This is a genomic window from Phenylobacterium sp. (assembly GCF_016793225.1).
Taxonomy (GTDB): Bacteria; Pseudomonadota; Alphaproteobacteria; order Caulobacterales; family Caulobacteraceae; genus Phenylobacterium.
The window spans coordinates 1-109,866 of sequence record NZ_JAEUMN010000106.1 but is presented as its reverse complement, the minus strand read 5'-3'; the positions used below and the strand labels follow the sequence as shown (position 1 = coordinate 109,866).

The 109,866-nt window shown below is 69.5% G+C and carries 114 protein-coding genes (1 of these 114 only partly in view); 79 read left to right on the top strand and 35 right to left on the bottom strand.

Features of this window, described 5'->3' with window-relative positions:
* The 5 genes from JNK30_RS12915 to purM all read right to left on the bottom strand — a co-directional run.
* A protein-coding gene (locus tag JNK30_RS12915) for an SDR family NAD(P)-dependent oxidoreductase (protein WP_293482692.1) crosses the window boundary here: on the bottom strand, nt 1-141 show its 5' portion. The gene continues 663 nt to the left of window position 1, outside the view; 141 of the gene's 804 nt are visible here — the first part of the coding sequence; it begins with the start codon at nt 139-141; its stop codon lies off the left edge, out of view.
* A gap of 10 nt (nt 142-151) precedes the next feature.
* Nucleotides 152-577: a nuclear transport factor 2 family protein gene (locus tag JNK30_RS12910; RefSeq protein ID WP_293482691.1), complete on the bottom strand. Its 426-nt coding sequence runs from the start codon at nt 575-577 to the stop codon at nt 152-154.
* Between the two features lie 97 nt (nt 578-674).
* A complete protein-coding gene (locus tag JNK30_RS12905) occupies nt 675-1,469 on the bottom strand; it encodes a hypothetical protein (protein WP_293482689.1) in 795 nt (264 codons plus the stop codon).
* A 40-nt stretch (nt 1,470-1,509) separates the two neighbouring features.
* Nucleotides 1,510-2,295, bottom strand: a complete 786-nt coding sequence (locus JNK30_RS12900) for a DUF3313 domain-containing protein (RefSeq protein WP_293482687.1) — start codon at nt 2,293-2,295, stop codon at nt 1,510-1,512.
* 722 nt (nt 2,296-3,017) lie between these two features.
* Complete coding sequence (gene purM, locus JNK30_RS12895) at nt 3,018-4,046, bottom strand: phosphoribosylformylglycinamidine cyclo-ligase (protein ID WP_293482685.1); 1,029 nt, start codon at nt 4,044-4,046, stop codon at nt 3,018-3,020.
* Between the two features lie 84 nt (nt 4,047-4,130).
* Here purM and rnd point away from each other — a divergent pair, with 84 nt between their 5' ends.
* Complete coding sequence (gene rnd / locus JNK30_RS12890) at nt 4,131-5,309, top strand: ribonuclease D (RefSeq protein ID WP_293482683.1); 1,179 nt, start codon at nt 4,131-4,133, stop codon at nt 5,307-5,309.
* Between the two features lie 7 nt (nt 5,310-5,316).
* On the opposite strand, the gene JNK30_RS12885 is transcribed toward rnd, so the two are convergent.
* Both JNK30_RS12885 and JNK30_RS12880 read right to left on the bottom strand, forming a co-directional pair.
* Complete coding sequence (locus tag JNK30_RS12885; protein ID WP_293482681.1) at nt 5,317-5,811, bottom strand: RpiB/LacA/LacB family sugar-phosphate isomerase; 495 nt, start codon at nt 5,809-5,811, stop codon at nt 5,317-5,319.
* Between the two features lie 21 nt (nt 5,812-5,832).
* Nucleotides 5,833-7,413, bottom strand: a complete 1,581-nt coding sequence (locus JNK30_RS12880; RefSeq protein ID WP_293482679.1) for a porin — start codon at nt 7,411-7,413, stop codon at nt 5,833-5,835.
* Nucleotides 7,414-7,627: 214 nt separating this feature from the next.
* Here JNK30_RS12880 and pstS (JNK30_RS12875) point away from each other — a divergent pair, with 214 nt between their 5' ends.
* Nucleotides 7,628-8,665: a phosphate ABC transporter substrate-binding protein PstS gene (pstS, locus tag JNK30_RS12875; RefSeq protein WP_293482677.1), complete on the top strand. Its 1,038-nt coding sequence runs from the start codon at nt 7,628-7,630 to the stop codon at nt 8,663-8,665.
* Here pstS (JNK30_RS12875) and JNK30_RS12870 read toward each other — a convergent pair.
* Together JNK30_RS12870 and JNK30_RS12865 are read right to left on the bottom strand one after the other, a co-directional pair.
* Nucleotides 8,662-9,675, bottom strand: coding sequence for an inorganic phosphate transporter (locus JNK30_RS12870; RefSeq protein WP_293482675.1), 1,014 nt, complete (start codon nt 9,673-9,675; stop codon nt 8,662-8,664). The genes pstS (JNK30_RS12875) and JNK30_RS12870 overlap by 4 nt on opposite strands.
* Before the next feature lie 8 nt (nt 9,676-9,683).
* Nucleotides 9,684-10,325 (bottom strand): DUF47 domain-containing protein, encoded by a 642-nt coding sequence (locus JNK30_RS12865; protein WP_293482673.1) that lies wholly within the window; start codon nt 10,323-10,325, stop codon nt 9,684-9,686.
* Nucleotides 10,326-10,473: 148 nt separating this feature from the next.
* On the opposite strand from JNK30_RS12865, the gene pstS (JNK30_RS12860) reads away from it, so the two are divergent.
* Genes pstS (JNK30_RS12860) through phoU form a run of 5 tightly spaced genes read left to right on the top strand, consistent with a single transcriptional unit; the run spans nt 10,474 to nt 14,863 of the window.
* Entirely contained in the window at nt 10,474-11,541 is a 1,068-nt protein-coding gene (gene pstS, locus JNK30_RS12860; protein WP_293482671.1) for a phosphate ABC transporter substrate-binding protein PstS, read from the top strand.
* On the top strand, nt 11,538-12,506 hold the full coding sequence (pstC, locus tag JNK30_RS12855) for a phosphate ABC transporter permease subunit PstC (RefSeq protein WP_293482669.1): 969 nt from the start codon (nt 11,538-11,540) through the stop codon (nt 12,504-12,506). The genes pstS (JNK30_RS12860) and pstC overlap by 4 nt, the downstream gene beginning before the upstream one ends.
* The gene (gene pstA, locus JNK30_RS12850) at nt 12,503-13,378 is read left to right on the top strand and encodes a phosphate ABC transporter permease PstA (RefSeq protein WP_293482667.1); all 876 of its coding nucleotides are present in this window, start codon (nt 12,503-12,505) and stop codon (nt 13,376-13,378) included. The genes pstC and pstA overlap by 4 nt, the downstream gene beginning before the upstream one ends.
* A complete protein-coding gene (gene pstB / locus JNK30_RS12845) occupies nt 13,375-14,184 on the top strand; it encodes a phosphate ABC transporter ATP-binding protein PstB (protein ID WP_293482665.1) in 810 nt (269 codons plus the stop codon). The genes pstA and pstB overlap by 4 nt, the downstream gene beginning before the upstream one ends.
* Nucleotides 14,185-14,194: 10 nt before the next feature.
* A complete protein-coding gene (phoU, locus tag JNK30_RS12840; protein WP_293482634.1) occupies nt 14,195-14,863 on the top strand; it encodes a phosphate signaling complex protein PhoU in 669 nt (222 codons plus the stop codon).
* Nucleotides 14,864-15,013: 150 nt separating this feature from the next.
* On the opposite strand, the gene JNK30_RS12835 is transcribed toward phoU, so the two are convergent.
* From JNK30_RS12835 to JNK30_RS12825, 3 genes are read right to left on the bottom strand one after another with little or no spacing between them, the layout of a single operon-like run.
* Nucleotides 15,014-15,985 (bottom strand): transglutaminase family protein, encoded by a 972-nt coding sequence (locus JNK30_RS12835; RefSeq protein ID WP_293482729.1) that lies wholly within the window; start codon nt 15,983-15,985, stop codon nt 15,014-15,016.
* 32 nt (nt 15,986-16,017) lie between these two features.
* Nucleotides 16,018-16,965 carry an alpha-E domain-containing protein gene (locus JNK30_RS12830; protein ID WP_293482633.1) on the bottom strand — a complete coding sequence of 316 codons (948 nt, stop codon included), beginning with the start codon at nt 16,963-16,965 and terminating at the stop codon, nt 16,018-16,020.
* Between the two features lie 4 nt (nt 16,966-16,969).
* Nucleotides 16,970-18,376, bottom strand: a complete 1,407-nt coding sequence (locus tag JNK30_RS12825) for a circularly permuted type 2 ATP-grasp protein (protein WP_367118749.1) — start codon at nt 18,374-18,376, stop codon at nt 16,970-16,972.
* Between the two features lie 267 nt (nt 18,377-18,643).
* Here JNK30_RS12825 and JNK30_RS12820 point away from each other — a divergent pair, with 267 nt between their 5' ends.
* Together JNK30_RS12820 and JNK30_RS12815 are read left to right on the top strand one after the other, a co-directional pair.
* A complete protein-coding gene (locus tag JNK30_RS12820; RefSeq protein ID WP_367118748.1) occupies nt 18,644-20,422 on the top strand; it encodes an autotransporter assembly complex family protein in 1,779 nt (592 codons plus the stop codon).
* Nucleotides 20,419-24,594: a translocation/assembly module TamB domain-containing protein gene (locus JNK30_RS12815; protein WP_293482632.1), complete on the top strand. Its 4,176-nt coding sequence runs from the start codon at nt 20,419-20,421 to the stop codon at nt 24,592-24,594. The genes JNK30_RS12820 and JNK30_RS12815 overlap by 4 nt, the downstream gene beginning before the upstream one ends.
* 12 nt (nt 24,595-24,606) lie before the next feature.
* On the opposite strand, the gene phhA is transcribed toward JNK30_RS12815, so the two are convergent.
* Both phhA and hspQ read right to left on the bottom strand, forming a co-directional pair.
* Nucleotides 24,607-25,479 carry a phenylalanine 4-monooxygenase gene (gene phhA, locus JNK30_RS12810; RefSeq protein WP_293482631.1) on the bottom strand — a complete coding sequence of 291 codons (873 nt, stop codon included), beginning with the start codon at nt 25,477-25,479 and terminating at the stop codon, nt 24,607-24,609.
* A 119-nt stretch (nt 25,480-25,598) separates the two neighbouring features.
* Entirely contained in the window at nt 25,599-25,928 is a 330-nt protein-coding gene (hspQ, locus tag JNK30_RS12805) for a heat shock protein HspQ (protein ID WP_293482630.1), read from the bottom strand.
* Between the two features lie 161 nt (nt 25,929-26,089).
* Between hspQ and JNK30_RS12800 the strand changes: the two genes are divergently transcribed.
* Together JNK30_RS12800 and JNK30_RS12795 are read left to right on the top strand one after the other, a co-directional pair.
* Entirely contained in the window at nt 26,090-27,166 is a 1,077-nt protein-coding gene (locus JNK30_RS12800; protein ID WP_293482629.1) for a Ppx/GppA phosphatase family protein, read from the top strand.
* A complete protein-coding gene (locus JNK30_RS12795) occupies nt 27,163-27,867 on the top strand; it encodes an RlmE family RNA methyltransferase (RefSeq protein WP_293482628.1) in 705 nt (234 codons plus the stop codon). Before JNK30_RS12800 ends, JNK30_RS12795 begins: the two co-directional genes overlap by 4 nt.
* Before the next feature lie 23 nt (nt 27,868-27,890).
* Here the strand turns inward: JNK30_RS12795 and JNK30_RS12790 are convergent, their stop codons facing one another.
* The gene (locus JNK30_RS12790; protein ID WP_293482627.1) at nt 27,891-28,733 is read right to left on the bottom strand and encodes a class I SAM-dependent methyltransferase; all 843 of its coding nucleotides are present in this window, start codon (nt 28,731-28,733) and stop codon (nt 27,891-27,893) included.
* Between the two features lie 81 nt (nt 28,734-28,814).
* On the opposite strand from JNK30_RS12790, the gene JNK30_RS12785 reads away from it, so the two are divergent.
* Nucleotides 28,815-29,258, top strand: coding sequence for a helix-turn-helix domain-containing protein (locus JNK30_RS12785; RefSeq protein WP_293482626.1), 444 nt, complete (start codon nt 28,815-28,817; stop codon nt 29,256-29,258).
* Here the strand turns inward: JNK30_RS12785 and JNK30_RS12780 are convergent.
* Both JNK30_RS12780 and JNK30_RS12775 read right to left on the bottom strand, forming a co-directional pair.
* Nucleotides 29,255-30,124 (bottom strand): sulfurtransferase, encoded by an 870-nt coding sequence (locus JNK30_RS12780; protein ID WP_293482625.1) that lies wholly within the window; start codon nt 30,122-30,124, stop codon nt 29,255-29,257. The two genes, JNK30_RS12785 and JNK30_RS12780, sit on opposite strands and share 4 nt — an antisense overlap.
* A 61-nt stretch (nt 30,125-30,185) precedes the next feature.
* Complete coding sequence (locus tag JNK30_RS12775) at nt 30,186-31,091, bottom strand: LysR family transcriptional regulator (RefSeq protein ID WP_293482624.1); 906 nt, start codon at nt 31,089-31,091, stop codon at nt 30,186-30,188.
* Between the two features lie 54 nt (nt 31,092-31,145).
* Here JNK30_RS12775 and JNK30_RS12770 point away from each other — a divergent pair, with 54 nt between their 5' ends.
* From JNK30_RS12770 to JNK30_RS12745, 6 genes are all read left to right on the top strand, one after another.
* Nucleotides 31,146-31,943 (top strand): class I SAM-dependent methyltransferase, encoded by a 798-nt coding sequence (locus tag JNK30_RS12770; RefSeq protein WP_293482623.1) that lies wholly within the window; start codon nt 31,146-31,148, stop codon nt 31,941-31,943.
* Nucleotides 31,944-32,014: 71 nt separating this feature from the next.
* Complete coding sequence (guaB, locus tag JNK30_RS12765; RefSeq protein WP_293482622.1) at nt 32,015-33,475, top strand: IMP dehydrogenase; 1,461 nt, start codon at nt 32,015-32,017, stop codon at nt 33,473-33,475.
* A gap of 14 nt (nt 33,476-33,489) precedes the next feature.
* The gene (locus JNK30_RS12760) at nt 33,490-33,888 is read left to right on the top strand and encodes an MAPEG family protein (protein ID WP_293482621.1); all 399 of its coding nucleotides are present in this window, start codon (nt 33,490-33,492) and stop codon (nt 33,886-33,888) included.
* 4 nt (nt 33,889-33,892) lie between these two features.
* Nucleotides 33,893-35,170 (top strand): RsmB/NOP family class I SAM-dependent RNA methyltransferase, encoded by a 1,278-nt coding sequence (locus tag JNK30_RS12755; RefSeq protein ID WP_293482620.1) that lies wholly within the window; start codon nt 33,893-33,895, stop codon nt 35,168-35,170.
* A 49-nt stretch (nt 35,171-35,219) separates the two neighbouring features.
* Nucleotides 35,220-36,779, top strand: coding sequence for a glutamine-hydrolyzing GMP synthase (gene guaA / locus JNK30_RS12750; protein ID WP_293482619.1), 1,560 nt, complete (start codon nt 35,220-35,222; stop codon nt 36,777-36,779).
* Between the two features lie 297 nt (nt 36,780-37,076).
* Nucleotides 37,077-38,333, top strand: coding sequence for an integrase arm-type DNA-binding domain-containing protein (locus tag JNK30_RS12745; RefSeq protein WP_293482725.1), 1,257 nt, complete (start codon nt 37,077-37,079; stop codon nt 38,331-38,333).
* Here the strand turns inward: JNK30_RS12745 and JNK30_RS12740 are convergent.
* The 5 genes from JNK30_RS12740 to JNK30_RS12720 form a co-directional block, all read right to left on the bottom strand.
* Entirely contained in the window at nt 38,323-38,589 is a 267-nt protein-coding gene (locus JNK30_RS12740; protein WP_293482723.1) for an AlpA family transcriptional regulator, read from the bottom strand. The genes JNK30_RS12745 and JNK30_RS12740 overlap by 11 nt on opposite strands.
* Nucleotides 38,590-38,814: 225 nt before the next feature.
* Nucleotides 38,815-39,081 (bottom strand): metal-sensing transcriptional repressor, encoded by a 267-nt coding sequence (locus JNK30_RS12735; RefSeq protein WP_293482618.1) that lies wholly within the window; start codon nt 39,079-39,081, stop codon nt 38,815-38,817.
* Nucleotides 39,082-39,102: 21 nt separating this feature from the next.
* The gene (locus tag JNK30_RS12730) at nt 39,103-40,248 is read right to left on the bottom strand and encodes a nickel/cobalt efflux transporter (protein WP_293482617.1); all 1,146 of its coding nucleotides are present in this window, start codon (nt 40,246-40,248) and stop codon (nt 39,103-39,105) included.
* Between the two features lie 180 nt (nt 40,249-40,428).
* The gene (locus JNK30_RS12725) at nt 40,429-40,911 is read right to left on the bottom strand and encodes a transcriptional repressor (RefSeq protein ID WP_293482616.1); all 483 of its coding nucleotides are present in this window, start codon (nt 40,909-40,911) and stop codon (nt 40,429-40,431) included.
* 2 nt (nt 40,912-40,913) lie between these two features.
* A complete protein-coding gene (locus JNK30_RS12720) occupies nt 40,914-41,348 on the bottom strand; it encodes a helix-turn-helix domain-containing protein (protein ID WP_293482615.1) in 435 nt (144 codons plus the stop codon).
* A gap of 186 nt (nt 41,349-41,534) precedes the next feature.
* On the opposite strand from JNK30_RS12720, the gene JNK30_RS12715 reads away from it, so the two are divergent.
* The 9 genes from JNK30_RS12715 to JNK30_RS12675 all read left to right on the top strand — a co-directional run bounded on the left by JNK30_RS12715 (nt 41,535) and on the right by JNK30_RS12675 (nt 51,446).
* Nucleotides 41,535-41,918, top strand: coding sequence for a hypothetical protein (locus JNK30_RS12715; RefSeq protein ID WP_293482614.1), 384 nt, complete (start codon nt 41,535-41,537; stop codon nt 41,916-41,918).
* A gap of 48 nt (nt 41,919-41,966) precedes the next feature.
* A complete protein-coding gene (locus JNK30_RS12710; protein WP_293482613.1) occupies nt 41,967-43,229 on the top strand; it encodes a TolC family protein in 1,263 nt (420 codons plus the stop codon).
* The gene (locus JNK30_RS12705; RefSeq protein WP_293482612.1) at nt 43,226-44,383 is read left to right on the top strand and encodes an efflux RND transporter periplasmic adaptor subunit; all 1,158 of its coding nucleotides are present in this window, start codon (nt 43,226-43,228) and stop codon (nt 44,381-44,383) included. The genes JNK30_RS12710 and JNK30_RS12705 overlap by 4 nt, the downstream gene beginning before the upstream one ends.
* Nucleotides 44,384-44,420: 37 nt before the next feature.
* Nucleotides 44,421-47,654 carry a CusA/CzcA family heavy metal efflux RND transporter gene (locus tag JNK30_RS12700; RefSeq protein WP_293482611.1) on the top strand — a complete coding sequence of 1,078 codons (3,234 nt, stop codon included), beginning with the start codon at nt 44,421-44,423 and terminating at the stop codon, nt 47,652-47,654.
* Between the two features lie 67 nt (nt 47,655-47,721).
* Nucleotides 47,722-48,078 (top strand): DUF190 domain-containing protein, encoded by a 357-nt coding sequence (locus JNK30_RS12695; protein ID WP_293482610.1) that lies wholly within the window; start codon nt 47,722-47,724, stop codon nt 48,076-48,078.
* Entirely contained in the window at nt 48,075-50,105 is a 2,031-nt protein-coding gene (locus JNK30_RS12690) for a heavy metal translocating P-type ATPase (protein ID WP_293482609.1), read from the top strand. The genes JNK30_RS12695 and JNK30_RS12690 overlap by 4 nt, the downstream gene beginning before the upstream one ends.
* Nucleotides 50,102-50,554, top strand: a complete 453-nt coding sequence (locus JNK30_RS12685; RefSeq protein WP_293482608.1) for a hypothetical protein — start codon at nt 50,102-50,104, stop codon at nt 50,552-50,554. The genes JNK30_RS12690 and JNK30_RS12685 overlap by 4 nt, the downstream gene beginning before the upstream one ends.
* Nucleotides 50,551-51,015 (top strand): SRPBCC family protein, encoded by a 465-nt coding sequence (locus JNK30_RS12680; RefSeq protein ID WP_293482607.1) that lies wholly within the window; start codon nt 50,551-50,553, stop codon nt 51,013-51,015. Before JNK30_RS12685 ends, JNK30_RS12680 begins: the two co-directional genes overlap by 4 nt.
* A gap of 29 nt (nt 51,016-51,044) precedes the next feature.
* Nucleotides 51,045-51,446, top strand: coding sequence for a signal peptidase II (locus JNK30_RS12675; protein ID WP_293482606.1), 402 nt, complete (start codon nt 51,045-51,047; stop codon nt 51,444-51,446).
* A gap of 17 nt (nt 51,447-51,463) precedes the next feature.
* On the opposite strand, the gene JNK30_RS12670 is transcribed toward JNK30_RS12675, so the two are convergent.
* Together JNK30_RS12670 and JNK30_RS12665 are read right to left on the bottom strand one after the other, a co-directional pair.
* Nucleotides 51,464-52,165: a transporter gene (locus tag JNK30_RS12670; protein ID WP_293482605.1), complete on the bottom strand. Its 702-nt coding sequence runs from the start codon at nt 52,163-52,165 to the stop codon at nt 51,464-51,466.
* 359 nt (nt 52,166-52,524) lie between these two features.
* A complete protein-coding gene (locus JNK30_RS12665; protein WP_293482604.1) occupies nt 52,525-53,019 on the bottom strand; it encodes a hypothetical protein in 495 nt (164 codons plus the stop codon).
* Between the two features lie 186 nt (nt 53,020-53,205).
* Here JNK30_RS12665 and JNK30_RS12660 point away from each other — a divergent pair, with 186 nt between their 5' ends.
* Complete coding sequence (locus JNK30_RS12660) at nt 53,206-53,385, top strand: hypothetical protein (RefSeq protein WP_293482603.1); 180 nt, start codon at nt 53,206-53,208, stop codon at nt 53,383-53,385.
* Nucleotides 53,363-54,019, top strand: coding sequence for a hypothetical protein (locus JNK30_RS12655; RefSeq protein WP_293482602.1), 657 nt, complete (start codon nt 53,363-53,365; stop codon nt 54,017-54,019). Before JNK30_RS12660 ends, JNK30_RS12655 begins: the two co-directional genes overlap by 23 nt.
* A 3-nt stretch (nt 54,020-54,022) precedes the next feature.
* Here JNK30_RS12655 and JNK30_RS12650 read toward each other — a convergent pair whose 3' ends face one another.
* The gene (locus JNK30_RS12650) at nt 54,023-54,205 is read right to left on the bottom strand and encodes a hypothetical protein (protein WP_293482601.1); all 183 of its coding nucleotides are present in this window, start codon (nt 54,203-54,205) and stop codon (nt 54,023-54,025) included.
* Nucleotides 54,206-54,427: 222 nt separating this feature from the next.
* Here JNK30_RS12650 and JNK30_RS12645 point away from each other — a divergent pair, with 222 nt between their 5' ends.
* From JNK30_RS12645 to JNK30_RS12630, 4 genes are all read left to right on the top strand, one after another.
* Complete coding sequence (locus JNK30_RS12645; RefSeq protein ID WP_293482600.1) at nt 54,428-55,060, top strand: hypothetical protein; 633 nt, start codon at nt 54,428-54,430, stop codon at nt 55,058-55,060.
* 49 nt (nt 55,061-55,109) lie between these two features.
* Nucleotides 55,110-55,322: a hypothetical protein gene (locus tag JNK30_RS12640; protein ID WP_293482599.1), complete on the top strand. Its 213-nt coding sequence runs from the start codon at nt 55,110-55,112 to the stop codon at nt 55,320-55,322.
* The gene (locus JNK30_RS12635; protein ID WP_293482598.1) at nt 55,319-55,663 is read left to right on the top strand and encodes a hypothetical protein; all 345 of its coding nucleotides are present in this window, start codon (nt 55,319-55,321) and stop codon (nt 55,661-55,663) included. Before JNK30_RS12640 ends, JNK30_RS12635 begins: the two co-directional genes overlap by 4 nt.
* A 193-nt stretch (nt 55,664-55,856) precedes the next feature.
* On the top strand, nt 55,857-56,165 hold the full coding sequence (locus JNK30_RS12630) for a hypothetical protein (protein ID WP_293482597.1): 309 nt from the start codon (nt 55,857-55,859) through the stop codon (nt 56,163-56,165).
* Here the strand turns inward: JNK30_RS12630 and JNK30_RS12625 are convergent.
* Genes JNK30_RS12625 through JNK30_RS12615 form a run of 3 tightly spaced genes read right to left on the bottom strand, consistent with a single transcriptional unit; the run spans nt 56,162 to nt 57,941 of the window.
* Nucleotides 56,162-56,317 carry a hypothetical protein gene (locus JNK30_RS12625; protein ID WP_293482596.1) on the bottom strand — a complete coding sequence of 52 codons (156 nt, stop codon included), beginning with the start codon at nt 56,315-56,317 and terminating at the stop codon, nt 56,162-56,164. The two genes, JNK30_RS12630 and JNK30_RS12625, sit on opposite strands and share 4 nt — an antisense overlap.
* 34 nt (nt 56,318-56,351) lie before the next feature.
* The gene (locus JNK30_RS12620) at nt 56,352-57,083 is read right to left on the bottom strand and encodes an SOS response-associated peptidase (RefSeq protein WP_293482595.1); all 732 of its coding nucleotides are present in this window, start codon (nt 57,081-57,083) and stop codon (nt 56,352-56,354) included.
* A 9-nt stretch (nt 57,084-57,092) separates the two neighbouring features.
* Nucleotides 57,093-57,941 carry a hypothetical protein gene (locus tag JNK30_RS12615; RefSeq protein WP_293482594.1) on the bottom strand — a complete coding sequence of 283 codons (849 nt, stop codon included), beginning with the start codon at nt 57,939-57,941 and terminating at the stop codon, nt 57,093-57,095.
* Nucleotides 57,942-58,154: 213 nt separating this feature from the next.
* On the opposite strand from JNK30_RS12615, the gene JNK30_RS12610 reads away from it, so the two are divergent.
* Nucleotides 58,155-59,051, top strand: coding sequence for a DUF2939 domain-containing protein (locus tag JNK30_RS12610; protein WP_293482593.1), 897 nt, complete (start codon nt 58,155-58,157; stop codon nt 59,049-59,051).
* A complete protein-coding gene (locus JNK30_RS12605; RefSeq protein ID WP_293482592.1) occupies nt 59,041-59,868 on the top strand; it encodes a hypothetical protein in 828 nt (275 codons plus the stop codon). The genes JNK30_RS12610 and JNK30_RS12605 overlap by 11 nt, the downstream gene beginning before the upstream one ends.
* Before the next feature lie 164 nt (nt 59,869-60,032).
* Here JNK30_RS12605 and JNK30_RS12600 read toward each other — a convergent pair whose 3' ends face one another.
* Nucleotides 60,033-60,476 (bottom strand): helix-turn-helix domain-containing protein, encoded by a 444-nt coding sequence (locus JNK30_RS12600; protein ID WP_293482591.1) that lies wholly within the window; start codon nt 60,474-60,476, stop codon nt 60,033-60,035.
* Nucleotides 60,477-60,557: 81 nt separating this feature from the next.
* Here JNK30_RS12600 and JNK30_RS12595 point away from each other — a divergent pair, with 81 nt between their 5' ends.
* Both JNK30_RS12595 and JNK30_RS12590 read left to right on the top strand, forming a co-directional pair.
* Entirely contained in the window at nt 60,558-60,971 is a 414-nt protein-coding gene (locus JNK30_RS12595; RefSeq protein ID WP_293482590.1) for an MFS transporter permease, read from the top strand.
* A complete protein-coding gene (locus JNK30_RS12590) occupies nt 60,968-61,192 on the top strand; it encodes a GDCCVxC domain-containing (seleno)protein (protein WP_293482589.1) in 225 nt (74 codons plus the stop codon). Before JNK30_RS12595 ends, JNK30_RS12590 begins: the two co-directional genes overlap by 4 nt.
* A gap of 265 nt (nt 61,193-61,457) precedes the next feature.
* On the opposite strand, the gene JNK30_RS12585 is transcribed toward JNK30_RS12590, so the two are convergent.
* A complete protein-coding gene (locus JNK30_RS12585) occupies nt 61,458-62,618 on the bottom strand; it encodes an IS110 family transposase (protein WP_293482588.1) in 1,161 nt (386 codons plus the stop codon).
* A gap of 304 nt (nt 62,619-62,922) precedes the next feature.
* Between JNK30_RS12585 and JNK30_RS12580 the strand changes: the two genes are divergently transcribed.
* Complete coding sequence (locus JNK30_RS12580) at nt 62,923-64,908, top strand: ParB/Srx family N-terminal domain-containing protein (RefSeq protein ID WP_293482587.1); 1,986 nt, start codon at nt 62,923-62,925, stop codon at nt 64,906-64,908.
* A 62-nt stretch (nt 64,909-64,970) separates the two neighbouring features.
* Here JNK30_RS12580 and JNK30_RS12575 read toward each other — a convergent pair whose 3' ends face one another.
* Together JNK30_RS12575 and JNK30_RS12570 are read right to left on the bottom strand one after the other, a co-directional pair.
* On the bottom strand, nt 64,971-65,120 hold the full coding sequence (locus JNK30_RS12575; protein ID WP_293482586.1) for a hypothetical protein: 150 nt from the start codon (nt 65,118-65,120) through the stop codon (nt 64,971-64,973).
* Between the two features lie 74 nt (nt 65,121-65,194).
* Nucleotides 65,195-66,052, bottom strand: a complete 858-nt coding sequence (locus JNK30_RS12570; protein ID WP_293482585.1) for a DUF4238 domain-containing protein — start codon at nt 66,050-66,052, stop codon at nt 65,195-65,197.
* A 343-nt stretch (nt 66,053-66,395) separates the two neighbouring features.
* On the opposite strand from JNK30_RS12570, the gene JNK30_RS12565 reads away from it, so the two are divergent.
* The 29 genes from JNK30_RS12565 to JNK30_RS12430 all read left to right on the top strand — a co-directional run bounded on the left by JNK30_RS12565 (nt 66,396) and on the right by JNK30_RS12430 (nt 95,983).
* Complete coding sequence (locus JNK30_RS12565; protein WP_293482584.1) at nt 66,396-66,707, top strand: DUF736 domain-containing protein; 312 nt, start codon at nt 66,396-66,398, stop codon at nt 66,705-66,707.
* Between the two features lie 65 nt (nt 66,708-66,772).
* A complete protein-coding gene (locus JNK30_RS12560) occupies nt 66,773-67,684 on the top strand; it encodes a zincin-like metallopeptidase domain-containing protein (RefSeq protein WP_293482583.1) in 912 nt (303 codons plus the stop codon).
* 86 nt (nt 67,685-67,770) lie between these two features.
* A complete protein-coding gene (locus JNK30_RS12555) occupies nt 67,771-68,025 on the top strand; it encodes a helix-turn-helix domain-containing protein (protein ID WP_293482582.1) in 255 nt (84 codons plus the stop codon).
* A gap of 9 nt (nt 68,026-68,034) precedes the next feature.
* Nucleotides 68,035-68,292 carry a DUF2285 domain-containing protein gene (locus JNK30_RS12550; protein WP_293482581.1) on the top strand — a complete coding sequence of 86 codons (258 nt, stop codon included), beginning with the start codon at nt 68,035-68,037 and terminating at the stop codon, nt 68,290-68,292.
* Between the two features lie 58 nt (nt 68,293-68,350).
* Nucleotides 68,351-68,641, top strand: coding sequence for a DUF6499 domain-containing protein (locus tag JNK30_RS22990; RefSeq protein ID WP_367118747.1), 291 nt, complete (start codon nt 68,351-68,353; stop codon nt 68,639-68,641).
* Nucleotides 68,642-68,756: 115 nt separating this feature from the next.
* Nucleotides 68,757-69,161, top strand: a complete 405-nt coding sequence (locus JNK30_RS12545; RefSeq protein WP_293482580.1) for a DUF2285 domain-containing protein — start codon at nt 68,757-68,759, stop codon at nt 69,159-69,161.
* A 125-nt stretch (nt 69,162-69,286) separates the two neighbouring features.
* Nucleotides 69,287-69,556 (top strand): helix-turn-helix domain-containing protein, encoded by a 270-nt coding sequence (locus JNK30_RS12540; protein ID WP_293482579.1) that lies wholly within the window; start codon nt 69,287-69,289, stop codon nt 69,554-69,556.
* 12 nt (nt 69,557-69,568) lie between these two features.
* The gene (locus JNK30_RS12535; RefSeq protein ID WP_293482578.1) at nt 69,569-70,078 is read left to right on the top strand and encodes a DUF2840 domain-containing protein; all 510 of its coding nucleotides are present in this window, start codon (nt 69,569-69,571) and stop codon (nt 70,076-70,078) included.
* Nucleotides 70,075-70,584 carry a S26 family signal peptidase gene (locus JNK30_RS12530; protein ID WP_293482577.1) on the top strand — a complete coding sequence of 170 codons (510 nt, stop codon included), beginning with the start codon at nt 70,075-70,077 and terminating at the stop codon, nt 70,582-70,584. The genes JNK30_RS12535 and JNK30_RS12530 overlap by 4 nt, the downstream gene beginning before the upstream one ends.
* A 196-nt stretch (nt 70,585-70,780) precedes the next feature.
* Nucleotides 70,781-71,395, top strand: a complete 615-nt coding sequence (locus JNK30_RS12525; protein WP_293482576.1) for a lytic transglycosylase domain-containing protein — start codon at nt 70,781-70,783, stop codon at nt 71,393-71,395.
* A gap of 232 nt (nt 71,396-71,627) precedes the next feature.
* Entirely contained in the window at nt 71,628-73,337 is a 1,710-nt protein-coding gene (locus tag JNK30_RS12520; RefSeq protein ID WP_293482575.1) for a DUF3363 domain-containing protein, read from the top strand.
* A gap of 10 nt (nt 73,338-73,347) precedes the next feature.
* Nucleotides 73,348-75,327 carry a conjugal transfer protein TraG gene (locus JNK30_RS12515; protein ID WP_293482574.1) on the top strand — a complete coding sequence of 660 codons (1,980 nt, stop codon included), beginning with the start codon at nt 73,348-73,350 and terminating at the stop codon, nt 75,325-75,327.
* A gap of 3 nt (nt 75,328-75,330) precedes the next feature.
* On the top strand, nt 75,331-75,825 hold the full coding sequence (locus tag JNK30_RS12510; RefSeq protein ID WP_293482573.1) for a CopG family transcriptional regulator: 495 nt from the start codon (nt 75,331-75,333) through the stop codon (nt 75,823-75,825).
* A 261-nt stretch (nt 75,826-76,086) separates the two neighbouring features.
* Nucleotides 76,087-76,767: a helix-turn-helix domain-containing protein gene (locus tag JNK30_RS12505; RefSeq protein ID WP_293482572.1), complete on the top strand. Its 681-nt coding sequence runs from the start codon at nt 76,087-76,089 to the stop codon at nt 76,765-76,767.
* A gap of 191 nt (nt 76,768-76,958) precedes the next feature.
* Complete coding sequence (gene trbB, locus JNK30_RS12500; RefSeq protein ID WP_293482721.1) at nt 76,959-77,888, top strand: P-type conjugative transfer ATPase TrbB; 930 nt, start codon at nt 76,959-76,961, stop codon at nt 77,886-77,888.
* Nucleotides 77,885-78,205, top strand: a complete 321-nt coding sequence (locus tag JNK30_RS12495) for a TrbC/VirB2 family protein (protein ID WP_293482571.1) — start codon at nt 77,885-77,887, stop codon at nt 78,203-78,205. The genes trbB and JNK30_RS12495 overlap by 4 nt, the downstream gene beginning before the upstream one ends.
* A complete protein-coding gene (locus JNK30_RS12490; RefSeq protein ID WP_293482570.1) occupies nt 78,205-78,474 on the top strand; it encodes a VirB3 family type IV secretion system protein in 270 nt (89 codons plus the stop codon). Before JNK30_RS12495 ends, JNK30_RS12490 begins: the two co-directional genes overlap by 1 nt.
* A 2-nt stretch (nt 78,475-78,476) precedes the next feature.
* Complete coding sequence (trbE, locus tag JNK30_RS12485; RefSeq protein ID WP_293482569.1) at nt 78,477-80,927, top strand: conjugal transfer protein TrbE; 2,451 nt, start codon at nt 78,477-78,479, stop codon at nt 80,925-80,927.
* Nucleotides 80,924-81,652, top strand: a complete 729-nt coding sequence (trbJ, locus tag JNK30_RS12480) for a P-type conjugative transfer protein TrbJ (protein ID WP_367118746.1) — start codon at nt 80,924-80,926, stop codon at nt 81,650-81,652. Before trbE ends, trbJ begins: the two co-directional genes overlap by 4 nt.
* Nucleotides 81,649-81,876, top strand: coding sequence for a hypothetical protein (locus tag JNK30_RS12475; protein ID WP_293482568.1), 228 nt, complete (start codon nt 81,649-81,651; stop codon nt 81,874-81,876). The genes trbJ and JNK30_RS12475 overlap by 4 nt, the downstream gene beginning before the upstream one ends.
* The gene (gene trbL, locus JNK30_RS12470; protein WP_293482567.1) at nt 81,845-83,008 is read left to right on the top strand and encodes a P-type conjugative transfer protein TrbL; all 1,164 of its coding nucleotides are present in this window, start codon (nt 81,845-81,847) and stop codon (nt 83,006-83,008) included. The genes JNK30_RS12475 and trbL overlap by 32 nt, the downstream gene beginning before the upstream one ends.
* Nucleotides 83,005-83,691: a conjugal transfer protein TrbF gene (gene trbF, locus JNK30_RS12465; RefSeq protein ID WP_293482566.1), complete on the top strand. Its 687-nt coding sequence runs from the start codon at nt 83,005-83,007 to the stop codon at nt 83,689-83,691. The genes trbL and trbF overlap by 4 nt, the downstream gene beginning before the upstream one ends.
* 278 nt (nt 83,692-83,969) lie before the next feature.
* Complete coding sequence (trbG, locus tag JNK30_RS12460) at nt 83,970-84,668, top strand: P-type conjugative transfer protein TrbG (protein WP_293482565.1); 699 nt, start codon at nt 83,970-83,972, stop codon at nt 84,666-84,668.
* Nucleotides 84,665-85,795 (top strand): TrbI/VirB10 family protein, encoded by a 1,131-nt coding sequence (locus JNK30_RS12455; RefSeq protein WP_293482564.1) that lies wholly within the window; start codon nt 84,665-84,667, stop codon nt 85,793-85,795. Before trbG ends, JNK30_RS12455 begins: the two co-directional genes overlap by 4 nt.
* Nucleotides 85,796-85,807: 12 nt before the next feature.
* On the top strand, nt 85,808-86,038 hold the full coding sequence (locus JNK30_RS12450) for a DUF2274 domain-containing protein (protein ID WP_293482563.1): 231 nt from the start codon (nt 85,808-85,810) through the stop codon (nt 86,036-86,038).
* A 130-nt stretch (nt 86,039-86,168) separates the two neighbouring features.
* A complete protein-coding gene (locus JNK30_RS12445; RefSeq protein WP_293482562.1) occupies nt 86,169-88,109 on the top strand; it encodes an AAA family ATPase in 1,941 nt (646 codons plus the stop codon).
* Nucleotides 88,106-89,836 carry an ATP-dependent helicase gene (locus JNK30_RS12440; RefSeq protein ID WP_293482561.1) on the top strand — a complete coding sequence of 577 codons (1,731 nt, stop codon included), beginning with the start codon at nt 88,106-88,108 and terminating at the stop codon, nt 89,834-89,836. The genes JNK30_RS12445 and JNK30_RS12440 overlap by 4 nt, the downstream gene beginning before the upstream one ends.
* Before the next feature lie 199 nt (nt 89,837-90,035).
* Nucleotides 90,036-92,684: a PD-(D/E)XK nuclease family protein gene (locus JNK30_RS12435; RefSeq protein WP_293482560.1), complete on the top strand. Its 2,649-nt coding sequence runs from the start codon at nt 90,036-90,038 to the stop codon at nt 92,682-92,684.
* A complete protein-coding gene (locus JNK30_RS12430) occupies nt 92,681-95,983 on the top strand; it encodes an exodeoxyribonuclease V subunit beta (protein ID WP_293482559.1) in 3,303 nt (1,100 codons plus the stop codon). The genes JNK30_RS12435 and JNK30_RS12430 overlap by 4 nt, the downstream gene beginning before the upstream one ends.
* On the opposite strand, the gene JNK30_RS12425 is transcribed toward JNK30_RS12430, so the two are convergent.
* Nucleotides 95,980-100,311, bottom strand: a complete 4,332-nt coding sequence (locus JNK30_RS12425) for an AAA domain-containing protein (protein WP_293482558.1) — start codon at nt 100,309-100,311, stop codon at nt 95,980-95,982. The two genes, JNK30_RS12430 and JNK30_RS12425, sit on opposite strands and share 4 nt — an antisense overlap.
* Nucleotides 100,312-100,502: 191 nt before the next feature.
* On the opposite strand from JNK30_RS12425, the gene JNK30_RS12420 reads away from it, so the two are divergent.
* A complete protein-coding gene (locus JNK30_RS12420; RefSeq protein ID WP_293482557.1) occupies nt 100,503-101,117 on the top strand; it encodes a BRCT domain-containing protein in 615 nt (204 codons plus the stop codon).
* A 346-nt stretch (nt 101,118-101,463) separates the two neighbouring features.
* Here the strand turns inward: JNK30_RS12420 and JNK30_RS12415 are convergent, their stop codons facing one another.
* Nucleotides 101,464-101,715 carry a DUF2164 domain-containing protein gene (locus JNK30_RS12415; RefSeq protein WP_293482556.1) on the bottom strand — a complete coding sequence of 84 codons (252 nt, stop codon included), beginning with the start codon at nt 101,713-101,715 and terminating at the stop codon, nt 101,464-101,466.
* A gap of 12 nt (nt 101,716-101,727) precedes the next feature.
* Between JNK30_RS12415 and JNK30_RS12410 the strand changes: the two genes are divergently transcribed.
* The 11 genes from JNK30_RS12410 (at nt 101,728) to der (ending at nt 109,625) form a co-directional block, all read left to right on the top strand.
* Entirely contained in the window at nt 101,728-102,075 is a 348-nt protein-coding gene (locus JNK30_RS12410; RefSeq protein ID WP_293482555.1) for an ArsC family reductase, read from the top strand.
* An 84-nt stretch (nt 102,076-102,159) separates the two neighbouring features.
* Nucleotides 102,160-102,618: a hypothetical protein gene (locus JNK30_RS12405; protein WP_293482554.1), complete on the top strand. Its 459-nt coding sequence runs from the start codon at nt 102,160-102,162 to the stop codon at nt 102,616-102,618.
* Nucleotides 102,615-103,145: an RNA polymerase sigma factor gene (locus JNK30_RS12400; protein ID WP_293482553.1), complete on the top strand. Its 531-nt coding sequence runs from the start codon at nt 102,615-102,617 to the stop codon at nt 103,143-103,145. The genes JNK30_RS12405 and JNK30_RS12400 overlap by 4 nt, the downstream gene beginning before the upstream one ends.
* Nucleotides 103,142-103,435, top strand: coding sequence for a hypothetical protein (locus tag JNK30_RS12395; protein ID WP_293482552.1), 294 nt, complete (start codon nt 103,142-103,144; stop codon nt 103,433-103,435). Before JNK30_RS12400 ends, JNK30_RS12395 begins: the two co-directional genes overlap by 4 nt.
* Nucleotides 103,436-103,549: 114 nt before the next feature.
* Nucleotides 103,550-103,927, top strand: coding sequence for a DUF6249 domain-containing protein (locus tag JNK30_RS12390; RefSeq protein ID WP_293482551.1), 378 nt, complete (start codon nt 103,550-103,552; stop codon nt 103,925-103,927).
* Nucleotides 103,928-103,952: 25 nt separating this feature from the next.
* Nucleotides 103,953-104,546, top strand: a complete 594-nt coding sequence (locus JNK30_RS12385) for an RNA polymerase sigma factor (RefSeq protein WP_293482550.1) — start codon at nt 103,953-103,955, stop codon at nt 104,544-104,546.
* Nucleotides 104,539-104,913, top strand: a complete 375-nt coding sequence (locus tag JNK30_RS12380) for a hypothetical protein (RefSeq protein ID WP_293482549.1) — start codon at nt 104,539-104,541, stop codon at nt 104,911-104,913. Before JNK30_RS12385 ends, JNK30_RS12380 begins: the two co-directional genes overlap by 8 nt.
* Nucleotides 104,914-104,915: 2 nt before the next feature.
* A complete protein-coding gene (gene panB, locus JNK30_RS12375) occupies nt 104,916-105,743 on the top strand; it encodes a 3-methyl-2-oxobutanoate hydroxymethyltransferase (RefSeq protein ID WP_293482548.1) in 828 nt (275 codons plus the stop codon).
* A 118-nt stretch (nt 105,744-105,861) separates the two neighbouring features.
* Entirely contained in the window at nt 105,862-106,638 is a 777-nt protein-coding gene (locus tag JNK30_RS12370) for a tetratricopeptide repeat protein (RefSeq protein WP_293482547.1), read from the top strand.
* The gene (locus JNK30_RS12365) at nt 106,635-108,023 is read left to right on the top strand and encodes a PQQ-binding-like beta-propeller repeat protein (protein WP_293482546.1); all 1,389 of its coding nucleotides are present in this window, start codon (nt 106,635-106,637) and stop codon (nt 108,021-108,023) included. Before JNK30_RS12370 ends, JNK30_RS12365 begins: the two co-directional genes overlap by 4 nt.
* An 18-nt stretch (nt 108,024-108,041) precedes the next feature.
* Nucleotides 108,042-109,625: a ribosome biogenesis GTPase Der gene (gene der, locus JNK30_RS12360; RefSeq protein WP_293482545.1), complete on the top strand. Its 1,584-nt coding sequence runs from the start codon at nt 108,042-108,044 to the stop codon at nt 109,623-109,625.
* Here der and JNK30_RS12355 read toward each other — a convergent pair.
* Nucleotides 109,573-109,866: SDR family NAD(P)-dependent oxidoreductase (locus JNK30_RS12355; RefSeq protein WP_293482544.1), on the bottom strand; the 294-nt coding region annotated here is incomplete at its 5' end. The two genes, der and JNK30_RS12355, sit on opposite strands and share 53 nt — an antisense overlap.

The following is a 109,866-nucleotide window of genomic DNA, read 5'->3' as shown; positions in this document are numbered from 1 at the left end:
GCCCCGAACGTCGGCCACGGTCACGGCCGCGCCCTCCAGCGCCAGCCGCCGGGCCGCAGCCGCCCCGATGCCGCTGCCGGCGCCGGTGACGATGAACACCTCGCCCAGGTGCCGCTCGCGGAAGATGCGCGCCTCCGTCATGCCGGCACGCTCAGACGAAGTTGGCGGTGACGTCGCGGCGCTGGAAGCGCCACCCGTCGGCCGTCTTCACGAAGGTGTCGCGGTACTCGCCCACCAGGGTCGGCGCGCCGATCGGCGAGGTGCGCCGTCCCGGCTCGCCGTCGTGGCGGTGCAGGGTGAGGTAAACCACGCCCTGGGCATGGTGCTCGTCGATCACGTCGATCAGCAGGTTGTTGCAGATGTGGCGCGACATGCGGCCGGTATTGTTCTGCCGGTTGGTGAAGCCCCGGGTGACGCCGTCGCGGCCCGTCATCGTCTGCTCGGCCGAGGCCCAGACCCCGTCTTCGGCGAACAGGTCGCCCACCTTGGCGGCCTCGCCATGGTCGATCAGGTGGCAGTACAGCGTCACCAGCCGCTCGCATTCGCGTTCGATCAGCAACCGTTCGAGGCTGTCCATCGGCTCCCCTCCGCTCCACCCGATCCACTCTGCCAGTGCCGGCGCGCAGCCCGAAGCGCGCTCCGTCGCGCCGGGGGCATGGGCGTATGCGCGACGGCTATGCGGGCGGGGCGGCCTCAGCGGGCGCCGTGGGCCTCCAGCCCTGGGGCAGGCTGGAGGCTCCGCGTCCCCGCAGCGCCAGCAGGGCCATGACGGCCACGACGCCGGCGGCGCCGAAGGCGGCCATCGAGATCGCCGGCTTGCCGGCCTGCTCCGCGACGCCCACGGCGACCAAGCCCCAGGCGATCGGCAGGCCGTAGATCGCCACGCGGGTGCGCCACAGCACGGCGGCGGCGGTGACGACCACGGCCAGGATGCCGGCCAGCGCGGCGCCCGCCGCGATCGACGCGTCGATCAGGCCGCGCGCCGTCGCGACCGTCAGCAGGTTGAGCGCCGAGGCGGTGGTGAGCCAGCCCGCCAGCAGGGCCAGCGGCCACAGCGCCAGCCAGCGGTGCAGCCGAGAAGGCGGCGCGTCCCGGCTGCCGCGCGCCACCGCGGTGATCGCGGCCGCCGCGGAGCCGAGGATCACCGCCACGCTGGTCCATTTCCAGTCGGCGGACGAGACGATGATCCAGACCCCGCAGCCCGCGATCGCGATCGCCGCCGGCCCGGCGATGCGGTCCAGCCATCGGTCGTCGCGCTGGCGCGGCAGGGCCTGCCAGACCGCATAGGCCGCCAGCGCCGCATAGATCAGGCTCCAGATGCCGAAGGCGTAGGACGCCGCCCGCAGGGTCGCCTCGCCGTCGCCGGCGAACTCCGACGCCGAGAGGCCCAGGTCGAGGGTGGCCTGGAGGGCCGGCGCGGCGAGCGCCAGCGCCAGGGCGGCGGGAACGAGGATCCGGCGAAGCTTCATGGGCGGGGAACGCGTCCGGGGCAGGCTCGATCCATGACGCCTATCGGGGTTCGGGGTTGTCCGGCGCCACCGCCGCGGCGTCGGCCTTCGCGCCGCTCAGGGCCGGAACGTACAGCCCGGTGGCGAACTTCGCCAGCCAGCCTTCGGGGCGGATCCGGGGGCCGTAGGCCTTGCAGGGATCGTCGTCGCCGATCCGGCGGCTCTTGTGGCCCTTGGGCGTGGCCGTGGCCGCCGCGGCGTCCGCGAACGGCTCGATGAACTGCAGCGCGTCGCCCAGGCGGCTCAGCGAGGGGTTGTCGGTGCCGACGGGCTGGGCGTTGCGGGTCCAGACCAGCGCCGCGAGCTGCCGGCCCTGCGCGTCGACCACCTCGGCCTCGGCCGCCAGTCCGCCGAGCGCGCCCGGCACACGCAGGCCGAGCGGTCCCGGGATGAAGAAGCCCGAGGCGGCCGAGAGCGCCGAGCCCACGCGACCGGTGGGCGCCACGCGGGTGATCACGGCCCGCACCCGGGCGTCCGCCGGGGCCGGCGGCTCGACGATCTCGTACCGCTCCGAGAACTCGAAGCAGAGCTGGGCGTCGGCCTCGCGGATCAGCAGCTCGCGCTCGGCCTCGGAGAGCCAGGCGGTGCCCTTGGTCTCGGCGACGACGGTGGGCTCGATCCGCACGCGCGCCAGCGGCGCTTCGATCCGGCGCTCGGCGACCCCTGTGCGCAGGCCGCCCTCGCGGGTCTTCAAGCCGTCGTACGACGACAGCTGTCCGGCCGGCCGGGGCGTGCTGGCGCACGCCGCCAGGACGAGGAGCAGGGGGAGGGCAAGGACGACCTTCATGAGCGCTCGCGTCTGCCGGAGGCCCAAGGCCGCCGTGGGTTGCCGCTCCCCAACGCCCAGGCCCCCGATGTGGTCCCACGTCCCCGCATTTCAAGCGGGCCTCGGAGAGCAAAACGCGTTCTTGCCTCCCCCGTCGCGGCAGCGACGGCGGGAGGGGGACCGCCCGCCGAGGCCGGCGCGAGCGGGCCGGAGAGCGGGTGGTGGAGGGGGCGAGCCTCCGCCGCTGAGCCAACCACGGCTGGTCGTTCCGCAGTGCCGGCCGCTCGCCCCCTCCACCCGTCGCTCTTCGGCTGCGCCTCGGCGACCGGTCCCCCTCCCGCCGCTTCGCGGGGGAGGTAAGGCGCCCCACTCCCGTCATCCCGGGCGCAGCGCTCGAAAGAGCGCGGAGACCCGGGACCCAGCCGCACGGCTTTCAGCGCGGTTCGAGGACGACGGCCTCGCGACAACGGACCGTCTCGCCGGTCATGGCGCAGCTTTCCGGGCGCAGAGGCTGGGTCCCGGGTCGCAGCGCTCTGGCGAGCGCTGCGCCCGGGATGACGGAACTTGGGGCGCAAGGGTCGAGGTCTACAACGGGTCGGCAGCGGACCTCAGGCTCTGGCCTACGAGCCGACACGCCGAAGCCCCGGCCGGACCTCTCCGCAGCCATTCGTGTTCTTCGTGTTCATTCGTGGACCACGAACCCTCGAGAACCCGCGGTTCCGACGACCCGCGCCTGCGGCGCCTCAGGTGGCGGGAGCCAGTTCGCCGGCGACGAAGGCTTCTTCGCCGGCGGCGATCAGGCCCTCCAGCACGGCGGGCAGGTCTTCCGGCGCCACGATCAGCACCAGGCCCACGCCGCAGTTGAAGGTGCGGCGCATCTCGTGCTCGGCGACCCCGCCCGCTTGCTGTAGCCAGTTGAAGACCGGGGGCAGGGCCCAGGCGTTCCAGTCGAAGCGGGGGACGAGGCCCTCGGCGATGGCGCGCGGCGGATTCTCGATCAGCCCGCCGCCTGTGATGTGGGCGACGCCCTTCACCCGGCCGGCCTTGAGCTGCGGCAGCACCGAGCGGATGTAGATGCGCGTCGGCTCCAGCAGCGCCTCGGCCATCGTGCGGCCATGGGCGAACGGCGCGGGCGCGTCCCACGCCAGTCCCGAGCGCTCGACGATGCGCCGGATCAGCGAGTAGCCGTTGGAATGCGGACCCGACGAGCCCAGCGCCACCAGCACGTCGCCCGGACGCTGGTCGCCCAGCCTGGGCAGCACCTTGTCGCGGTCGACGGCGCCCACGCAGAAGCCGGCCATGTCGTAGTCGCCCTCGGCGTACATCCCCGGCATCTCGGCCGTCTCGCCGCCCACCAGGGCGCAGCCCGCCTGCCGGCAGCCCTCGGCGATGCCCGCCACCACGGACGCGGCCGCGTCCACGTCGAGCTTCCCGGTGGCGTAGTAGTCCAGGAACATCAGCGGCTCGGCGCCCTGGGCCAGCAGGTCGTTGACGCACATGCCGACGAGGTCCACGCCCACCGTGCCGTGCAGGCCCGTCTCGATGGCGACCTTCAGCTTGGTGCCCACGCCGTCCGTGGTCGTCACCAGCAGCGGGTCGGCGTAGCCGGCGGCCCTGAGGTCGAAGAGGGCGCCGAAGCCGCCCAGCGAGGGCTCGGATCCGGCCCGCCGCGTGGACTTGGCCAGCGGCTTGATCCGCTCGACCAGCTCGTTGCCGGCGTCGATCGACACCCCCGCCTGCGCGTACGTGAGACCGTTTGGCCGTTCGGACATTTACGAACCCGGTTTGAAAGTGCGAGAGAGGCGCCCGTTGCGGCCAGGTATGGAGTCGGCCGCGCGCGGGGCTATAGCTGATTTATGACGCCGATCACCACCACTGCGGAACTCCAGGCCTTTTGCGACAAGCTCAAGGGCCAGCCGTTCGTCGCCGTGGACACCGAGTTCATGCGGGAGACCACCTACTGGCCGAAGCTGTGCCTGATCCAGGCGGCGGCGCCCTCGGCCGAGGCGGTGATCGACCCGCTCGCCGAGGGGATCGACCTCGGCCCATTCCTCGACGTCCTGCGCGACCCGAAGATCCTGAAGGTGTTCCACGCCGCGCGGCAGGACGTGGAAATCTTCAACAACCTCCAGGCCATGCCGAAGCCGCTGTTCGACACCCAGGTGGCGGGCATGGCGGCCGGCTTCGGCGAGCAGATCGCCTATGACGCGCTGGTCCGCCAGATGCTGAAGATCGAGCTCGACAAGAGCTCGCGGTTCACCGACTGGGCCCGGCGGCCGCTCAGCGACAACCAGCTCACCTATGCGCTGGCCGACGTGACGCACCTGGCGCGGCTCTACCCGATGCTGCGCGAGCGGCTGGAGCGGGAAGGGCGCCTCGCCTGGGTCACGGACGAGATGGCCGACCTGACCGCGCCCGCCAACTACGACGTGGAGCCCGAGAACGCCTGGAAGCGCCTGCGCCCGCGCCGGCACACCGCCAAGTACCTCGCCATCTACCGCGCCGTCGCCGCCTGGCGCGAGCGCACGGCGCAGCTGCGCGACCAGCCGCGCGGCCGGATCCTCAAGGACGAGGCCATCGACGAGATCGCCACCCAGGCCCCGACCGACGCCGACGGCTTGGACCGCCTGCGCTCGGTGCCCAAGGGCTTCTCCGGCTCGCGCTTCGGCCCCGACCTGGTGGCGGCGATCCGCGAGGCCCTGCGCGACCCCGAGGGCTACGCCCCGGTCGTCGAGAAGCCCCGGCAACAGGCGTCGCCGGCGGCCGGCGCGGTCGTCGAGCTGCTGAAGGTGCTGCTGAAGGCCCGGGCCGAGGAGGCCGGCGTGGCCTCCAAGCTGATCGCCACCGTCTCCGACCTGGAGCAGATCGCCAACGACGACGGCGCCGACGTAGCGGCGCTGAAGGGGTGGCGCCTGGAGGCCTTCGGCGCCGACGCCCTGAAGCTGAAGCGCGGCGAGCTGGCGCTGGTGCTCGACGGGGCCCGGGTGCGGGTGGTCGAGGTCCGCCGGGCGCCGCGGGCCGCCGCGACCGGCTGAGGCCGCCTCAGGAAACCTCGTCGATCTGGGCGATTCGGCGGGCATGCCGGGCCTCGCCCGGGAACGGCGCGGCCAGCCACCGCGCCACCGCCGCCTTGGCCTGCTCGAGGGTCAGGAACCGCAGGCCCAGCGACAGCGCATTGGCGTCGTTGTGCTCCCGCGTCGAGCTCAGGATGTCGAGCTGCCGCCCCGAGGCGTCCACCTGCTCGGCGCCCGGATCGCCGTAGTAGAGCGCGCAGCGCACGCCCTTGAAGCGGTTGGCCACGATGGCCTCGCCCTGGCCCGAGCCGCCGGCCACGATGGCGCGGCTGTCGCGTCCCGCCGCCACGTCGTCCGCCAGTTTCCGGGCCGCCGCGGCGACGATCTCCGGGTAGTCGTCCTGCGGGTCGTTCACGAACGCGCCACAGTCCTCGACCTCATGCCCGAGCTCGTCGCGGACGAAGGCTACCAGACTGTTCTTGGTGTCGAAGCCGGCATGGTCCGAGGCGAAATAGACTCTCATGGCCCCGCCTTAGCACGTTCCCTAGAAGGTCACCTGCGCCCGCGCGGCGACGGCGTCGTACGCCTGACCGGCCTGCGCGCCCGCCGCGGTCAGCCGCTCGATGTCCACGCGCTGGTAGTCCAGCATCAGCCGGATCGCCGGATTGAGGTACCAGTTCGCCCCGAAGCTGAGGATCTTCTGCTCGCCGCCCCGGACGGCGCCCAGCGGCCCGACGGCGCCGGCCACGCCCTCGCGGAAGTTCAGGTCCAGCACCGAGTAGCGCGCCGCCAGCTCGAACGCGCCCCAGGTCCCGGCCGCCGGATTGAAGGTGTAGGTCTGCTTCGGGGCGTCGAACCGCGCCTCCGTGGCGTTGTAGGGCCGCGTCTCGCCCGTCAGCACCCACGAGCCCTGGACGTACCAGCCCTTGAACCTGGGATCCGGCAGCGCGCTGGCGCGGCGCTCGATCCGGTAGCGGAAGGCCTCGGCCTCGACGAGCAGGCCCTTGATCTGGAGCGCCGCCTCGCCGCCGAAGACCCGGGCGCCCTCGGCGTCGATCGCGCCGGTGTCCACCAGCCGCGTTCCGTCCAGGCGCAGCTCGGGCCGGTCGCGGATCTGGACCGGATACCGCGGGCCGGCGCCGTTGGGACCCGTCGCGTCGTTCGGCTGCAGCACGTACTGCACGTTCGCGCCGATGTGCGCCTGCCAGTCCACGCCGCTGTACGGCGCGAGGGCGGCCCGGGCCAGCCAGCCGGTCTGCTCGTCGAACTGCTGGGCGCCGCCCAGGGTGTTGCCCGTGAACGCCGTCGCCGCGAACCACCGCCACGCCACGCCGGTCTCGCTGCCGAAGGCGTCGTTGGCGCTGAGCTGGATCGCCACCCGCGAGTCGCCGGCGGCGACGTTGCGCGCGGCCTCGGCGGGCGCCGGCCGCTCCAGCAGCGGCATCTGGCTGGTGGAGGTGGCGGCCGCCAGGTTCACGTTGGGCTCGAAGGCCCCCACCTTCAGGCGGAAGGGCTTCAGCGCCGTGTAGGTCACCGACGCCTCGTAGAGCCGACCGGCCTCCTCGACGCCGGAGCCGCCGAACTCGTAGACGAACGCGTAGTCGAAGTCGCCGAACAGCCGACCGTCGAAGCCGATGCGCGCGCGGCGGAAGTTCACGCCCTCGTTGAGGTCCCGGCTGGTCACCGTCGCCGGCAGGTTGTCGTCCTGGAAGTACTTGCCGCCGTCCATCATCAGGATCGCGCGGATGTTGGCGGTGAACCGGCCGTCGGTGGTGGCGAGCGCGGGCTTGCCGTTGGACAGCGACGCCGTGACCGCATTGGCCGCGGGCGGCAGCTTCAGCGTCGCGATGTCGGTCGCGGCGGTCTCCTGCCCGGTCTTCATCTCGGCGAGCTGGGTCGCCATCGCATCGAGCTGCTGCTGGATCGCCGTGAGCCGCGGGTCGGTCGTTCCGCCCGCTCGCAGCTGGTCGAGCTGGGCCCGCATGTCGTCGAGCTGCCGCTGCATGGCCTGGAGCTTCGCCTCGGTCGCCGAAGCCGGCGCGGCGATGGCCGGGCCGGAGGCTGCGCAGAGAAGAAGTCCAGCGCACGCCGCAGCGGCGGCCCCGCGGGTCGAGAGCGGCGTCATGAGCGGGGTCCTTCTCGAGTCGCGCCGTACGCCGACGCGGAAAGCAGGCGGTCTGTAGTCCCCGTGTGCGACGGAACGGCAAAGGAATGACGACAGATTCGTGACGCTCCCAGTGTCACCGACCTGACGTCCAACTGTCGCGCTGTCTTCGCATTGAACTCCTACACCCCGCTGGACGGGCGCGAGGGCCGCCCGGAGCAGCAGGGGTGACACCATGTTCAACCGCCATCTCGGAGCGATCGTTGCGGCGGCCGCGCTTGTCCTGGCGGGGGCCGCCCAGGCCGCCGACATCTCTGGCGCGGGGGCGACCTTCCCGGCGCCCATCTACGCCAAATGGGCGGAGACCTACCGCGCCCAGACCGGCTCGCGACTCAACTACCAGGCCATCGGCTCGGGCGGCGGCATACGCCAGATCACGGCCGGAACGGTCGACTTCGGCGCCACCGACAAGCCGCTCAAGCCGGACGACCTGGCCAGCGCGGGCTTCTCGATGTTCCCCACGGTGATCGGCGGCGTGGTCCCGGTGGTCAACATCCCCGGCGTCCGCTCCGGACAGCTGAAGCTCACCGGCGCCCTGACCGCCGACATCTTCAGGGGCGTGGTGAAGCGCTGGAACGATCCGCTGATCGCCAGGTACAATCCCGGCCTCACGCTCCCGAACCTCCCCATCACCGTGGTCCACCGGTCCGACGGGTCGGGCACGACCTTCCTGTTCACCTCGTACCTGGCGATGAAGGCCCCGCGCTGGGCGAGCGAGGTCGGCGCCAACGACGCCGTGAAGTGGCCCACGGGCCTGGGCGGGAAGGGCAATGACGGCGTCGCCGCCTACGTGAAGCAGACGCCGGGCTCGATCGGCTACGTCGAATACGCCTTCGCCAAGCAGAACGGTCTCACCACGACGCTCCTGCAGAACAAGGCGGGCGAGTACGTGCCCCCGGCGGCCGCGAACTTCAGCGCCGCGGCGGCCAACGCCAACTGGAAGGCGGCTCCGGGCTTCTACCTCCTGCTGCTCGACCAGCCCGGCGCCGGCGCCTGGCCGATCACCGGCGCGACGTTCATCCTGGTGAAGACCCGGCAGGAGGACGCGGCCAAGGGGCGCGAGGTGCTGGCCTTCTTCGACTGGGCGTACCGCAACGGCGACGCCGCGGCCGTGCAGCTCGACTACCTGCCGATGCCCGCCGCGGTGAAGGACATGGTCCGCAGGTCGTGGTCCCGGATCGTCGGGCCGGACGGCCGCCCGGTCCTCCGCTAGAGCGCCCGGTCGGCGAGGCGCGCGAGCAGGTAGAAGCCCGCGGCGATCACGCCCGAGGCGGGCAGGGTGATGACCCAGGCCCAGACGATCCGGCTCGCGACGCCCCAGCGCACCGCCGACATCCGGCGCGACGCCCCGACGCCGACGATGGCGCCGGTGATCGTGTGGGTGGTCGAGATCGGCACGCCGATGTGCGTGGCCAGGAAGATGGTGATCGCGCCGCCGGTCTCGGCGCAGAACCCCTGCTGCGGCGACAGGCGGGTGATCTTTGAACCCATGGTGTGCACGATCCGCCAGCCACCGAAGAGCGTGCCGAGTCCCAGCGCCGCCTGGCAGCTGATCACCACCCAGAACGGCACGTGGAACTCCGCCCCGAGATGGCCGTGGCTGAACAGCAGGACCGCGATGATGCCCATCGTCTTCTGGGCGTCGTTGCCCCCGTGGCCCAGCGAGAACATCGCGGCCGAAACGAGCTGGAGCTTGCGGAAGGTCGCGTCCGCGAACGACGGCGTCGCCTTCACGAAGAGCCAGGTGACGATGAAGACGAGCACGAGGGCCAGCCCGAAGCCCAGTGAAGGCGAGACGACGATACCGGCCATCGTCTTCAGCACGCCGGACCACACCACGCCGTCCAGGCCCGCCTTGGTGACCCCCGCGCCGAGCAGTCCGCCGATCAGCGCATGGGACGATGACGACGGGATCCCCGCCAGCCAGGTGATCACGTTCCAGCTGATCGCGCCGCCGAGGGCCCCGAAGATCACGGCGTCCGAGACGATGTCGGCCGAGATGATGCCTTTGCCGACCGTGTTGGCCACGTGGAGGCCGAAGAACAGGAAGGCGATGAAGTTGAAGAACGCCGCCCAGGCCACCGCCACGCGCGGCGAGAGCACGCGGGTCGACACGACCGTCGCGATCGAGTTGGCGGCGTCGTGCAGGCCGTTCAGGAAATCGAACGCCAGGGCCACGCCGATCAGGAAGATGACGAGCAGGCTGGCTCCGCCGAGGTCCATGGCGAGGCTCAGAGATGTTCGATCAGCACGCCGCTGATCCGATTGGCCACGTCCTCGAACCGGTCCACCACCTTCTCGAGGTGGTCGTAAATTTCCGCGCCGACGATGTAGGCCATCGGGTCGGTCCGGCCGATCGTCTTGTAGAGCGCGGCGACACCTGCGTCGTAGAGGTGGTCGCTCTCCTCCTCGAGCCGCCGGACCTGCTCGGTGATCTCGTTCAGCCGCCCGGCGTTCGCACGCATGGTGCGCAGCAGCGGCACCGCCTCGGCGGTCAGGAGCGCCGTCCTCTCGATCAGCTCGCCGAGCTGCAGCATGTGCGGCTGGAACGTGGTCTGCTCGAACAGGCTGGTGGCCTTGGCCGTCTTGTGCATCTGGTCGATGGCGTCGTCCATCGAGGAGATCAGGTCGATGATGTCGGCCCGGTCGAACGGCGTGATGAAGGTCCGCCGGACCATCAGCATCACCTCGCGCGCGACGTCGTCGGCGGCGTCCTCGTGGGCGGCCACGGCCGCGCAATGGGTCGGGGTCTCCGGGCCGCCCTCGAGGAGCTTGCGAAGCGAGCTCGCGCCGGCCGTCAGCTTGGCGGCGTGGCTCTCGAACAGGTCGAAGAACCGGCCCTCCTTGGGCATGAGCGCCTGGAACCAGTTCACGGAGGACCTCTATCGCTGTGCGGGGACGAACGGCGGCTCCATAACCTGATCCGCCGGGGCCGTCATTGAACTGTCGCAAAAGCTTCGCCGAAGTGTCATGTGCGCCGCGTAGAGCGGTCCCCACAACACCCTCGGTGGGAGAATCCACGTGATCCGCAAGATCGTTCTGGGCCTGGCCGCCTGCCTGGCCCTGGCCGCGTGTGGGCAGTCCGACAAGGCCGGCGCGCCGGCCGCCGGCGCGCAGATCGCCGGCGCGGGCGCCACCTTCCCGGCGCCGCTCTATGCGAAGTGGGCCGAGCAGCAGCGCGCGGAGACCGGCCTGACGCTGAACTACCAGGCCATCGGTTCCGGCGGCGGCATCAAGCAGATCAAGGCCAAGACCGTGGCCTTCGGGGCGAGCGACAAGCCGCTGAAGCCCGAGGAACTGGCCGAGGCGGGCCTGGTGCAGTTCCCCACGGTGATCGGCGGCGTCGTGCCGATCGTGAATCTGCCGGGCGTGCAGAACGGGCAGCTGAAGCTCACCGGCCCGCTGCTGGCGGACATCTACCTCGGCAAGGTCGCCAGATGGACGGATCCGGCGATCGCCGCCGTGAACCCGGGCCTCAAGCTGCCGAACCTGCCGATCACCGTCGTGCACCGGTCCGACGGCTCGGGCACCAGCTTCCTCTTCACCAGCTACCTCACCGCGGCCGCGCCCCAGTGGGCGACGGTCGGGGCCAACGACGCCATCGCCTGGCCGACGGGGCAGGGCGGCAAGGGCAATGACGGGGTCGCCGGATACGTGAAGCAGACCCCGGGCGCGATCGGCTACGTCGAATACGCCTTCGCCAAGCAGAACGGCATGCCCACGGCCAGCCTGCAGAACGCCGCCGGCCAGTTCGTGGCGCCGACCGCCGAGAGCTTCGCGGCGGCCGCTGCCGGCGCGGACTGGAGCAAGGCCCCGGGCTTCTACCTCCTGCTGATCAACCAGCCGGGGCAGGGCACCTGGCCGATCACGGGCGCCACCTTCGTCCTGATGCACAAGGCGCAGGCCGACGCGGCGACGGGCAAGTCGGTCCTCAGCTTCGTCGACTGGGCCTACAGCAAGGGTGACGCATCGGCGAACGAACTGGCCTATGTGCCCCTTCCGGCCGAGCTGAAGCAGCGCGTGCGGCAGAGCTGGGCCGAGATCCTCGGCCCCGACGGCAAGCCGGTCTTCACGCCCGCCGCCCAATGACTCTCGCCGCGGAGACCTCCGCCGCGGCCACGCCGCGGCGGCGATCGGCCAAGGGCGCCGGCTTCGATCGCGCCTTCGAGATCCTCTGCTTCACCGCGGCGACCTTCCTGCTGACCGCGCTCGGCGGCCTCGTGGTGTCGCTGGCCATCGGCGGCTGGCCGGCGTTCGAGGCCTTCGGCCTGCGGTTCTTCACGACCGCCACCTGGGACCCGGTGCGCGACGTCTACGGCGCCGCCGGTGCGGTGACCGGCACCCTCGTGACGTCCGCCATCGCACTGCTGATCGCGCTGCCGCTCGCCCTGGGGATCGCCATCTTCCTGGTGGAGCTCTGCCCGCCGGTCCTGCGGCGGCCGATCGGCACGGCGGTCGAGCTGCTCGCCGGGATCCCCTCGATCGTCTACGGCATGTGGGGTCTCTTCGTGTTCGCCCCCTGGTTCGCCAAGCACGTCCAGATGCCGATCATGATGTCGGCCGAGCCGGGCAGCTTCTGGGAGAAGCTGACCACGGGCGTGCCCAACGGCGCGGGCATCCTGACCGCGTCGATCATCCTGGCGATCATGATCCTGCCGTTCATCGCCGCCACCTTGCGCGAACTCATGCTCACGATCCCGGCGCAGGTGCGCGAAAGCGCCTACGGCCTGGGCTCGACGACGTTCGAGGTGATCCGGAAGGTGAGCCTGCCCTACATCCGCACCGGCGCCATCGGCGCGGTGATGCTGGGCCTGGGCCGCGCGCTCGGCGAGACCATGGCCGTGACCTTCATCATCGGGAACGCGCACGGCTTCCCGACGTCGATCTTCGCATCGGGCTCGACGATCGCCTCGACCATCGCGAACGAGTTCGCCGAAGCGCCTCCAGGCCTGCATTCGGCCTCGCTGATCGCGCTGGGCTTCGTCCTCTTCGTCATCACCTTCGCGGTCCTGGCCCTGGCCCGGATCCTCATCGGCCGGCAGGCGAACCTGTGAGCACGACCGCTACGCCCCGTCTGTCGCGCCGCCTGGCCCAGGGCGCGTTCCTGGTCTTCTGTTGGGTCGCGACGGTCGTCGCGCTCGTCGCGCTGGCGGCGATCCTGTGGTCCCTGCTGAGCCAGGGCCTGAGCGGCTTCATCGATCCCGACAGCGGCGGCCTGGACCTCGACCTGTTCACCAAGTCCACACCGGCGCCGGGTTCGGAGGGCGGACTGCTGAACGCCATCCTGGGCTCGCTCATGATGTGCGCCGTCGCCATGGTCGGCGCCGTCGTCATCGGCTTCCTCGCGGGAACGTGGCTGTCCGAGTACGCCCGCGACAGCCTCTACGGGAAGGTGATCCGCTTCCTGAATGACGTGCTGCTGTCCGCGCCGTCGATCCTGGTCGGCCTCTTCATCTACGAGATCCTGGTCTTCCCGTTCAAAGGCTTCTCCGGCCTCGCCGGCGCGGCCGCCCTCGGGCTGATCGCGGCCCCGGTCATCACGCGCACGACCGAGGACGTGCTTCGCCTGCAGCCGAAGGCGCTGCGGGAAGCGAGCGTGGCGCTCGGCGCGCCCGTGTGGCGCACGATCTTCGCGGTGATCTGGAAGTCGGCGCGCGCCGGGATGCTGACGGGGGCGCTGCTGGCCTTCGCCCGGATCTCGGGCGAGACCGCGCCGCTGCTCTTCACCGCGCTCAACAACCAGTTCCTCAGCCTGGACCTCACCAAGCCCACGGCCAACCTCCCGGTCGTGATCTTCAACTTCGCGCTCTCGGCCTATGACGACTGGCGCCGCCTGGCCTGGGCCGGGGCGCTGCTCATCGCTGCGACGGTGCTGTCGGTGACCGTGATCGCGCGTATCCTCGCCCGGGAAAAGACCCGCTCATGAACACGCAGATCGAAGCCCCGCCCGAGACCGCGGTCCTGCAGCTTCCGCCCGAGACGGTGAAGCTGACGGTGCAGAACCTCGACTTCTACTACGGCTCGAAGCAGGCCCTGTTCGACGTCACGGTCTCGTTCGCCGAGAAGGCCGTCACCGCGCTCATCGGACCCTCGGGCTGCGGCAAGTCCACCCTGCTGCGCGTGCTGAACCGCATGTACAGCCTCTATCCAGGCCAGAAGGCTGCTGGCCAGGTGCTCCTGGACGGCGAGGATGTCCTGTCGTCGCGCGTCGACGTGGCGACCCTCCGCGCCCGGGTGGGCATGGTGTTCCAGAAGCCGACGCCGTTCCCGATGTCGATCTACGAGAACGTGGCCTACGGCGTGCGCCTCTACGAGAGGCTCTCCCGGGCGGACATGGACGCGCGCGTCGAGGACAGCCTTCGCCGTGCGGCCCTCTGGGAGGAGGTGAAGGACAAGCTGAAAGAGAGCGGCCTGTCGCTCTCTGGCGGCCAGCAGCAGCGGCTGTGCGTGGCCCGCGGCATCGCCGTCCGCCCCGAGGTGCTGCTTCTCGACGAGCCCGCCTCGGCGCTCGACCCGATCTCCACGGCCAAGCTCGAGGAGACCATCGCCGAGCTGAAGCGCGACTACACGATCGTGATCGTCACCCACAACATGGGCCAGGCCGCCCGCCTCTCGGACCACACCGGCTTCATGTACCTGGGCAAGCTGGTCGAGTTCGGCGAGACGGAGCAGGTCTTCACCAACCCGGTCACGGCCCGCTGCCGCGACTACATCACCGGCCGGTTCGGCTAGGAGGCCCCCGATGGAGCACACCCTCAGAGCCGTCGACTCCGACCTGGGCGCCATGACCCACGGCATCGCCGCCATGGGCGACCTCGCGGTCAGCCAGGTGCGGGCCGCGCTCGACGTCTTCGTGCGCCGGGATCTCGACCTCGCGGGGAAGGTCGTCCGGGGCGACGACGCGCTGGACATCCAGGACGCCGAGATCGAGAAGCGGGCGATCCGCTTCATCGCGTTGCGCCAGCCCATGGCCGACGACCTGCGCCGGCCGATCGCGGCGATGAAGATCGCCATGCAGCTCGAACGCGTCGGGGACCTCGGGAAGAACATCGCCAAGCGCGTGCTGCGGATGGAAGCCTCGCCGCCTCCGGGTCTCGTGGCCTCCATCGTCGGACTGGGCGAGCTCTCGGCGGAGCGCCTGGCCGCCGTGGTGGACGCTTTCCGGGCCGGCGACGCCCAGGGCGCCTACTCCGTCTGGCTCAAGGACACCGACATCGACGAGCGGCACGAGCGGGTGCTCGCGGACCTGATTCAGGGCATGAGCGCCGGAGGTCAGAGCGCGGGCGACTGGGCGCACCTCCTGTTCATCGCCAAGAACCTCGAGCGCATCGGCGACCACGCCACCAACATCGCCGAGCTGGTGCACTACCAGATCACGGGCCGCGAACTGGAAGACCGTCCCAAGCTCTGAGCGCCTCTCGCGCGGGCCGGCGGCGGTCGCTATCTTCGTACGGCTGCGGCGGGCTACGACGGCCCACCGGCGCGCCCATCCCGGGCCCCGTTCAGGACGGCGGGTCAGAGCGTCGTCGCAAGAGCGCTCTCCCGCCGCAGCGCCCCTCGGCTACTGCTGCTGCTGCTGCATCTGGTGCAGCCGTTGCTGGTGCTCGCGCGCGGCGCCGCTGATCGCCTGGCGGTGAGCGGCGCCGCCGCGCATCGGGCGGGTCACACGCAGGAATTCGGGTTCGGCGAGGGCCGCGCGCGCCTTGCTGACGCGGACGCCGACCGCCAGCGAACTCTCGGACTGGCCCTTGTAGACCCCGCGCGAGGGCGGCACGTCCGAATAGTCCCGGCCGATGGCGCAGGCGATGTGCCGTTCGGTGACCTCGGAGTTGTTGGTGGGATCGAAGCCGACCCAGCGCAGGCTGGGCAGGAACGCCTCGACCCAGGCATGCGTGGCATCGGGGTCCGAACGGTCGCCGTGCTTGCGGTCCGTGAAGAGGTAGCCGGACACGTAGCGCGCCGGGACGCCCCAGGAGCGCAGGATGGCGAGCATCACGTGCACGAAGTCCTGGCAGACCCCTTTGCGCGCCTTCAGCACGTCGTCGATGGGGCTGTCGGCCCGCGTGACGCCGGCCTCGTAGGCGAAGCTTTCGTAGATCGTGCTGTTGAGCGCCCGAAGCGCCGTCAGCGGATCCTTCCGGCGGAGCGCCGCGATGTCGTGGTCGTTCTCGTAGACCCGCAGGGCGTCGGTCTCCCGGGCGAAGCCGTGCGGGTTCAGGAAGTCGAAGTTCTCGCCGCGCAGGAACTCGGAGCGCAGACGATCCCACTCGCCCATGTCCAGGCTGTCGGGCAGGGGCGCCGGCGGCTGCGTCTCCACGGCGGAGCGAGCGGTGATCGTCAGCAGGTCGTGGGGTTGCGGGACGTCGAAATGGTAGACGGCGTTGCCGAAGCTGTCGGCGTAGCTGAACACCTGGGTCGGCGGATCGATCTCCAGATCGAACCGGACCAGACGCTGGCGCGCCGACTGCTGGGGCTGCATCCAGACTTCCATGACGCTCTCGCGGACGGGCGAGGCGTAGCGGTACTGGGTGATGTGGCGGGTCTCGAGGAGCAGGGGACTTCTCCTTACGCCGGAAGCCGGTCTTCGAGCGGGTAGGCGACGAAGGCGTCGTAGAGGCTGCGGTGGATGGCCGAGCACTCGTCCAGGACGGTCTTCAGGAAGGCGCTGGCGCCCTCGTTCTCCAGGTCGCTCATGTCCGCGTACTGCAGCCGTGCCCGCAGGCGGCCCGCCAGGCGGTCGGGGCCGACGCGGCCGGCGAGCCCCGCGTGGCGGATGATGGCCGACAGGTGCTGCTCGATCTGGTCCGTGCAGAAGCGGATCGACCGCGGGAAATCCTCGTCGAGCGTGAGGAACTGCAGGATGAAGCGGGGCTGGATCTCGGCCGTGTAGACCCGCAGGTAGGGCTCCAGGGCGCAGCCCATGCGCAGGACGTTGGTGAGCGCGAAATGGTCCGAGATCGGGCGGCGCCGGCGATCCTCGCCGAACACCACCTCGAGCAGGGCGCCGATCAGCTGGGCGCGCTCCAGGTAGACGCCCAGCAGCAGGAAGCTCCAGCCCTCGCCGTGGCTCATGGTGGCGTCGCCGGCGCCCTTGAACAGGTGCAGGTCCGCGATGGTGTCGTGCAGGAACTGCTGCGAGCCCTCGGCGAACGAGTGGGCGGCCTCGGCGTCGTTCATGCGCAGGTAGATGAGGTTGAGCCGCTCCCACGTCTCGGTGGTGATCTGGTCCCGCACCTGGCGGGCGTTCTCCCGGGCCCGCGCGACGGATGAGTAGATCGATCCGGTGTCCTCGCGATCCAGCGCCAGGGCCAGCGCCGCGTCATAGGGGTTCTTCGCCTTCGCCGCGTCGGGGTCGCCCACGGCGGCGAGGGCGATGCGCGCCACCTGGGTCGCCGCCTCGGAGCGGTCGAGCGTCGCGTTGAGCATCACGTCGGAGAGCCGGCACATGTGCTCGGCGCGCTCCACGTACCGGCCGATCCAGTAGAGGCTGTCCGCCACCCGCGCGAGCATCATGGGCTTAGCGCTCCCCGCGGGGCTCGGACAGGACCCAGGTGTCCTTCGAGCCGCCGCCCTGGCTGGAGTTGACCACAAGCGAGCCCTTCTTGAGCGCCACGCGGGTGAGAGCCCCCGGCGTCACCACGATCTTCTCGCCGGACAGGATGAACGGGCGCAGGTCCACGTGCCGCGGCTCCACGGCGTGGTCGACCAGGCAGGGGGCGGTGGAGAGCTGGATCGTGGGCTGGGCGATGTAGTTGTTCGGGTCCGCCCGCAGAGCCTCGGCGAAGGCGTCCTGCTGCGCCTTGGTGGAGTGCGGCCCGACCAGCATGCCGTATCCGCCCGACGCGCCCACCGCCTTGACGACGAACTTGTCGAGGTTCGCGAGCACGTGGCTGAGCTGCGACGGCTCGCGGCAGAGGAAGGTCTCGATGTTCGGCAGGATCGCGTCCTCGCCGAGGTAGTATTTGATGATCTCCGGGACGTAGGCGTACACCGCCTTGTCGTCGGCCACGCCGGTGCCGGGCGCGTTGCAGATCACCACGTTCCCCGCACGATAGGCGTTGAACAGCCCCGCCGCGCCGAGGCTGGAGTCGCGCCGGAAGGTGAGGGGGTCGATGAAGTCGTCGTCCACGCGGCGGTAGATCACGTCGATCCGGCGCAGCCCGGTGGTGGTCCGCATGTAGACCATGTTGTCATGGACCACGAGGTCGCGGCCCTCGACCAGCGGCGCCCCCATCAGCCGGGCGAGGTAGGCGTGCTCGTAGTAGGCCGAGTTGTAGACGCCGGGCGTCAGCACCACGACCTGGGGGTCCGGCCGCCAGTCGGACGCCATGCTCTTGAGGGTCGCCAGCAGCAGGTCGGGATAGCGGTCGATCGAGCGGACGCCGGCGCCGCGGAACGTGCCGGGAAACACCCGCTTCGACGCCTCGCGGTTCGCGAGCATGTACGAGACGCCGGACGGAACCCGCAGGTTGTCCTCCAGCACCGCGAACTCGCCCGACGGCTGGCGGATGAGGTCCGAACCGCAGACGTTCGCGTACGCCTTGTGGGGGACGTACAGGTTCTGCATCTCGCGCCGGTAGCTGGGCGCCTGCAGGACGAGTTCTCGCGGCACGACCCCGTCCATGAGGATCTGCTGCTCGGAATAGATGTCGGCCAGGAACATGTTCAGCGCCTGCAGGCGCTGGGTGAGGCCCTTCTCGATCTTCGCCCATTCGGCGGCCGGAATGATCCGGGGCAGGATGTCGGTGGGGATGATCCGTTCCGTGGAGCTCTCGGCGCCGTAGACGGTGAAGGTGATGCCCTGGAGCAGGAAGAACCGCTCCTGGGTCTTCTGGCGTTCGGCGAGTTCGTCGGGCGAGAGCGTCGACAGGCGCGCCGACAGCGCCGCGTAGTGCGGCCGCACCTCGCCGCGCGGGGTCAGCATCTCGTCATAGGGGCTCGCCGGTAGCTCTGTGGCCGCTTCCGCCTCGTCGCGCCTGACGCTCACGATCGATTCCACCCCGCCGCCGACCTTCCGTTCCTGATCTGTAGGACGCTTACGGCCCGCTCGGAAGCCGCGAGGGCAAAATCGTCAGGACGCGCCGCCCGGGCGTGCGACTGCCCAGGATTTGGGCGCCCGCTCCAGGAGGCGGGTGACAGGCCCGAACCGCGCCGCTACACCCGCGGACGGGGCGAGACACGAGGACTGGTTTTGGGTCGACTGCTCACCGCCGTCGCCGCCACGGCGGTGATCTGCGCACCCTCCGCGCCTGCCCATGCCGAGCCTCGCGCGCAGGTCGAAGGCGACCTTGAGCCCAACCTCCGCGCGGCCGTCCGGCAGGCGATCGGGGATGCCGACCGCCCCATCGAGAACCGTTTCGAGGCGCGCCGCCGCGCGCGGACGGCGGCCGAGGACGCCATCGCCGTGCTGCGGTCGGAAGGCTACTACGCCTACAGCGTCGAGCCCGACGTGACCGAAGCCGAGCCGCCGCACCCGGTGGTGAGGATCGACCCCGGCCCGCGCTTCGCCATCGGGTCCGCGGACATCGCCTGGCAGGGGACTCCGCCCGAGGCCGAGGTCCAGGCGGAGGCGCGCGCGGTGATCGGCTTCGAGCATCCCGGCATCCCGGCGCGAGCGATCGACGTGATCGCCGCCGAGGGCCGGATCCTGGCCGCGGTGCAGCAGCGCGGGTACGCCGACGCCCAGGCCGAGCCGCGCGAAGTGATCGTCGACCATGCCGACCACACCATGCGGCCCACGTACCGGATCGCCTCCGGCCCGCTCGTTCGCCTCGACGGGCTCGACATCGCCCAGGCGGGACGCACCAACCCCGACTGGCTGCGGCGGCTTGCGCCCTGGAACGCCGGCGAACCCTACGATCCCGACGACGTCGCCGAACTGGAGCGACGGTTGCTGGACGCCGGCGTCTACGACTCGGTGACCGTCGCGCTGGCGCCCCCGGACAAGACGTCGGCGGCAGGCCTGCGGCCGGTGGTCGTGAGCCTGGCCGAGCGGAAGCCGCGGACGATCGAGGCGGGCGCCAGCTACGCCACCTCGGACGGGATCGGCGTGAACGCGCGCTGGACGCATTACAACCGCCTCCGCCGGGCGGACACGCTGTCGCTGTTCGGCCAGGTCTCCGATCGGGATTCCAGGGTCGAGGCGGATCTCGCCCTCCCGCACTGGCGCAGGCCGCAGCAGACGCTGCGGATGGGCGCGTCGGTCTATCGCCTCGAGACCGACGCCTACAACGAGGACGGCCTGGGTCTCCGCGCCGATGTCACGCGGCGCTACGGCCGGACGTCGTATGTCACGGCAGGGGTCTCCCTCGACGCCACGAAGTCGGACGAGAAGACCGCCGGAACCCTCAGCAACGTGGGTCGCCGGCTGGTGACGGCGGCGCTGCTCGGCGACGTCCTGCTGGACCGTTCCAACGACCCCCTGGATCCGACCTCCGGCTGGCGGCTGTCGGCGCGCCTCGAGCCGACGCTCATCGTGGGCGACACCAACCTGCCTTACCTGCGCGCGGTGGCGCAGGGAGCCTACTACCTGCCGCTCGACAAGGAGGCGGACACCGTCGTGGCCGCGCGCCTGCGCCTTGGCCGCATCGTCAACGGAACGGTGGACCAGATCCCGGCCTCTCAGCGCTTCTATGCCGGCGGCGGCGGGTCCGTGCGCGGCTTCCCGTACCAGGCGGTCGGACCGCGGCTCGCCGACAACACGCCCCGCGGCGGCGTCTTCCTCTTCGAGTCCTCCCTGGAAGTGCGCCGCGACCTGACCGAGCGCTGGGGCGTGGCGCTCTTCGTCGACGCCGGCGCGGTCGGCTCGTCCAACGTCGTCGACCTCGGCGACGCCGCCGTCGGCGCCGGCATCGGCGTCCGCTACAACCTCGGCTTCGCGCCGATCCGGGTGGACCTGGCCACGCCGGTGGCCCGCCGTCGCGGCGAGGCGCCGTTCCAGATCTACCTCTCGATCGGACAGAGCTTTTGAGCGGCGCAGACGACACGCCTGCGACGGCCCCCGCGCCCCGGCGGCGCCTTCCGCTCCGCAGGACGGTGCTGCTGGCGGCGCTCGCGCTGCTGGCGGTCCTGGCGGCGGTCGTGGCGTCGACACGGTACGGGGTCCTGCTGCCCCAGGTCCGCCACCTCATCGAGGCGAGGACCGATGGCCTCAAGATCGGACGCCTGGGCCGGCTGAAGGTCGAAGGACTCTCCGGCGACATATGGCGTGATGTCCGCGCCCGGCGCGTCACGATCCGGGACGAGAAGGGGGTCTGGCTCGAGGCCAGGGACGTCCACGTCACGTGGCGCTATCTCGAACTCTTCCGGCGGCGCTTCGATGCGGACCTGATCGAGGCGGCCTCCGTCCGGGTGATCCGCAGGCCGACGCTCACGCCCAAGGGCAAGGACCGCGGTCTCCCCGTCTCCTTCGACATCGACAAGGCCACGACGCGGCTCATCCTGGAGCCGGGCTTCAGCTACGAGCGCGGCGTCTACGACGTTGTGCTCGGCCTCGACATCGAAAGGCTCGGCGGACGGCGGGCGACGCTTGCGGCCGAAAGCGTCCTGCACCCCGGGGACCATCTCGATCTGGACCTGGCCCTCGGCGGGACGGGGCCGCTCCGGGTCGTGGCGCAGGCGAGGGAGGCGAGGGGCGGCGCCATCGCAGGCGCGCTGGGGCTCCCTCCCGACGTCCCGTTCCGCCTCGACGTCCGCGCAGGGGGCACTTTGTCGAAGGGCGAGTTCACGGCGACGGCCACGTCTGGCGCGCGAGCCCCGCTCGTGGCGCGCGGCGCATGGACTCCGGCCGGAGGGCAGGCCGGCGGACGGCTGCAGCTCGGCGCTTCGGAGCTGACCCGCGGCCTGGCTCAGCGGCTGGGCGAGGAGGTTCGCTTCGGCCTGGCCGGAAGTCGCACGGCGCCCGGGGTCTTCGCCCTCGATCTCAAGCTGAGGTCCGAGGGCCTGCAGGTGCACGCCTGGGGGCCGGGCGACCTGGGCAAGCGGCGTCTCAGCCGCGTCCGGCTGGAGGCCGATGCGCCGTCGCTCTCGCGCCTCGTCCCAGGACCAGAGGCCGGACCCGCGCGTATCGCGGGCGTTCTCGACATGAGCGGCGCTGACTGGGCGTTCGAGGGCTCAGCGGCGGCCGACGACGTCGCCTTGGGGGGCTACGGCCTTGCGCGGGTGTCGGGGCCGGTGGCGTTGAGCCGCCGCCGGGGGGCCTACGACCTGGAGGCTGGGCTGACCGGCGCCGGCGGCCGCGGACAGGGCTTCGTCGCCACCTTCCTGGGCGCGACGCCGTCGGTCCGTCTGGAGGCGGCGCGGCTCGCCAACGGCCAGCAGATGTTGCGCCGGTTCGACCTATCGGGACGCGGCCTGAAGGTGCGCGCCAGCGGCGGACGCAGCCTCCTGGGCGCGCTCACCCTGGAGGGCGAGGCGGACGTGTCGAACCTGAGCGAGGCGCGGCTGGGCGCGTCCGGCGGGGCGAAGCTCTCGTGGCGGGCGGCCCAGGCGCGCGCCGAGGCGCCCTGGACCTTCAGGCTGGACGCGAGAGGCCAGGGGTTCGCCGTGGGCCTGGCCGAACTCGATCGCCTGGTCGGGCGAACGCCGCGGGTGCAGCTGGAAGCAGGCTGGCAGGCCGGCCGGCTAAACGTGGCCAGGGCGTCCTTGAGCGGCGCCGCGCTCGAGGCGAACGTCGCGGGCGTCATGGGCGGGGATCGCAGCCTGGCCTTCAAGGCGGACTGGACGGCGACGGGCCCCCTCCGGGCGGGGCCGGTCGAGATCACGGGACGGGTCCGCGGGACCGGCGACGTGACGGGAACGGTGGCGCAGCCGCGTCTCGAACTGGCCGCCAGCGTGCCGCAGCTGGACGTTCCGCGGCTGCCGATGACGGACGCCCGGTTGCTGCTGACGTTCGAGCGGCGGCCGGACGGATCGAGTGGCGCGGTGGCCCTCAATGCCTCCACGGCCTATGGACCGGCCAGCGCCCGCTCGGACTTCCGCTTCCCGCGCGGCGGCGTCGACCTGACGGGCCTGGAGGTGGACGCGGGCGGCGTCAAGGCGGCCGGCTCGCTCAGCCTTCGCCAGTCCAGCCCGTCGGCCGCGGACCTCACGCTGACGATCACCCGGGGGGCGCTGATCGAAGCCGGGCGGATCGCCGGAACGGCCCGCATCACCGGGGCGGCGGGCGCCGCGCGCGCCGACCTCGACCTGCAGGGCGAGAACCTCCGGTGGCGGGGCTCGGACATCACGGTGCGCAGCGCCCGCATCGCGGCCGATGGGCCCCTGGCCCGGCTGCCCTTTGGCCTCGACGCCCGAGGCGCTTCCGGACAGGGGGCGTGGAGCGTCGCCGGCCGTGGCGTGCTGGGAGAGGCGTCGCCCGGCTACACCCTGGCGTTCGACGGCCAGGGCGCGATCGGCGCTCGGACCCTTCGCACCGTCGAGACGGCTGCGTTCCGCTTCGGCGGGCCCGAACGGACCGCACGGGTGCGGCTGGCGGGTCCCGATGGAGGCCGCCTGGATCTCGACGGCGTGTGGCGGGGGGAGCGGGCCAACGTCACCGCCCGCGTCGCCGCGATGGGCCTGGACGTCTTCAACGCCGACTTCGACGGTCGCGTGGACGCGACCCTCGGCCTGCAGGGCCAGGGTGAACGGCTCGATGGCGCGCTCGAAGCGAGGCTCACGGACGCGCGCGGCAAGGGCACGCCGGCCGTCCAGGGCATGGACGGCACGCTCCAGGCCCGCCTGACGGGCGACACCATCACCATGGACGTGGCCACGGCGAACGAGCAGGGGCTGCGCGCCAGCGCCAACCTCGTCCTGCCGGCCGAGGCCGCTGCGGCGCCTTTCCGCGTGGCCATCGCGCGGCAGCGGCCCATGCGCGGCCGCTTCTCTGCCGAGGGCGAAGTGCGGCCCCTGTTCGACATCCTCGTGGGCGGGGACCGGGCCCTGGCCGGTTTCGTTCGGACGGAGGGCACGCTGGCCGGCACGCTGGCCAACCCCCGCGCGACCGGGCAGGTCAGCGTGGAGCGCGGGCGCTTCGACGACGGAGGCACCGGCCTTACGCTGCGTGACGTGGTGGTGCGCGCCGACTTCACCGAGGACTCGGTCAACGTCACGGAGGCGCGGGGCGTCGACGGGCGTGGCGGCCAGGTGAGCGGGCAGGGGCGGGTGAGCCTGGCGCGGGAGGGCGTCTCGAGCTTCCGGCTCGATCTGCGCGGCTTCCGCCTGATCGACAACGACATCGGGACCGCACGGGCCTCAGGGCAGGCCACGATCAACCGCGGCGCGGACGGCCAGGTGAAGCTGGCCGGCGACCTCGTGATCGACGAGGCCGAAATCGCCGCCGAACCGCCCACGCCCTCCGGCGTGGTGGCCATGGACGTGAAGGAGATCAACAGGCCGGCCGACCTCGCCGCATCGCTGCCGCCGCGTGTGCGCCGGGGCGACGGCTGGGCCTTGGACGTCAAGCTGCGGGCCCCGCGACGGGTATTCCTGCGCGGCCGTGGCCTCGACGTCGAGCTCTCCCTGGACGCCCACGTGGGCGGCACGACCGCCAGGGCCGACCTGACCGGCGTGGCGCGGGTGGTCCGCGGGGACTACGACTTCGCCGGCAAGCGCTTCGAGTTCGACGACCGCAGCCTCGTCTACCTGTCGTCGCGCCCGCAGGACATCCGCCTCCAGCTCGACGCGACGCGGGAGGACCCGTCGCTGACCGTCACGGTGCGTATCCGCGGGACGGCGGCCCGACCGGAGATCACCCTGGTGTCCTCGCCGAGCCTGCCGGACGACGAGGTGCTGGCGAAGGTGCTGTTCGAGCGCTCGGCCAGCCAGCTCTCGGGCGTCGAGGCGGCGCAACTGGCCTCGGCGCTGTCCGCGCTCTCGGGGGGCGGGGGCTTCGATGTAATCGGGAACCTGCGCACCTTCGCCGGGCTGGACCGGCTCGCGTTCGGCGGCGACGAGCAGACCGGCGTGACCGTTTCCGGCGGCAAGTACCTGACGGACGACGTCTATCTGGAGCTCACCGGGGGCGGGCGCAGCGGCCCTTCGGCCCAGGTGGAGTGGCGCATCAGCCGGAGCCTCTCGATCCTCTCGCGCCTGGCCCAGCAGACCACGCGCGCCGGGTCCGGCAACCGGATCGCGATCCGGTGGCGCAAGGACTACTGACGCCAGCGGAGGTCAGGCGGCGGTGCGGCCGCCCCGGGCTGCGTACGACTGGTAGCCACGCGTGAAGACACGGTCGCTGGGCGTCACCTCGTCGATCGCGAGGTCCTGCCGCCGCGCGATCGACGCGTAGAGCGCCGCGAAGTCCTGCAGCGTCGCATCCAGCAGCGCCTGCAGCGAGGGGATGACGAAGTAGACCTGCTGGAAGTCGTCGATGCGGTAGGGCGTCCGCATCACGCGCTCGAGGTCGAAAGCCAGGCGGTTGGGGGAAGGGTCGTCGAGAGCGAAGATCGACTCGGCGTGGCTGGAGACGATGCCGGCGCCATAGATCCGAAGGCCCGCAGGCGTCTGCAGCAGGCCGAACTCCACCGTGTACCAGTAGAGCCGGGCGAGATTGTGCAGCCGGCCCAGGTCCAGCGCCCTCAGCCCGCCTTCGCCATAGGCCTGCATGTAGTCGGCGAACGTCGGGTCGGTGAGCATCGGGACATGCCCGAAGACGTCGTGGAAGATGTCCGGTTCCTGCAGGTAATCAAGCTGTTCCGGGCGTCTGATGAACTGGCCGGCCGGGAAGCGCCGATGCGCGAGGTGGTCGAAGAACACCTCGTCCGGAACGAGGCCCGGCACGGCGACGACGCTCCAGCCGGTGAGGCGCTCCAGTTCGGCGTTGATGCGCGAGAAGTCCGGGATGCCCGCCCGATGCAGGTCGAGCGCCTCCAGGCCGTGAAGGAAAGCGTCGCAGGCCCGGCCGGGCAGGAGCGCCGTCTGCCGCTCGTAGAGCCTGATCCAGACCTGGTGCTCGTCGGCGGTGTAGCCCTCCCAGTCCTGGTCGATGGTCCAGTCCGGGCGGGCGCCGGGCGGAGGTTGCAGGACGGGATCCTTCGCGCTCATGCGCGCAGAATGATCCCTCCGCAGCGGAAGTTCCGTTCGGAATGTCCCTGTCTACAGCCCTTGGGCGAGACGTTCGTGCGCCGAAGCGGGCGCGGGGAGAAAATTCGCCTCGAAGACGCCTAGTGGCCGATGCCGGGCCGCAAGGTGTAGTGGCCTTCCTTGAAGGCGTCGAAGATCAGCGAGGCCTGCGGGTGGCCGACCGGCTGGCCGCTGTCGTCCGGCAGCAGGTTCTGCTCGGAGACGTAGGCGACGTAGGCGCTGTCATCGTTCTCGGCCAGCAGGTGGTAGAACGGCTGGTCCTTGTGGGGCCGGATGTGCTCCGGGATCGACAGCCAGTACTCCTCGGTGTTGGAGAAGACCGGGTCGACGTCGAAGATCACGCCGCGGAAGGGATACACGCGGTGGCGGACGACCTGGCCGATGGTGAACTTGGCGAGTCGCGTGCTCATGACCGCGAATCTACATCCCCTATGCTGACCGGAAGGTGAACGTAGTCACGGTAGCGCGTCATTCAACCGTCGTCTTTCGGCTCGCCGCCCCGCTTGCTAAGGTCGCCGCGAAATGAGGCGCGGACCACGGGGAACGCGCCTGCGCAGGACGGGTGAAGTCCATGAACGAGGCGCCGCGGGCGCCCGGGCCCGCGAGTCGAGGCCGGGAAGGGGCTGTGGCCGAGACGCCGTGCTATGCGGCGCTCGACCTCGGCACGAACAACTGCCGTCTTCTCATCGCGACCCCGACGCCGCGAGGCGGCTTCCGCGTGGTCGAGGCCTACTCCCGGATCGTGCGGCTCGGCGAAGGTCTGTCGCAGACGGGCCGCCTTTCGGACGCCGCCATGGAGCGGGCGCTCCAGGCGCTGAAGGTCTCGGGGGAAAAGGTCCGGCGGCGCAAGGTCGCGCGCTTCCGCGCCATCGCCACCCAGGCCTGCCGCATCGCGGTCAACGGCCAGGCGTTCGTGAACCGCGTGGCCAATGAGACGGGCGTGAAGCTGCAGATCATCAGCCCGCAGGAGGAGGCGCGCCTCTCGGTCACCGGGTGCCTGAACCTGCTCGATGCGCGCCACGAGGCGGCCCTGGTGGTCGACGTGGGCGGCGGCTCGACCGAGCTCTCGTGGGTGGACCTGAAGGGCGGACCGCCCGGGCAGGCGCCCCCGATCCGCGCGTGGCTGTCGGTGCCGATCGGCGTCGTCACGCTGGCGGAGCGGTTTCCTGAAGGAGAGGCCGCCACGGAGGCGTGGTTCCGCCAGATGGTCGAGCATGTGAAGGCCGAGATCGCCGCCTTCCGCCGCGCCGACCCGTTGAAGCCGGTGTTCGAGGCGGACCGGGCGCACCTCGTGGGCACGTCGGGCGCCATCACCAGTCTCGCGGGCATGCACCTGCGGCTGCCGCGCTACGATCGCAACCGCGTCGACGGGATCTGGATGAGCCGGGCGGACTGCGATGCGGCGGCTGCGGACCTGCTGGCCCTGAGCGCGGCAGAGCGCGCCGCGCAGCCGTGCATCGGACCCGAGCGGTCCGATCTGGTGCTGGCCGGCGCCGCCATCCTGCAAGCGGTGCAGGAACTCTGGCCCTGCAACCGCGTCCGTGTCGCGGACCGCGGCCTGCGCGAGGGCATCCTGCTGTCCCTGATGTCGGAGCGGGGCCGCCCGCGCCGGCGTCGCCGACGCCGCGGCGGGAGGCGCGCGCCATGACCGAACCTCCGCGCAAGAGGATGGTGAAGCCCCCGACCGGCGGGCTCGAGGGCGGCCGCGGGAAACCCGCGCGGCTCAAGACCGCGAAGGAACGCACGCCCAGCCAGCAGGCCTGGCTCGAGCGGCAGATCAACGATCCCTTCGCCGCCAAGGCCCGGGCGCTGGGCTATCGCAGCCGCGCCGCGTTCAAGATCACCGAGATCGACGATCGCTTCCACCTGTTCCGCAAGGGCGTCAGGGTCGTCGACCTCGGCCTCGCGCCGGGCGGCTGGACGCAGGTGGCGATCGAGCGGGGCGTCACCGACATCGTCGGCGTGGACCTGCTGCCGGTCGATCCGCTGCCGCCCGCCCACATCCTGCAGATGGATTTCACCGACCCCGAGTGCGGACCCCGCCTGATCGCGCTGCTGGGCGGCGCGCCCGACGTGGTCGTGTCCGACATGGCGCCCAACACCATCGGCCATCGAGAGACCGATCACCTGCGGATCGTCGGCCTGATCGAGGCGGCCATGGACTTCGCCGTCGAGGTGCTGAAGCCCGGCGGGGCGTTCGTCGCCAAGGCATTCCAGGGCGGCGGCACGGATCGGCTCATCGCGCAGCTGCGCCGACACTTCCGCGAGGTGCGCAACGTCAAGCCCAAGGCCAGCCGCCAGGACAGCTCCGAGGTCTTCCTCGTCGCCACGGGCTTCCGGGGCCGCTGACGCCGACCTCGGAAGCAGTTCGCTCAGGCTCGTGCCGTCACCAGCCAACAGGCCGCCGTGTAGCGGGCCGCGCCGTCGCGGACGAACGGCCGGAACGCGGCCATGAGCGCCTCGGTCACCTTGGCGCGGGTCGCAGCGTCCGCGTCCTTGAGCGCCGCGCCGGCCGGGCCCAGCCGGGTCGCGTACGCCATCAGGTCTGCCTCGGGGACTTCGCAGGGCATGTCCAGCGGCGCCACCTCGACGTCGCGCCAGCCCGCCGCGTCGAGAATGCGCCGCACCCGTGCGCCGTCCGCAAAACCGAACTGACCCGGCGCGTCCGGCGCCGGCGGCTTCATCGCGGGGAGGAACGGCGCAGCGGCCATCGCCGCCGAGACCATGAAGCCGTTTTCCATCGGGCTCCGCCAAGCCTCGAAGGTGAGGGTCCCGCCTGGCCTCAGGGCGCGGCGGATATTGGCGAAGGCGGCCACCGGATCGTCGAAGAACATCACGCCGAAGCGCGAGATCGCCGCGTCGAACGTTCCCGCCTCGAATGCGTGCGTCTGGGCGTCGGCCTGGATGAAACCGGCGCGGAGGCCCTCGGCATCGGCCCTGGCCCGCGCCACCGCCACCAGCGGCCCCGAAATGTCGACCCCCGTGATCAGGCCGTCCGGACCCAGCCGCCGCGCCATGGCGAGCGTCGTCGCGCCCGCGCCGCAGCCGATGTCGACGACGCGACGTCCCGCGCCGGGGAACGCGGCCTGCGTCAGCGTCGCTTCAAAGGGCGCCAGCATTCGGTCGAGCATGTCCTGCATCTCGGCCCAGGCGCGGCCGCTGGCGTCGTTCCAGGCGTCCGCCTGGCTGCGATTGGGGGTGTCGGTCTTGGTCATCTCGGGAGGTCCTTCGGCTTGCGTCCGGGGAGGGGACGGCGCATCCTGCAAGTTCAAGTGAACTTGAGGTCAAGCTCCCGGATGACGACGCGCGATCTCGACATCGCCCAGGTGGCGCGCCGGTCCGGCGTGCCGGCCTCGACGCTGCGCTTCTACGAGGAGAAGGGACTGATCGCGTCGATCGGCCGCCGGGGCCTGCGACGCCTGTTCGACCCTCAGGTGCTGGAGCGGCTCGCGCTCATCGCGCTGGGCCGGGCGGCTGGGTTCACATTGGACGAGATCGGCGAGATGTTCGCCGGCGACGGCCGTCCGCGGATCGACCGTGCGCGTCTCACGGCCAAGGCCGACGAGCTCGACCTGACGATCCGTCGCCTGGAATTGATGCGCGACGGCCTGCGTCACGCCGCGCACTGTCCCGCGCCCAGCCACGCCGAATGCCCTCATTTCCGCCGCATCGTCCGCCTGGCAGGCGAGGGCCGGCTCGATCCGGCGCCCCGCAGGCCGTTCGTGTCGGAAGCCGTCTAGCGTCCGGTCTCCATCGGCAGGGCGGGGTCGCGGGTCCACTCGGACATCGAGCCGTCGTAGACCGCGACCGACGGATGCCCCAGCCGCGTCAGGGCCAGGGCGTCCATGGTCGCCGAGATGCCGCCGCCGCAGTAGCAGATGGCCCGCTTGCGATCGAACGCGCCCACCGCCTCGAACAGTCTCCGCAGTTCGGCGTCGGGCCGGTAGCGTCCGGCCTCGTCGAGCAGCGCGGCATAGGGGACGTTGACGCTGCCCTTGATGTGGCCTTTCCGACCATAGTTCGTGGCGGATTCGCCGCTGTGGACGCTTGGGGCCAGCGCATTGATCGTGCAGACCCCGCCATCCTCGATGGCCGCGAGGACGTCGGCCTTGTCCGCCCAGGCATTGGGCCGATCCGTGAGGGTGAGCGACGCCTGCGGGTAGCGCCGCGTTCCGGTTTCCGTCGGCCGCCCCTCGGCGATCCAGGCGGCCAGCCCGCCGTCGAGCACGGCGGCGGTCTCGAAGCCGGCCGCCCTGAGCATCCACCACAGCCGCGTCGCCCACATGGGCGAGGTGCTGCTGTAGGCGACCACCCGGTCGCCGCTGCCGACGCCGGCCGCGCCCAGCGCATCGGCGAGCCGGTCGGCGGGGAGGTGCGTGAAGTTGAGCTTCGAGGCGGGGTCCGAAAGGTCGGCGACGAGATCCAGGAACGCGGCGCCCGGGATGTGCGCGGCCTCGTAGTCGGCCCGGCCGCTCTCGATCGTGTACGGGCCGGGCGTGGCCGGCCTCAGGTGCACGGTCGCGTCGAAGATGCGCAGCCCGGGGTCGTCCAGGTTCGCCGCCAACCAGGCCGTCGACACCAGGCCCCGACCGTCCCAATCGTCCATTCGGCATCCTCCCGCGTTGGCCCCAGGCTCCCAAGTCCGCGCCGCCGGCGCAATGGGCGGTTCACGTCGCTGGCGTCGCCAGGGGCGGCGGCGGCATCCGCCTTCCTTCGTCGGCCAGCCAGTCGCGGAAGCGGTGCAGCGCGCGGCCCTGCGCCCCGGGCGCGGCAATGAGCGCGAAAGTCGTGGTCGACCACCGGAAGCCCAGGGGAGCGACCAGCCGCCCCGCCGCCACGTCCTCGGCCACGAAAGGCCACGACACCACGGCCGCCCCCAGTCCCGCGAGCGCGGCGTCCTGGGCGAAGTGGACGTGGGCGAACGGCCGCTCGGGCGCGGGCCTCAACTCGACGCCGGCGTGTTCGGCCCAGACGTGCCAGGCCTCGGGATGCGTCTGGGCGACGAGGCGAGGGGCCTGCAGCGGGTCGTCGCGGTAACGCGCCGCCATGTGCGGGGTCATGACGACGCCCAGGGCGTTGCGCATGAAGGGCGTGACGTTCGGCTCGGAGGCCCGCGCGAGCGGCACGATGCGCACGACCGCCTGGGCGCCGCGGTGGGTCGTGGCGTGCGGCGACAGCTCGGAAAGCTGCAGGCGCAGCCCCGGCTGGGCCTCCTGGAAGCCCGGCAGCCGCGGGATGAGCCACTTCACCGAGAGGGAGGCGTTGACGGCGACGTGCAGGTCCTCGCCGCCCGTGCGGACCCCGCGGACGGCGCCGGCGATCTGGTCGAAGGCCGCGGTGAGCGCGGGCGCCAGCTCGCGGCCGGCCGCCGTCAGCTCCAGCCGGTTCTTCGGCCCGGTGAAGAGGCGAACGCCCAGGGCGGCCTCCAGCGCCTTCACCTGCCGGCTCACCGCCGAATGCGTCACCGACAGTTCGTCCGCCGCCAGCGTCACGCGCCCCGTCCGCGCCACCGCCTCGAAGGCCCGAAGCGCGTTCAGCGACGGAAGGGCGCCGAATGTGAGCTTTTGGAACATCGTCCGTCGAATAAGTCGATTTCCTTGCAGCGGCAATCCGGGCACAGGCTGGTCATGGAACCCCCCGCGCCCCCCACACCGCTCCCGCCCGTCGACTACGACAAGGTCCAGCATCAGGCCTACGCCCGCGGACGCGCGCTGCCCGTCGAGGCGATCCGGCGGTGGATGGACGTCTTCGCCGAACATCTTCCGAGCCGTCGTCCGCTCAGCGGCGTGGACCTGGGCGCCGGAACCGGCCGCTTCACGCCGGCGCTGGCGGAGAGTTTCGGCGGCCCGATCCTGGGCGTGGAGCCCGCCGCGGGCATGCGGCTGCGCGCGGCGGCGGAGTCGGCGCATCCCAACGTTCGCTACGTCGACGGCCGTGCGGAGGCGATCCCGCTGGCGGACGCAGCCGCCGACTTCGTCCTGATGTTCCTGTCCTGGCACCACGTGGCCGACAAGCCGGCCGGCGCGCGGGAGATCCGGCGCGTGCTCGTCCGGGATGGCCGGCTCGTTCTCCGCAGCACCTTCCGCGAGCGCATCCCGGACCACTGGTGGCGCGGCTACTTCCCCGGCAGCTGGGCCGTCGAACGCGCGATGTTCCCCACCGAGGCCGAGACGCGGAGCCTGTTCGAGGCGGCCGGCTTCGCGACCATCGCCAGCGTGCAGATGGAACTCCCGTTCGAGGGTGACATGGCCGCGGCGGTGGAACGCCTGAAGCTGCGGGCCGTCTCGGTGTTCGAGCACCTGTCGGACGCCGAGCTCGAGGAGGGGTTCGCGCGCCTCGACGCCGACCTCGCGGCGGGCGCGATCGCCGAGAAGCCGACACACGGGGACTTCATCGTCTTCGCCCCGAAGGGCGCAATCGCATGAACGCGTCGCTCTGGCCCCTTGCCCCGTCCGCGGCGGACCCCCTATACGCGTCCCGCAAAACGGAGACTCCAATGGAGATTCGCGAAGGGCTCACCTTCGACGATGTTTTGCTCGAACCCGGCCCGTCCGATGTCATGCCCACCCAGGTGGACGTCTCGACCCGGTTCACGCGCGAGATCAGTCTGAACATACCGCTCGTGTCGGCGGCCATGGACACGGTGACCGAGAGCCGGCTGGCCATCGCCATGGCCCAGTCCGGCGGCATCGGCGTCCTGCACCGCAACCTCACCGTCGATGAGCAGGCCGACCACGTCCGCGAGGTGAAGCGCTACGAAAGCGGCATGGTCATCAATCCGATGACCATCGGCCCGGAAACCACCCTGGGCGAGGTCCGCCAGATCAAGGCGCGGCGGAAGATCTCCGGGTTCCCGGTGGTCGACGACGCCGGGAAGCTCGTAGGCATCCTCACCAATCGCGACATGCGCTTCGAGGGCCGCGACGACATCCCCGCCAAGGCCCTGATGACCAAGGACGGTCTGGTCACCGTCAAGGAAGGGGTCGGGCAGGACGAGGCGCGGGACCTGCTGCGGCGGCACAAGATCGAGCGGCTGATCGTGGTGGACGACGACTACCACGCGGTCGGGCTCATCACCGTCAAGGACATGGAGAAGTCCCAGCAGCACCCCAACGCGGCGAAGGACGCCCAGGGCCGCCTGCTGGTGGCGGCGGCCTCCACCGTCGGCGATGCGGGCTACGAACGCTCGATGGCCCTGGTGGACGCCGGAGTGGACGTGGTCGTCATCGACACGGCCCACGGCCACAACGCCGACGTGGCCCGCGCCGTGCAGCGGGTGAAGCGCGAGACCAACCGCGTGCAGATCGTCGCCGGCAACATCGCCACCTACGACGGCGCGCGCGCCCTGATCGACGCCGGCGCCGACGCGGTGAAGGTGGGGATCGGCCCGGGCTCGATCTGCACGACGCGGATCGTCGCGGGCGTCGGGGTGCCCCAGCTGACGGCGATCATGGACGCCGTGCGGGCGGCGGAGGGTTCGGACGTTCCGGTCGTCGCCGACGGCGGCATCAAGTACTCGGGCGATCTCGCCAAGGCGCTCGCCATGGGCGCGTCGGTGGCGATGATGGGCTCGGTCTTCGCCGGCGTGGACGAGGCCCCGGGCGAGGTCTTCCTCTACCAGGGCCGCAGCTACAAGGCCTACCGCGGCATGGGCTCGCTGAGCGCCATGGGGCAGGGGTCGGCCGACCGCTACTTCCAGAAGGACGTCAAGGACACCCTCAAGCTGGTGCCCGAGGGGATCGAGGGCCAGGTCGCCTACAAGGGGCCGATCGCGCCGATCCTGCACCAGATGGTGGGCGGGCTGCGAGCGGCCATGGGCTATGTGGGCGCGCCCACGCTGGCCGAATTCCGGCAGCGGGCGCGGTTCATTCGGATCACCAACGCGGGCCTGCGCGAGAGCCACGTCCACGACGTGATGATGACCCGCGAGGCGCCGAACTATTCGAGTCCGAACTAGGGAGGGCGGGGCGAATGGATGTCGCGATCGAACTGAAGCTGCTCGGCGCGGCCGTGGTCGTGGGGCTGGTGCAGCTCCTCTGGGCCGCCGGCGCGGCGCGGGCGCAGCAGGACATGAAGTGGGCCGCAGGCCCGCGGGACACGCCCATGCCGATCAGCGGCGTCGCCGCGCGCCTGGAGCGGGCCTTCTGGAACTTCGCGGAGACCTTCCCCTTCTTCGTCGCCGCGGTCGTCGCCTGTGGCGTGGCCGGCAAGCTGGGTCAGCCGCTGACGGTCTGGGGCGCCTGGGCCTATGTGGTGGGCCGCGCCCTGTACGTGCCGCTGTACGCCACCGGCGTCCCGATGGTCCGCTCCATCGTCTGGTTCGTGGCCACGGCCGGCATGCTCAGCGTGCTGTTCGGCCTCTACCGGTGAGCTGATGCGCGACGGCGGGCGCCTGGCGGCGGCGATTGAGATCATCGAAGAGATCGAGGCCCGCCACCGCCCCGTCCGCCTGGCCCTGAAGTCCTGGGGTGAAGCCGCCCGGTATGCCGGCGCCAAGGACCGCGCCTGGGTTTCGGGCCTGGTCCTGGACGTCCTGCGGCGGCGGCGTTCCCTGGGCTGGCGCATGAACGACGACAGCCCCCGCGCCGCCGCGCTCGCGGCCCTGCGGGTCGTCTGGAACTGGCCGGTCGACCGGATCGCCGACGCGGCGGCCGACGAGGCCCACGGACCCGGCGCGCTCAGCGAGGCCGAACGGGCCGCGCTGGACCGGCCCCGCGACCTCGCCGAGGCGCCGCCGCCGGTCCGCGGCGACTATCCCGACTGGCTGGACGCCTCGCTGACACGGGCGTTCGGCGACCTGCGGGCCGAGGAAGCCGCCGCCCTGGCCGAGCGCGCGCCCGTCGACCTGCGCGTCAACACGCTGAAGACCGATCCGGCCCGGGCGCAGAAGGCGCTCGCGCCGTTCGATCCCCAGATCCCCGGCCTGTCACCCAACGCCCTGCGCGTGCCCGCGCCGGAGGCGGCCGACCGTTCCGGGGCCGTCGAGGCCATCCCTCAGTTCGGGAAGGGCTGGTTCGAAGTGCAGGACCTGGGCTCGCAGGTCGCGGCCCTTGCCGCCGGCGACGTGCGGGGGCGGCAGGTCCTGGATCTGTGCGCCGGCGGGGGCGGCAAGACCCTGGCGCTGGCGGCCGCCATGGCCAACACCGGGCAGATCTACGCCTACGACTCCGATGCCCGCCGGCTGACCGACACGGTCCGCCGCGGCGAGCGCGCAGGCGTCCGCAACCTGCAGGTCCGCACGCCGCTGGCGAAGGACGCGCTGAAGGACCTGGAAGGCCGGATGGACCTCGTCTTCATCGATGCGCCCTGCACCGGTTCCGGGTCGTGGCGGCGGCATCCCGATACGAAATGGCGCCTCACCCCCGAAGCCCTGGCGAAGCGGCAGCAGGACCAGGACGGCGTGCTCGACGACGGGGCGCGGTTCGTGAAGCCCGGGGGCCGCATCGTGTACGTCACCTGCTCGGTCCTGCCGGAGGAGGACGAAGACCGCGTCGAGGCGTTCCTGCAGCGCCGTCCGGACTTCGCCCGCCGGCCCGCCACCGAAGACCCGATGCTCAGGCCGTTCCTGACGCCGCTCGGCGACCTGCGCCTGACCCCGCGCGCCTCGGACACCGACGGCTTCTACGTCGCCGTCCTGGAGCAGACGACGTGACCGTTACGTGCGCTGCACGCGCCCCGACAACCTGGCCGGACAGGAAGCCATGACCGAAGCCCACCACGAACGCGTCCTGATCGTCGACTTCGGCAGCCAGGTGACCCAGCTGATCGCGCGGCGCGTGCGCGAGAGCGGCGTCTATTGCGAGATCCATCCCTACGACAAGGCCGAGGCGGCGCTCGCCGCCATGCGGCCGAAGGCGATCATCCTGTCCGGCGGTCCCGCCAGCGTGCACGAGGCCGAGAGCCCGGCGGCCGCCCGGGCTCTGTTCGAGGCGGACGTGCCGGTGCTGGGCATCTGCTACGGCGAGCAGACGATGTGCGCCGAGCTGGGCGGAAAGGTCGAGCCGGGCACGACGCGTGAGTTCGGCCGCGCCGAGATCGAGATCGTCCGCGACAGCCCGCTGCTGGAAGGCCTGGGCGGCGCCGGGCACCGGGAAACCGTGTGGATGAGCCACGGCGACAAGGTCACCGCCCTGCCGCAGGGCTTCGAGACCGTGGCCGTCTCGGAAGGCTCGCCGTTCGCCGTGATCGCCGACGAGGGCCGCCGCTTCTACGGCATCCAGTTCCACCCGGAGGTGGCGCACACGCCGCGCGGCGCGCTGATCCTGCGCAACTTCACCCACCGCATCGCCGGGCTCTCGGGCGACTGGACCATGGCCAGCTACCGCCAGGAGCAGGTGGAGAAGATTCGCGCCCAGGTGGGCAAGGCGAAGGTCATCTGCGGTCTCTCCGGCGGCGTGGACAGCTCGGTGGCCGCCGTGCTGATCCACGAGGCGATCGGCGACCAGCTCACCTGCGTGTTCGTGGACACCGGTCTGCTGCGCCAGAACGAGGCGACCCAGGTCGTCACCATGTTCCGGGATCACTACAACATCCCGCTCGTTCACGTTGATGCGTCGGACCTTTTCCTGGGCGAGCTCGCGGGCGTCACCGACCCGGAGACCAAGCGCAAGACCATCGGCCGGCTCTTCATCGACGTCTTCGACCGGGAGAGCGCCAAGATCGAAGGGGCCGAGTTCCTGGCCCAGGGCACGCTCTATCCCGACGTCATCGAGAGCGTGTCGGCGCGGGGCGGGCCCTCGGCGGTCATCAAGAGCCACCACAACGTGGGCGGCCTGCCGGACTACATGAAGCTGAAGCTGGTCGAGCCGCTCCGTGAGCTGTTCAAGGACGAGGTCCGGGCCCTCGGCGTCGAGCTGGGCCTTCCGCCGCCGTTCGTCGGTCGCCACCCGTTCCCCGGCCCCGGCCTCGCCATCCGCATCCCCGGCGAGATCACCCGCGAGAAGGTGGCCGTGCTGCAGCAGGCCGACGCGATCTACCTGGACGAGATCCGCAAGGCCGGGCTCTACGACTCGATCTGGCAGGCTTTCGCGGTCCTGCTGCCGGTGAAGACGGTGGGCGTGATGGGCGATGCGCGTACCTACGAGCACGTCCTGGCCCTGCGCGCCGTCACCTCCACCGACGGCATGACCGCCGACTTCTTCGAATTCCCCTGGGACGTCCTCGGCCGCTGCGCCACGCGGATCATCAACGAGGTGAGGGGCGTGAACCGCGTCGTCTACGACGTCACGTCCAAGCCGCCCGGCACCATCGAGTGGGAATGATCCGATAGCCTTCGGGGGCTATCGGGGAGATCCAATTTGCGATCCTAATTCACTGAAATAAAACGTGAATCGTCTCGATGTCTATCGACAACTATCGGTGGGCAGCGAAATCGCATGACGGCGCCGGTGACGGTAGCGGCTCCGCTTGCATCATACCGTCAGCGCACATACCGTCAGGGAAATCGGAGCGCGTGACGGTATTTTTTCAACGCCAAGAGTTGGAAAAATAAGCGAAAAGCGAACTCCGAGACCCCCCGAAAAGGGGTGACGGTATTTTCGCTTTCAGAGCTCCATCTCATGCTGACTGACACGGCCCTGCGTAACCTCAAGCCCCAGGCGAAAGCCTTCAAGCTCAGTGACCGTGACGGTATGTACGCGCACGTGGCGCCGTCAGGGGCGATCACCTTCCGATACGACTACCGCCTGCACGGCCGGCGAGAGACCCTGACCATCGGCAAGTACGGCCCGTCCGGTCTCTCGCTGGCGCGTGCGCGGGAAATGTGCCTCGACGCGCGGCGCGCCGTGGCCGACGGACATTCGCCCGCCCAGGAGAAGCAGCGAGAGAAGCGCCGGCTGCAAGAGGCCAAGAGCTTCGGGGAGTTTGGAGAGCGCTGGCTTCAGGGGGCGCCGATGGCCGACAGCACGCGGGCCATGCGGCGCACGATCTTCGAGCGCGACCTGTTGCCGACCTTTCGCAACCGCCTGCTCCATGAGATCTCGCCGGATGACCTGCGCGCAGCGTGCGCCAGGGTGAAGGAGCGGGGCGCGCCGGCGACCGCGATCCACGTCCGTGACATCGTCAAACTGGTCTACGCCTACGCGATCCTGCACGGCGAGAAGGTGAGAAACCCGGCCGAGGAGGTGATGCCGGCCTCGATCAGCACGTTTACGCCGCGCGATCGATCGCTGTCGCCGACCGAGCTGCGCTTGACGCTGCGACTGCTGGACCAGGTGCCGACGCTGCCGACGATCCGCCTGGGCCTGAAGCTCATCATCCTGACGATGGTTCGAAAGAGCGAACTGCAGGATGCGGTCTGGGACGAGGTGGATTTCGAGAACGCCGTATGGACGATCCCGAAGGAGCGGATGAAGCGCTCGAAGCCGCACAATGTGTACCTGTCGCAGCAGTCGCTCGACATCTTCGTCGCGCTCAAGACCTGCGCGGGGAATTCGCGCTACGTGCTGCCGTCGCGGTACGACGCCGACGCCCCAATGTCCCGCGCGACCTTCAACCGTGTCACCACCGCTGTGGCGGATCTGGCGAAGAAGCAGGGCCTGCCCGTCGCGCCGTTCACTGTGCATGACCTTCGCCGCACCGGATCGACCCTGTTGAACGAACTCGGCTTCAATCGGGACTGGATCGAGAAGGCGTTGGCGCACGAGGACAGCCACTCGTCGCGGGGCGTCTACAACAAGGCCGAGTACGAGCCCCAGCGGCGTCACATGCTGCAGCAGTGGGCCGACATGGTCGACGCGTGGGCCGAGGGACGGAAGTTCAAGCCGGACCTGCTGCCGCCCTCGATGGAGATCGGCCCGGTCGCGGCTACTGTCTAACCGGTCGCGTTCGTCGCTGGCGAACATCGGGGGAGGGGGCGCGTCCGATCTGCGCGGCGTTTGAGGCGCGGCGGCGATCGTCGAGCCACGCTTCGACCTCCGCCAAGTCCCACACCACGCATCGGGCCGTCAGGTTGAATCGTCGGGGAAACTCTCCGCGCTGCTCGAGATCGTAGATCGTTGTGTCGGCTAGGGGCACAAGCTGGCGCAATTCCGTTCGTCGGATTGTGCGCCGGACCCGCGGGCTGCTGTGCATTTGGACGGCGATGTCTGGAGGCATGGCCTCTCTCCTGATCCGCGGCGCCCCACCGAATCGCAAGCAAGGCGGCCGGGAAAGCCCGTCTATGCGCGGGTAGTGGCCTAGAGGGGCGGAGAGCACAAAACGGATGATGTTGTGCTCGTCGCGAGGGTGCTTCCGTCAACGCCATGCGCCGTCCGCCGGCATACACCCACAACGACGCCGGTCAGCCCACGGGCGAGCTCAGAGGTACTTGGCGAGATCGCTCAACCTCGCGAGCTTCTCGCGAGCCTCGCGGGAGAGCGGACCCACCGCCTCTTCAAGGTGGTGCTCGATGTGGTCCGTTACCAGCACCTTCTTTGCCTTCTCCAGGGCCGCGATCACCGCCTGCAACTGCTGCGCAGTCTCCAGGGCGTCGCGATCCTGCTCAATCATCGTCACGATCTTTGCGAGGTGGCCATGGGCGCGCTTCAGGCGGTTGACCAGGTCGAGGTTGTTCGTGTGACTCACGCGGGCTCCAGCAAGGGGGACTCAGCGGCCGGGTAAATGGGCCCAGCCACTGTAGCCCAGGTAGAGGCCGATCAGCAGGATCAGTGCGCCCGACGCGTAGGGCGCCTTGCGCACGATTTCGCCGAAGCCTGAGAAGCGCTTCGAGACTTGGCGCACACTCAGTGCGGCGATCACACCCGAACTGACCATGGTCAACGCCAGGCCGATGCTGAAGCACAGCACCAGCACGGCGCCCAGCGTGAACGCCTTCAACTGCAGGCAGAGCAGCAACACCGTGATCGCCCCGGGGCAGGGGATCAGGCCCCCTGTGAGCCCAAAGACGGCGATCTGGGCCGTCGTCACATCCCGTCCGGCGAAGCGTCGGCGGATGTCGTTGGCGTGGGCGAGTTCGTGGGCGTCCTGGTAGCCGCCGGCCGCCTCGAGGCCCCGAAGTTCAGCGTGGACAGGGTCGTCGCCATGGGCGAGCTCAATGAAAGCGACATCGTAGCTGTGTGAATGGTCCCCATCGCGGAGCGACAGGCGCGCCATGAACTCGTGCGGTTCAGGAATCTCTTCAACGGACTCAAGCGCGCCTGCCGCCGTCGAGCGGAAAGCAAAGGTCTGTCGAGCGCCGTCCGGGCGCTCGGTCTCGATGAAGGCCGCATCGGCGGTCCAATGGAGACCGCGTTGGGCCGTCAGTTGGAAGCGCGGCGGCACGCCATCTTCGACGATCGCGAGGAATAGCACACCGTGCCCGGTGTCGATCCGGTGGGCGTCGTCATGAGCGTGGTGGTGATCATGATGTTCCTGGTCGTGATGATGATCGTGGGCGTCCGCGAGCAATTGTTCGCGACGGGTTCGCCAAAGCATCCAGGCTGCCATGCAGATGACGATCACGCCTGACGCGAGTTGAAGGTACGGTTCGATCGTCTCAGGCGCCAGGCCGCGCCAGAGGTAGAGGCCGCCCAGGGCGATCACCCAAACAACGGCTGTGTGAGACAGCGTCGCGCAGAGCCCCAGCAGCACGGCCTGTCTCACTGTTCCCCGGATCGCGATGACGAAGGCGGCCATCATCGTCTTGGAGTGCCCCGGTTCAAGGCCGTGGAGTGCGCCGAGGAGGATGGCGCTGGGGATGAACAGCCAAGCGTGCGCGGTGCTCTGTTGGATTAAATCTACGAAGGTAGGCATGAGGTAACCTATCCCCCAGGGGAGGATAAGTCGAGCCGCGGGCGCTGCGGCACAACCATCGACCTAGCTCAACGGAGATCCGCCTGCTTGTTCGCGTGGAGGTGCGGTTCGCGCGCTTGCTTGTGCACTCGCCGCTTCGGGTCGGGTCCGGGCGTCCGCCATGCCTTGCTTCGGGCGCGCCTACCCTTCGGGCAAGCCTCCTCGTAGACCTGCGCCGCTGCACGCTGGACATATGCCTCGGATTTCAGAAATCAGTTGATGGACTTGAAAGCCGACACGCGCGGCAGCGTTGGCAAACGCGTCGCTGTCCAGGACCGTTTCTTCCGTCGCTCCGCAACTACTACAGATAAGGAACCCGCTCTCGTGCGCGATCGCGCCAAGCGTGCAGGCGACGAATGCATTCTGGCATGCGATCCGATGGACGAGGCCGTGGTCGAGCAGGAACTGTATTGCCCGATAGATCGTCGGAGGCTGCGGCGGGCGGCCTGGCGCATAGGCCGCGATCAGGTCGTAGGCCTTAACTGGCCGGCCGGCGGCGACCAGTAACTCGAACGTCCGGCGCTTTGCCTCGCCCCAGCTTGCACCCTTCGCCTCGACCCTGGCCGCGGCGTTCGCTACCGCGCTTTGGACGGCTGGATCGGTCGTGCGCGAGACGAGCGCCATTGTCATTTTGGCGGCGCGGCGCTGCGGTGGTCCGCCAGGCAGAGGCTGTGGTCGCCCAGCACCTCGATCACCCGGCAGTGGCCTGCAGGTCCCTGATGGTCGCCGTCGAGCATGCGACGCAACTCGGCCCGCAGGGCCTCGAGCCGCGTGATCTTCGCTTCCACGTCAGCCAGCTGCTCGCGGGCGAGTGCGTCGGCGGTTTCGCACGGTTGCTCAGGGGCGTCGCTGAGCGCCAGGAGCGACCGGATCGCCTCGACCGAGAACCCGAGCTCCCGAGCATGGCGGATGAACGCGAGCCGGCGGATCGCAGCCTCGCCGTAGGTCCGCCGATCGCTGGCGGTGCGAACCGGCTCCGGGAGCAGGCCGATCTGTTCGTAGAAGCGGATGGTCGGGACCTTCACCCCGGCGGCCTTCGAGAGTTTTCCGATGCTCAGCATGACTCGCAAAATAAGCGCTTGATCCTCTAGTGGCTAGAGCATCTAGGGTGCGGCCATGCTTCGGGGCCGGGCCTTTCCGTTCGACGATGTCGCTCCACCCGTCCGGGCGTGCGGCGGCGCGACCGTGGGGGCGCCTCCCGCCAACCGAAACTATGTAACGCATTCCCCGAAGCAGGCAGTCGAGCTATGAGCGGCCTCGTGACGGGATTGCGCAACCTCTCGAGGACGCTGGCGGCGGTGCTCACCGCCTGCCTCATCGCGCTCTTCGTCACGGCTCCGGCCATGGATGGCGTCATGTGCGGCGGGGAAGACGAGTCCGTCGCCACAGCGACGCTTGAGAAGGCGAGCACGGCCGACACCAGCGCCCACCACTCCGGCAAGTCGGGGGCTCCCGATCCGGGGCTGGGCGCCTGTCTGCATGGGCACTGCCACCACGTCCAGATCGCCGCCGCCATCCCCACCGAGACCCTCGTTGCGGCGACCGTGTCTCATCACGCCACACGTCCGGCTCGGGACCTGATGCTGGCGTCCGCCGACCTCGCCCACGCCAAACCGCCCCCTCGCGCCTGACGGATCGCGCGCAAACGCGCGCCTTTCCGTCAATCGCAGAGGATCTTCATGCCTTCCCCCATACGCGTGCGGCCGCTTGTGGCCGCCCTGGCGAGCGCGTCCGCGCTTTCGCTGACCGCGGCTGTCGCCTGGGCCGAGCCCGCGCCGCCATTTCCCGCCTTGCTGATGCAGGCGCAATCCCGGGCGCCTCGCTCGGCCGAGGCTCAGGCGCAGGTCGCCCGAGCTGAAGGCCTGGCGCGGCAAGCCGCCGTGCTGCCCAACCCGACCGTGTCGGTCGAGGTCGAGAACTTCTCCGGCTCCGGCCCCTTCCGGGGCACCAATGCCGCGGAATCGACCGCCTCGATCGGGCAACTGATCGAGCTTGGGGGCAAGCGCAGCGCGCGGATCGGCGCCGCCCGGGCCGAGGTCGGCGCCGCGCGTGCGGATGCGGTCCGCTCGCAGGCCGACTTCGTCTTCGACCTCGCCGCGGCCTACGCCCTGGCCGAGGCCTCCGAGCGGCGTCTGCAACTGGCGACCGAGAGCCTGGCCTTCGCCCAGGAAGACAGCCGGGTCGCCTCGGCGCTCGTCCGAGCGGGCAAGGAGGCTGACGTTCGCGCTGTTCAGGCGCGCGCCGCCCTGCAGGCCGCCCAGGCGGCCCTGGAGGAGGCGCGCTCGACGCGATCGAAGGCGCTCGGCGACCTCACGGCGCTGTCCGGCTCGCCTGTGGCGTTCACGTCGATCCGGGTCAGCCTTCTGTCCCACGCCGCTCGGCGTGAAGTGGCGGGCGACATCGACCCTCTGCGCAGCCCGGCCTACCAGGCCGCGGAGGCTGCACGGCAGGCCGCCGCCCGCCGCGTCCAGGTCGAACGCACCCGCGCCGTTCCAGACGTCACCGTCTCGGTGGGCGCGCGCCGGTTCGAAGCGGATAAGTCCTCGGCGATGGTGGCCGGGGTCTCGGTCCCGTTTCCGCTGTTCGACCAGAACCGCGGCAACATCTCGGCCGCGCGGGCGGAGTTGACTGCGGCAGAAGCCCGCCTCAACGCCGCCCGTCTCGACGCGGTGGCCGAGGCCAGCGCCGCGATCGCCCGGCTGAACGCCGCACAGGCCCGGGTTCAGGCCTCGGAGGAGGGCGAATCCGCCGCTGCGGAGGCCTCGCGGCTGGCCGGTGTCGGCTACGAGGGCGGCAAGCTCTCCCTGCTGGAACTGCTGACCGCGCGCCGGGCGCTCACCGAGGCGCGCACCCAATCCATCGAAGCCCAGATCGAGCGCGTCGCAGCCGAGGCGTCCATCGCCCGCCTGCGCGGCGCCATCCCGTTCGGAGACCAGGAATGAAAACCGACAAGACGCGCCTCTACGGCGCCGTGGCCGCCGCCGTGCTGGTGGCCGCTGCAGGCGGCTATGGCGTCGCCCGGCTGACCGCGGCGAAGCCGCCGGAAGCGGCCGCGGCGCCCGAAAAGGCCGAAGCCGCCCCGACGGGCCTCGACATGGCGGCGGACCGGATCACCGCCGCTGGTGTCGCGCTGCAGACGGTCGCGGCCGGCGGCCTCGCCTCAGAAGTGCTGGCCCAAGCGACGGTGACCGCTGAGCCCACGGGTCAAGCGGTGCTGACGGCGCGCGCGGCTGGCGCCGTGGCGCGGATCAACAAGCGCCTCGGCGACCCCGTCCGCGCGGGCGAGACCTTGGCGCTGGTCGTAAGCCGCGAGGCGGCCCAGATCGCGGCCACCCGCAGTTCGGCCGCAGCCAAGGCGGAATTGGCCCGCAAGGTCTACGCGCGCGAGAAGCGTCTGTTCGAGGAGCGCGTCAGTCCTCGCCAGGATCTCGAAGCGGCGCAGGCCGAGCTGGCCGCCGCGGAGGCGGAAGCCCGCGGCGCCGCGACGGCCGTCAGCGCCGCCGACGTCTCGCGCGATGGCCGCTACGTGATGGTCGTGAGCCCGATCAGCGGCCGCATTACAGCGTCGGCGGTGAGCCTGGGCGCCTATGTGCAGCCCGAGACCGAACTCTTCCGCATCGCCGATCCGTCGCGCATTCAGATCGAAGCGTCCGTGACGGCCGCGGACGCCCAGCGCGTGCAGCCTGGCGACGCCGCGGTGATCGAGGTGACCGGCGGCGGCACACGTGAGGCCGTCGTCCGATCCGTCACGCCGGGGCTCAGCGCCGAGACGCGCTCGGCCACCGTCGTCCTGGCGCTCAGCGGCGGCAATGCAGTCCTGCAGCCGGGCCAGACCGTGCGGGCCCGCATCACCGTGCGGCAGACGGCCACCACCGGCATCGTCGTCCCCGACGAGGCGGTGCAGACGATCAACGGCAGTGAATCCGTCTTCGTGCGGACCGCCAAGGGCTTCCGCGTCCAGCGCGTGAGCGTGGGGCAGCGGGCCGCCGGGCGCGCCGAGATCCTGTCCGGCCTGAAGCCAGGCGACGTCGTCGCCGCCAAGAACGCCTTCCTCCTGAAGGCCGAGCTCCAGAAGGGCTCGGAGGAGGAAGAGTGACCGCCACCCCGCACATCCCGTTTGGAGACCTGCCGCAATGATCGGCCGTATTCTCTCAATCGCGGTGAAGGGGCGTTGGTACGTCCTCTTCATCACGCTCATCGTGGCCGCGTTCGGCGCCTGGCAGCTGACCAAGCTGCCGATCGACGCCGTGCCGGACATCACCAACAAGCAGGTGCAGATCAACACCATCGATCCGGCGCTTTCGCCGATCGAAATGGAGAAGCGGGTTACCTTCCCGATCGAGACAGCGCTCGCCGGCATTCCCGGCCTGGAGACGACGCGCTCGATCTCACGCAACGGGTTCAGCCAGGTCACGGCCGTCTTCAAAGACAGCTCGGACCTGTACTTCGCCCGCCAGCAGGTGGCCGAGCGACTGACCCAGGCGCGGGACACGCTCCCGGAGGGCGTTCAGCCTCAGGTCGGGCCGGTGACCACCGGGCTGGGCGAGGTGTTCTTCTACACGGTGGAGTTCGCACCCAAGACCGGCAAGGTCCGCGACGGCGCCCCGGGCTGGCAATCGGACGGCGCCTACCTGACGCCCGAGGGCGAACGGCTGACCGACGCGGTCTCGCAGGCCGGCTACCTGCGCACGGTGCAGGACTGGATCATCCGTCCACAGCTGCGCACCGTGGCCGGCGTCGCCGGGGTCGACTCCATCGGAGGCTACGAAAAGCAGTACATCGTCGAACCAGAGCCCGCGAAGCTGTCGGCCTACGGGATCTCCTACGCCGACCTCGCCAAGGCGCTGGAAGCCGCCAACATTTCGGTCGGCGCCAACTTCATCCAGCGCGCCGGCGAGGCCTATCTGGTCCGCGCCGACGCCCGGGTGCGCACCCTCGACGAGATCTCCAACGCGGTGATCGCCACGCGGGGGGGCGTGCCCGTCGCGGTGAAGGATGTCGCCGCGGTGCGGATCGGCGGCGATCTGCGGACCGGGGCGGCGACGAAGAACGGTCAGGAGACCGTGGTCGGCACCGCCCTGATGCTCATCGGCGAGAACAGCCGCACCGTCGCCAAGGCGGTCGGGGTGAAGCTCGAGGAGGTCAAGAAGTCGCTGCCGCCGGGCGTGGTGGTCACGACCGCCCTCGACCGCTCGGTGCTGGTGAACGCCACCGTCGGCACCGTCGAGCGCAACCTCACCGAGGGTGCGATCCTCGTGGCGGCGACGCTCTTCTTCCTGCTCGGCAACTGGCGCGCCGCCCTGATCGCGGTGCTGATCATCCCGTTCTCATTCCTGATGATGGCGATCGGCATGAACGCCACCAAGGTGCCGGGCAACCTGATGAGCCTGGGCGCCCTGGACTTCGGCCTGATCGTCGACGGCACGGTGATCATCATCGAGAACTGCCTGCTCAGACTGGCCGAACGACAGCACCACGAAGGCCGGTTGCTTTCCCTGCGGGAGCGGCTGGAGACGGTGCTGCATGCCAGCCAGGAGATGATCCGGCCCACCGTCTACGGCCAGGCGGTCATCTTCCTGGTGTTCGCGCCGCTGCTCACGTTCACCGGCGTCGAGGGCAAGACGTTCTCGCCGATGGCGATCACGATCATGCTCGCGCTGGGCGCCGCCTTCATCCTGTCGCTGACCTTCGTGCCGGCCATGGTCGCGATCCTGATGCGCGGCAAGGTCGCGGAGAAGGAAGTCCGCGCCATCCAGTGGTCCAAGGTCCGCTACGAGCCGCTTCTGCGGCGCGCGCTCGCTCGCCCGTGGCAGTTCATCGGCGGCGGCCTGGCCGTGTTCGCGGTGTCGGCGGTGGTCTTCTCCTTCCTGGGTCAGGAGTTCATCCCCACCCTCGACGAGAAGAACATGGCAGTGGGCGCCCTGCGCATCCCGTCCACCTCCATCGAGCAATCCAAATCCATGCAACAGCAGGTCGAGAAGGCCGTGCTGTCGGTCCCCGAGGTGGCGATGATGGTGTCGAAGACCGGCACCGCCGAGGTCGCCACCGATCCGATGCCGCCCAACCAGTCGGACGGCTTCGTCATCCTGAAGCCTCAAAAGGAATGGTCGAAGGGCGTCGAGACGAAGGCGCAGGTCACCGAACGGATCCTCAAGAAGCTCGAGCCCCTGCTGGGCAACGGTTACGAGGTCACTCAGCCGATCCAGCTGCGCTTCAACGAACTGATCGCCGGCGTCCGCGGCGACGTGGCCATCAAGCTCTATGGCGACGACCTCGAGCAGATGAGCGCCGCCGCCGCCCATATCGGGGCCACCCTGGAGAAGATCCCGGGCGCTCAGGGCGTGCGCGTCGAGCAGACCGCCGGCGCGCCCACTCTCGACGTGCGGCTCGACCGCGCGGCGATCGCGCGCTTCGGCCTGACGGTCGAGGAGGTGGCCGATACCGTCGCCACCGCCCTCGGCGGCCGCGAGGCCGGCAGCGTGTTCGAAGGCGACAAGCGCTTCGACATCACGGTCCGCACGCCGCTGATGCAGCGCGACGACATCGACGCGATCGGCGCGATGCCCGTCATGCTGCCGGCGGCCGAAGGACAGGCCCGCCAGTCGGTCGCGCTGCGCCAGCTTGTCGAGTTCCGCTTCACCGAGGGCCTGAACCAGGTCAGCCGGGAGGACGGCAAGCGTCGCGTGGTGATCCAGGTCAATGTGCGCGGCCGCGACATCGGCTCGTTCGTCAACGAGGCGCGGACCAAGGTCGAGGCTGTGCCGCTCCCCACCGGCTCCTATCTCACCTGGGGCGGGCAGTTCGAGAACCTGAAGGCGGCGACGGCGCGCCTCGGCATCGTGGTGCCGATCTGCTTCGTACTGATCTTCCTGGTGCTGTTCCTGGCTCTGGGCGGCTTCGCGCCGGCGGCCTCGGTGTTCGCCGCGATCCCGCTGGGGCTCGCCGGCGGTGTGTTCGCCCTGGCGGCGACCGGGATCACCTTCTCGATCTCGGCGGCCGTGGGCTTCATCGTGCTGGCCGGCGTGGCGGTGCTGAACGGCCTGGTCGTGATGACCAGCATCCGCGAGCGCATCGTCTCGGGCCGCCCCGTCGAGGACGCCATCCTCGAAGGGGCCATGGAGCGGTTTCGGCCGGTCCTGATGACCGGTCTTGTGCCGGCCATCGGCTTCATCCCAATGGCGCTGGCGCACGGCACCGGGGCGGAGGTCCAGAAGCCTCTCGCCATGGTCGTGATCGGGGGGCTGATCACGGCGACGGCGGTGACGCTCTTCGTCCTTCCGGCCATCGCCAAGCTCATCCTGCAGTTCGGCCGAGCGCGCGAAACCGCGGCCGACCCTTCGGGCGCGACCGCCCCCAACGCGGCCTGAAGGCGTGTGGGGCGGCGGCGTCGGGACGCCGCCCCACACGAAGCTGCTCAATTCAAGGAACACTCAGATGAAAGCTCCCACCCAAGCGGTCCTGATGCGGATCTACACCGACGAGGACGCCCTCGTCGGCGACCGCGCCCTGGCGGAAGTCGTCGTGGCGCGGGCGCGTGAAGCCCACCTGGCCGGCGCCACCGTGCTGCGCGGCCAGATGGGCTTTGGCGCCACGTCGCGGCTGCATGCCTCGCGGCCCTTCGAATTGCGCCGGAACCTCCCGGTGGTCGTGGAACTCGTGGACGAGGACTCCGCGCTCCGCGCCTTCCTCGCGCGCCTCGACGACCTGCACGATATTGGCCTGGTCACGCTCGAGAAGGTCGAGGTCGTCCGATACGGGCCGCCGACGGTGGACGGGGAGGCGGGACGATGACGCCGCCGGACACCCCGGCGCCTCTTGCCGCCAATGATCATGACAAGACCGGCGCCCATACGGACCACGCCGACCATGGCCATGGCGACAAGGCCCACGATCACGACCACGGCGGGATCTTCGGATCGCGCACGGAACTGATCTTTGCCGGGCTCTGCGGTGTCCTGGCCTTGGCGGGGTGGTTGGTCGAGCGGGCAGGGCTCGACAAGGTGGCGATGGTTCCGCTGGTCGCGGCCTACGGCGTCGGGGGCTGGTTCACCGCTCGCGAGGCGTTGGGCAACCTCAAGGCCCGCCGCTTCGAGATCGACACCCTGATGCTCGTGGCCGCCGCCGGGGCTGCGGCGCTTGGAGAGTGGGTCGAAGGCGCGCTGCTGCTCTTCCTGTTCAGCCTGGGTCACGCCCTCGAGCACTACGCCATGGGCCGCGCCAAGCGCGCGATCGAGGCCCTGGCCGAACTGGCGCCCGATCGGGCGACTGTCCGGCGCGGCGACACGGTCGAAGAGGTCCCGGTCGAGGACCTGGCGGTGGGCGACGTCGTGCTGGTGCGCCCGAACGAGCGGCTGCCGGCCGACGGCATCGTCGTGGCGGGCGACAGCGCGGTGAACCAGGCGCCGGTGACCGGCGAAAGCGTCCCCGTCGACAAGCGGGCCAGCGACGATCCCAACCTCGACTTCGGTCGGGCCCCGGCGGAGCACAAGGTGTTCGCCGGCACCATCAACGGTGGAGGCGCACTCGACGTGCGGGTGGCTCGCTTGTCGACCGAAAGCGCCCTCGCTCGGGTGGTCAAGCTTGTCGCGGAGGCCGAGGCGCAGAAGTCGCCCACGCAGAGGTTCACCGACCGGTTCGAGCGCATCTTCGTGCCGGCCGTGCTGGCGGGGGTGGGCCTTCTGATGTTCGCTTGGGTGGTCTACCCGGAGCCCTTCAGCGCCAGCTTCTATCGCGCTATGGCGGTCCTCGTGGCGGCCAGCCCCTGCGCGCTGGCCATCTCCGTGCCGAGCGCCGTCTTGAGCGGCGTGGCGCGCGCGGGACGCGGCGGGGTCCTGATCAAGGGCGGCGCGCCGCTGGAGGCGCTGGGCGCCGTCAACGCCATCGCCTTCGACAAGACCGGCACCCTCACCGAGGGCAAGCCGCGCCTGACCGACGTCGAACCGGGATGGCAGGTCGCCCGCGAGGAATTGCTCGCGGTGGCGATCGCCGTTGAGTCCCAGAGCGACCACCCGCTCGCCGCGGCGGTCGTGCGCGACGGCCAAGCGCAGCTGGGAGATCGCCCCATGCCGGCGGTGCGGGCCGTCCGCAGCCTGACGGGCAAGGGGGTGCAAGCCGAGGTGGACGGAGCCGAGGTGCTGATCGGCAAGCCCGCCCTGTTTGAGGGCGCGATGCCAGAACTCCTCGCCGACGAGATCGCCCGCTTGGAACAGGCTGGGCGCACCGTCATGGTGGTGAAGTCCGGAGACAGGTTCCTGGGGGCGCTTGGCCTCATGGACACGCCGCGTGAAGCTGCGGCCCCGGTGATCCAGGCGCTGCGCGGGGTCGGACTGCGGACCGCCGTGATGCTCTCGGGCGACAACCAGCGCGTCGCCGACGCCATCGCCCGCGACCTCAAGCTCGATTGGGCCAAGGGCGCCCTGATGCCCGACGACAAGGTCGCCGCCATCCGTGATCTCGGTGAGCAGCACGGCGGCGTCGCCATGGTCGGCGATGGCGTGAACGACGCACCGGCCATGGCCAGTGCGACGGTCGGGATTGCGATGGGGGCGGCGGGCTCGGATGTCGCGCTCGAGACCGCGGACGTGGCGTTGATGGCAGACGACCTCCGCCGGCTGCCGTTCGCGGTCGGCCTGAGCCGGCGCACCAGCCGGATCATCAAGCAGAACCTCTGGATCAGCCTGGGCATGGTCGCAGTGCTGATCCCCGCGACCGTGCTCGGGCTGCGGATCGGCGCCGCAGTGCTGTTCCACGAGGGCTCGACGCTCTTCGTGGTCGCCAATGCGCTCCGTCTGCTAGCCTACAAGGAGCCAACCGCATGACGGCCGCCTTGCGAACGCTGATCGGGTCGGCTGCCGCGGCCGGGCTGCTGGCGGGCTGCGCCACGCCCTTCAACGGCGCCGTCCTCGCCGATGTCCGGGCTGAACCGTACTCGGGCGGCGGGTTCGTGGTTCGCGGGCCCACGGTGATCGTAGAGCCCGCGGGTCAGCGCTTCCACGGCTGGGTCTGCCGTCAGTCGCGCGCGGGCGCCGGCCTGCGGGCCGTCCGGCTTGAGCGGATCGGCGCCAACGGCGACCTGGTGGAGGCGGTCTACGGTCGCGTCGAACTCCGGAGCTCCAGCCCGAGCGACTGCGGCGTCTACGACATTCCGACCGACTGGACGCTGGGCCCCGCTGAGGGTGTCCGGTTGTGCCCCGGACGTCTCGATGGGGCGCCGTGCCCTGTGCGGACCGCGCCGGGCGACCCGCCGGCGGGAGCGCCGCCGACGTGAAGACTCTCGCCTCGGCAGCCGACATCCGCGCCGCGCCAGCGGTGGTTTGGGGCGTCCTCACGCGGTTCGCCGCCTACCCGGACTGGACGGCAGCCGTCCGCGTCAACGGTGGCCTGAGCGCGGGCGCCGACCTCAACTTCGCGGTCACCACCGCCACCCGCCGTGGGGCGTCGCGCATCATTCGGTTCATGGGGACGATCGAGGCGGTGGAGCCGACGCGCAGGCTGACCTGGCGCGTAGGTGTGCCCTTCATTCTCCACTGGCGGTTCAATTTGCGGCTCGAGCCTCGGGGCGCCACGACGCACTTCACGCACGAGATGGAAATTTCGGGGCTGGGCGCGGTCTGGGCCTATCCCCGTCTCGACCGCCTCGTGACTCCGACCCTACGGCGCTTCGTCGACGACCTGAAGCGGCAGTCGGAGCGGGCTCAGGCCCGAGCGCGGCCTGGACGTCGGCCGTGACGCGCCGTCCGCCGCCGCGGCCCTGGCCCTTGGGCTTGCTGCTCGGGGCGTTTGTGGCGGTGCTCGACGTCGTCCTGAACCGCAAAGCCGAGGCCGTGCTCTCGGCTGAGACCGAGCATCGCGGGGGCGCCCCTTTCCACGTCGCCCTGACCGACCTGGCGCATCTGGGATGGGCGCCGGCCGCGGCCCTTGCCGTCATCCTGGCCCTTGGACTGGCGGGCCTCGCCCTGGCGCGCACGCGCCTGACGGCAGCCGCTTTCGGGCTCGTCTACGGCGGGGCGTTTGGAAACCTCCTCGACGGCGCCGGGGGAGGGCGGGTCTGGGACCTGGTCAGCTTTCACCTGCCGGCCGGCGATATCCCGCTCAACGTGTCGGACCTCAGCCTGTTGATCGGCGGTGGGCTCCTGCTCTCGCGTCCGGTGCGTCGGTGAAGCTGGTGCGAGTTCGTCTAGGCCGGCGCCAGGCGTCCAGCCGGCTCCATCAGGTCCGCGAGCAGCAGGAGGAGCAGGAAGCCGGCGAAGAACAGAGCCGCCGTCCAGGGGCGGTCCGGAACCTCATGGGCCTCCACCAGCAACTCCTCGGTGACAAGGTAGAGGAGGGCGACCAGCCCGAAGGCGAGGAACGCCGTCAGCATCGGGGCGGGGAGCTGGCCGAGCGGCGCAGCCGCCAGCGCGCCGGCGGGCAGCAGAAGGGTCAGCAACGCCGTCGTCCCGACGGCGCGACGCCAACCGCCGCCGATCGCCAGACTGACGGTGAGGCCGAGGAACAGCACCTCCAGGGTGAGCGCGATCGTCAGCAACAATCCCTGCGTCTGGCCCGCGACGAAGGCCAGGCCCAGGACCAGACCGTCGATGAACAGGTCGACCCCTACAGCCACCATCAGGCCCACGCTGCCCTTGGCGCGGGTCTCCAGGTACTCGATCCCCATCATCGCCAGTACGCCGACCGCCCCTCCGATCAGGACGGGCAGCGCCGCGCCGGCGTGTTTCAGGTCCGGCAGGATTTCCCCAGCCGCAGCCGCGAACACCACGCCCGCGGCGAAATGCTGAATGCCGCTGACGGCCAGCGGCCCAGGCCGGCGCCAAGCGGTAACCCCGGCGCCGATCAGGGCCATCGCCGCGGGCGCGAGCGTGAAGGCGACGGGTGTCATCAGCGGGCCTCCGCAGTCGGGCGTCGGTCCCCCACAGGGCCGCGCCACTCTCTTCGATCCCTCGCGCCAACACGCAGCCGCGCAGGTGGCAGGAGAACGCGCAAGCTGACCGGTGTGGTCCCCCGACCCCGTAATGAACTGCCGCCTGGTGTCGGCCGCGGTCGTCGCCCGCCGCCAAAGGGTCAGGCCTTGCCCGGCCAATCGGACGGGGACTGCCGCCATTGACACGTCGACCGGCCGGTCAGCCTCCATCGAACTCGCCGCCGCCGTCACCGTGGGCGATCGCTCTGCTGGTGGTGTCGCTGGTGCTTTTGGCCGTCGCCGTCGGCCTTCTGAAGTTGTTGTAGACGCCGCGGCGATCAGCTGAGGAGCGCCGCTGCGATCGCGAGCGCCGAGAGCCCCAGCAGGACGCTTCCGACAACGAAGCCGCGAAAGTGCTGCAGGTGGTTGAAACGGAACGGCACATCCTCAGCGCCCGGCAGCATCGCCCAACGCGGTCGCACGACCCCGAGCCAGAGTTCGTCGAGGATGAGCCAGTCGGTGAGGTTGAAGGCGGTTCCGACGACAAAGGCATGCGCCCAAAGGTCGAGGAAGGCTGCCGGATTGGGACTCGTGTCTTTCCAAGCTGCGGTCGACGCCGCCGGAATGCCGATCAGGAACGACAGCAGGAGGAGGCCGATCAGCAGGCCGGTCCTTCGCTCCCGTGGGGTTTGCGGTGGCACTGCCGAGCGCAGTTCGACCGGATAGTGGCGCATCAGAAGGCGCGGGTTCGCGCGCAGGGTCCCCACCACCAGGGCTGACGCCAACGCTGAGAGGATCACGCCGTCGCGTACCGCGCTCACCCAGCCGATCATTGGATCCCCGTGCCCCTACCTGATCGAGAGAGTCTAATTCCTCTAGTCACTAGAGGATCAAGAGGCGTCGTTGGGGGGGCGGCACGATGCTCGCCAGGCTGCGAATTCGCCGCCGATGGCACGATCGCCCTCCCGGCGGCCTTGCCGGCAATTGAACCGCAACCCGGTGCGGCGCATATTGTCGTCATGGCCAGCAAGCCCGCGAAATCGCCGATCCGCCAGACGCCTGCCGAACGCTCGGGCTGGTACCGGGGTGTGAAGCTGCAGGCGCCGCCGACGCCGCCGAAGACCTCCCTGTCCAAGCTCCGGGACGCCGTGCGCTACGCCGTCGGCAAGAACGCCGATGCCCTCGCAGGCGGCAAGTAGCCCGCCGCGGCGGCGCTCCGTCTTCATCAACTGCCCGTTCGACGCCGAGTACAAGCCGCTCTTCCGCGCCATGTGCTTTGCGATCGCCGCTTGCGGCTTTGCGCCCCGCTGCGCCCTGGATGAGTCCGACAGCGCCGTCGTGCGCTTCGACAAGATCCTCGACCTGATCACCGCCTGCGAGTTCTCGGTCCACGACGTCTCACGCGTGGAGCTCGACACGCGCTCGGGGCTGCCGCGGTTCAACATGCCTCTGGAGCTGGGCGCGGACCTGGGTCTGCGCCTCAAGGGGCCGGCGGCGCAGCGCAAGCGCCGCATCCTGGTGCTCGACGCGGAGGCGCATCGCTACGACCAGACCCTTTCCGACATCTCAGGGATGGACATCGAGGCGCACGGCAACGATGCGGCGCGGCTGATCAAGGCGGTGCGGGACTGGCTCAATGCCGGCCGCGACGGCGGGGACCCTCTGCCCGGTTCGGCGGCGATCGTTTCCGACTACACCGCCTTCCAGGCGCTTGTGCCCGACATCATTGCCCGCCTGCGGCTCGATGACTTCGACGCCATCCCGCACACCGACTACATGCATCTGGTCGAACTCGTGCTGTCCGAGATCGAGAAGGCCCGCGACCTCGTCTGAGGCCTATTGCAGGACCTTGCGCTCTCCCCGCTGGGCGCGGGCGTTGAGCAAGCCGGCCGTATGCTCCGCGTCCGCCTTCGAGAGGCTCGTCTGGGGCGTCATGGCGATGACGGCCGGCTCTCCCGTCCAGACGTCATAGACGCTGAAGCCGTCGCGATCGGGGCGGACGAGGTAGCGGTCGCTCATAGGGCCATGATGGCGACGCCCGCCTGACTCGCCAAGCCAACAGTTCTGTGAACGTTCCGCAGTGGTGCGGGCGCCCCCAAACCTGCGGCCCGCAACCGTCTTGCGGGATATCGGCAGAAATCCTGCCGGTGATGCGCAACATTTCTGCGTATATTCTAAATATATTCAAAGTCGTATTGACGAAAGTTCGCGGCGGGTACTCCGTGCCATCCGGAGGCCGCGATGAACATCAGTCTCGACGAACTCGACGTGGACATCGTCCAGTCGACCCCCGACAACGAGGACGCCTACGATGGTCGTTGGGGCTGGTACTGGCACGAGATCCACGAGCGCCCACGCGGTCCGTTCGCCGATCCGGCGACGGCGCTGCACGACCTGGCGGACTGGGTGCAGCAGCACGTCGTCGACCCGCCGGCGCCCCTGCAGGGCGATGCGGCCCTGGCTCCGCTGTTCCTACGCAACGCCGCCGGCTTCCTGGACGGGGCGGACTGCGGCTCCGGCGAGGTTCAGCTGGCCGCCTGCTGCTATGCGCTTGAGCTGATCCTGAAGGCCTACCTCCTCAGCCGCGGGTTCGCCGACGCCTGGAACGCCGAGCACCTTCGCCACGATCTCGATCGGGCCTACCGGTTGGCGAGCCACCACGGCCTGCCGGACGACGACGCCCGCATCGACCAGTTCATCGCCGCTGTGAATGCCGACTTCCAGCGCCACGCCCTGATGGCCCTGCACGCTGCGCGGGCCGACCTGGTCGCCCGGTTCGAGGCCGTCTCGGCCCTGCGCGCCCTGCATCGGGAAACGGTGCGGCGCGTCGAGGGGATGTGGCGCGTGCGGCGGACAGCCGGGCCGACCGGCTGAGCGGAGTTCGGACTCGCCAAGTCACAAATGTTCTGTATTTGTTCGATGCATGCCCGAACGCCGCGTCGTCGAATTGGAACGCCTCAACGTCCATGGTCCCGGCAAGGACCGGTGGTTCCTTCGACCCGGCTCGCGAGGGCGGAGCTGGCTGTGGTTCGACCCCGAGCAGGTCCCGTTTGTCGACGCCCGCGCCGCCACCTTCGAACTCGAGCGGGTCCGCGGGGGCTGGAAGGTGCTGCGGCTCGTCGAGGCTGCGCGATGAGCACCAAGTCGCCCGACGTCCTCGCCGCGCCCCCGAACCCGCTGGTGGCGATCACACTGGCGGAAATGCATGTGCGGCGCTGGGAGCTCAAGGCGGTCTGCAACCGCTGCTCGACCAAGCTGAGGGTCAGCCTGCCGGCGATGATCCGCACCCATGGCCCGGACGCCATCTGGTGGGGACAGACCCCGCGCTGCCCGGGGCTCGAATGCCAGGGTGGCGTCCTCCGCTACGCGGCCCGGGCTCTGCGCGGCGGCTCCTGGGTGTCGCTCGATGCGCCGCCCAGCGAGCTGGCGCTCACCGCCTACCGGACGCGCTGCCGCGCGTACCGGGAGCCACGCTAGCCCATGACCATGTTCCAGAACCTGCATCGGTCGCTGGGGCGAGGGCAGACCCTCAAGCTACAGTGCGAAGCCTGCGACCATCGGGCGACCCTGTCCGCCCAAGAGGCTGCTGCGCTGTGCGGGGCCGACGCCACCCCGATGGACATCCGCCGTCGGGCCAGGTGCAAGGCCTGCGGTGTGGAGGGGCGGGTTCGTGTCTGGATCTGAGCCCTCGACGCTGAAGCTGCCGCCGGCGAGGGCGCTGCGGGCGTTCCGGCCCGGTCAGGTCGGCGATGACACGGTGGCGACCTACCTGGGCAAGGGCTGGTCGCTGGCGATCTGCTGCAAGGCTTGCGAGCGGCTGGTGGAGTGGACGCCGCCCGAACTGGCGCACCGGTTCGGAGATCGCACGACTTTGCGGATCGGCGCGCTGGTCGAGCGGCTGGCCTGCAGCGGCGAGGCGGGGTGCGGTGGCCGGGAGATCGCGGTGTTCCCGCACCTCTACGACGGCGTCTGGCCCTAACGGCAGTCCGTCTCGGCGATGGCGGGTGTCTCGCCGGTCGCCAGGGCCTCCCGGAAGCAGGCGGCCTCGGCGGCCTTGCGCGACCAGGCCACCGCGAGGCCGGCGCACATGAGCGCCAGGAGCACGCACGTGAGGGCCAGGCCGCGGATCACCAGGATCGGTGGGACGGTCCGGCGCGGGCCGCCGCTAGGCAGGGACCACCTCGTCTTCCTTGACGCCGTGGTTGACGATCTGCAGCGCGCCGTCGGGCAGCGGCTGCTGCAGGCGCCGCACCTCGCTCCAGGGCGCGCCACTCAGCCACAGGTCCCAGTCGGCGGGCTCGGTGAGGATCACCGGCATGGCCTTGTCGTGGTGGCGGGCGACCTCTGCGTTGGCCTCCGTGGTGAGGAAGCCGAACACCTCGCAGTCCTCCCAGCCGGTCTTGATCTTCCGCACGCAGCCATGCGCCGTCCAGACGCCGGCGAAGAAGGCCAGCGGCCGCTCGGGCGCAAAGGCGTACCAGACCTGCTTGAAGGTGCCCCCGACCTGGTCGGGTTCGCTGAAGGACGTGAAGGGGACGAGGCAACGGTGGCCCGGCTCCAGCCAGGTCTGCCAGTGTCGGCTCGCCGTATTGCGGATGTTGGTGACCCCCTTGTCGGGTTCCAGGCGCAGCAGTTCGTTGAAGTCAAACGCCGTGCCCTTCGCGCGGAGCTTGTCCGCCCGCTTCTTGGTGGCGTCCATTAGGACGTTCTTCGGCGTCGGCATCCCCCAGCGCATGTCGCGCATCTCGCGCGCGCCGGTCGGGTCCTGCACGATGACCGGGGCGGCGTAGTCCGGGTAGACGCCGGACATGGGGGGTTGGTTGTTGTTGCGGTCCAGGGCGCGGAGGAGGGCGGCCACCTCGGCGCGGCCGCGCATCATGGCGTAGAGGTTGCACATGCCGCGAGCCTAGCTATCCCCGCCTTGCTTCACCTGCCTCGCCTTGCGATCCGCCCGTTTGCCCGAACCTGTCACGACGAAGGTCATCCACTCCTTCTTTGTGCCGACCTTGTGGGCTTCAGCGTCGGTCTGATCCTGCCGAAGGAACGGGGCCGTTTGGTAGATGACGGCAGTAAATGATGCCCATGCGGGGTCGCCGGCATAGCCCATCATGTCAGTGTAGATCTCGCCCAGCACGCGCCTCGCCTCGTCGTCGCTGTCCACGAACTTGACCTCGACGGCGGTGCGGTCCGAAGGCACGCCAATGTCCGGCTTGTAGACCTTCGTGTGCTGAGGAACCGGCGGGTTGAGGATCGCGTCGGGAAACGACCAACTAATTGCCTCCTTCAGCAGGTGCGTAACCTGCGCCTCCTTCGTGGGGGGATTGTTCGAAGCGTGCACAATATGGGCCGTGTTGCGTAGCATCCGACGAAGCACCTCCACCCGCGTTCGCGTCGCCTGATTGTCCTCTAACGTCGCCCGTACGATGTAGTGATAGCTATTCAGAATATCCGCGGCGGGGCTGTATCTGAGTCCTTCGTCAATCGACTTGGTCTCATTCAGCGCGCCGACCCCCGCAAACTCCGCCTTGAAGTCACGGAGGAGCTCCACCATCCCCATCGTCTCCAGCAAGGCGCACGTCGTCCGATGGGCCTGTTGCAGTCGCTCGGCGAGCGCGTGACCCTCACTCTCGAGGTAGTCATCGTAGTGCTCGCGAAGCTCCTCGCGGTCAGCCTCCTCGATCGACCTAACCGCCCTTTGGGCCAGCACCACGCCTTCGCGAGCGGCTTCGTAAAGGCGAACGACCCGTTCCTGCATCGGTCCACTTTCTGGCAGATTTACCGCTGCGCACTCGTCCCACGGCGGGTTGAGGAGGGGAAGGTCTTCCCCTGCGGCCGAGCCCGAGGTCTCGCCCGACCCCTTCGAGCGGGGAGGGCCCCGCAACGCCCCCCAGAGCTGGCGGAGTCCGCGACCCCTGGATTGCGGTCGCCGTCGGATACCGCTTAGGTTGGGTGAAGCCCGGGGGGGACCATGTCAAAGAAGCTTTGGATCGGCGCCGCCATCGGGGCGGTCGTGCTGTTCGTGGGCGCCTATGCCGGTTCGCCGCTCCTGGCCGCAAGTGCGCTGCGGTCCGCGGCCATGGCTGGCGATGCGGACAAGCTGCAGCGCCTTGTCGACTTTCCCGCCGTTCGCGAGAGCCTCAAGGGCCAGCTGAACGCCATGATCGTACAGTCGATGCAGTCCGACCCGGATTTGCGCGACAATCCCTTCGCGGGCCTTGCGGCGGTGATGGCGCCGGCCATCGTCAACCAGGCGATCGAGGGTTACGTCACCCCCGATGGCATCGGCGCCATGATGCGCGCCCAGAAGCCCATGGTGGCCGTCGGGGGGCCGGATGCGTCGGTACAATCCGGGCTGTCGGCGCAGCCCAAGGCGAAGCCGGCCTCCCTGCCGGCTTTCCAGCACCACTATCGAGACCTCGACACCTACGAGATCGCCAGCGTCAGTCCGACCAATCCCGACGAGCACTTCAGCTTCATCCTCCATCGCCAGGGCCTGTTCGGATGGAAGCTGGCGCGCATCGAGTTGCCGAAGACTCTGATGTCCAAGACCGCGCCGAGCGCGGCGGCCTCGGACGCCGGCCTTGCTGCACCACAGCCGGCCCCACGACCCGACGCGCTTCTCGCGCGCTGGGGACAGGAAAACGAGTCCTGCCGCGGCGGCGCCGGCGATGAGGCTGCGACGGAGGCCGCGTGCCAAGCGCGCAATCGGACGGATGCCGAACTCGCCCGGGCGGGCTGGTGCTATGGGGAAAACGCCGCGTACGGGTATCAGTCCGAATGGCGGCCCTGCGGTTCGCCCAGGTTCGCGAGCGTCCAGCAGGCCGAGCAGGAAGCCGAGGCTGATCGGGCCGCCCATGAGCAATAGCGCGAGGGCCTTCCGTCCGCTCACGCGGCTCTGCGGCCTCGTGGTGGTTCTCGGGGTCATCTGCGGGCCCGCAGCGAGCCAGACCGGGCCCAAGCCGACGGCGCCGCGCACGGCTCCTCAACCGGCCGCCAAGCCGCCGGCGGGGCCAAAGCCCGCGAGCAAGCCGGCTGCGAAGCCGGTGCGGAAGGCGGCGCCCGCGCCGCCCAGGATCTCGGAGACGGGGGTCCTGGAGCAGCACGAACTGCTCGCCATCGCCGCGCTCGGCATGAAGCCGTCATCGGACCCCTTCCGGAGCTCGCCGACGGCGAAGTACCAGGGCCGCGACTTCGTGCTCTATCAGACGCTGCGCCAGGCGAACGACACCGAGTACGAAGAGACCAACGGCCGCTGGACCTACGACAAGGACGCCGCCGAGGTGAGCTTCGCCATCAAGCCCGGCGAGTTCGACGTCTTCTACAAGGAGACCACGGTCGGCCGTTTCACCGCGCAGAACGCGTTCGGCGCCCGGTGGCCGGCCGTACACCGCGAACTCCTGCAGGTCATCGTCGACACCGGCTACCACAGCGCCGACGGGTTCGTGGTGAAGGCTGCGCCTGAGGAGGCGCGGAGCCTCACCGCGTCCGTGGCCCTGAAGATCGAGGGCACATTGACGGGGAGCGCGGAGGGCGTCGTCAGCTGCGACCAGGACACCGACGCGGCGACGATCGACGACCCGGTGCAATGGGACAACGTGATCTGCCGTCTCTCAGCGCGGCTCACCACCATCACCTTGGTGGACAGGCGATCAGGCGCCGCCCTCAAGACCTGGACCTTCTAAGCGGAGCGCGGCCGGCGGGCGGGCTCGGTCCCGGCGCGCGGAGGCGCGCCTCCTGCGGGACCGCCCCTTTGGCGGGCGGCTAAGGCCGCCGCGGGCCGCTCGACGGCGCGTCCCGCCATGCAGCGCCCTGGCGGGGCGCCAGGTCGCGCAGGCTCCTTGCAGCCTCACATGGGGATTCTGGTGTCAAGGCGCTCGGTTGGCCGACTGCGGTCTGCGTAGAGCGCCTGGATCAGCGGACACCCTGGGTCCTGCCCGGCGTCGCAGGCCCGCACAGAGTCGGCCAGGACGCGCTCCATGCGTCTGAGGTCGGCGATCCGCGCCCGCACGTCCTGCAGGTGCGAGGCGGCCAGGGTCCGCACTTCGGCGCAGGCGGCTTGGCCGCCGGTCGCTAGGCCGAGCAGGGCGCGCACCTCGTCCAGCGTGAAGCCCAGCTCACGAGCGCGGCGGACGAAGCCGAGGCGGCCGATGTCGTCTGCGCCATAGCTGCGGTAGCGGCCCCGCCGTGGCGGGACAGGCATCAAGCCGATCCGTTCATAGTAGCGGATCGTCTCGATATTGCAGCCGGTGCGGCGCGAGAGCTCGCCGATGGGGATCGCTTGGTCGGCCATGGGACCACCTTCGATTTAAGGCTTGAGTCTGTAGTCGCTACAGATGGCATCCTTGGCGGCATCGCACCAGGAGACGGCGGCATGACGGCGAGCAGCGGGCTTCGGGCCCGACCAGACGGATCGGGCGGCAAGCCGGCCGAGACCGCCCTGAGCTGGGCGGCTGTGGCCGCGGCGGCCGGTGCAGTCTTCGCGTGGGCGGCCTGCTGCGTCCTGCCGATGTCGCTTGCGCTGGCGGGGCTGGGCCTCGGCGGCCTCAGCCTCATCGCCGAGCAGCGCACCTGGATCACCCTCGCCGCGCTGGCGGTCATCGGCGTGGGCTGGGTCCTTACTTGGCGCCGGGCGCGTGCGTGCAGGGTCGACAGCGCCTGCGCCGCGCCGTCGCGGCTCGGGATCGGCCTGCTCGGTGCGGCCTCGATCCTTGTGCTCCTCGCCCTCATCTGGCAGCCGCTCGTCGAGCCCTGGGCTCTCACCCTGATCCGGGGCGCGCGCGGATGAGCGATGTGCAGATGGAGCTGCGCTCCACGCTCACCTGCCCGCATTGCGGCCATCGGGCGACGGAGACCATGCCGACCGATGCCTGCCAGTACTTCTACGACTGCCAGGGCTGCGGCGCGATCCTCAAGCCTAAGCCGGGCGACTGCTGCGTCTACTGTTCCTACGCCGACGTTCCCTGTCCGCCGATCCAGGAGGGCGGCGGCAAGGGGTGCTGCGCCTGACACACGGCGCGTGCTGATCCAGCGCCGGGCGTTCGGGATCCAAGTCCGAGCCCCTGTCCACGACCTGGCCGTCACCCCGCCAGATCAACCTCACATTCGGTCGCCGCGTCGCCGCGGCCGCACCCATATCCCGCATTCGCAGGTGTCGGGCTCAGAGGACGAGACCATTCTTCTCTTGCGGTGGCATAGGCCATGGCTGCAATCGGTTCGTCCGCCTGGATCCGTCAGGGTCGATCAGCCCTGCGGATTTCGACGAGCGCTATCCTCAGGCGGCCTGCACGACAGCCCCCTCGATGACGACGCCGTGGGTCACATATTTCCAGAACGCCACCAGCAGCTTGCGCGCCAGCGCCACGATCGTGGATTTCCGCATGCGCCCACCGTTGCGCTGGACGCGCGCCTGGAACCAGAGGCTCAGCGCCGAGCCCGGCTGGTGCCGCGGCCACAGCCAGGCGACCTGGATCATCGTGGTCCTCAGGCGCGGGTTGCCGGCTTTCGACACGCCCTGCTCGTGGTCGATCGATCCACTCTTCCAGGGGGTCGGGGCCAGCCCGGCATAGGCGGCGAGCTGCTTTCGATTGTCGAAGCGCCGGTACAGCGCCTCCGACCAGAGGACGGCGGCGAACTCCGGGCCGATGCCCTTCAGCCTGGCGAGCATCGTCGCCGGCGTCGGCGCCTCTGAGCTCGCCGGTTCGATGAGCGCGTCGCGCTCCGCTTCCACCGCCTTCAGCTGCGCCAGCAAGATCTCGAGCCGGTCCAGCTCCCGGCCGATCTGGGCCTTGAGGCGGGTCGGTAGCGGTCGGCCGTCGCCGGTCCGCAGCTCCTCCAGCCGCGCCCGGCGGTTCCGGCGCAGGGGGTCGTAGTCGAAGATGCCCTGGGCGCAGAGCAGACCCTTGATCCGGTTGCTGTGCTCGATCCGCTCGATCACCAGCGTCTTCCGCTCCCGGCAGAGACGGCGGCGGTCTTCCTCTTCCGGCGTCGGCGCGCGGACCATCGAGCAGACCCGCGGCTCGCCGCGCTTGTAGGCCATCAGCGTCCGCACCAGCGTCTCGCCGTCGATCCGGTCGGTCTTGGCGCGCCGGCGGCGGCGGGAGGTCAGGATCGAGGCGGCGTCCACGACATGGCTCTCGATCCCTTCCTGCTCCAGCACCCGGTGAATCCAGAAGCCGTCGAGCCCCGCTTCTTGGATCGCGATAATCGGAAAGTCGCGACCTAGCCGTGCGCCGGCTTTGTGCTTGAGCTGGGCGAACCGTCCGAGCAGTCCTGCGATGTCACCGGCCGATACGGCGTGCTTGGACAGCTTCTCGCCGGCACCCGGCGACAGTGACGTGATCAGCCAAGTCGATCGGCTGAGTTCCAGCGATACGAAGATCGCGCCGAGATCGGTGCGGATGGCGCTGTGCTCGGACGGGCAAGGGTCGTGCATGGGTCGGCTCCAGAGGGTGCGGGTTCAGCCGCCTCACTCTGTTGAAGCCAGAGCGGAGCGCTATCCCGCCCCATGGGATCTTCTCTCTTAGTAGGAGTGCTTAGGGCTCCGCCCTCGGCGCGCTTCGGAGCGGCTTCCGCCCAGCTTCGGTCCCCTTCGCAGGGCGGCATAGGGGCAGGGCCTTGAAGGGGCCCTGCAGCCGGTTCCCCGCGAAGCCGCCCCTCCGCTTGCACACCCGGTCTCGCCGACGGGCAAGGCTGCAGGCGCGGCGTGCGCCTGCAACCTGCCTCCAAGGAGCTAGACCATGAACGCAGTGACCGTGATCGAGTCCGGTTCGGTGCTCGACATCCCCCTCAACAAGCTCAAGAAGTCGCCGAAGAATGCGCGGCGGACCCCGCACGGTGAGGCCGCCATCGAGGCGCTGGCCGCATCCATCGCCGCCAAGGGCCTCTTGCAGGCGCCTGTGGTGGAGCCAGAGGTGGACGGGGAGGGCGGGCCTACCGGCTGCTACCTCGTCACCATCGGCGAGGGGCGGCGTCTGGCGCTGCTGCTGCGCGCCAAGCGCAAGGAAATCCGCAAGACCGAGCCGGTGCGCTGCGTCGTGGACACCGCCAATGACCCGCACGAGATCAGCCTGGACGAGAACGTCACCCGCACAGACATGCACCCCGCCGACCAGTTCGAGGCCTTCCGCAAGCTGGCCGAGGATCAGGGCTTCGGGGCGGAGGAGATCGCCGCCCGGTTTGGGGTGTCGGCGCACGTGGTGCGCCAGCGGCTACGGCTGGGCGCTGTGGCGCCCAAGCTGATGGCGCTCTACCGCGAGGGGACGCTCACCCTCGACCAACTGATGGCCTTCGCGGTGACCGAGGATCATGCCCGCCAGGAGCAGGTCTATGAACAGCTGTCGTGGAACCGTTCGCCGCAGTTGATCCGCCGGGCCATGACCGAGGCCAAGGTTCCGGCGGCGGATCGTCGGGCCGTGTTCGTGGGCATCGAGGCCTACGCCGAGGCGGGCGGCACGATCCTGCGTGACCTCTTCACCGAGGACGGCGGCGGCTGGCTGGAGGATGTGGGGCTGCTGGACCGGCTGGCCCTGGAGAAGCTGGACCGCGAGGCGGCCGAGCTTCGCGAGGCCGAGGGCTGGAAGTGGGCCGAGCCCGCCCTGGAGTACCCGCACGGCCACGGCTTCCGGCGGGTCTACCCGAACTTCGTGGAGCGCTCCGAGGAGGACGCTGCGCGCAAGTCCGCGCTCAGCGACGAACTGGAGGACCTGAACGCGCAGTGGGAGGCCACCGAAGACCTGCCGCCCGACGTGGAGGCCCAGTTCGCCAAGCTGGAGGAAGAGCTTGCCGCGCTCGGGGACACCTACGCCTACGATCCCGACGACGTGTCACGCGGCGGTGTGCTGGTGGTTCTCGGCCACGATGGCGCGGCCCGCATCGAGCGCGGCCTGATCCGGCCCGAGGACGAAGCGCCGGAGCCGGAGGCGGACGACGAGGACGACGGCGAGGGCGCAAGTCCTGTGGCCTCGGAAGCTGGCGACGCACAGCCCTCCGGTCCCGGCGACGTGAGTGAACCGGTAGAGGACGAAGGCGCTCCGCTGTCGGAACGGCTGGTGTTGGACCTGACGGCCTACCGCACCATCGGCCTGCGAGACGCGGTGGGCGCCGACCCAAACCTCGCTCTGGTCGCCCTGGTCCATGCCTTGGCGGTGAAGACCTTCTATCCGCCCTATGCGCAGGCCTCCTGCGTGGACGTGAAGCTGGTGTCGGCCTTCCTCGACGGCCACGCGCCCGGTGTCAGCGAGAGCCCGGCGGGGCGGCGGATCGGCGAACGGCACGACGCCTGGGCGACGCGCCTGCCCCAAGAGGCGGAGGACGCCTGGGCCTATGTCTTCGGGCTGGGCAGCGGCGACCTGCTGGACCTGCTGGCCCACTGCGTGAGCCTCGGGATCAATGCGGTGCATAACCCCTTGGACCGCAAGCCTGCCGCCTGGGCGCATGCTGATGCCCTGGCGCAGGCGGCGGACCTGGACATGCGGACCACCTGGACGCCCACGGTCGCGAGCTACCTCGGTCGCGTGACCAAGGCGAAGATCGTGGATGCGGTGACCGAAGCGGTCGGCGGCGAGGCCGTCCAACGGCTGGACGGGCTCAAGAAGCCCGACATGGCCGAGGCGGCCGAGACGTCTCTCGCGCCCACCCGGTGGCTGCCCGCCTTGCTGCGGACGCCAAGGCCGGAGCCGAAAGCTGAGGCCGAGCCCGACGTGACGGCCATCGCCGCAGAATAACGCCAAGCGCCTTCAGAGACCTGACCCGCGCGGGTTCACCCGCGCGGGCCTTCGCTTGTCCGCTATTCGGACGTGTCCCCGGCTGGAAGCCCCGGAGAGCGCGTGTTCTCCGGGTCGGAAAGCTCCGACAGCCGCGCGCGAAGTTCGGCCTCGGTATGGACGTCGGCGAGATGGCGCAGCAGGTCGTCGGCAGATAGAGCGGGCAGGGGCATGGGTGTTTCCTTTCGGTTGGTGACCGACCGGAATGATGCCGTCACGACTCGAGCAACCGGCGCCCCAAGGCCTGTCAGCGCGGCTTGGCGAGCGAGCGGACCAGAGGCGCACTGGCGCTGGCGAAGACCGTGCTCTGATTGACGCAGGCCTCGTTGTAGTCGCGGATCACAGCCGGATCGCCGATCCCGACGAGCTTCTCCTCGCCGGGGCCGGGGCCAAGGCCCACGATGACGTCCGGCGCCACGGCCAGCCACATCTCGCAGCTTGGATCGAGCAGATGGGTGCGTCCAGGGTGGGTCAACTTCACCACCGGACGGCTCGAGACGACGAACGACTTGCCGCGGGCCGTCACCTTGGCGACCCCCAGTCCCCGCAACCGCAGCAGGGTCAGCGGTTCGTCGCCGCCTCTGAGAAGCGCGTCGACGCGCGCGTTCTGCGCCATGCGCCGACGGTTCTGCGGCGTGTTCACCTTGTCGATCTCCGCCGCCCGATGTGGATGCTTCTGCCGGAGCTCCGCGATGAGCTCGTCGAACGTCTCTTCGACCTCCGCGTCTGTCACCGTCGTCAGGTGCAGGTCCGGGACGCGCTTCCACTGCATGAAGAAGAACATCAGCCAGGTCTCGAACTCGACCGGCGTCAGGGCCGGCTTTCGCCCCTGGCGGGCGGCGGTCACGATCTTCTCGATAATCGGATCGGTCGCGGACTCCAGGTCGGAGAACCACGCCTCGGCGACCGTATCGGTGGCGCCATCCGCCTCGGTGCGACGGTAGAGGTGGCCGTGGACGAAGAGGTTCGCCGGCCGGGTCCGGAACACCGCGCCATCCGCGCGTCGTCGGTCGAAGGCATGGAGGCAGCCCTCGCCGTCGACGAAGCGCTTCTGCAGCATCTCGGGCACGGCATGGTGTCGTTTCGGGGCAGGGCGGTTGCGCATCCGGGTCCGTGACGAATCTGGCCCGATGATATCGCGCCCGGCAGGGTTCCGCCGCGCTCGGGGGGCTGTGGCGGCGCCATGCGGGTCTCTCGGGGGCTGCAGACCCCGCGCACACGGTCTCTCGTCTGGCCGATCTGGGCGAGCCCGGTCCGCCCCTCAACCCGCCGCCGCGGCTTTCTTCCCCTGAGGCTGCGCCTCATTCCTCGCGAGGCAAGAAACCCGCGGCGCCGGGTCCTCCGCTCGCGCTGCGGGCCTGCGGCTGAGGGGCGGCCCCGGCCCCGCCTTCTCCGATCGTCATCGAGACCGCGATGGGCGCGGGCTCGGAAGATCCGGAGACCCTCCAATGGCCACCATCGGCACCTTCCACAAGCAAGACGACGGCTCCTACGCGGGCGCCATCAAGACCCTCAGCCTCAACGTCACCAAGGCCCAGTTCCGGCCCTCCGAAACGGACAACGACAAGGCCCCCGACTTCCGCATCTTCGCCGGCCAGACCGAGTTCGGCGCCGCCTGGAAGAAGACCTCCCGCGAGAACCGCGACTACCTCTCCGTGAAGCTCGACGACCCCAGCTTCCCGGCCCCGATCTACGCCAGCCTCGTCGATGCGGACGATGGCTACAGCCTGATCTGGTCGCGCAGCCGCACCGCCGACTGACGCCGCGAGCCGCCCCGGTCCTCCGGGGCGGCGCTCCCCCAAACCCTGAAGCGATGGAGCCCGCCATGTCGCGCGCCCGCACCGAAACACGTCCCGATCTCTACACCCGCGTCACCAACCAGATCGTCGCCGACCTGAAGCGCGGCGTCCGCCCCTGGACCAAGCCGTGGTCCGCCGAGCACCTGGCCGGACGCATCAGCCGCCCACTGCGCGCGACGGGCCAGCCTTACAGCGGCATCAACGTGGTCCTGCTCTGGGCCGAAGCCGTGGCCAAGGGCTATGCCGCACCGATCTGGATGACCTTCCGCCAGGCGCTCGCGCTGGGGGCCGCCGTCCGCAAGGGCGAGCATGGCGCCACGGTTGTCTACGCCAACCGATTTACTCGCACCGAGACCGACCCTTCGGGTCACGATGTGGAGCGCGAGATCCCGTTCCTGAAGGCCTACACCGTGTTCAATGTCGAGCAGATCGACGGCCTGCCAGGACACTTCCACGCGACCGAAGGACCGCAGCTTTCAGTCGAGGCGCGGGTCGACCAGGCCGAGCGGTTCTTCGCCGCCACGCGCGCCGACATCCGCCATGGCGGAACGCACGCCTACTACGCGCTTGAGGCCGACTATGTGCAGCTGCCGCCGTTCCCTTGCTTCGCCGACGCCGAGAGCTACTACGCCACGCTCGCGCACGAATGCACGCACTGGACGCGCCATCCCGGCCGTCTCGACCGTGACTTCGGCCGCAAGCGCTGGGGCGACGGCGGCTACGCACAGGAGGAACTCGTCGCCGAACTCGGCGCGGCATTTCTGTGCGCGGACTTAGGGCTCGAACTGACTCCGCGCGAGGACCACACGGCCTACATCGAGAACTGGCTGCAGGTGTTGCAGAACGATCGACGCTTCATCTTCTCGGCCGCCGCGCACGCGCAGCGGGCCTGCGATTTCCTGCACCAGCTGCAGCCCGTCGAGGCGCGGGCGGCCTGACGGCCGCCCATCGCCCGTCGCGCCGGCGCCTGAATTCCAAGTATACTTGGTGGAGCGCCGGCGCCGCGGGCGGTCGCCTCGCAGACATGAGTCTGCGAGCGCTCCTCGCCCGGAACTTACGCCGGTTGCGTCAGGCCCAGAGCCTGTCTCAGGAGGAGCTTGCCGCGCGTGCCGACATCACCGCCAACTATCTCAGCTCCCTGGAGCGCGAGGAGTACGCTGCCTCGTGGACGTCATCGAACGCCTCGCCCAGGCGCTGGACGTCGCGCCCGGCGTCCTTTTCGCGAGCGATTGAGCAACGCAACCTGCGGCTTCTTGGGTCGCCTCAGAGGCGAGCTTAAGGTCGCGCGATGGGCGGTCCCGAGTTTCGCATCCGCGCGCCGCAGGAGAGCAGCCTGACGGATTACGACCGCGACCACGCGGTCACCTATCTGCGTCTGCTGGACGCCGATGAAGCCGGCGCCGACTGGCGAGAGGTGGCAAGCTTGGTGCTGGGCGTCGACCCGGGCCGGGACTTCGAGCGGGCGCAGGTGATGCATTCCAGCCATCTGGCGCGGGCCAAATGGATGCGCGACGGCGGCTACGCGGACTTACTTCGTAAGAACTGAAGCTTGGCCTGACGCAGGGTCAACTTTCGGCTTGCGTACCCGATGTTCTGATTCGTTAATGAGCCTCGCTGTGGGGGCGCGTGCTCGACGAGGGAGGCGCGCCGTGAGTACCGAAACGTGGCGTTCAGACGAACGCTACGAGGCCCTGAAGGGCTGTTCCGCGACCGATCTCGCGTGGGAGTTCCTGCGGCGCAATCCCGACTATCGCGCTGACTTCGCCAAAGCCCTGGAGTCAGCCTCCGGCGGCCCCGCGTGCGCCGGACCGGCGCCGTGGGCCCGCTGGGGGCTGAGCTTTCGCCGCCGACCCGACACTCGCCGCAGACCGCCAGCCGGTCTACTGGCGGCCTGATGTTGATCCGCGCACGGTCGTCCTGACGCCCGCAGGCGAGGGCGCCCCGACGAGCTTCCGCTACGAACCCGAGCGCTGGCGCGCCGGCTATCGGGAGCAGACGGGAGACGACGGCGTGCACGGGCTGTTGACCGCGCCTAAGTCGCAGCACCGGCTCTGGATGCCGACGCCCATCCCGCGCGGCGGTGCGGTGGCGTGCGTTGTTCCGCTCGGCGCTTCGACCGTCGGGGACACCAGCGCGGTGCTGCAGTTCTGGCGCTTCGTCAGCACCGGGCGCGCGACGCCGTTGCGGTTCGACGCGCGTCTGAAGCGCGCGCAGGCGAGCCTTTGGGCGCTGGACCAGCACGAGTCCGGCGCCAGCTATCGAACGCTCGCGGAACGGCTCTATGGCGCGGCCCGCGTCGCCAGCGAGTGCTGGCGGACCTCGTCCCTGCGGGACTCGGCGATCCGCCTGGTGCGCGCCGGCCAGGCCTTCGTCGATGGCGACTACCGGCGCTTGCTGCGGCGTCCGCCCGACTGATCGGGGTGGCGAATTCGCGCGCGCGCGTTTCCGCCATCCCCCTACGCCAGCGCCCTTCGCCACGGTGTCCAGGTGTCCGCGGTCCTGGCCGACCGCTTCCGCAAGACCCCCTGGAGCCCGACGCCATGGTCGAACCGACGCCCATCCCTCCGCGCTACCTGCGCACGCCGGAAGCGGCCCGCTTCCTCGGCATCTCCGGCCGCACGCTGGAGAAACACCGCACCTACGGCACGGGGCCGACCTACTCGAAGATCGGCGGCCGGGTGATCTATTCGGTCTCCGACCTGCAGGCGTGGGCCCATCGCGGCGTCCGCCGCGCGACCGACGACCCAGGCCACGATACCGTCCATCCGGCCCGCCCGATGGGCGAGGCTCGCACCTTCGCGGCGCGCTGACGGAGATATTCCATGTCCCCGCACGCGCCGCTGAGCGGCGGCGTCGGAGCGGACCGTGGCGATCTCACCTGGGTCGACCTCGTCTGGTACGAGGGCCGGATCGAACACTGGATCCGCTTCGGCGCGCCGGTCGCCGAACACATCCTGGACCGACGCCGACGCCGACTGGGCTTCGCGCCCGGCAGCGTCTTCGCCTTCGTCCGCTGGCAGGCCGGCGACCGCGGGACCGTCGCGTCACGGATCGTCATCGTGCAGACCGTCGACGCCGGTTCGGCGTACGCCACCACGCCCGGCGTGCACCCCGGCGGGCGCTTGCTGCTTCGCATCGCCGGCTGGCCGCGGGTCCAGCGCGTGCTCGCCGCGATCGACGCCATCGAGCGGCTCGAGCTCGAGGCGAGGGAGGTCGCGCCCGACCATTGGCGGCAGGTCCATAACCGGCTGAGCGCGCGCGCAGAGCCCGAGCCCTACACACCGCTGCGCCATCGCGCGTGGCGGCAGCGCTGCGAGCTGGGTGCGCCATGAGCCCGCCCTGGAGCCTCTGGATCGCTCCGGTCGCCGTCGCGGCCTTGTTCGTCCCGGCGCCGCCGCGCCTGCTGTGGAACACCACGGCCAGTGCGCCGATCGGCTTCTATGTCTTGCACGACCCTGGCGCCTTGGCGGTCGGCGACCTGGTCGCCCTGCGTCCGCCGCGGCGCCTCGCCGCCTGGCTCGATGCGTCGGGGTTCGTGCCGGACGGGGCGCTCCTCCTGAAGCGGGTGGCGGCGCTGTCGCCGAGCGTCATCTGCCGTCACGGCGGCCATGTCACGCGCGATGGCGCGCTCATCGCGATGGCGGAAACCCGCGACCGGTTCGGTCGCCCACTGCCCGTCTGGACAGGCTGCCATGCGCTCACGGCCGACGAGGTCTTCGTCCTCAACCCGGCCGCCGGCTCGCTGGACGGCCGCTACTTCGGCGCCCTGCCGCGACGCACCGTCGTGGCTCGAGCCGATCCGCTCTGGCTCTTCGGAGACTCCCGCGATGTTCCTTGATCCTCTTTGTGCAGCGCCTTTGTTCGATCGAACAAAGAATGACGGCCGCGCCTTCGTCCCGACCACCTCTCATCGCGCCGACGCGCGGAGCGGCGGTCCAAGGCGGCCGTCAGGCCGGCGCGCCAGCGCCTTGCCCTGGACGGCCGCGAGCACGACGGCACGCTGGCCGCGTGTTGGGGCAGGGGTTCTCCTGACGTTGTCCCTGGTCACGCCGGCCGCCGCGCAGGGCGCAGGCCGGGGCGGCGTCGACTGGCGTATCCTGGTTGCCGAGGCGTCGCGCCGGTTCGAGATCCCCGAGCGCTGGATTCACGCGGTGATGGGGGTGGAGAGCGCCTACCAGCCAAGCGCGCTCAGTCCTGCGGGCGCGATGGGGCTGATGCAGGTCATGCCCGGGACCTACGCAGACCTGCGGGTCCGCTACGGCCTGGGCGCAGACCCTTATCAACCGCGCGACAACGTCATGGCCGGCGCGGCGTACCTGCGGGAGATGTACGACCGTTTCGGCGCGCCGGGCTTCCTCGCGGCCTACAATGCGGGTCCGGCCTGGTATCTGCAGCACGTCACAGACGGCAGGCCGCTCCCCTTGGCGACCCGGGCCTACGTCGCCAAGCTGTCGCCGTCGGTGACGGGAGACGCGATCGGCAGCGTGTTGGCGCCGGCGCCTGAAGCGCCTCGGCCGACGATCTTCGTGAGCCTCGGGGCCTCAGTTCGCAATCCATCGACGGAGCCCTCGGGGATTGCAAACTCCCCATCCACAGCGGGCGACTCCGGGCTGTTCGTTAGGCTCGGCGAGGGGCGGCGGGCGCCATGATCCTGTGCGCCACCCATCGCGCCTTAGGATGCTCTGTCGCAGGTTCGGCGGTGATCCCCCGAAAGATGGACCGATGGCAGGATAAAAGCCGCGAGGTGCGGCCCGGTCTGGGGGTGGGGAAGGACAACGATTTCAGTGACTTCGCGCGAGCTGCGTCGGCAGGTCGCGAGGTGCGGCTTTGGGCAAGTCCCTGGGCTCACACCGCTTTTCGCACCTCGCGGCGCTCGCGGCCATGAGCGAGGACGACTTCCAGCTGCGGATCGGGCGGATCCGCTCGCGGCCCTCCGGCGGGACCAAGACCTTCGTCGGCCAGGCGCTCGCCGCGGCGCAGCGTGCCGGCGGCCTCCTGCGCCGTGGGAGCAGCCGGAACTCGACGTTCGGCCGGGGTCGGGCTGCAAGCCTGCGGGCCGCGCCGGCCGCGCCGTTCGGCAGCACCCGCGGTGCGGTCGTGAAGGCGAGGATCGTGCGCGCCGGCCCGGGACGCGCGCCCTTGTTCCGCCATCTGCAATACCTGCAGCGCGAGGGCGTCACCCAGGAGGGCGACCGCGGCCGGTTGTTCGACGCGGCGGGGGACGAGGCGGACGGCGCGTCGTTTGCCGAACGCTGCCAGGGCGACCGACACCACTTCCGCTTCATCGTCTCACCCGACGATGCCGAGCGCTTACACGACCTGAAGGCCTACACCCGCGATCTGATGCGCCAGGCCGAGACGGACCTCGGCACGCGGCTCGACTGGGTGGCGGTCGACCACTGGAACACCGCCCATCCGCACCTGCACATCCTCGTGCGCGGCCGCACCGACCAAGGCGCGGACCTCGTCATCTCGCGCGACTACATCGCGGCGGGACTTCGGGCGCGGGCCGGCCAGCTCGTGGAGCTCGAACTCGGACCGCGCACGGACCTCGAGATCCGGCGCCAGCTGCAGGCGCAGATCGACGCCGACCGCTGGACACCGCTCGACCGCAGCCTGGCCCGCAGCATCGGCGAGGAGGGGTTGGTCGACGTCCGGCGGGGCGAGGGGCGCGATCCGCTCCACAGCGGTCGGGTCGGGCGGCTGCAGAGGCTCGGACGCCTGGGCCTCGCGGACGAGCGGCGGCCCGGCCGTTGGCGGCTCGCGCCGGACGCCGAGCCGACGCTCCGCGCCCTCGGCCAACAGCAGGACGTCATCGCCCGGCTGCACAAGGCGCTCAGCCGCCGTGGCGAGCCGGATCTGTCGCGTGCGGTTCTGGATGGCGAGGCCGGCGTTGTTGGACGTCTCTCGGCCCGAGGTCTGGACGACGAACTGCGCGGCAGCGCCTACGCCGTGATCGAGGGGCTCGATGGTCGGCCGCACCACGTGCGTCTGGGCGACCTGGACCACGCCGGGGATGCGCCGATCGGCGCCATGGTGGAGGTGCGGAGCCAGACGTGGGGAGAGCGTCGATCGCGCACGATCCTGCATGTGCGATCGGACCTGGACCTCCAGGCCCAGGTGCGTGCCGACGGCGCGACCTGGCTGGACCGGCAACTGGTCGGGACGCGGCCGGACAGCCTGGGATCGGGCGGGTTCGCCGACGAGGTCCGTGACGCACTCTCCCAGCGCGCCGACCATCTGGCCGGACGAGGCCTGGCGCGGCGCGCCGGCGCCCGCTGGATCTTCGCCCGCGACCTGCTGGAGACCCTGCGCGCCGACGAACTGGCCGGGGTCGCCGAACGGCTGGCGCAGGAGACGGGACGCACGCGCCAGGCGGTGTCCGGCGACGGCGCCGTCAGCGGGACCTATGCGCGGCGCCTCGACTTGGCCTCAGGCCGCTTCGCGATGCTGGAGGACGGGCTCGGCTTCACCCTCGTGCCCTGGCGGCCTGACATGGACCGCCACCTGGGCCAACGGATCGAGGGCGTCATGCGGCCGGGGCAGGGGATCGCCTGGAATTTCGCGCCGAAACGCGGGCTCGGCCGATGAGGAGGACGCCATGACTGGCACCAAGGTGATGTGGGCGCAACTGGCGCTCGTCTTCGTCCTGATCCTGGCCGGCGTCTGGGCCGCCACGGAATGGACCGCCTGGCGTCTGGGGTTCCAGCCGCAGCTCGGGGCGCCGTGGGCCGTCGTCGCCGGGTGGCGGGTTTATCCGCTGCCCGCCTTCTTCTGGTGGTGGTTCGCCTACGACGCCTACGCGCCCGGCGTCTTCCTGGAAGGCGCGATCATCGCCTGCAGCGGCGCGGGCGTCGCCGCCGTCGCCTCGATGGCGCTGTCGGTGTGGCGGGCGCGGGAAAGCCATGACGTGACCACCTACGGCTCGGCGCGCTGGGCAAAGCCCCGTGAGGTGGCGGCCGCAGGCCTGCTGGGCGACGACGGCGTGGTGCTGGGCAAGTGGCGCGGCGCCTACCTGCGGCACGACGGGCCCGAACACGTCCTCTGCTTCGCGCCCACGCGCAGCGGCAAGGGCGTCGGCCTCGTCGTCCCGTCGCTGCTCACCTGGCCCGGCTCGGCCATCGTCCACGACATCAAGGGCGAGAACTGGCAGCTGACTTCGGCCTGCCGCGCCGGCATCGGCCGGGTCCTGCTCTTCGACCCGACCAATCCGAAGAGCTCGGCCTACAATCCGCTGCTTGAGGTCCGCCGCGGCGCCAATGAGGTGCGCGACGTCCAGAACGTGGCGGACATCCTCGTGGACCCGGAGGGCGCTCTGGAGCGGCGCTCCCATTGGGAGAAGACCAGCCACAGCCTGCTGGTCGGCGCGATCCTGCACGTCCTCTACGCGGAGGCCGACAAGACCCTCGCGGGCGTCGCCGCATTCCTGTCGGACCCGCGTCGGCCGATCGAGGCGACCTTGCGGGCGATGATGGCGACGCCTCACTTGGGCGACGGCCCCCATCCCGTGGTCGCCTCCGCCGCCCGCGAGCTGCTGAACAAGAGCGAGAACGAACGCTCAGGCGTACTCTCTACGGCCATGTCGTTCCTGGGCCTTTACCGCGATCCCGTGGTGGCCGAGGTGACCCGGCGCTGCGACTGGCGGATCGCCGACTTGGTCGACCGTGACCGGCCCTCGACCCTTTATCTGGTCGTGCCGCCCTCCGACATCAGCCGGACCAAGCCGCTGATCCGCCTCGTGCTCAACCAGATCGGGCGGCGACTGACGGAGGACCTGACCGCCCGCGGCCGGCGGCACCGCACGCTGCTGATGCTGGACGAGTTCCCGGCGCTGGGGCGGCTCGACTTCTTCGAGAGCGCGCTGGCCTTCATGGCCGGCTATGGCCTCAAGGCTTTCCTGATCGCCCAATCGCTGAACCAGATCGAAAAGGCCTATGGCGCCAACAACGCCATCCTCGACAACTGCCACGTGCGGGTCTGCTTCGCGACCAATGACGAGCGGACCGCCAGGCGCGTGTCGGACGCGCTGGGGACCGCCACCGAGCTGCGCGCGATGAAGAACTACGCGGGGCATCGGCTGTCGCCGTGGCTCGGCCACCTGATGGTGTCGCGCCAGGAGACCGCGCGGCCGCTGCTGACGCCGGGCGAGATGATGCAACTGCCGCCGAACGACGAACTGGTGATGGTCTCGGGCGCGCCGCCGGTCCGGGCGCAGAAGGTCCGCTACTTCGAGGACGCCGAGCTGCGTCGGCGCGTGGGAGTTGCCAGGCCAGGCGCGTCACCGCCTAAGGTCGCGGACGACTGGAGCGCATGCGCCCCGATCCCGGCGCCGCCGATGCGGACCCGGCGCCACGCGTCGGCCGGCGAGACGGAGGAGGGGGGCTTGCGGCTGGAGCCTGCGCCGCTGTTCGAGGACGCCGAGACGCCGCCTGCGCCCCCACGGGAGTTCAGCTTCCTGGAGCCGGACGACGAGGACGACGGGTTCGACGGGATCGCGGGCGAAGACCAGGCGCAGCAGGCCCGCTTCCGCCGCGTGGCGCGTCAGGCTTCCCTCGATCCCGACGACGGCCTGGAGCTCTGAGCGATGAAGAAGGTCCGGCTATCGGTCTACCTCGAGCCCGAGACCATGGCGGTGCTCGAGGCGTTCGCGCGACGACGGGAGAAGCCGATGTCCCTGGTCGCCGAGGCGGCGATCGCGTCCTTCATCACGCCGGACGAGGCGCAACGGCAGGAGGCGGCGATCGTGCGTCGCCTCGACCAGCACACACGCGCCGTGGAGCGGCTCGAGCGGAACCTCGGCATCTCCATCGAGACCATGGCGCTCTTCGTGCGCTTCTGGCTGACCACGACGCCGGCGGTGCCGGAGGCGCAGCAGGCCGCGGCCCAGGCCAAGGGACGGGAGCGGTTCGAGGGCTTCGTCTCCACACTCGGTCGGCGGCTGGCGAAGGGCGCAAGCTTTACGAGGGAGGTGTCTGAGGATCTAAGGGGTGACGTGGCAGGTCGTTCGAGTCCCCCCAATTTGGATCGCGGGGACCCCTCTCGTGAACCAAACAGTCCTCCCAAAGAGGAAATGGGCTGAGCACGAATGTCATTGGAAAGATGGAGAAAAGCCCTCCTATTGGTGGGGCTGCCTCGGTGAGGGCTATCTAGATACTCATACCTTAGGTCGTCAAAATTCGTTCAGTTGCCTCTCTGGTCGTGAAAGGACCCCATGGAACTGGACAAAATCCTCCCCAGCCTGCTCCCGATGCTGGCCGAGCCTCACACCGCCATCGTGGTGGTCTGTCTTGCGGCGCTAGCCGTCGTCGCGTTGGCCCTCACCAAGATCCCTCGTCCGTAAATGCCGACGTCGCCTTCTGAGGGTCGCTTCGCGCGCCTGCCCAACAAGTGGATCTATGACGACGGGCTTCGCGCCTTCAGCGCGACCGCGCGAAGCCGGGGGGTCGCCGGCGCCGCCCTCAAGGTCTTGATCGCCCTGCTGCTGAAGGCGGAGAACAAGAGCGTCGCGTCGGCAGGACCTGGGCAGGGTACGGCCTCGCCAACCTACAGCCAGCTTGAGGATCTGACCGGGCTTTCGAAAGCTTCGATTTCGGCGGCCGTAAAAAGGCTTGCGGAGCGCGGACTCGTTACGATCTCCCAGGAGGGACAGGGCGGGCGCAATCGCTACCATTTGCGAGATTACGGAGCCGACGACACGTTCGGGCGGATGTCCGTGTCGCGGTTGTTCGGCGGCCCGAACACAGAGCGCTGTCGGTTCCTGACAGAGCTCTCAGTGCGGAATGAGGCCGACGTCAACGCGCTGAAACTCTACCTGCTGTTCTGCGCGGTCTATGATCGCAAGCGGCAGGGGGCGCTCATCAGCTACAACACGATCTGGCAAATGACGGGCATCGTCGAAGGCAAGATCCGACGCGCGCTGTCGGTCCTATACGAACATGGGTTGGTGCGCGTCACGACGCCGGAGGCCGCGGCAATCGAGGGCCAGAACCCGCCCAACCTTTACAAGGTGCTCGGCATCTAGGCCGCAATAGGCGCGAACCGTCGATCGTCAGTGTTCCTGCGAAGGAACCCTACTACCACTTCGCCAGTGTTGTGAGCGCACCAGATGCGCGCTCATTGATGCGCCCGTTGTCGAGCCCCAGTGGCCAGAAACGGAGCGCCCTAGTGACCCTCTCCGCCGTTCACAGCGAGACGTTCGTCCGAAGCTCGCGGATGCTGCGGACGGCCTTAGGGCCGATGATCGGGCGTTGGCTCGACGATCCCGAAGTCGTCGAGGTCATGCTCAATCCCGACGGTCGGTTGTGGCTGGACCGGCTAAGCCACGGGCTGGAGGACACCGGCGAAGGCTTGTCGGCGGCGGACGGCGAGCGGATCGTGCGCCTGGTCGCGCATCACGTCGGCGCCGAAGTCCACCCGGCAAGCCCTCGGGTTTCCGCCGAGCTTCCGGAGAGCGGTGAGCGGTTCGAGGGCTTGCTGCCGCCCGTCGTCAGCGCACCGACTTTCGCCATCCGCAAGCCGGCCGTCGCGGTGTTCACGCTCGACGACTACGTCGCGGCGAAGATCATGACCCGCAGCGAGGCGGACGCGCTGCGGACCGCAGTGACGGACCGCAAGAACATCCTCGTCGCCGGCGGCACTTCGACCGGGAAGACGACACTCGCCAATGCCCTCCTGGCCGAGGTCGCCGTGAGCGGCGATCGGGTCGTGCTGATCGAAGACACCCGCGAGCTGCAGTGCGCGGCGCCGAACCTCGTGGCGCTGCGGACCAAAGACGGGGTCGCCTCGCTCGCCGAACTCGTGCGCTCGTCGCTGCGACTGCGCCCTGATCGGATCCCGATCGGCGAGGTGCGCGGGGCCGAGGCGCTCGACCTCCTGAAGGCGTGGGGCACCGGCCATCCCGGCGGCGTCGGCACCATCCACGCCGGCAGTGCGCTAGGCGCCCTCCGCCGTCTCGAGCAGTTGGTGCAGGAAGCGGTCATGGTCGTGCCGCGCGCCTTGATCGGCGAAACGGTCGACTTGGTAGCCGTTCTCACCGGCCGCGGCGCGGAGCGCCGTCTCAGCGAGCTCTGCGCCGTCGACGGTCTGAGCGCCGACGGCGCCTACGCCCTGCGTCCGCACCCCATCCTTGGAGACCCGGCATGATCCGCCGCCTGACCGCGCGCCTATCAGGCGCCAGCGCAGCCCTCACGTTCGCGCTCCTCGCGGGACCGGCCCACGCCGGTGGGTCCTCCATGCCCTGGGAAGCGCCGCTGGAGAAGATCCTGCAGTCGATCGAAGGGCCGGTGGCGAAGATCATCGCGGTGATCATCATCGTCACGACGGGCCTGACCCTGGCCTTCGGCGACACGTCCGGAGGGTTCCGGCGGCTGATCCAGATCGTCTTCGGTCTCTCGATCGCCTTCGCCGCCTCCAGCTTCTTCCTCTCGTTCTTCTCCTTTGGCGGCGGAGCGTTGATCTGATGCCGGCCGAGACTGACATTCCGGGGTTCGAAGCCCCCGTGCACCGCGCGCTCACCGAGCCGGTCCTGCTCGCGGGTGCGCCGCGGACGTTCGCGATCATCAACGGCACCCTGGCCGCCGCGCTGGGCCTCGGCCTGCGCCTGTGGTTTGCCGGCGTCCTCCTGTGGCTCGTAGGCCAGGCCTTCGGCATCTGGGCGGCCAAGAAGGATCCGCACTTCGTCGAGGTGGTTCGCCGCCACGTCCGCATTCCACCGGTGCTGGGGGTCTGACGATGTTTGACCTTCGCGAATACCGGTCCCGCACCGCGCGCCTGCCAGATTACCTGCCCTGGGCCGCCCTGATCGGGCCGGGGGTCGTGCTCAACAAGGACGGGGCCTTCCAGCGCACGGCGCGCTTCCGCGGGCCCGACCTGGACTCGGCGACCGCCGCTGAGCTCGTGGCGGCGTCGGCCCGACTGAACGCGGCCCTGCGACGGCTCGGCTCGGGGTGGGCGATCTTCGTCGAGGCGCAACGCAACGCGGCCGAGACCTATCCCTTGAGCGACTTCCCGGACCCGGTGTCGGCGCTCGTGGATGAGGAAAGGCGAGCAGCCTTCGAGGCACATGGCGCGCACTTCGAGAGCGCCTATTTCCTGACGTTCGTCTACCTGCCCCCTGCCGAGCGGACGGCCCGCGCGGAAGGCTGGCTGTACGAGGGCCGCACGCATCGCGGCGTCGATTGGCGGGAGGCCATCGACGGGTTCGTGGACCGCACGAACCGTGTCCTTGCTCTGCTGGAGGGCTTCGTGCCCGAGGCGGCTTGGCTCAACGACGCCGAGACCCTGACCTATCTTCATTCGACGGTCTCGACGCGTCGGCATCGGGTCGGGGTGCCGGACACGCCGATGCACCTGGACGTGCTGGTGGCGGATGAACCGCTGATCGGCGGCCTCGAACCGCGGCTCGGCGACGCCCACCTGCGCGTGCTGACGATCGCCGGCTTTCCGGCATCGACGTGGCCCGGCCTGCTGGACGAGCTCAACCGCCTCGCCTTTCCCTATCGGTGGACCACGCGTGCGATCTGCCTCGACAAGGTGGATGCGGCGCGGTTGCTCGGCCGAATCCGCCGTCAGTGGTTCGCCAAGCGCAAGTCGATCATGGCGATCCTCAAGGAGGTGCTGACCAACGAGGCCGCCGTTCTCGTCGACACCGACGCAGAGAACAAGGCCCTCGACGCCGACGCCGCCCTGCAGGACCTGGGCGCCGACGCCGTCGGCCATGCCTACGTCACCGCCACGGTCTGCGTCTGGGATGAGAACGCGACGGTTGCTGACGCCAAGCTGCGTCTGGTGGAGAAGACCATCCAGGGCCGGGACTTCACCTGCATGGTTGAGACGCTCAACGCCGCCGAGGCGTGGCTGGGCGGACTTCCAGGGCACGCCTACGCCAACGTCCGGCAGCCGCCCATCTCGACGCTGAACCTCGCGCACATGATTCCGCTCTCGGCGGTCTGGTCGGGGCCAGCGCGGAACCCGCACCTCGACGGGCCGCCGCTGTTCTTCGCCAAGACCGAGGGCTCCACGCCGTTCCGCTTCTCCACCCACCTTGGCGACGTGGGCCACAGCATGGTGGTCGGGCCCACCGGCGCCGGGAAGAGTGTGCTGCTGGCTCTGATGGCGCTGCAGTTCCGCCGCTATCGCAACGCCCAGGTGTTCGCGTTCGATTTCGGCGGTTCGATCCGTGCGGCTGCGCTCGCCATGGGCGGTGACTTCCACGACCTTGGCGGCGCACTCGCAGACGACGGATCGGCCGCCGTCGCCCTTCAGCCTTTGGCGCGCATCGATGAACCTGCCGAGCGGGCCTGGGCGGCCGAGTGGCTGGCCGGTTTGTTGGGCCGGGAAGGGGTCTCTGTTTCGCCCGAGGCGAAGGAGCACCTCTGGGCTGCGCTCGGCTCACTGGGCTCTGCGCCGCTCCCCGAGCGGACGATCACCGGCCTGTCAGTCCTGTTGCAGTCCAACGTTCTCAAGCGGGCGCTGCAGCCCTTCACCGTGGCTGGGCCCTGGGGTCGGCTGCTGGACGCCGAAAGCGAGCGTCTTGGCAAGGCGGAGGTGCAGGCGTTCGAGACGGAGGGGCTAGTCGGGTCGGCCGCCGCGCCGGCCGTCCTGGCCTATCTTTTCCATCGCATTCAGACACGCCTGGACGGCCGGCCGACGCTGGTGATCGTCGACGAGGGCTGGCTCGCGCTGGACGACGCGACCTTCGGCGCGCAGCTGCGCGAGTGGCTGAAGACGCTCCGCAAGAAGAACGCGTCCGTGGTGTTCGCCACCCAGTCCCTGGCGGACATCGAGCAGAGCGCCATCGCCGCCTCCGTCGTCGAGAGCTGCCCGACGCGCATCTTCCTCCCCAACGACCGGGCGCAGGAGCCGCAGATCTCGGCCGCCTATGCGCGGTTCGGGCTGAACGCCCGGCAGGTCGAGATCCTCAGCCGCGCTATCCCCAAGCGCGACTACTACTGCCAGTCGCGGCAGGGGAACCGGCTCTTTGAGCTCGGCCTCGGTGACGTGGCGCTCGCCTTCTGCGCCGCCTCCGCCAAGTCTGACCAGACGGCGATCGCCGGGCTTCTCGACGAACACGGCCCCGAGGGCTTCGCAGGGGCGTGGCTGCGTCACCGCGGCCTCGACTGGGCAGCGGACCTTGTGAGGCTGCAGGCGCCCATCCCCCGCACCCCGGAGACAGCCCGATGATCAGCATGAAGACCCACTTGGCGGCGACGGCCATTGCGCTGGCGCTCGCCTGCGCGACCCCGTCGGCCGCGCAGCGCATCGTCTACGATCCGACGAACTACGCCTCCAACGTGATGCAAGCCGCCCGCGCGCTGGAGCAGATCAACAATCAGATTCGCAGCCTGCAGAACCAGGCGACAAGCCTGCAGAACCAAGCCCGCAACCTCGCGCAGCTGCCGTACTCGTCGCTACAGACGCTGCAGGGCAACCTGGGCCGGGTAGGGAGTCTCATGCAGCAGGCCCAGCGGGTCGCCTACGACGTCCAGGCGATCGAACGGGAGTTCCGCCAGAACTACACGGTGGGCGCGGGCGCATCAGACGCGGCGTTGGTGGCGCAGGCGAACGCGCGTTGGCGCAACTCCGCCGCGGCGTTCGAGGACGCCCTTCGCGTACAGGCCGGTGTCTTCGCGGGCCTCAATGGAGGCCGAACCGAACTCGGCAAGCTCGTCGGCGAGAGCCAGGGCGCCGGTGGCATCCTGCAGGCCGCACAAGCCGGCAACCAGCTGCTCGCCCTCCAAAGCCAGCAGCTGACAGATCTCACGGCGATGATCGCGGCGCAGGGGCGGGCAGCCGCGCTGGAGCAGGCCGACCGAGCTGCAAGTCGGACCCAGGCACAAGAGCAGTTTCGCCGCTTCATGGATCGGCGCCAGGGTTACCAGGCGCAATCCGTGGAGATTTTCAGATGACTAAGCCTGCCGTTCTGTTCCTCGTGGTGGCAGCTCTGTCGGGCTGTGGTCAGAAACCAGCAGCTGAGAGCTCCCCTGCATCGCAAAGCGCTGCGGTTGTTGGTCAGGACAAGTGCGCACGAGGCGGCATGAATGCCGCCAACGACCCTGGCTGCAAGGCGGCCGCCGACGAGCGCTTCGACAAATTCATCAATGGGGGAGGCGATGAACACCGGCGTCGCTGACCGCTTCCTTGATGTCTTCAGCCGCTACATCGACTCCGGCTTCGGCCTACTCGGTGGCGAGGTCGCGTTCGTCGCGAGCACCCTCGTCGTCATCGATGTCACATTGGCCGCGCTGTTCTGGTCGTGGGCGGCCGGCGACGACATCATCGCCCGCCTCATCAAGAAGACGCTGTATGTTGGCTTCTTTGCGTTTTTGCTCTCGAACTTCAACGCGCTTGCGCGGGTCGTCTTCCTCTCCTTCTCAGGCCTGGGCCTCAAGGCCGCGGGCAGCGGCATGTCCGCGAACGATTTCCTCCACCCCGGGAAAATAGCTCAGGCGGGTATTGACGCCGGAAAGCCACTTCTCGAACAAGCTCAGCAGCTGTCTGGCTTCCCGGGCTTCTTCGACAACTTCCCTTACATCCTCGTCTTGGTCGTCGCGTGGCTGAGCGTGCTGGTCGCGTTCTTCGTCCTCGCCGTGCAGCTCTTCGTGACGCTTATCGAGTTTAAGCTCACCACGCTCGCCGGCTTCGTCCTCGTGCCATTCGGATTGTTCGGGAAGACCGCGTTCCTCGCCGAGCGCGTGCTCGGCAATGTGGTCGCGGCTGGGATCAAAGTCCTCGTGCTCGCAGTGATCGTCGGCATCGGTTCGACGCTCTTCAATGGGTTCGTGAGTGACTTTGGAGGGCAGCAGCCATCTCTCGAAGAAGTGCTGTCCTTGGCGCTCGCCTCGCTGTGCCTCCTCGGCCTGGGAGTCTTCGGTCCTGCCATCGCGAACGGCCTGGTCTCCGGTGCGCCGCAACTCGCGGCCGGAGCAGCGGTCGGCACAGGCCTGGCGGCGGGCGGTCTTGCGGCGGCGGGCGTGATGGGCGCGCGTGCCGCCGTCGGAGCCGCCGCTGGCGGGCTCCGAGGCGCAGCCGCCGCGATCCGGCCGTCGCGGCCCGGGCCCAGCGGCAGCAGCGGTGGCACGAGCGCGCCTTCCGGCGGCCCATCGGGCGGCGGCTCGCCGAATGGCGGCGCTCCGGCTTGGGCGCGCCAATACCAGCAGCGGCAGGACGCGGCTCACGGGGCCAGCACCGCCGCCCACGCGATCCGCTCGGGTGACCATCCGAGCGGCGGAACCTCCGTCACCCTTGCTGAGGACCGGTCATGAATGTCTTCACCCGCCCTGGCCTGCGCTACGGCGCGACGCCAACGCTCGAAACGCCCTACCAGCGCGCGACGCAGGCTTGGGACGATCGCATCGGCTCCGCCCGAGTTCAGGCGCGCAACTGGCGCTTCATGGCCTTCGGCGGTCTTGCGCTGTCCGCCGCTCTTTCAGCCGCGCTGGTGTGGCAGGGCGCGCGCGGATCGGTGACGCCGTGGGTCGTACAGGTCGATCGGCTTGGCCAAGCCCAGGCTGTCGCCCCGGCTGCCGCAGGTTACCGACCGACGGATCCACAGATTGCGTGGCACCTGGCGCGCTTCGTCGAGGAGGTGAGGGCGATCCCTGCCGATCCGATCATCGTCCGGCAGAACTGGCTGCGCGCTTACGACTACACGACCGATCGTGGCGCGCAGGCGCTGAATGAGTACGCCCGAGCCAACGACCCCTTCAGCAAGGTCGGCCAAGTCCAAGTCGCCGTTGATGTTTCCAGCGTCATCCGAGCCTCCCCTGATAGCTTCCGCGTGGCCTGGATCGAGCGACGCTACGTCGATGGCGCGCTCGCCACGACCGAACGGTGGACCGCGATCCTGACCGTCGTCCTGCAGCCGCCGCGGAGCGCAGATGCACTCCGCAAGAACCCGCTGGGCGTCTTCGTGCATGCCGTGAACTGGTCTCGGGAGCTCGGGTGATGCGTATTCTCGGCACATATGCCTGCGTGGTTGCTTCGACCGCCCTAGGAGGATGCGCGGTCCTCCGACCCCTGGTGAGCCAGGCCGCGCCCAAGCCGACGCATGCTTCGACGGCTCCGGTGTCCGCCGCTCAGGTCGCACGTCCGGCAACCGCGGTGGCGATGGCCCCAATCCCAAACCCGCCGGCGAGCGCCGGGCGGAGTGCGCCGAGAAGGAACCCGGCGGATCCTGCGGCGCGCGTCGCCCTAGCAAACGCCGCCGCTCGCGTTCAGCCCAACGTGAGCGACTACGCCAACGCCGCGCAGATCTATGAGTACGAAGATGGCGCGCTCTATCAGGTCTACGCCTCGCCGGGGCGGATCACAGACATCGTCCTCCAAGAGGGCGAGACGCTTTCGGGGAACGGGCCGGTCGCCGCAGGCGATACGACGCGATGGATCATCGGTGACACCGAGAGCGGATCTGGACCCGGCAGGCGCGTCCATATCCTGGTGAAGCCCACTGGATCGAAGCTTCAGACCAATCTCGTTATCAACTCGAACCGTCGGACCTACCATCTGGAGCTCCGAGCCACGCCAGCGACCTACATGGCGTCCGTCGCGTGGCGGTATCCCGCCGAAGAGGCGGCGGCCGCCGCTGCGGCGGCGGCGGCGGACCGGTACGCGCTGCCTACGGTCGCCGTTGACCAGTTGAACTTCGGCTATCGGATCAGCGGGGACCGCGCCGCTTGGCGCCCGGCGCGCGTCTATGATGACGGTCGCCAGACCTACATCGAGTTGCCAGCGACGGTCGTGCAAAGCGAGCTGCCGCCTCTCTTCGTGGCCGGTGCCGATGGCAAGGTCACGGACCTGGTGAACTACCGGGTCATCGGCAAGCGGATCGTCGTCGATCGCATCTTCACCCGGGCGGAGCTGCGGCTGGGTGATAGCCGAGGCGCCAAGCGCGTCCGCATCGAACGCAAGGGGGCAGGGGCATGACCGTCATAAGCCACCCCTCTGAGCAGGACGCGGCCCAGGAACTGCGTCTGCGATCGAGCCGGCCGCGCGTTGCCAGGCTTTCCCGCAAGGCAATCGTCACGCTGACGGGCGTCTCATCGGTCGCGATAGTAGGCGCCGTCGCCTACGGCATGACCTCGGGCGCCAGCGAGCACAAGCCTCGCGAAATCTACAATGTCGGCGGCCAGCCGCCGGAGCGTCTAAACCGGCTCCCCCACAACTATGGAGAGACGCAGACCCTCGGGCCGCCGCTCCCTGGCGACCTCGGCACGCCCATCCTCGAAGCGAATGCGCCGCCGCCGGGGATGGCTACCGCCCAGGACGATGCAGCCTTTCAGCAGGCCGAAGCCCACCGCGAGCGTGCGCAACAGGAGCGCGATGCTGCCCGCATGAGCCGCTTATTCGCTGCCGATGCGCAGGCGCGAGGCGTCGATGCCGCCGAGGGTGTTGCTGCTACGGGCGACGCTGTAGGCGCAAAGCGAACGGTCCTCGATGGCCCGGTGGATCGCCGCACGACCAGTACAGATCGCCTGCAGAGCCCTCCCTCTCCCTTCGTCCTGCAAGCCGGCGCCATGATCCCGGCCGCCTTGGTCACGGGCATCAAGTCGGACATTCCAGGCCAGGTCGTCGGCCAGGTGACCGAGAACGTCTACGACAGCGTGGCCGGGCGATATCTACTCATCCCCCAGGGCAGCAAGCTCATCGGCATCTACGATACGCAGGTCGCCCACGGTCAGAGCCGCGTGCTTCTCGCGTGGACGCGGCTCATCCTCCCGAACGGTCGGTCGATCGTGCTTGAGAAGCAACCTGCCGGGGACGCCGCCGGCTACGCCGGCCTGCGCGACCGGGTGGACCGCCACTGGGGCGAGTTGTTCGGGGCCGCCGCCTTATCGACGATCCTGGGGATTGGCGCGCAACTTGGCGAGGATCCTCGAGACAGCGACATTGTCCGCGCGCTACGCGACGGCAGCTCAGACACCTTCAACCAGGTCGGCCAACAGGCCGTCGGGCGCAGTCTGAACATCGCGCCCACGCTCACCATTCGGCCCGGTGCACCGGTGCGGGTCATGGTCACTCGCGATCTCATCCTAGAACCCTATCGGCCCTGAAGGAGGCGTAAGATGGCCAAGCTCAAGCTCTCGGAAATCCTCGACGACACGCCCGTACGGGTCACCGTTGAACTCCCCGCCGCGGTGCATCGCGACCTTGTCGCCTACGGTGAGGCGCTGAAGCGAGAAGGGGGCAAAGCCGTCGAGCCGGTGAAACTGATCCCGCCCATGCTCTCCCGGTTCATGGGCACCGATCGTGCGTTCACCCGTATGAAGCGTCCAGGCGAAGGGGCCCGGTCCTGACTCTTCGCTGAGGTTGGAATTCCCGCTTGCGGGACGACCGCAGGTTTGTCTTCGCAGCTGTCTCGGCGCTTCGCCGTTAAGTTGCAAACATCGGCCGCCCGGGAGAGATTCAGTCTTCTCGGGGGATTCCATGTTTCTCAAAGCGATAGGGTTACGGAATTTTCGCTCGTTTGACGTGGGCGAGGTCGAGCTCCAAAAGGACCTGACGGTCTTCGTCGGCGAGAATAATGGCGGCAAGAGCAACGCCATCGACGCAATCCGCCTGCTGACCCAGCCATTGGGCGGACGGCGCGAGATTTACTGCGAGCCGACCGATGTTCGCTTCCAGAGCCCGACCTCGGGCTTTGACCTAGAAGCGACATTCAGTGATCTGAGTGTCGGCCAGCAGGGGCGTCTAATCTCGGCTAGCACTGATGCTACCCTTACCGAGGCGCGGTTTGGTCTTCGCTACAATGGTGGCCTGGGCGACCGTCCGAGCCTTTGGGCCGGCAAGCTAGGCAACCTGCCGGAACCCGGCTGCCACGACATGGTCCGCCACGTCTATTTACAGCCGCTACGCGACGCCAAACGGGCTCTGGCATCCGGCAACCCTACGCGGATCATGGCCCTGCTGAACCACTTCCTCGGCGATGTCTCCGCCGACGACTTGGCAAAGGAGTTGGCGCGGCAGGCCGAACACGCCGTGCTGTCCAAAGTGGATGAGGCGGTTGGCAAGGGCCTGACCGCATTGACCGCCGGCGTCCGTCCTCAGGCCGCAGCACTCGGCTTTGCGTCGCAAGAGGCGCTGGTCGATATCGCGCGCGATCTAAGATTCAAGCTCGCCGATCACGGCGTCCACCCCGAAGACCTGCGCTACTCCGGCCACGGCTACGCCAACCTGCTGTTCATGGCCACGATCGCCGTCGAGCTGGAGAAGGTGCGAAATTCCGATCTCACAGTGTTCTTAGTCGAAGAGCCCGAAGCGCACCTTCACCCCCAGTTGCAGGCAGCCGTGTTGTCGTTCCTGAAAGACCAGGCGGCTCAATCCAGCGTGGACAAGCCCGAGGACGGACCGGCTGGGCAGATCCAGGTCGTTGTGGCCAGCCACTCGCCAAACCTGTCCGCCTGGGTAAGCAGCAAACAGCTGGTGGTCTTCAAATCGGTGATCCCACAGCCGGCCGCAGGTGGCGTTTTGCAGAAGGCGGCGGCGACGCCCGCGGAGGCCGACGCCGCTGTGATCGAGACGGGCATCGCCGAGGGGATCGGTGAGCCACCCGATTCGGTCGAGGGGTTGGTGGCAACCGCGACCGCCGCAGTGCTTCGCCGTTCAACGCGTTGCATCCCCCTTGCGCAGATCCAGCTCGACGACCTGCAGCGCCGAAAAATCGATCGCTATCTCGACGTGACTAAGGCGGCATTGCTGTTCGGAGGGCGCGTGCTCCTCGTGGAAGGTATCGCCGAGGCCTTGCTGCTTCCCGTAATCGCCGAGCACTTCACCCTGAAAGGAGAGCCGGAGAAGTTGCGCCTTTTCAGGTCGGCCGTGTTCGTGCCCATCGATGGCGTCGACTTTGTCCCCTACGCCAATCTCCTAACCAGCCTCGTCAATGAGGCTCGTATCGCTGAGCGGGTCGTGGTCATGACCGACGGGGATCACGGCGTTGGCCAGGACGACGATGACGACACCGAGCTAGCCGATGACGACGAGGACGCCAAAGAAGAGGAAGGCCTCCTTCCGGGTGAGCGGCGGAAGAAGGCGTTGGATGCCCTCGCTAAAGCCAACGGTGCCGAGGCGATCCTGTCGGCGATCACATCCCGCTACTCCCTCGAAAGCGAACTCTTGGAAGCCGGCAACGCGGTGATCCTCCGCGCGGCCTATGTCAGCCTACACAAGCGGTCCGGTAAGAAGTGGGACAAGGCGGCGGCCCTTGAGGGCGACGAACGCGCCAAAGCCATCCAGGGCATCTTCAAGAACGCCAGGAAGGGCGATTTCGCCCAGGTGCTGGCCGATTTGATCGAGAAGGCCGACACGAACAAACACACCTTCGTTGTCCCGAAATACATCGACGACACCATCCGCGAGGTGGTTGCGTGACCGCCGAAGCCTACACGCCGACCAAGGAGCAGGAAGCGATCATCGTCCACGAGGGCCATGCCTTCGTCCGCGCCTGCCCCGGTGCCGGCAAGACCCGAACCATGGTCGAGCGGGCCAGGCAGATGCTCTCGGAATCGTGGGATCGCCGCGGCGTCGCTTTCTTATCGTTCACCAACGCGGCGGTGGAGGAGTTGGAGGGCCGGCTGCGCAGCTTCGGAGTGCTGCCATCACCCCTCTTTCCCAGCTTCATCGGCACCTTCGACAAATTTCTCTGGCAGTTCTTAATCACACCCTTTGGCGTCGATGGCTGCAGCCAGCCGCCGAGGCTGGTGCCGGACAAGTCGGACTGGGAAGTCAGACCCTACGAAGTGGCGCAGGCGCTCAAGCTCAAGCATTTCAACCGGGCGACAGGTGCCTTCCTTCCGGACAAGGCCGTTGACACCGGTTTCGCGCCGAAGAATGGCCCGGGCGCTTGGGAGACGACGGCGCGCGGGATGATCGCGCGGGCTCGCTCCAAGGGCTACCTCGACTTTGAGGATGTTCGCGACTGCGTCGCCACGAGGCTTGCCGACAAGCTGTTCGCAGCCCGCCTAGGCGCTGCGCTCAGCGCCCGATTTCGCGAGATCGTTGTCGATGAGGCCCAGGACTGCAATCCGGCCGACTTGGAGATCATCGAGTGGCTTCGCGGGTCCGGCATCACCGTCAAGGTCGTCTGCGATCCGAACCAAGCGATCTACGCCTTCCGTGGTGGTGTGACAGATGAGTTGCTGAACTTTGCGAAGTCGTTCGGCGAGGCCGACCAGCTGCCAATGAGCGGAAATTTCCGTTCGTCCCCGGCGATTTGCGCGGCGATCTCCCAGCTCCGTCCGCCATCAACGCGTGGCGCGCCTGACCAGGCCGTGGGCAGGCACAAGGATGAGGCGGCACCGGTTTACATTCTGTCCTACGGAGGGACCGGCGTGCCGGCCGCTATAGGAGCGCGATTTCAGACGCTCGCGGCGGGTCTCGGTATAGCGCCGGCGCAGGCACCAGTCCTCGCGGCGACCTGGGCTAGCGCTGGTAGTGCCGTTGGTCGCGCCCTTCCTGACGCTGGTAACGACAAGACGCTGTTATTGGCGGAAGCAGTGATGGCCTTCCATTTTTCGTTTGCCGCCGGCAACCGTCGCGAGGCGTTGACCCGGCTTCATCGCGTTGTGCTTCAGGTGCGTGGCATCATCTCCAATGCCGGCGACTACACAGCCCACGTCACCGCCAACGGCCGAGATGATGGGCGGTGGCGGCCAGAGATCATTGCGGTAGGGCAGGCGCTCAAGGTGGTTGCTGGAGAGAGCGTCGACGATTGGTTGAAGCGGGCTCGTCTCCTGCTCGGGACGAGCCTCGTCGGAACCTCGACCATCGGGCAGCGCCTCAGGGCCAACAAGGACCTCGAGTCCGTTCTGGCGGAGGTATCCCCTACCGCTTTACCCGCGAAAGCCATCCATGCGGTCAAAGGACTAGAGTTTCCAGCGGTGTGCGTGGTCCTAACGGTGAAGAAGGCCGGCGACATTCTGGGTGTACTGACTGGATCCGTGACCGATCCAGACACGATCGAAGAGGCCCGCAAGATCTATGTTGGAGCGTCGCGCGCCGAGCGCTTGCTAGCTATCGCGACACCAAAGAGGCGCGCGGCTGGATTGAAGGCCATCCTGGACGCCGGCGGCTGCAATGCGGAGATCCTGGCGCTTTGAGCCCGATCACCACTGCGGCCTTTCCGGCGCTTTGAGTAGCGGGGACGCCGAGGATCTTGAGCCGGCCTTTGCCCAGCTGATCTGTAGCCTGGGCTACGAATGTTGAAAACAACGACGGGACACTTCGTACGTAGGGCAGTCACTGTGGGACGCCGAACAGTCTCGCGCGGCACAGCTACGCGAGGCATGAAGGAAGACGATGTTGTTCCAACCTCGAACCGCTGTGGTGGACGGGCCGCTGGCCTTCCGCATGCGTCGCACGGCCGCCGCACAAGCTGGTGAGCACGGTTTGGAGGTGGTGACGTTGCCGCTGCTGGCGGCTCGACTGGCAGGCGGCTTCCGCCAGCCTGCGACCTTCGAGCAACTGCAGTTCGGGGTCCGCGCGGCGCTCGCCGCCGGCGGTTTCCAGGAGATTGAGCCCGTCCGCGCTCTACCGGGAACGGCGAGGGCGATGCTCCGCACCCTGTCAGCGGCTTGGCGGGCCGACGTCAACCTTTCTGAGGAGGCGTCCCAGCACCCGCGCCTGGCGGACTTGGCCTTGGTCCAGGAACGTATCCGCGAGGCGCTGCCCGAGGCGGCACTAATCGCCCCGGACCTGCGCGACGCGGCCCTCACCAATGTCGACAGGGCCGCCGGCCGGCTGGGACCGGTGGTGTTGCAGGGCATGCTGGACGTCGACTGCGTGTGGCGTTCACTCTTGGTCGCGTTGGCGAGCCGGACGGACCTCGTCTGGCAGGCACCTGCGGGACGGCTCGACATCGGCTGGTTCCCGGGGCGGGTGGAAGCGATGGCCTCAAGGGCGGCACCGACCGTCCGCGCCGAGGTGTGCGCCGATCCGCGCGCCGAGGTGGTCGAGACACTGCGCTGGGCGAGGGATCTCATGAGCCGCGGCACAGCGGCCAGCGACATCGGCGTCGCCGCGCCCAGCCCGGAGGCCTGGGACGAACACGTCCTGGTGCTGGCGCGGGACGCCGCCCTTCCGGTTCACTTCTCTCATGGCCTTCCGGCCCTAGAGACGGCTGAAGGTCAGGCGTGCGCGGCGCTTGCCGAGGTGCTGTTGCGCGGCCTCAGCCAGGAAAGAGTCCGCCGCCTGCTACGCCGAGCGCCCTCCGCGGCACCCGACCTGCCAGAGGACTGGGCCGATGGTCTGAGCCGCGCGGCAGGCCTCTTCACCGCGCAGCACTGGAGGCGCGCGCTCGTCGATGCTCGGCCGAAACGCAGGTCCGGCGAGTTGGCGGAAACCATTCTGATCGCGTTGGTGGAGCTGCTCAGTCACGGCCCGGCCGTCGCAGCGGAAGCCGGCGACAGCCTCCTGACGGGCGAGGCCCGACGTCTCTGGCGGACCGCCCTTGGCGTGGCGCCTGCTGAAGCTCTCCCCCTGGCCTTGCAGACCCTGCGGGTTCCCGACACGCAGCAGGCGGCGGCCGCGGTCAGTTGGGGACCAGCTTCGCATCTCGCGGGCGCGCCCCGTCGCCATATCCGCCTGCTCGGACTCTCGAGCCGTGGCTGGCCGCGCGGACGCCGTGAAGACCCGCTTCTGCCAGGCCACATCCTGGACCCCAGACGCCTTGAGCCGATGAGCCGCAGCGAGCGGGACCTCGACCACTTCACCGTCCTGACGACGGCGGCGTCCGACAGTATTGTGCTGTCGCGGGCCCGGCGGTCAGCTGAAGGGGCGCCGCTGCCACCCAGCCGCCTTTGGCCGCAAGGCGCTGCGGAGCTCGCCCGCACCCGGATCCCGGCCCACGCGATGAGTGAGAGTGACCGCCTTCTCGCCCGACCGCCCGAGGCGGCTTCTCAACCGCACCTCGCTTCGACCCGGTTGTGTTGGATGAACTGGCGCAGCGCCGAGCGCACCGCCCACGATGGGCTTTTCGCCGCTGAACACCCGGTCCTGGCGCGCACCTTATCGCGACCTCAGTCGGCAACGTCGTTGCGGCGGCTTCTGCGCGACCCCTTGGGGTTCGTGTGGCGCCATGTGCTCGGATGGCGAACCGTCGAGGTGGGCGGCCTGCAGCTGACCACCGACCCCAGGACGTTCGGCGAGCTGACCCATGAGATCCTGCGTCAGGCCGTCAACGGTTTGGAGCCCGACCCCGGCTTCGCGAAAGCCAGCGCCGGCCAGATCGATGCCGCCGTGGCCGCTGCCGCCGACGCAGTCCTAAACGACTGGCCGCTGGAGCGGGTAACCCCGCCGCCTCAGCTCTGGCGCCGCACGGTCGAGGCGGCCGCCAAACTCGCAGGCCAAGCACTTCGCCTGGACGAGACACTTGGAGGGACGCGGAGTTGGACTGAGGTGGTGTTCGGCGAGATCGAGCCGCCAGACACGGCGTCGATCCCGGACGAGTGCCCGTGGGACCCAACGCAGCGCGTGGTCTTCGGCGGGCTTGCGGTGAGCGGACGCATTGACCGCCTGGACCTGCGGGCTGCGGGCGATGCGGCTCGGGTCACCGACTACAAGACCGGAGCCATGCCTCGCCAACCCGACGCCCTTGTCCTGGACCAGGGTCGCGAACTGCAGCGGGTGCTCTACGCCGCCGCCGCCCGCCAGCTGCTGCCCGACCTGCGCCAGTCGGTCTCGCGATTGGCCTACTTGCGCGACGGCCCTCGGATCGCGGCTCTGTCAGGCGATGGCCTGGATGCGGCCTTCGCCGACGCGGAGGGCTTTGTGGAAATAGCCGTCGGCCTCCTGAAGGCCGGCCACGCGCCGGCCGGGCCCGACGCCCTCGACATCTATAACGACTTGCGCCTGGCGATGCCGGCGGAGCTCGATGCCTATATGCGCCGCAAGGAGCGCGCCTTCGGCGAGGTCGCCGCAGCGCTCAGCCCGCTCTGGAGCCGTCGATGACCCTTGTCGACGCCGATGCGCGACGGCGCGCGCTCACCGAGCTCGATGCGACCTTGCTCGTGGAGGCGGCGGCCGGCACCGGAAAGACTTCGCTGATGGCCGGCCGCGCCGCGATGTTGCTAGCCAGCGGCGTCCTTCCCGAGCGCCTGGCCGCGATCACCTTCACCGAGTTGGCGGCCGGGCAGCTCGCCCAGCGTATCCGCGAGATGGTCGGCGAACTCGTCGCCGGCGAGACGCCGACCGTGCTGGCGCCGGCGCTACGCGATGGTCTCAGCCCTGAGCAGAAGGCGAACCTGGCTCGCGCGGCCGCCTCGCTCGACGACCTGACCACAACGACAATCCATGGCTTCTGCCAGGGCCTGATCCAGGCCTATGCCGTGGAGGCCGACCTCGACCCGGGCGCTCAGGTGATGGACGCGATCCAGGCTGACGCCATGTTCGACGGCGTGTTCACGCGCTGGTTGACGGCTCGGCTGTCGGCCGAAGCCACCGATGATGATCCGGTGGGCGTGCTGGCCCAGGACGATCCGCTGGGCGTCGTCGACACCCTGCGCGAACTGGCGGCGCTGCGCCGCCGCCACGCCACGGCCCGGCCGCCGGCGGTGGACCTTGCGCGGCGCCCCGACCTCGACTTTGTCCAGGCGGTCGACGACTTTGCCCGCTGGTTCACCGGCGCGCCGCCAGAGCCCAGGACGGCCGCACTTCTGGATGAGATCGAGACCCTTTGCGGCTTCTACACAGACAGTCTCCGAGGCTCCCCGTCATTCGCCGACCTCTGGCGGTTGAGCCGTCCACCACACCAGCCTGGCCTGATGAAGGCCAAGTCGCTCGAATGGAAAGCCTTCGCGCTGCAGGGCGCCTGGCGCCGCGTCGCCGGAGCGGACGGGCCGGCGTGGTACTCGGAGGCGCTTAGCCACTTGGATGTGTGTCGCGAGGCGTTCGCCCGCCTTTTGGGTCAACTGGGCGGCGCCATGGTCTGCACACTCTCGGAGGCGCTCGATGAGGCGCTGGAGGCTTACGCCCGAGAGAAGCGGGCCGCCGCGGCTCTCGACTTCGACGATCTTCAGGCACGCGCACGGGATCTCCTGCGCGGCCACGACGACATCCGCTGCGCGGTAGGCCGGCGCTATGCCCACATCTTCGTCGATGAGTTCCAGGACACGGATCCGGAGCAGGCGGAAATCATCTTCGCCATCGCCAGCACCGAGCTCGCGAGGCCCTGGACCTCTTCGCCCATCCGCCCGGGCGCCCTGTTCCTGGTGGGCGACCCCAAGCAGGCCATCTACAGGTTCCGGGGCGCCCATGTGGGCGCCTACAACGCCGTACGAGACGCCTTCGCCGCGTCGGTGGCGGGCAGCGTCATCCAGATCACTGCAAACTTCCGCTCGGTCCCGGACATCCTGAGCCACGTAAATCGCTGCTTCGCTGCCCCGTTGGAGGCTGCGGGCCAGCCGGGATATGTGCCGCTCGCCACCACCCAGGCTGAAACTCCGGATGCTCCACCGTGCGCCGTGCGCCTGAGCCTTGAGCTGCCACCGGACGCCAAGGCTGGCGAGCAGCGGGACACTGAGGCGCTGGCCGTGGCCGAGACGTGTCGCCGGCTCGTGGGGGCGCTGGAGGTTCGCCGCACTGACGGCAGCCGCACACCGCTGAGGCCGGGCGACATCGCGCTCCTGGCGCCCACTGGCACCGAGCTCTGGCGCTACGAGCGCGCGCTCGAGGCCGTCCGCCTTTCGGTGGCGTCGCAGGCCGGAAAGACCCTCATGCTGCGCCAGGAGACCCAGGACCTCCTGGCGCTCGCGCGGACGTTGGCGGATGCCACCGATACCCTGGCCTTCGGCGCACTGATGCGAGGCCCTCTCGTCGGGCTGACGGAGGCGGATCTGCTGGAGATCACGCACGCGCTGCCGCCCCGGGAGGATGGTGAGGCAGCTGCATTCACCGTGGCCACCGACCCTCGTCACGTCAGTCACGCGGTCGCACATGAGGTGCTGGGCACGCTTCGTGATCTGCGCCGACGGGCGCGGTCCGCGACGCCGGCAGCCCTTTTGGGCGAGGCCGTGGAGCGGCTAAGGGTGCGCGTTGCACTGACGCTCCGTGCTGGCGACCGCAGCGCTCGTGCCCTCGCCAACCTCGACGCCCTGCTTCAGCGCGCCCGCGGCTACGGTGTGCGCGGCCTTCAGGCGTTTGTGGCGGATCTCCAGGACGACTGGGCTGGCCGGCGTGGGGTGGCTGAGGGGCGCGTTGACGAAAGCGATGACGCTATCGCGATCGTCACCATCCATAGCGCCAAGGGCCTCGAGTGGCCGGTGGTCATACCGATCAATACGTCCACCCAGTTCCGCGGCCCCGACCGATTCGTTCACCGCCAGGTTGACGACACACTTCACTGGATCGTGGGCGGGGTGGCGCCACCCGCGTTGGCCGATGCTCAGGCGGAAGAGGAGCAGAACGCCGCCCGCGAGCGCGAACGCCTCTGGTATGTGGCCTGCACACGCGCCCGCGACCTCCTCATTCTGCCCCACATGCCGAACGCCGGCGGCCGCTCCTGGTCGCGGGTCGTGGACCTCGGCCAGGATCGGCTACCTGAGCTCGACCTCGCGACCCTGCCGATTCCTCGCGCGTCGCCTGCAGGCTCCGCCGCCAACGACCAGACCGCTGATGTCTTTGCCGCAGAGGCGGCCGCGATCGCCGTCGCCAATCCACCGGTGACCTGGCGAGCGCCGAGCTCGCATGATCCGGACCGTGCTCCGATCGTCGAGCCCGCCGCGGCGATCGGAGAGGACGTCGTCGAGCAGCCGCTGCCGGTAGGCGCAGGCCGCATCCGTGGCTTAATCCTGCACAAGCTCATGGAAGAGCTGCTCAATGCCGAGCTGGACGGTGACCGGTCGTGGATCGCCAGGCGCGCGGCCGAACTCGGCGGGCAGCTTGCGGGTCTTGAGGGCATCGCCGCCGAGGCTTTGCCTGACCCGGCCGAGTGCGCTGAAGCCGTGCTCAACACCCTGGCTCTTCCCGAGATCGCAGGATTGCGACCACACCTCGTCGCGGAGGCGACCATATGGTCTCAGGACGAGCAGGGCATCCTTGTCTCCGGACGCATAGACGCCCTGGCCCTTGAGGCTGGCGACGTTACGGCCGTTCTGGACTGGAAGAGCGACCTCGCGCCAACGCCCCAGGACCGCGCCGCCTACGTCGCGCAGCTCACTGCGTACCTTGAAGCCACGAGCGCGCCGCGAGGCGCCCTCGTCTACATGAGCCGCGGAGAGATCACGTGGGTCGAGCGGCCTGCGAGCCGCTAGTACCGCCAGCGCCGGGGCTTGGGCCGGCCACTTCGAACGGCGTAGTTCCGGGGGCGTGGCGCCCGGGGCGGCGGGGGCTCGTTCTTGCACTCCACACAGACCCGGCCATAGCCAGTCGCCAGTTCGGCGTCCCAGAACTCGTCCATCGGCTTGATCTCGTCGCAGCGGCTGCAAGCGCGGAGATCCTTTGAGACGAGGCCCGCGGCCTGGGCCTGGAGCTCATCGACGGCGGCGGCCATCGGCGGTTCACCCAGCCCCTCGACCAGGTGGGCCAGCCGGTCTGAAAGCGTCTGCACCGGATCACGCCCGAGGTTGAACCGGTTCACGCGGAGGAACCGATAGCCGTAGCTCTCCAGTGTTAGCTGGCGTTCGACGTCGGCCTCCGAGAGGTAGCGGTCGTGGTTCCCGGCATGGATCTCGACGCCGCGTTCGAAGTGGTGCTCGAAACCGTCGTACTCCAGGACGATGTAGGCGACGCCCTCGGCGCCCCAGTAGGTCAGGAGGAAATCCACTTTGTAGGCCGGATGGACGTAGGTCGGATCCAGCTGGCGCAGATAGTCGCCAATCGGGAACTGGGGGAAAATCTCGATCTGGTCCTCGTGGTTCTGGAAGAACGGGGTCTTCGTGATCCAATCCAGGACCTTCGCCTCCATGGGACTGTTCGGGTCTGTCTCGCCGAAGATGCGGCCGGGCTCTTCCAGCAGGTTCTGGTAGTGGCGAAGGGCCCCTCCGATGGCGCCGCCATAGTCGCCGACCGGCTTGGAGAGCACGAACCAGATCGTCTCCTGCGCCCGACTGAAGCCCACGTTGAGGCGCTGTACCTTCAGCTTCTCCTCGACGCTTTCCTCGGCGGACTCCAGGCGGACCGGGAAGACGTAGTTCAGGGCGTCGTCCGTGTGCGTGGCCACCAGCGAATAGAAGATCACCTGGCGCTCTTCACCCTGACAGCTATCGAAGGTCATGACCTTCAGCTTCAAGCGGTCCTGGAACTCCGCCCCCCGAGTGTGGCCGAAGAGCAACCGAGTGAGGAGCGCCTGCTGCTCGCGGAAAGGCGTGATGACGCCGACGGTCGCAGGGTTCTCGAACTCCAGGAACTCCAGCAGCTGGTCGAGGATGTAGCGCGCTTCCGCATGGTTTGTGGTGCGCGTGCTTTCGCCCGGCGCCGGCGTGACGTGGTCGAAGCGGATGACCTCCTCGAGGCGCTCACTGCGGATCTTAATCGCCTGCAGCTGGCCACTGTAGAACGTCTTGGACGAGTAACTGATCAGCTCCTGGTAGGAGCGGAAGTGCTTTCGCAGCATCACGCTGTAGTTGGCGCAGTACTGGAAGAATTCCAGGATTGAGCACTTCACGTCGAACCGCGAGAGGCGGTCGAGCTTGTCCGCGTCGTCCGACACCTTCTTCCGGAAGAAAGTGGTCAGGTCGGCACGGTACTTGTCGTTCAGGGCAATGCTGGCGTTGGTCGACTTGGTGTTGCTGAACTGCTTGCTGTCGCCCATCACCACCACCTGGCGGGCTCGCAGCAGCGCTGGGAAAGCCTGCGCCACGGACACCTGCGACGCCTCGTCGATAATCATCACGTCGAAGAGGCCAGGCGCGAGGGGCATGTACTCCCCGAACTCGCGGATGCTGGCGACGATGACGGGGAAGGCTTCCTTCACCCCGCCAAACTTCTCCTCGGGGAACTTCTGGCGCTTCGAAACGACCGTCGCCAGCGCACGGGCGTCGGCCCGGGACTCGGTCATGAACTGAACCAGGCGCGTGTCGGCCTCGGCGTTCAACACCGTCGTGTTGAGCCGTTCGAGGCGGGTCTTTTCGGTGACGTAGTCGATCTCCGGCGCGCTTTCGAAGGACGCGGTCATCCGCCGCCACCAGCGCACATAGGCTAGGGCTTCGTTCCAGAGCCGCGCAGCCTGGCCGTTTTCGCTCGGCGTCGCGAGGCTTGCCGGCAGCGGACCGGCCAGGGCCTGCGCGGCCCGCAGGAAGTCGTTCAGCGCGACGGCGACATGGCCGGGTCGTGCTGGCTCGCTGGCGCAGGCGTAGAGGTCGGGCAGGGCGGCCGCGTCGAGGCCCACCGCGTCGGCGGCCTTCAGCATCCGGTGGCCGGCAGCCAGGATGGCGTCGAGGACGGCGCGGTCCTTTCTCAGCAGGACCGGTCGTCGGGGCTGAAGCTCGGCGAAAAGTTCTCGTTCCAGCGCTTGAACCTGGCCACCGCGTAGCAGCAGGCCCAGAAGTGGCATTTTCAGTTGCTCGACCTGGAACAGGATCGTCCCCAGGCGCTCCAGCTGCTCCTCGGAAAGACTTCCGAAAACCGACAGATCGGCCGACTGGCCTTGAACCTCGTGGAACGTCGCAGCCGCCGCGTCCACCAGCACCTGGCGTGCGAACTGGCCCGCCCTGGCCCGGCTCAGATCGCGCGCCAGATAGGTTTCGAGGCCGGGATCGGAAAGGAGACCCTCCAGTGCTTCGGCGGTCTCAGCAACAGCCACCGCCTGGAGCCAGGGCGCGAGCTCAGGGTCGAGCGCTGCAAGCCGCGCTTCGATCGCCTGGCCGGCGGCGACCTCGGCGATCGGCGTCGCCCCGACGCCATCGACGACCTGCCGGATCCGGGACTGGAGTTCAGCCTTGGCGTCAGCCAACTCGGCCTCGACCTTGGGTCGCCCGGCGCGCGTCGCCTTGGCATAGGCCGAGACCTGCGTGAGCGTCTGGTTCGAGGTCAGCTTGCGGAAGTTCGCCTGTTGCTGACCGAGCCTCAGGATCGGATTCGGAAAGCCTTCCTCATGCCGGACCTGATCCATCGCCGAGGAGAGCTTGCTGTGCACCACGTCCAGCGCTTCCGGCTTGTCGGAGAGCACCAGGCACGACTTCTTCCTGAGCGCGCAGTCGGCGGCGATGGCTGTGATCGTGTGCGACTTGCCGGTGCCCGGAGGCCCTTCAACGATGATGAAGCGACCCTTCGGATTGCGCAGGGCCGTCAGGATCTTCACCTGCTCTTCGTTCAGCGGGATAGGAGAATCGATCACGACACGGTCGACGACGGAGCGATCGTCCCAGTCCTGCTCGACCTCGGTGTGGATGCTGGACGGGTTATCCATGAGGACACCGCGAACGATGCCCTCGAAGAGGTTCACGACGCCGGGCTCGTCTTTGCGCGCCTGCTCGATCATCTCCTCGTAGTCGTTGAGGAGAGCCTCATCGCCCTTGTCGAAAACCGCGAAATGCAAGGCGTTCGTTACCGACACGAACGAGCTTTGCGCGTGTTGCGGCCGGCGCAACTCGAGTTCGATTTCCCCACCCAGGTCCAACGCCGAAACGATCCGGCGGAAGACCGGCTCGGCGGCGTCGAGGAAGGAGCCTTCCTGGTCGATGTATTCGATGCGCTCGCGCACCGGGCTCATCCACTCACGTAGCTGTCGCTGCCCGAGCTCCTGGAGGACGTAGTCGATGGCTCGCTTGTGGACGTAAAGGTGGTTCACCAGCCGCAGGTCGAGCCCCGAACCGTCGGCCACCCGCGTGATCTCTATGGGAATGTAGAACAGGGGGTAGGTCGACGGACCGTACTTGAGCGCGCCCACGTAGAGGTAGAGCTGCATGCGTTCGGCGGTGGCCGCGTAGGCTTCCAGGTCGCGAAGCTCGAGGAACGCGTCCGATGACGCGAAGGTCTCGAAATACTCGGTGAGCAGCTCCCGCATCCGAGGGGCGGACACCAGTTCTTCGGCCGCGGCGGCCAATTCGGCGTTGTCGCCGTTGACCAGGTATCGGCTCAAAATCTCCGGCAGGATTTCGCCCAGCTCGAACGCCAGTCGCTCCACGAGGTCGGCCTCGGTCGAGTAGATCGAGTCCACAACCGAATAGGCCTGTTCGGAGAGGGGACCGTCCAGCAGTGCCAGAAGCGGCCGCACCACCTGGGTGGCCAGGGCCTCGGCCAGCACGAGTTGAATGTCCTCGACCCACTGCTCGGGTTGAGCCACGGCCACGCCACGCGTCGAACGCGCCTTGCCCAGAACCTCGGCGCGCACAGCCTCGAGAGCATCGTCGGCCAGGGCGGCGATCTGTTCGCGAATGATGGCCCGTAGCGTCGGGCTCATCGGCCGCGTGAAGGCCTTGGGGCGGAACGGAATTACAGTGGCCGGAGCCTCCAGCGCCTTGCATAGCGCCTGCTGCAGCTTTGGGTACGCGCCAATGCGCATGCCCGCGCGAAATCCGGCGTCGGTCTGAACGACGATCCGGCGACGTGGCGCCTGCTGGCGTTTGAAGTCACTTTCCAGAAAGTCGAGGAAGTACTGCGAGACCTTGATCGCCAGTTCGCGAAGCGTAGTTCCGTCCATTCATGCCCCCACCACCAGCTTGATGGCGTCTCTCCTTCCGTGCAACTCCAGCCAGTAAGTCGGGCAGCCGACAACGGCGATGGGGTTCGACGCCGCAGCCCCCGTCCGGGATCGGCGCAGGCGGCACAAACCCAACTGGAGGGCTAGCAGCTGAGCTAGTGAGTGAGCATTCTCCAGGGGGCAACCTGGGGGTGATCGAAATGGAAGATCGGCTGTTAAACCAACTCGGCGGGGATCGGATCGCCGCCCGGCAGATCGACGAACTGATCGGCCTCGCGCGCGGGCTTGCTGCGGACGGCGATCTCAATCAGGCAGAGGTCGAATTTCTGCAGAAGTGGCTCGCGGCCAACGAGGCCATCAGTCATCAGCCGCTCATCCGCACGCTCTACCAGCGCATCAACGATGTCCTCGCTGACGGCGTCGTCGACGACGAAGAGAAGGCCGTGCTCCTGGAGACGTTGAACAGCTTCTCAAGGCGCGACTTTGAATTGGGCGAGGTCCTCAAACCGTCGACCCTGCCGCTCTGTGACCCCGCACCAGCGCTCGGGTTAGATGGCTGGGCGTACTGCTTCACCGGCACGTTCTTGTACGGGCAGCGGAGGGATTGCGAGCGCGCAGTGTTGGAGCGCGGTGGCACCTGCGGCGGTCTCACCCAAAAGACGTCCGTCCTGGTGATCGGAGCTTATGCCACGGACTCGTGGAAGCACTCGTCTTTCGGCACCAAGATCGTCAAGGCCAGCGCCTGGCGCGAAGAGGGCCTGCCGATCTCCATTGTGAGTGAACAGCACTGGACTCCTCATCTGTAGGGCTCCGGTGAGAGGCGACCGGTGGTCGGCGGCGCCGGCCGTGAACGTCCGCTGTCCGCCCCAGCCCAACGTCGGCTCTGGCGCCGCCCGGCCCTTCAACCCGTGGCGTGCAGCGGAGAGGGGACTCTGCTATGCTCTGCGTTCGGTCGGCGACCGCGGCCTTACCGATTGATAATCCGCCGATCGATCATCAACCCGCCAGCAAACGATTCTGACGGTAAATCAGACGGTGTTCACGTCTTCGCGAGTCGAAAACCGTAGGGAAATCAATCCGCAGACGGTCTCGTTGATAATCGAGTGGGAGTAGGCGGACGGGCGCCGCGTTCCCCGCCGCGCCCCTGACGCGTCAGCGCTTCGGCGGCGTCTGCTCCAGCTGCCAGAGGGCTTCGCCGAGCTCGTCGATCTTCTGGCCCAGCAGCGACTGGGCGTCCGCCAGGGCCTGATTGTAGAACTGCGGGCCGAGGGTTTCCGTGATGAAGTCCAGGAGGAAGACCGCGTCGAATCCGGTCACTTCGACGTCCAGTTCGTCCTTGAGATAGCGGCTGAGCGCCTTGGCGGCGGCGTCGCGGACGTCCTTCGGGAGCTCGATCTTCGGCATGGGAGGGCCACGATGGCGACAGTGCTCTACGGCATCAAGAACTGCGACACGATGAAGAAGGCCTGGACCTGGCTCGACCAGCACGGCGTGGCCTACGACTTCCACGACTACCGCAAGGATGGGCTGGAGGAAGCCACCCTGCGGGGCTGGGTCCGGCAGGTGGGCTGGGAAACCCTGCTCAATCGCGCGGGAACGACCTTCAGGAAGCTGCCGGACGCCGACCGGCAGGGCGTGGACGAGGGCAGGGCCGTGGCCCTGATGCTGGCCCAGCCGGCCATGATCAAGCGGCCGGTGCTGGATGTGGATGGCGCGGTCACCGTCGGCTTTCGGCCGGAGGTCTACGCGCAGCGGTTCCGCTGAGCCTGCATCCGATCCGAGCGTCGGCGGCGACTAGGGGCACGAGGATGGCGGAGAGGGCTCCGGCGTCCCGACCTGGAGACCGGCATGGAGAACTTCTTCTACAGCTTCTGGTGGCTGATCTTCCCGATCGGCTTCTTCATCTTCGGGGCCTGGGACAGGTGGCTGGCCTACAAGCGCAGCCAGGCGCGACTGGACCTCATCCGTAGCTACGCAAGCCAGGGCCGGGACCCGCCGCCGGAACTCCTGCGGGCCCTGCACGATGAGGAGGCGCTCGACGACGAGGATTCCGCCTATGGTCCGTACGACCGCTACGGCCGTCCTCGTCACCGTGCGCTGCGCCGCTACTGGCGGCACCGCCCTTACTGGCAGTGGCGGACAGCCATCATCACAGGCGCGGTGGCCGCCGGCTTCTGGATCGCGTCCGAGTACGCCGAACTTCCGGGCCTGGACTGGCCCTTCCAGCTCGTGGCGATCATCATGACGTGTGTCGCCATCGGGCACGCCGCGGCGGCGATACTGTCGATGGTGTTCCGCGGGCGATGAGCCCGGGCGACATCGATCGCGCGCTCGTCGAGGCGGCGCAGGCCGGCTCCACCGCCGCCTTCTCGCGGCTGGTGGATCGCCATCAGAAGGCGGTCCGCGCGTTCCTTCGCCGGACGTGCGGCGACTGGGCGACGGCTGACGACCTGGCGCAGGAGACGTTCCTGGCGGCGTGGTCGCGGATGGACCGTCTCGAGTCCGGCGCCTCGGTCCGCGCATGGTTCTGCGGCATCGGCTACAACAAGCACCTGACCGCGCTGCGCAGCCGTGGCCGGGAACGGGCCCGCGAAAACGCCTACGAGGCCGACCGGCCCGCCGCCGTCGCGTCGATGAGCGAGGAGCGGATGGCGGCGGAGCGGGCGCTTGCGACCTTGCCGGCGGACCAGCGGGCCTGCGTCGCGCTGTGCCTGGCGGCCGACTTCAGCCACGCGGAAGCGGCCGAGGCGTTGAACCTGCCGCTCGGGACGGTGAAGTCGCATGTCGCCCGAGGCCGCGCGCGGCTCCTCGAAGTGCTAGGAGAGTCAGAATGACCGACGATCGCCTGAAGGCCCTCTTCGCCGCCGACGAGCCGCCGGCCTTCGACCCGGCCTTCTCTGCCGCCGTGATCGGGAAGCTCGCGCGCCGCCGCCTCCTCGTCGACCTGGCGGGACTGTCCGGTGCAGCTGTGCTGGGGGGGCTCATCCTCTGGGCGGTCTGGCCGAGCCTGGAGCCCCTTGTGTCCCACCTGGGGGAGGGCATGGCCCCTGTGGCGGCCTGCGCGACGCTCGCGGCGGCGGTGCTCCTCAGCCTCGAAGGACGCGTAACACCCCGCCTGCGTTGAAACATGACCAACGTTTCATGTGGCCTTCTGCATCCAGGCGGCCGGGTCTAGGTCTCTCACCATCAGAAGGGGACGCTTCCCCCGCATCGAGATTTGGAGAGGACAAGACCTGAGATGGAAATCCTGATCCCCCTGACGTTCTTCGCCATGATCGCCGCGCTCGTCATCGCGCCGCGATACTTCAAGAGTGTCGAGCGCCAGAAGATGGCCGACACGCTTCGGGTCGCCATCGAGAAGGGCCAACCGCTGCCCACCGAAGTGATCGACGCGATGTCCAACAATGTCAGCGCGCCGCAGCTGCCGTCGGCGGCCCGGGACCTGCGCACCGGCATCATCTGGATGGGGGTCGGCGTGGGCTTCGCCGCCCTGGGCGCGGCCGTCAGCTTCGAAGAGCCCGACGCGCTCTATCCGCTGCTGGGCATCTCCGCGTTTCCCACCTTCATCGGCCTCGCCTTCATCGTGCTCGGCCTGCTGAACCGGCCGAAGTCCTGACGCGACGCATCGGGAGATCACGCCCATGCCGGGCACGAGCACCAGTTTCGCCAGCCTGCATGACGTGGAGCTCTGCTCCTACGCCGCGGCCGGCGAGCGGCGCGCCTTCGGAGAGCTGGTGCGTCGCCACGGCTCCGCCGTGCGGCAACTGCTCCGCCGGATGGGGGCGCAGGCCGCCGAGGCGGACGACGTGGCGCAGGACGCGTTTCTGGCCGCCTTCGAGCGGATCGCGGAGTTCCGAGGAGAGGGCACATTCGCGGGCTGGGTGAAGCGGATCGCGGCCCGCCAGTACCTGCGCCGCCTCCAGCGCGAGAAGCGGCTCGCCGCCATCGCGGCGGAGGAAGGCGGCGAGGACGGGGAGACCCCCGGCCGGCTCGGCGGGACCGACGCCGACCATCGCATGGACCTGGAGGAGGCCCTGAAAAGCCTCGCGCCTGCGGAGCGCCTTTGCGTCTCGATGTGTTACGGGGCCGGCCTGAGCCACGGGGAAGCCGCGGAGGCCTTGAACCTGCCCTTGGGAACGGTCAAATCGCATGTCAAACGTGGTCTGGATAAGCTCCGGGCGCGGCTTACGCCGGTCCCGGGCGTTGAGTTGGAGGGGAGGCGGAGCAATGGCTGAGCTCGACTTCGAACGCCGCCTCGAACGCCTGTTCTCGCAGAGTCCCGAGATGCCGGATGCGGCCGCGTTCGCCGAGCGGATCGAGCGGAAGCTGGACCGTGGATGGAACCTGCGCCGCTGGATGATCGGGGCCGCGGGCCTCTCCGGCGGCGTGGTGGGCGCCAGCCAGCTCGTGATGTCCAACCTCTTCCAGCGCGTCGAGAGCGCCGAGGAATCGGCCCGGGTCCTCTCGCAGGGCCTTGCGCGCGTCACGCCGACCACCGACATGGTGTCCGCGCTCTCGGGCGGCTATGGCGTGTGGATCGCGGTCGGTCTTGCGGTCCTGACCATGGGCGTCTTCGCCGCGAGGTTGGTCGAGGAGTTCTAGTTTTGTCGTCCCACCGTGAGTCGTCCGTCCGGCGCCTGTCCGCGCCGGATATCGCCGCCCGCAAGGGCGGTCTCCCGATCGTATGTCTGACGGCCTACACGGCCCCGATGGCCGAGATCCTCGATCCCCATTGCGATCTCCTGCTGGTGGGCGACAGCGTCGGCATGGTGGTCCACGGGCTGCCGAACACCGTGGGCGTGACGCTGGAGATGATGAGCCTGCACGGAAAGGCCGTGATGCGCGGCTCCCGTCGCGCCATGGTCGTCGTCGACATGCCGTTCGGCAGCTACGAGGGCAGCGCCGAGGAGGCCTTCGCCAACGCCTCGCGCCTGATGAAGGAGACGGGCGCGTCGGCGGTGAAGGTCGAGGCGGGCGAGACGATCGTCCAGAACATCGAATACCTGGTGAAGCGCGGCGTGCCGGTCATGGGCCATGTGGGCCTGCGCCCCCAGGCCGTGCTGGTGGACGGCGGCTTCAAGGCCAAGGGCAAGCTGGACCACGAGCGCCGGCGGATCCTGGACGAGGCGCGCGCCACCGCCGAGGCGGGGGCGTTCGCGGTTGTGGTCGAGGGCGTCGCCGAGGGCCTCGCCCGGGAGATCACCGAGGCGATCGGCGTCCCCACCATCGGCATCGGCGCCTCGGCCGGCTGCGATGGCCAGATCCTGGTCACCGACGACATGCTGGGCCTCTTCGACTGGACGCCGAAGTTCGTGCGCCGCTACGGCGACCTGCGCGGGCAGATCGACAAGGCCGTCGCGGCCTACGCGGAGGACGTGCGCCAGCGCCGCTTCCCCGGGCCCGCCGAGATCTACTTCGCCAAGGCGGGATAGCCGCAGGCGGGGCCCCGTGGCCGCAGACTCCTCCCGGGCGGGCCTTGAGGCGCAGGGCGCAGCGCTATAGGTTCCGCGCTCGTTTCAGCGACAGGCGTACGCCGCGGAGCCCCCTTAGGTGACGGATCTATTCGAAGAGGTCGAAGAGCAGCTTCGCTCCGACCGCTACAAGCAGCTCGCGCGCAAGCTGCTGCCATGGATGCTCGGGATCGCCGCCGCCGCCCTGATCGCCGTGCTCGGCTACTGGGGCTGGGACACCTGGCGCACGCGCCAGACCGACCAGGCGTCGGAACAGTACGCCAAGGCCATGGACGCCTATGTCGGCGGCGACCGCGAGGGCGCCAAGCGGATCTGGACCGAGGTCTCGAAGTCCAACGCCGCCGCCTACAAGGCCATGGCGCTGATGCACCTGGCGGCGGAAGCGCAGCGCGCCAACGATGACGCCGGAGCCGTGCGCCTCCTCGACCAGGCCGCGGAAGCCGCGCCCGACGCCGTTCTGGCCGACGCGGCCCGCCTCAAATCCGCCTTCGCTCTGCTCGACACCGCCCCGCTGAAGGACCTGGAGGGGCGCTTGAAGCCGCTGATGGAAGACGGACGTCCGTACCGGACCCAGGCGCGCGAGGCCCTGGCCTTCGCCAAGCTCAAGGCCGGCGACACCGCCGGCGCGCGCGGGGACTTCCTCCTGATCTCCCAGTCCCTGGACGCCGGTCAGGGCGCTCAGGCCCGCGCCTCGGCCGCCATCGGCCTGATCGACGCGGGTTCGGCCAAGGCGGTGCCGTCGGTGGTCCGCGCCGCCCAGGCCCTGCCGCCGCCCATGATGGTGCAGCCCGGCGCGGTCGTGCCGCCGCCCGGCGGCGTCCCCGTTCCGCAAGACCAAGGTCCCGCCCCGCAATGAAGCGCCGCAGTCCCTTCCTGGCCGCCGTCCTGGTCGCGGCGCTCGGCGCGTCCGCCTGCTCGACGGTCAGCCGGCTGAACCCGTTCGACAACGACGACGACAAGCCGACCGAGACGGCGAGCGAAGGGCAGCGCATCTCGATCATCCCCGCCGACCAGCGGCTGGAGCCGGCCGAGGCCCTCAAGGGCGTCGACTTCCTGCTGCCCACGCCGGTGCAGATGGAGGCCTGGCCGGTGCCCGGCGGCAACCTCGAGCAGGCGGTGGGCGCGGTGGACGCGGCCGCGAACCTTTCGGTCGCCTGGCGTCGGAGCTTCGGGCAGGGGACCAAGCGCGGCCGGTACGTCACGGCGCCTCCGGTCGCCGCCGACGGCAAGGTGTTCGTCATGGACGCGGAGGGCCGCGTGGCCGCGGTGGACGCGAGGTCCGGCTCGACCCTCTGGCGCACGGGCACGAACCCCGGCGACAACAAGCGCGACAAGCTCGCGTTCGGCGGCGGCATGGCCTACGCGGACGGCAAGCTCTACGTGGCCTCGGGCTACCGCGAGGTGCTGCAGATGGACGCCCGGACCGGCGCCATCGGCTGGCGCACGCGGACGAGCGAGTCGATCCACGGCGCGCCGACCGTGGCGGGCGGCCGCGTCTTCGCGATCGCCCTGGACAACACGCTGCTGACGTTCGACGCGGCCACCGGGGCGGCGTCGTGGACCTACCAGGCGCTGTCGGAATCCGCGCGCATCCTGTCGGCGTCCAGCCCGGCGGTATCCGGCGACACCGTCGTGGCGGCCTTCGGGTCGGGTGAACTGGTGGCGCTGCGCGCGTCCAACGGCAACGACCTCTGGAACGAGGCGCTCAGCCGCGCCAGCCGGACGAGCGCCCTGTCCGAGATCCGCGACATCCCGGGCCGGCCCGCGATCTATCAGGGTGACGTCTTCGCCGTGAGCCACTCCGGCGTGTTCGCCGCCACCGATCTGCGCACCGGTCAGGCCCGCTGGAGCCTGCCTGTGGTGGGCGTGACCGCGCCGTGGCCGGCCGGCGACGTGGTCTATGTGGTCTCGAAGAACGGCGAGGTGATCTGCGCGGCCCGCGAGACGGGACAGATCTACTGGATCCGCCCGCTCAACGAGGGCTTCAAGGCCAAGAAGAAGGGCGGCGTCTTCGGCATCGGCGGCCAGCGCACCACGCGGCCGATCTGGTCCGGCCCGCTGCTCGCCGGCGACCGGCTGCTGATCGTGGGCCAGACCGGCGAGCTGGTGGCGCTGAACGCCAAGACCGGCGAGATCATGAAGCGCCTGGACATGAAGGGCGCCTCCTATCTCAGCCCGATCGCCATGGGCGACACCGTTTACGTGGTCACCCAGGAGGCGGACCTGATCGCGATCCGCTGATCAGGTAAGCTCGCGGCCATGGCGCTGAAACTCGCGATCGTCGGCCGCCCGAATGTGGGCAAGTCCACGCTGTTCAACCGGCTGGCGGGCAAGAAGCTCGCCATCGTCGACGACCGGCCGGGGGTCACCCGCGACCGGCGTTTCGGGACCGGCCGGCTGGGCGACCTCGACCTCGAGCTGATCGACACCGCGGGCTTCGAGGACGTCACGGACGAGAGCCTGGAAGCGCGCATGCGCGCCCAGACCGAGCGGGCCGTGGACGAGGCCGACCTCGCGCTGTTCGTCATCGACGCGCGCGAGGGGGTGACGCCGGGCGACGAGATCTTCGCCGAGGTCCTGCGGCGAAAGGGCAAGCCGGTCGTGCTGGCCGCCAACAAGTCCGAGAGCAAGGCTTCCGAGGCGGGCGTGCTCGAAGCCTTCGGCCTCGGCTTCGGCGAGCCGGTGCCGATCTCGGCCGAGCATGGCGAAGGCATGGCCGACCTGTTCGCCGCCGTCGCCGCGCATGCGCCGGACGAGGACGCGGACGAGGCCGACGGCCCGGGCAAGCCCATCAACATCGCCATCGTCGGCCGCCCGAACGCCGGCAAGTCGACGCTGGTCAATGCTCTCATCGGCGAGGACCGGCTGCTGACCGGTCCCGAAGCCGGCATCACCCGCGACGCCATCCCCGTCGACTGGGATTGGGACGGCCGGGCGATCAGGCTGGTGGACACGGCCGGCCTGCGGCGCAAGGCCAAGGTTCAGGAGCGGCTCGAGAAACTGTCCACCGGCGATTCCATCCGCGCGATCACCTTCGCCGAGGTCGTGATCCTGGTGATGGACGCCACCCATCCGCTCGAGATCCAGGACCTCCAGATCGCGGACCTGGTCGAGCGCGAGGGCCGCGCGCTGGTGTTCGTCCTCGCCAAATGGGACCTGATCGAGGAGCCGGCGGCGCGGCTCGCCTATCTCCAGGAAGAGGTGGCCCGGCTGCTGCCCCAGGTGCGCGGCTCGCCCATGGTGGCGCTGTCGGCGGAAACCGGGCGCGGCCTGGACCGGCTGATGCCGGCGGTGTTCAAGGCGCATGCTGACTGGTCGACCAAGGTGAAGACCCGCGACCTCAACGACTGGCTGCAGATGGCGATCAGCCGCCACCCGCCGCCCGCCGTGAACGGCAGGCGGGTCAAGCCGAAGTACATGGCCCAGACCAAGGCCCGGCCGCCGACCTTCGTCATGTTCGCGAGCCGGGCCGACCAGCTTCCGGACCACTATCGGCGCTATCTCATCAACAGCCTGCGCGAGAGTTTCGACCTGCCCGGCGTCCCGCTCAGGCTGACGGTGCGTTCGAACAAGAACCCCTACGCGGAGGGCGAGGCGAAGGGCGGTCCGGGCCCCGCCAAGACCGCGCCGACGTCGGCGAAGTCGGGCCTGGTGGCGAAGCGTCGCAAGGAAGCCGCCGACAAGGCGCGGGAGGGCGCCGCGGCGGGGCCGTCGGCGCGTCCCAAGAAGGTGAAGAAGCCCAAGACCGGAACGCCCGCCGGCCGGGCGGCCAAGCTCGCGCGGCCCGGCGTCAAGCCGAAGCGAGCGTCCCGGCCCGCTTCCAGTCCGCGAAAGAAACGCTAGCCGTCGGAAGGCCCAGGTCCGCCTGGGCCAGTTCGACGATGAGGGGGCCGATCTCGGCGGGGTCGGGCAGGCCGGCCGGATCCTCTCCGGGATAGGCCTCGGCCCGCATCCGGGTCCGCATCGCGCCGGGATCGAGCAGGACCGCCCGCACGGGCGTGTTCTCCAGTTCGTCCGCCCACGTCCGGACGAGGTTCTCCATGCCGGCCTTGGTGGCGCCGTAGGGCCCCCAGAACGCCTTCGG

What these genes read in the sequence shown, in the direction of transcription:
- JNK30_RS12870 (WP_293482675.1), bottom strand. Translation starts at nt 9,675, where the DNA reads ATGGACCTCGGCGGAGCCAGCCTGCTCGTCATCTTCCTGATCGGCGTG.
- JNK30_RS12575 (WP_293482586.1), bottom strand. Translation starts at nt 65,120, where the DNA reads ATGCCCCTGCCCGCTCTATCTGCCGACGACCTGCTGCGCCATCTCGCC.
- der (WP_293482545.1), top strand. Translation starts at nt 108,042, where the DNA reads ATGGCGCTGAAACTCGCGATCGTCGGCCGCCCGAATGTGGGCAAGTCC.
- JNK30_RS12400 (WP_293482553.1), top strand. Translation starts at nt 102,615, where the DNA reads ATGAGCCCGGGCGACATCGATCGCGCGCTCGTCGAGGCGGCGCAGGCC.
- JNK30_RS12395 (WP_293482552.1), top strand. Translation starts at nt 103,142, where the DNA reads ATGACCGACGATCGCCTGAAGGCCCTCTTCGCCGCCGACGAGCCGCCG.
- JNK30_RS12770 (WP_293482623.1), top strand. Translation starts at nt 31,146, where the DNA reads ATGGAACCCCCCGCGCCCCCCACACCGCTCCCGCCCGTCGACTACGAC.
- trbJ (WP_367118746.1), top strand. Translation starts at nt 80,924, where the DNA reads ATGATCAGCATGAAGACCCACTTGGCGGCGACGGCCATTGCGCTGGCG.
- JNK30_RS12550 (WP_293482581.1), top strand. Translation starts at nt 68,035, where the DNA reads ATGGGCGGTCCCGAGTTTCGCATCCGCGCGCCGCAGGAGAGCAGCCTG.
- JNK30_RS22990 (WP_367118747.1), top strand. Translation starts at nt 68,351, where the DNA reads ATGAGCCTCGCTGTGGGGGCGCGTGCTCGACGAGGGAGGCGCGCCGTG.
- JNK30_RS12610 (WP_293482593.1), top strand. Translation starts at nt 58,155, where the DNA reads ATGTCAAAGAAGCTTTGGATCGGCGCCGCCATCGGGGCGGTCGTGCTG.
- JNK30_RS12720 (WP_293482615.1), bottom strand. Translation starts at nt 41,348, where the DNA reads ATGCTGAGCATCGGAAAACTCTCGAAGGCCGCCGGGGTGAAGGTCCCG.
- hspQ (WP_293482630.1), bottom strand. Translation starts at nt 25,928, where the DNA reads ATGAGCACGCGACTCGCCAAGTTCACCATCGGCCAGGTCGTCCGCCAC.
- JNK30_RS12520 (WP_293482575.1), top strand. Translation starts at nt 71,628, where the DNA reads ATGAGCGAGGACGACTTCCAGCTGCGGATCGGGCGGATCCGCTCGCGG.
- JNK30_RS12780 (WP_293482625.1), bottom strand. Translation starts at nt 30,124, where the DNA reads ATGGACGATTGGGACGGTCGGGGCCTGGTGTCGACGGCCTGGTTGGCG.
- JNK30_RS12410 (WP_293482555.1), top strand. Translation starts at nt 101,728, where the DNA reads ATGGCGACAGTGCTCTACGGCATCAAGAACTGCGACACGATGAAGAAG.
- JNK30_RS12640 (WP_293482599.1), top strand. Translation starts at nt 55,110, where the DNA reads ATGCCCGAACGCCGCGTCGTCGAATTGGAACGCCTCAACGTCCATGGT.
- JNK30_RS12605 (WP_293482592.1), top strand. Translation starts at nt 59,041, where the DNA reads ATGAGCAATAGCGCGAGGGCCTTCCGTCCGCTCACGCGGCTCTGCGGC.
- trbL (WP_293482567.1), top strand. Translation starts at nt 81,845, where the DNA reads ATGGGGGAGGCGATGAACACCGGCGTCGCTGACCGCTTCCTTGATGTC.
- JNK30_RS12905 (WP_293482689.1), bottom strand. Translation starts at nt 1,469, where the DNA reads ATGAAGCTTCGCCGGATCCTCGTTCCCGCCGCCCTGGCGCTGGCGCTC.
- JNK30_RS12800 (WP_293482629.1), top strand. Translation starts at nt 26,090, where the DNA reads ATGAACGAGGCGCCGCGGGCGCCCGGGCCCGCGAGTCGAGGCCGGGAA.
- JNK30_RS12475 (WP_293482568.1), top strand. Translation starts at nt 81,649, where the DNA reads ATGACTAAGCCTGCCGTTCTGTTCCTCGTGGTGGCAGCTCTGTCGGGC.
- JNK30_RS12595 (WP_293482590.1), top strand. Translation starts at nt 60,558, where the DNA reads ATGACGGCGAGCAGCGGGCTTCGGGCCCGACCAGACGGATCGGGCGGC.
- JNK30_RS12775 (WP_293482624.1), bottom strand. Translation starts at nt 31,091, where the DNA reads ATGTTCCAAAAGCTCACATTCGGCGCCCTTCCGTCGCTGAACGCGCTT.
- JNK30_RS12560 (WP_293482583.1), top strand. Translation starts at nt 66,773, where the DNA reads ATGTCGCGCGCCCGCACCGAAACACGTCCCGATCTCTACACCCGCGTC.
- JNK30_RS12555 (WP_293482582.1), top strand. Translation starts at nt 67,771, where the DNA reads ATGAGTCTGCGAGCGCTCCTCGCCCGGAACTTACGCCGGTTGCGTCAG.
- JNK30_RS12535 (WP_293482578.1), top strand. Translation starts at nt 69,569, where the DNA reads ATGTCCCCGCACGCGCCGCTGAGCGGCGGCGTCGGAGCGGACCGTGGC.
- JNK30_RS12725 (WP_293482616.1), bottom strand. Translation starts at nt 40,911, where the DNA reads ATGGCGCTCGTCTCGCGCACGACCGATCCAGCCGTCCAAAGCGCGGTA.
- JNK30_RS12495 (WP_293482571.1), top strand. Translation starts at nt 77,885, where the DNA reads ATGATCCGCCGCCTGACCGCGCGCCTATCAGGCGCCAGCGCAGCCCTC.
- JNK30_RS12885 (WP_293482681.1), bottom strand. Translation starts at nt 5,811, where the DNA reads ATGAGAGTCTATTTCGCCTCGGACCATGCCGGCTTCGACACCAAGAAC.
- JNK30_RS12390 (WP_293482551.1), top strand. Translation starts at nt 103,550, where the DNA reads ATGGAAATCCTGATCCCCCTGACGTTCTTCGCCATGATCGCCGCGCTC.
- JNK30_RS12635 (WP_293482598.1), top strand. Translation starts at nt 55,319, where the DNA reads ATGAGCACCAAGTCGCCCGACGTCCTCGCCGCGCCCCCGAACCCGCTG.
- trbB (WP_293482721.1), top strand. Translation starts at nt 76,959, where the DNA reads ATGCTGCGGACGGCCTTAGGGCCGATGATCGGGCGTTGGCTCGACGAT.
- JNK30_RS12650 (WP_293482601.1), bottom strand. Translation starts at nt 54,205, where the DNA reads ATGAGCGACCGCTACCTCGTCCGCCCCGATCGCGACGGCTTCAGCGTC.
- JNK30_RS12530 (WP_293482577.1), top strand. Translation starts at nt 70,075, where the DNA reads ATGAGCCCGCCCTGGAGCCTCTGGATCGCTCCGGTCGCCGTCGCGGCC.
- JNK30_RS12405 (WP_293482554.1), top strand. Translation starts at nt 102,160, where the DNA reads ATGGAGAACTTCTTCTACAGCTTCTGGTGGCTGATCTTCCCGATCGGC.
- JNK30_RS12430 (WP_293482559.1), top strand. Translation starts at nt 92,681, where the DNA reads ATGACCCTTGTCGACGCCGATGCGCGACGGCGCGCGCTCACCGAGCTC.
- JNK30_RS12825 (WP_367118749.1), bottom strand. Translation starts at nt 18,376, where the DNA reads ATGCTGACCCCGCGCGGCGAGGTGCGGCCGCACTACGCGGCGCTGTCG.
- phoU (WP_293482634.1), top strand. Translation starts at nt 14,195, where the DNA reads ATGGAGCACACCCTCAGAGCCGTCGACTCCGACCTGGGCGCCATGACC.
- JNK30_RS12710 (WP_293482613.1), top strand. Translation starts at nt 41,967, where the DNA reads ATGCCTTCCCCCATACGCGTGCGGCCGCTTGTGGCCGCCCTGGCGAGC.
- JNK30_RS12690 (WP_293482609.1), top strand. Translation starts at nt 48,075, where the DNA reads ATGACGCCGCCGGACACCCCGGCGCCTCTTGCCGCCAATGATCATGAC.
- JNK30_RS12505 (WP_293482572.1), top strand. Translation starts at nt 76,087, where the DNA reads ATGCCGACGTCGCCTTCTGAGGGTCGCTTCGCGCGCCTGCCCAACAAG.
- JNK30_RS12665 (WP_293482604.1), bottom strand. Translation starts at nt 53,019, where the DNA reads ATGATCGGCTGGGTGAGCGCGGTACGCGACGGCGTGATCCTCTCAGCG.
- purM (WP_293482685.1), bottom strand. Translation starts at nt 4,046, where the DNA reads ATGTCCGAACGGCCAAACGGTCTCACGTACGCGCAGGCGGGGGTGTCG.
- JNK30_RS12445 (WP_293482562.1), top strand. Translation starts at nt 86,169, where the DNA reads ATGTTTCTCAAAGCGATAGGGTTACGGAATTTTCGCTCGTTTGACGTG.
- JNK30_RS12790 (WP_293482627.1), bottom strand. Translation starts at nt 28,733, where the DNA reads ATGACCAAGACCGACACCCCCAATCGCAGCCAGGCGGACGCCTGGAAC.
- JNK30_RS12705 (WP_293482612.1), top strand. Translation starts at nt 43,226, where the DNA reads ATGAAAACCGACAAGACGCGCCTCTACGGCGCCGTGGCCGCCGCCGTG.
- JNK30_RS12570 (WP_293482585.1), bottom strand. Translation starts at nt 66,052, where the DNA reads ATGCGCAACCGCCCTGCCCCGAAACGACACCATGCCGTGCCCGAGATG.
- rnd (WP_293482683.1), top strand. Translation starts at nt 4,131, where the DNA reads ATGACGCCGATCACCACCACTGCGGAACTCCAGGCCTTTTGCGACAAG.
- guaA (WP_293482619.1), top strand. Translation starts at nt 35,220, where the DNA reads ATGACCGAAGCCCACCACGAACGCGTCCTGATCGTCGACTTCGGCAGC.
- JNK30_RS12385 (WP_293482550.1), top strand. Translation starts at nt 103,953, where the DNA reads ATGCCGGGCACGAGCACCAGTTTCGCCAGCCTGCATGACGTGGAGCTC.
- JNK30_RS12585 (WP_293482588.1), bottom strand. Translation starts at nt 62,618, where the DNA reads ATGCACGACCCTTGCCCGTCCGAGCACAGCGCCATCCGCACCGATCTC.
- JNK30_RS12580 (WP_293482587.1), top strand. Translation starts at nt 62,923, where the DNA reads ATGAACGCAGTGACCGTGATCGAGTCCGGTTCGGTGCTCGACATCCCC.
- pstB (WP_293482665.1), top strand. Translation starts at nt 13,375, where the DNA reads ATGAACACGCAGATCGAAGCCCCGCCCGAGACCGCGGTCCTGCAGCTT.
- pstS (WP_293482677.1), top strand. Translation starts at nt 7,628, where the DNA reads ATGTTCAACCGCCATCTCGGAGCGATCGTTGCGGCGGCCGCGCTTGTC.
- JNK30_RS12600 (WP_293482591.1), bottom strand. Translation starts at nt 60,476, where the DNA reads ATGGCCGACCAAGCGATCCCCATCGGCGAGCTCTCGCGCCGCACCGGC.
- JNK30_RS12670 (WP_293482605.1), bottom strand. Translation starts at nt 52,165, where the DNA reads ATGACACCCGTCGCCTTCACGCTCGCGCCCGCGGCGATGGCCCTGATC.
- JNK30_RS12620 (WP_293482595.1), bottom strand. Translation starts at nt 57,083, where the DNA reads ATGTGCAACCTCTACGCCATGATGCGCGGCCGCGCCGAGGTGGCCGCC.
- guaB (WP_293482622.1), top strand. Translation starts at nt 32,015, where the DNA reads ATGGAGATTCGCGAAGGGCTCACCTTCGACGATGTTTTGCTCGAACCC.
- JNK30_RS12450 (WP_293482563.1), top strand. Translation starts at nt 85,808, where the DNA reads ATGGCCAAGCTCAAGCTCTCGGAAATCCTCGACGACACGCCCGTACGG.
- JNK30_RS12515 (WP_293482574.1), top strand. Translation starts at nt 73,348, where the DNA reads ATGACTGGCACCAAGGTGATGTGGGCGCAACTGGCGCTCGTCTTCGTC.
- phhA (WP_293482631.1), bottom strand. Translation starts at nt 25,479, where the DNA reads ATGAGCGCGAAGGATCCCGTCCTGCAACCTCCGCCCGGCGCCCGCCCG.
- JNK30_RS12565 (WP_293482584.1), top strand. Translation starts at nt 66,396, where the DNA reads ATGGCCACCATCGGCACCTTCCACAAGCAAGACGACGGCTCCTACGCG.
- JNK30_RS12455 (WP_293482564.1), top strand. Translation starts at nt 84,665, where the DNA reads ATGACCGTCATAAGCCACCCCTCTGAGCAGGACGCGGCCCAGGAACTG.
- JNK30_RS12755 (WP_293482620.1), top strand. Translation starts at nt 33,893, where the DNA reads ATGCGCGACGGCGGGCGCCTGGCGGCGGCGATTGAGATCATCGAAGAG.
- JNK30_RS12540 (WP_293482579.1), top strand. Translation starts at nt 69,287, where the DNA reads ATGGTCGAACCGACGCCCATCCCTCCGCGCTACCTGCGCACGCCGGAA.
- JNK30_RS12910 (WP_293482691.1), bottom strand. Translation starts at nt 577, where the DNA reads ATGGACAGCCTCGAACGGTTGCTGATCGAACGCGAATGCGAGCGGCTG.
- JNK30_RS12900 (WP_293482687.1), bottom strand. Translation starts at nt 2,295, where the DNA reads ATGAAGGTCGTCCTTGCCCTCCCCCTGCTCCTCGTCCTGGCGGCGTGC.
- JNK30_RS12830 (WP_293482633.1), bottom strand. Translation starts at nt 16,965, where the DNA reads ATGATGCTCGCGCGGGTGGCGGACAGCCTCTACTGGATCGGCCGGTAC.
- JNK30_RS12415 (WP_293482556.1), bottom strand. Translation starts at nt 101,715, where the DNA reads ATGCCGAAGATCGAGCTCCCGAAGGACGTCCGCGACGCCGCCGCCAAG.
- JNK30_RS12730 (WP_293482617.1), bottom strand. Translation starts at nt 40,248, where the DNA reads ATGCCTACCTTCGTAGATTTAATCCAACAGAGCACCGCGCACGCTTGG.
- JNK30_RS12425 (WP_293482558.1), bottom strand. Translation starts at nt 100,311, where the DNA reads ATGGACGGAACTACGCTTCGCGAACTGGCGATCAAGGTCTCGCAGTAC.
- JNK30_RS12700 (WP_293482611.1), top strand. Translation starts at nt 44,421, where the DNA reads ATGATCGGCCGTATTCTCTCAATCGCGGTGAAGGGGCGTTGGTACGTC.
- JNK30_RS12795 (WP_293482628.1), top strand. Translation starts at nt 27,163, where the DNA reads ATGACCGAACCTCCGCGCAAGAGGATGGTGAAGCCCCCGACCGGCGGG.
- JNK30_RS12880 (WP_293482679.1), bottom strand. Translation starts at nt 7,413, where the DNA reads ATGACGCCGCTCTCGACCCGCGGGGCCGCCGCTGCGGCGTGCGCTGGA.
- JNK30_RS12715 (WP_293482614.1), top strand. Translation starts at nt 41,535, where the DNA reads ATGAGCGGCCTCGTGACGGGATTGCGCAACCTCTCGAGGACGCTGGCG.
- trbE (WP_293482569.1), top strand. Translation starts at nt 78,477, where the DNA reads ATGTTTGACCTTCGCGAATACCGGTCCCGCACCGCGCGCCTGCCAGAT.
- JNK30_RS12745 (WP_293482725.1), top strand. Translation starts at nt 37,077, where the DNA reads ATGCTGACTGACACGGCCCTGCGTAACCTCAAGCCCCAGGCGAAAGCC.
- JNK30_RS12615 (WP_293482594.1), bottom strand. Translation starts at nt 57,941, where the DNA reads ATGCAGGAACGGGTCGTTCGCCTTTACGAAGCCGCTCGCGAAGGCGTG.
- trbF (WP_293482566.1), top strand. Translation starts at nt 83,005, where the DNA reads ATGAATGTCTTCACCCGCCCTGGCCTGCGCTACGGCGCGACGCCAACG.
- JNK30_RS12380 (WP_293482549.1), top strand. Translation starts at nt 104,539, where the DNA reads ATGGCTGAGCTCGACTTCGAACGCCGCCTCGAACGCCTGTTCTCGCAG.
- JNK30_RS12785 (WP_293482626.1), top strand. Translation starts at nt 28,815, where the DNA reads ATGACGACGCGCGATCTCGACATCGCCCAGGTGGCGCGCCGGTCCGGC.
- JNK30_RS12435 (WP_293482560.1), top strand. Translation starts at nt 90,036, where the DNA reads ATGTTGTTCCAACCTCGAACCGCTGTGGTGGACGGGCCGCTGGCCTTC.
- pstC (WP_293482669.1), top strand. Translation starts at nt 11,538, where the DNA reads ATGACTCTCGCCGCGGAGACCTCCGCCGCGGCCACGCCGCGGCGGCGA.
- JNK30_RS12685 (WP_293482608.1), top strand. Translation starts at nt 50,102, where the DNA reads ATGACGGCCGCCTTGCGAACGCTGATCGGGTCGGCTGCCGCGGCCGGG.
- JNK30_RS12510 (WP_293482573.1), top strand. Translation starts at nt 75,331, where the DNA reads ATGAAGAAGGTCCGGCTATCGGTCTACCTCGAGCCCGAGACCATGGCG.
- JNK30_RS12365 (WP_293482546.1), top strand. Translation starts at nt 106,635, where the DNA reads ATGAAGCGCCGCAGTCCCTTCCTGGCCGCCGTCCTGGTCGCGGCGCTC.
- JNK30_RS12695 (WP_293482610.1), top strand. Translation starts at nt 47,722, where the DNA reads ATGAAAGCTCCCACCCAAGCGGTCCTGATGCGGATCTACACCGACGAG.
- JNK30_RS12645 (WP_293482600.1), top strand. Translation starts at nt 54,428, where the DNA reads ATGAACATCAGTCTCGACGAACTCGACGTGGACATCGTCCAGTCGACC.
- JNK30_RS12655 (WP_293482602.1), top strand. Translation starts at nt 53,363, where the DNA reads ATGCCCTCGCAGGCGGCAAGTAGCCCGCCGCGGCGGCGCTCCGTCTTC.
- JNK30_RS12660 (WP_293482603.1), top strand. Translation starts at nt 53,206, where the DNA reads ATGGCCAGCAAGCCCGCGAAATCGCCGATCCGCCAGACGCCTGCCGAA.
- JNK30_RS12740 (WP_293482723.1), bottom strand. Translation starts at nt 38,589, where the DNA reads ATGCACAGCAGCCCGCGGGTCCGGCGCACAATCCGACGAACGGAATTG.
- JNK30_RS12490 (WP_293482570.1), top strand. Translation starts at nt 78,205, where the DNA reads ATGCCGGCCGAGACTGACATTCCGGGGTTCGAAGCCCCCGTGCACCGC.
- JNK30_RS12590 (WP_293482589.1), top strand. Translation starts at nt 60,968, where the DNA reads ATGAGCGATGTGCAGATGGAGCTGCGCTCCACGCTCACCTGCCCGCAT.
- JNK30_RS12760 (WP_293482621.1), top strand. Translation starts at nt 33,490, where the DNA reads ATGGATGTCGCGATCGAACTGAAGCTGCTCGGCGCGGCCGTGGTCGTG.